Annotated in this window: 110 protein-coding genes, 1 tRNA gene and 1 pseudogene (2 of these 112 cut by a window edge); 47 read left to right on the top strand and 65 right to left on the bottom strand. The window is 39.6% G+C overall.

The annotated features are described in order from the left end of the window. The 6 genes from ruvB to aspS all read right to left on the bottom strand — a co-directional run. Positions 1-989 carry the 5' portion of a Holliday junction branch migration DNA helicase RuvB gene (gene ruvB, locus PSF67_RS05150; RefSeq protein ID WP_102140269.1) on the bottom strand. Its footprint begins 22 nt before the window's first position, so the window shows 989 of its 1,011 coding nt (coding positions 1-989); it begins with the start codon at positions 987-989; its stop codon lies beyond the left edge, outside the window. A 16-nt stretch (positions 990-1,005) separates the two neighbouring features. After that, positions 1,006-1,623: a Holliday junction branch migration protein RuvA gene (gene ruvA / locus PSF67_RS05145; RefSeq protein WP_102140268.1), complete on the bottom strand. Its 618-nt coding sequence runs from the start codon at positions 1,621-1,623 to the stop codon at positions 1,006-1,008. A gap of 162 nt (positions 1,624-1,785) precedes the next feature. Next, on the bottom strand, positions 1,786-2,307 hold the full coding sequence (gene ruvC / locus PSF67_RS05140; protein ID WP_004910683.1) for a crossover junction endodeoxyribonuclease RuvC: 522 nt from the start codon (positions 2,305-2,307) through the stop codon (positions 1,786-1,788). A gap of 183 nt (positions 2,308-2,490) precedes the next feature. Then, positions 2,491-3,234 (bottom strand): YebC/PmpR family DNA-binding transcriptional regulator, encoded by a 744-nt coding sequence (locus tag PSF67_RS05135; protein ID WP_102140266.1) that lies wholly within the window; start codon positions 3,232-3,234, stop codon positions 2,491-2,493. 30 nt (positions 3,235-3,264) lie between these two features. After that, entirely contained in the window at positions 3,265-3,696 is a 432-nt protein-coding gene (gene nudB, locus PSF67_RS05130) for a dihydroneopterin triphosphate diphosphatase (protein WP_125891079.1), read from the bottom strand. Between the two features lie 5 nt (positions 3,697-3,701). Further along, positions 3,702-5,471, bottom strand: a complete 1,770-nt coding sequence (aspS, locus tag PSF67_RS05125; protein ID WP_102140264.1) for an aspartate--tRNA ligase — start codon at positions 5,469-5,471, stop codon at positions 3,702-3,704. A 511-nt stretch (positions 5,472-5,982) separates the two neighbouring features. On the opposite strand from aspS, the gene PSF67_RS05120 reads away from it, so the two are divergent. The 5 genes from PSF67_RS05120 (at position 5,983) to cmoB (ending at position 9,222) form a co-directional block, all read left to right on the top strand. Then, entirely contained in the window at positions 5,983-6,306 is a 324-nt protein-coding gene (locus PSF67_RS05120; RefSeq protein WP_166265074.1) for a DUF4377 domain-containing protein, read from the top strand. Between the two features lie 108 nt (positions 6,307-6,414). Further along, on the top strand, positions 6,415-6,819 hold the full coding sequence (locus PSF67_RS05115; RefSeq protein WP_166265077.1) for an NUDIX hydrolase: 405 nt from the start codon (positions 6,415-6,417) through the stop codon (positions 6,817-6,819). 149 nt (positions 6,820-6,968) lie between these two features. After that, positions 6,969-7,367, top strand: a complete 399-nt coding sequence (locus PSF67_RS05110) for an MAPEG family protein (RefSeq protein WP_102140261.1) — start codon at positions 6,969-6,971, stop codon at positions 7,365-7,367. Positions 7,368-7,498: 131 nt separating this feature from the next. Then, positions 7,499-8,248 (top strand): carboxy-S-adenosyl-L-methionine synthase CmoA, encoded by a 750-nt coding sequence (cmoA, locus tag PSF67_RS05105; RefSeq protein ID WP_102140260.1) that lies wholly within the window; start codon positions 7,499-7,501, stop codon positions 8,246-8,248. Between the two features lie 2 nt (positions 8,249-8,250). Next, positions 8,251-9,222, top strand: a complete 972-nt coding sequence (cmoB, locus tag PSF67_RS05100) for a tRNA 5-methoxyuridine(34)/uridine 5-oxyacetic acid(34) synthase CmoB (protein ID WP_166265080.1) — start codon at positions 8,251-8,253, stop codon at positions 9,220-9,222. Positions 9,223-9,283: 61 nt separating this feature from the next. Here the strand turns inward: cmoB and PSF67_RS05095 are convergent, their stop codons facing one another. The 5 genes from PSF67_RS05095 to PSF67_RS05075 form a co-directional block, all read right to left on the bottom strand. Continuing rightward, positions 9,284-10,060, bottom strand: coding sequence for a dimethyl sulfoxide reductase anchor subunit family protein (locus PSF67_RS05095; RefSeq protein ID WP_272676600.1), 777 nt, complete (start codon positions 10,058-10,060; stop codon positions 9,284-9,286). Between the two features lies 1 nt (position 10,061). Continuing rightward, positions 10,062-10,679 (bottom strand): DMSO/selenate family reductase complex B subunit, encoded by a 618-nt coding sequence (locus PSF67_RS05090; RefSeq protein WP_102140257.1) that lies wholly within the window; start codon positions 10,677-10,679, stop codon positions 10,062-10,064. Positions 10,680-10,689: 10 nt separating this feature from the next. After that, positions 10,690-13,113 carry a DMSO/selenate family reductase complex A subunit gene (locus PSF67_RS05085; RefSeq protein ID WP_166265086.1) on the bottom strand — a complete coding sequence of 808 codons (2,424 nt, stop codon included), beginning with the start codon at positions 13,111-13,113 and terminating at the stop codon, positions 10,690-10,692. Between the two features lie 291 nt (positions 13,114-13,404). Continuing rightward, positions 13,405-14,166, bottom strand: a complete 762-nt coding sequence (gene cutC, locus PSF67_RS05080; protein ID WP_195698643.1) for a copper homeostasis protein CutC — start codon at positions 14,164-14,166, stop codon at positions 13,405-13,407. A 182-nt stretch (positions 14,167-14,348) separates the two neighbouring features. Further along, a complete protein-coding gene (locus PSF67_RS05075) occupies positions 14,349-14,903 on the bottom strand; it encodes a VOC family protein (protein WP_102140255.1) in 555 nt (184 codons plus the stop codon). A 168-nt stretch (positions 14,904-15,071) separates the two neighbouring features. Between PSF67_RS05075 and argS the strand changes: the two genes are divergently transcribed. Then, the gene (gene argS, locus PSF67_RS05070; protein WP_272676599.1) at positions 15,072-16,802 is read left to right on the top strand and encodes an arginine--tRNA ligase; all 1,731 of its coding nucleotides are present in this window, start codon (positions 15,072-15,074) and stop codon (positions 16,800-16,802) included. Between the two features lie 21 nt (positions 16,803-16,823). Here the strand turns inward: argS and PSF67_RS05065 are convergent, their stop codons facing one another. The 4 genes from PSF67_RS05065 to rimJ all read right to left on the bottom strand — a co-directional run bounded on the left by PSF67_RS05065 (position 16,824) and on the right by rimJ (position 20,246). Next, positions 16,824-17,396, bottom strand: a complete 573-nt coding sequence (locus PSF67_RS05065; protein WP_195698641.1) for a helix-turn-helix transcriptional regulator — start codon at positions 17,394-17,396, stop codon at positions 16,824-16,826. Between the two features lie 43 nt (positions 17,397-17,439). Beyond that, on the bottom strand, positions 17,440-17,676 hold the full coding sequence (locus tag PSF67_RS05060) for a hypothetical protein (protein ID WP_210848116.1): 237 nt from the start codon (positions 17,674-17,676) through the stop codon (positions 17,440-17,442). 360 nt (positions 17,677-18,036) lie between these two features. Continuing rightward, entirely contained in the window at positions 18,037-19,575 is a 1,539-nt protein-coding gene (murJ, locus tag PSF67_RS05055) for a murein biosynthesis integral membrane protein MurJ (RefSeq protein ID WP_231068342.1), read from the bottom strand. A gap of 83 nt (positions 19,576-19,658) precedes the next feature. Further along, on the bottom strand, positions 19,659-20,246 hold the full coding sequence (rimJ, locus tag PSF67_RS05050; protein WP_102140251.1) for a ribosomal protein S5-alanine N-acetyltransferase: 588 nt from the start codon (positions 20,244-20,246) through the stop codon (positions 19,659-19,661). Between the two features lie 393 nt (positions 20,247-20,639). On the opposite strand from rimJ, the gene mdtH reads away from it, so the two are divergent. Next, positions 20,640-21,845 carry a multidrug efflux MFS transporter MdtH gene (mdtH, locus tag PSF67_RS05045; protein ID WP_272676598.1) on the top strand — a complete coding sequence of 402 codons (1,206 nt, stop codon included), beginning with the start codon at positions 20,640-20,642 and terminating at the stop codon, positions 21,843-21,845. 38 nt (positions 21,846-21,883) lie between these two features. Next, positions 21,884-22,444 carry a lipoprotein gene (locus PSF67_RS05040; protein WP_272676597.1) on the top strand — a complete coding sequence of 187 codons (561 nt, stop codon included), beginning with the start codon at positions 21,884-21,886 and terminating at the stop codon, positions 22,442-22,444. Between the two features lie 153 nt (positions 22,445-22,597). On the opposite strand, the gene PSF67_RS05035 is transcribed toward PSF67_RS05040, so the two are convergent. Further along, positions 22,598-23,149: a TorD/DmsD family molecular chaperone gene (locus tag PSF67_RS05035; RefSeq protein WP_166265104.1), complete on the bottom strand. Its 552-nt coding sequence runs from the start codon at positions 23,147-23,149 to the stop codon at positions 22,598-22,600. 137 nt (positions 23,150-23,286) lie between these two features. Beyond that, a complete protein-coding gene (gene ghrA, locus PSF67_RS05030) occupies positions 23,287-24,228 on the bottom strand; it encodes a glyoxylate/hydroxypyruvate reductase GhrA (protein WP_102140466.1) in 942 nt (313 codons plus the stop codon). A 337-nt stretch (positions 24,229-24,565) separates the two neighbouring features. On the opposite strand from ghrA, the gene PSF67_RS05025 reads away from it, so the two are divergent. Beyond that, positions 24,566-24,653 (top strand) — tRNA-Ser (locus tag PSF67_RS05025). A gap of 8 nt (positions 24,654-24,661) precedes the next feature. On the opposite strand, the gene PSF67_RS05020 is transcribed toward PSF67_RS05025, so the two are convergent. From PSF67_RS05020 to PSF67_RS05000, 5 genes are all read right to left on the bottom strand, one after another. After that, a complete protein-coding gene (locus PSF67_RS05020; RefSeq protein WP_272676596.1) occupies positions 24,662-26,182 on the bottom strand; it encodes an alanine/glycine:cation symporter family protein in 1,521 nt (506 codons plus the stop codon). Positions 26,183-26,269: 87 nt separating this feature from the next. After that, positions 26,270-27,754, bottom strand: a complete 1,485-nt coding sequence (locus tag PSF67_RS05015) for an aldehyde dehydrogenase (RefSeq protein ID WP_272676595.1) — start codon at positions 27,752-27,754, stop codon at positions 26,270-26,272. Positions 27,755-27,762: 8 nt separating this feature from the next. Continuing rightward, on the bottom strand, positions 27,763-28,629 hold the full coding sequence (gene dapA, locus PSF67_RS05010; RefSeq protein ID WP_195698636.1) for a 4-hydroxy-tetrahydrodipicolinate synthase: 867 nt from the start codon (positions 28,627-28,629) through the stop codon (positions 27,763-27,765). 17 nt (positions 28,630-28,646) lie between these two features. After that, on the bottom strand, positions 28,647-29,894 hold the full coding sequence (locus PSF67_RS05005) for an NAD(P)/FAD-dependent oxidoreductase (RefSeq protein WP_272676594.1): 1,248 nt from the start codon (positions 29,892-29,894) through the stop codon (positions 28,647-28,649). Positions 29,895-29,903: 9 nt separating this feature from the next. Beyond that, entirely contained in the window at positions 29,904-30,854 is a 951-nt protein-coding gene (locus PSF67_RS05000; RefSeq protein ID WP_102140461.1) for a 4-hydroxyproline epimerase, read from the bottom strand. 153 nt (positions 30,855-31,007) lie between these two features. On the opposite strand from PSF67_RS05000, the gene PSF67_RS04995 reads away from it, so the two are divergent. The 6 genes from PSF67_RS04995 to dauA all read left to right on the top strand — a co-directional run bounded on the left by PSF67_RS04995 (position 31,008) and on the right by dauA (position 38,434). Beyond that, a complete protein-coding gene (locus tag PSF67_RS04995) occupies positions 31,008-31,811 on the top strand; it encodes a helix-turn-helix domain-containing protein (RefSeq protein ID WP_102140460.1) in 804 nt (267 codons plus the stop codon). A gap of 243 nt (positions 31,812-32,054) precedes the next feature. Further along, entirely contained in the window at positions 32,055-32,678 is a 624-nt protein-coding gene (locus PSF67_RS04990) for a CDP-alcohol phosphatidyltransferase family protein (protein WP_166265116.1), read from the top strand. Between the two features lie 9 nt (positions 32,679-32,687). After that, positions 32,688-34,454, top strand: a complete 1,767-nt coding sequence (locus PSF67_RS04985; RefSeq protein WP_272676593.1) for a bifunctional alpha/beta hydrolase/class I SAM-dependent methyltransferase — start codon at positions 32,688-32,690, stop codon at positions 34,452-34,454. A 226-nt stretch (positions 34,455-34,680) separates the two neighbouring features. Beyond that, complete coding sequence (locus PSF67_RS04980; RefSeq protein WP_395349645.1) at positions 34,681-36,036, top strand: phosphatase PAP2/dual specificity phosphatase family protein; 1,356 nt, start codon at positions 34,681-34,683, stop codon at positions 36,034-36,036. Then, complete coding sequence (locus PSF67_RS04975; RefSeq protein ID WP_229597579.1) at positions 36,029-36,418, top strand: hypothetical protein; 390 nt, start codon at positions 36,029-36,031, stop codon at positions 36,416-36,418. Before PSF67_RS04980 ends, PSF67_RS04975 begins: the two co-directional genes overlap by 8 nt. Before the next feature lie 282 nt (positions 36,419-36,700). Continuing rightward, a complete protein-coding gene (gene dauA / locus PSF67_RS04970) occupies positions 36,701-38,434 on the top strand; it encodes a C4-dicarboxylic acid transporter DauA (protein ID WP_102140455.1) in 1,734 nt (577 codons plus the stop codon). A gap of 49 nt (positions 38,435-38,483) precedes the next feature. On the opposite strand, the gene PSF67_RS04965 is transcribed toward dauA, so the two are convergent. The 7 genes from PSF67_RS04965 to hemA are packed head-to-tail and all read right to left on the bottom strand — an operon-like array spanning position 38,484 to position 45,096. Then, entirely contained in the window at positions 38,484-39,218 is a 735-nt protein-coding gene (locus tag PSF67_RS04965) for a tetratricopeptide repeat protein (protein ID WP_166265125.1), read from the bottom strand. Positions 39,219-39,238: 20 nt separating this feature from the next. Next, a complete protein-coding gene (locus tag PSF67_RS04960) occupies positions 39,239-40,141 on the bottom strand; it encodes a TIGR01212 family radical SAM protein (RefSeq protein WP_102140453.1) in 903 nt (300 codons plus the stop codon). Positions 40,142-40,153: 12 nt separating this feature from the next. Next, entirely contained in the window at positions 40,154-41,008 is an 855-nt protein-coding gene (gene kdsA / locus PSF67_RS04955; RefSeq protein ID WP_102140452.1) for a 3-deoxy-8-phosphooctulonate synthase, read from the bottom strand. A gap of 46 nt (positions 41,009-41,054) precedes the next feature. Continuing rightward, a complete protein-coding gene (gene sirB1, locus PSF67_RS04950; protein WP_102140468.1) occupies positions 41,055-41,864 on the bottom strand; it encodes an invasion regulator SirB1 in 810 nt (269 codons plus the stop codon). 22 nt (positions 41,865-41,886) lie between these two features. Beyond that, positions 41,887-42,720: a peptide chain release factor N(5)-glutamine methyltransferase gene (prmC, locus tag PSF67_RS04945; RefSeq protein ID WP_166265131.1), complete on the bottom strand. Its 834-nt coding sequence runs from the start codon at positions 42,718-42,720 to the stop codon at positions 41,887-41,889. Continuing rightward, positions 42,720-43,802 (bottom strand): peptide chain release factor 1, encoded by a 1,083-nt coding sequence (gene prfA, locus PSF67_RS04940; protein ID WP_004264135.1) that lies wholly within the window; start codon positions 43,800-43,802, stop codon positions 42,720-42,722. The genes prmC and prfA overlap by 1 nt, the downstream gene beginning before the upstream one ends. 31 nt (positions 43,803-43,833) lie before the next feature. Further along, positions 43,834-45,096 carry a glutamyl-tRNA reductase gene (gene hemA / locus PSF67_RS04935; RefSeq protein WP_102140450.1) on the bottom strand — a complete coding sequence of 421 codons (1,263 nt, stop codon included), beginning with the start codon at positions 45,094-45,096 and terminating at the stop codon, positions 43,834-43,836. Positions 45,097-45,756: 660 nt separating this feature from the next. On the opposite strand from hemA, the gene lolB reads away from it, so the two are divergent. Genes lolB through prs form a run of 3 tightly spaced genes read left to right on the top strand, consistent with a single transcriptional unit; the run spans position 45,757 to position 48,289 of the window. Beyond that, complete coding sequence (lolB, locus tag PSF67_RS04930; protein WP_395349597.1) at positions 45,757-46,413, top strand: lipoprotein insertase outer membrane protein LolB; 657 nt, start codon at positions 45,757-45,759, stop codon at positions 46,411-46,413. Continuing rightward, positions 46,410-47,285: a 4-(cytidine 5'-diphospho)-2-C-methyl-D-erythritol kinase gene (ispE, locus tag PSF67_RS04925; protein WP_102140467.1), complete on the top strand. Its 876-nt coding sequence runs from the start codon at positions 46,410-46,412 to the stop codon at positions 47,283-47,285. The genes lolB and ispE overlap by 4 nt, the downstream gene beginning before the upstream one ends. A 56-nt stretch (positions 47,286-47,341) precedes the next feature. After that, on the top strand, positions 47,342-48,289 hold the full coding sequence (gene prs / locus PSF67_RS04920) for a ribose-phosphate diphosphokinase (RefSeq protein WP_004910604.1): 948 nt from the start codon (positions 47,342-47,344) through the stop codon (positions 48,287-48,289). 301 nt (positions 48,290-48,590) lie between these two features. On the opposite strand, the gene ychH is transcribed toward prs, so the two are convergent. Continuing rightward, positions 48,591-48,863 (bottom strand): stress-induced protein YchH, encoded by a 273-nt coding sequence (ychH, locus tag PSF67_RS04915; protein WP_102140448.1) that lies wholly within the window; start codon positions 48,861-48,863, stop codon positions 48,591-48,593. A 299-nt stretch (positions 48,864-49,162) separates the two neighbouring features. Between ychH and pth the strand changes: the two genes are divergently transcribed. From pth to PSF67_RS04865, 10 genes are all read left to right on the top strand, one after another. Beyond that, positions 49,163-49,753: an aminoacyl-tRNA hydrolase gene (gene pth / locus PSF67_RS04910; RefSeq protein ID WP_102140447.1), complete on the top strand. Its 591-nt coding sequence runs from the start codon at positions 49,163-49,165 to the stop codon at positions 49,751-49,753. Between the two features lie 102 nt (positions 49,754-49,855). Next, positions 49,856-50,947: a redox-regulated ATPase YchF gene (gene ychF / locus PSF67_RS04905; RefSeq protein ID WP_166265134.1), complete on the top strand. Its 1,092-nt coding sequence runs from the start codon at positions 49,856-49,858 to the stop codon at positions 50,945-50,947. A gap of 943 nt (positions 50,948-51,890) precedes the next feature. Continuing rightward, positions 51,891-52,229, top strand: a complete 339-nt coding sequence (locus tag PSF67_RS04900; protein ID WP_166265137.1) for a helix-turn-helix domain-containing protein — start codon at positions 51,891-51,893, stop codon at positions 52,227-52,229. 76 nt (positions 52,230-52,305) lie between these two features. Continuing rightward, positions 52,306-52,839: a fimbrial protein gene (locus PSF67_RS04895; protein WP_166265140.1), complete on the top strand. Its 534-nt coding sequence runs from the start codon at positions 52,306-52,308 to the stop codon at positions 52,837-52,839. 73 nt (positions 52,840-52,912) lie between these two features. Further along, a complete protein-coding gene (locus PSF67_RS04890; RefSeq protein WP_272676592.1) occupies positions 52,913-53,443 on the top strand; it encodes a fimbrial protein in 531 nt (176 codons plus the stop codon). Positions 53,444-53,482: 39 nt separating this feature from the next. After that, a complete protein-coding gene (locus PSF67_RS04885; protein WP_272676591.1) occupies positions 53,483-55,984 on the top strand; it encodes an outer membrane usher protein in 2,502 nt (833 codons plus the stop codon). A gap of 50 nt (positions 55,985-56,034) precedes the next feature. Beyond that, positions 56,035-56,790, top strand: a complete 756-nt coding sequence (locus tag PSF67_RS04880) for a fimbria/pilus periplasmic chaperone (RefSeq protein WP_272676590.1) — start codon at positions 56,035-56,037, stop codon at positions 56,788-56,790. A gap of 41 nt (positions 56,791-56,831) precedes the next feature. Then, positions 56,832-57,455 (top strand): fimbrial protein, encoded by a 624-nt coding sequence (locus PSF67_RS04875; protein WP_272676589.1) that lies wholly within the window; start codon positions 56,832-56,834, stop codon positions 57,453-57,455. Positions 57,456-57,505: 50 nt separating this feature from the next. Then, entirely contained in the window at positions 57,506-58,405 is a 900-nt protein-coding gene (locus PSF67_RS04870; protein ID WP_272676588.1) for a hypothetical protein, read from the top strand. A gap of 49 nt (positions 58,406-58,454) precedes the next feature. Next, entirely contained in the window at positions 58,455-58,985 is a 531-nt protein-coding gene (locus PSF67_RS04865; RefSeq protein WP_102139637.1) for a fimbrial protein, read from the top strand. Positions 58,986-59,238: 253 nt separating this feature from the next. On the opposite strand, the gene PSF67_RS04860 is transcribed toward PSF67_RS04865, so the two are convergent. Then, the gene (locus tag PSF67_RS04860; RefSeq protein ID WP_210848126.1) at positions 59,239-60,852 is read right to left on the bottom strand and encodes a GMC family oxidoreductase; all 1,614 of its coding nucleotides are present in this window, start codon (positions 60,850-60,852) and stop codon (positions 59,239-59,241) included. Between the two features lie 359 nt (positions 60,853-61,211). Between PSF67_RS04860 and PSF67_RS04855 the strand changes: the two genes are divergently transcribed. Then, positions 61,212-62,390 carry a calcium:proton antiporter gene (locus PSF67_RS04855; RefSeq protein ID WP_166265158.1) on the top strand — a complete coding sequence of 393 codons (1,179 nt, stop codon included), beginning with the start codon at positions 61,212-61,214 and terminating at the stop codon, positions 62,388-62,390. 68 nt (positions 62,391-62,458) lie between these two features. Here the strand turns inward: PSF67_RS04855 and PSF67_RS04850 are convergent, their stop codons facing one another. Further along, on the bottom strand, positions 62,459-63,352 hold the full coding sequence (locus PSF67_RS04850; protein WP_206276836.1) for a LysR family transcriptional regulator: 894 nt from the start codon (positions 63,350-63,352) through the stop codon (positions 62,459-62,461). A gap of 124 nt (positions 63,353-63,476) precedes the next feature. On the opposite strand from PSF67_RS04850, the gene PSF67_RS04845 reads away from it, so the two are divergent. Then, on the top strand, positions 63,477-65,126 hold the full coding sequence (locus PSF67_RS04845; protein WP_231068367.1) for an alpha-keto acid decarboxylase family protein: 1,650 nt from the start codon (positions 63,477-63,479) through the stop codon (positions 65,124-65,126). 38 nt (positions 65,127-65,164) lie between these two features. Here the strand turns inward: PSF67_RS04845 and PSF67_RS04840 are convergent, their stop codons facing one another. Then, positions 65,165-66,145: a Gfo/Idh/MocA family protein gene (locus PSF67_RS04840; protein WP_272676587.1), complete on the bottom strand. Its 981-nt coding sequence runs from the start codon at positions 66,143-66,145 to the stop codon at positions 65,165-65,167. A 465-nt stretch (positions 66,146-66,610) separates the two neighbouring features. Here PSF67_RS04840 and PSF67_RS04835 point away from each other — a divergent pair, with 465 nt between their 5' ends. The 3 genes from PSF67_RS04835 to PSF67_RS04825 are packed head-to-tail and all read left to right on the top strand — an operon-like array spanning position 66,611 to position 70,600. After that, entirely contained in the window at positions 66,611-67,333 is a 723-nt protein-coding gene (locus tag PSF67_RS04835) for an IclR family transcriptional regulator (RefSeq protein ID WP_102139642.1), read from the top strand. Positions 67,334-67,359: 26 nt separating this feature from the next. Further along, positions 67,360-68,775: a YfcC family protein gene (locus PSF67_RS04830; RefSeq protein ID WP_231068356.1), complete on the top strand. Its 1,416-nt coding sequence runs from the start codon at positions 67,360-67,362 to the stop codon at positions 68,773-68,775. A 4-nt stretch (positions 68,776-68,779) separates the two neighbouring features. Further along, entirely contained in the window at positions 68,780-70,600 is a 1,821-nt protein-coding gene (locus PSF67_RS04825; protein WP_272676586.1) for a CocE/NonD family hydrolase, read from the top strand. Positions 70,601-70,685: 85 nt separating this feature from the next. On the opposite strand, the gene PSF67_RS04820 is transcribed toward PSF67_RS04825, so the two are convergent. The 8 genes from PSF67_RS04820 to PSF67_RS04785 all read right to left on the bottom strand — a co-directional run bounded on the left by PSF67_RS04820 (position 70,686) and on the right by PSF67_RS04785 (position 81,338). Next, on the bottom strand, positions 70,686-71,828 hold the full coding sequence (locus PSF67_RS04820; RefSeq protein WP_102139643.1) for an ABC transporter substrate-binding protein: 1,143 nt from the start codon (positions 71,826-71,828) through the stop codon (positions 70,686-70,688). A gap of 21 nt (positions 71,829-71,849) precedes the next feature. Continuing rightward, the gene (locus PSF67_RS04815) at positions 71,850-73,973 is read right to left on the bottom strand and encodes a TonB-dependent receptor family protein (protein ID WP_272676585.1); all 2,124 of its coding nucleotides are present in this window, start codon (positions 73,971-73,973) and stop codon (positions 71,850-71,852) included. 234 nt (positions 73,974-74,207) lie between these two features. After that, on the bottom strand, positions 74,208-75,062 hold the full coding sequence (locus PSF67_RS04810; protein ID WP_102139645.1) for a dimethyl sulfoxide reductase anchor subunit family protein: 855 nt from the start codon (positions 75,060-75,062) through the stop codon (positions 74,208-74,210). Between the two features lie 11 nt (positions 75,063-75,073). Beyond that, a complete protein-coding gene (locus PSF67_RS04805) occupies positions 75,074-75,616 on the bottom strand; it encodes a DMSO/selenate family reductase complex B subunit (protein ID WP_004264054.1) in 543 nt (180 codons plus the stop codon). A gap of 13 nt (positions 75,617-75,629) precedes the next feature. Beyond that, positions 75,630-78,212 (bottom strand): molybdopterin-dependent oxidoreductase, encoded by a 2,583-nt coding sequence (locus PSF67_RS04800; RefSeq protein WP_102139646.1) that lies wholly within the window; start codon positions 78,210-78,212, stop codon positions 75,630-75,632. Between the two features lie 29 nt (positions 78,213-78,241). Further along, positions 78,242-78,931 (bottom strand): TorD/DmsD family molecular chaperone, encoded by a 690-nt coding sequence (locus PSF67_RS04795; RefSeq protein ID WP_102139647.1) that lies wholly within the window; start codon positions 78,929-78,931, stop codon positions 78,242-78,244. After that, positions 78,921-80,285, bottom strand: a complete 1,365-nt coding sequence (locus PSF67_RS04790; RefSeq protein WP_210848131.1) for a radical SAM protein — start codon at positions 80,283-80,285, stop codon at positions 78,921-78,923. The genes PSF67_RS04795 and PSF67_RS04790 overlap by 11 nt, the downstream gene beginning before the upstream one ends. Positions 80,286-80,858: 573 nt before the next feature. Beyond that, the gene (locus PSF67_RS04785; RefSeq protein WP_195698617.1) at positions 80,859-81,338 is read right to left on the bottom strand and encodes an Lrp/AsnC family transcriptional regulator; all 480 of its coding nucleotides are present in this window, start codon (positions 81,336-81,338) and stop codon (positions 80,859-80,861) included. Between the two features lie 154 nt (positions 81,339-81,492). On the opposite strand from PSF67_RS04785, the gene PSF67_RS04780 reads away from it, so the two are divergent. After that, on the top strand, positions 81,493-82,104 hold the full coding sequence (locus PSF67_RS04780; RefSeq protein ID WP_102139649.1) for a LysE family translocator: 612 nt from the start codon (positions 81,493-81,495) through the stop codon (positions 82,102-82,104). Here the strand turns inward: PSF67_RS04780 and PSF67_RS04775 are convergent. Both PSF67_RS04775 and PSF67_RS04770 read right to left on the bottom strand, forming a co-directional pair. Further along, a complete protein-coding gene (locus tag PSF67_RS04775) occupies positions 82,101-82,667 on the bottom strand; it encodes a HutD/Ves family protein (RefSeq protein WP_272676584.1) in 567 nt (188 codons plus the stop codon). The genes PSF67_RS04780 and PSF67_RS04775 overlap by 4 nt on opposite strands. A 95-nt stretch (positions 82,668-82,762) precedes the next feature. Further along, on the bottom strand, positions 82,763-84,187 hold the full coding sequence (locus tag PSF67_RS04770; RefSeq protein ID WP_272676583.1) for an aminotransferase-like domain-containing protein: 1,425 nt from the start codon (positions 84,185-84,187) through the stop codon (positions 82,763-82,765). Positions 84,188-84,434: 247 nt separating this feature from the next. Here PSF67_RS04770 and PSF67_RS04765 point away from each other — a divergent pair, with 247 nt between their 5' ends. The 5 genes from PSF67_RS04765 (at position 84,435) to zinT (ending at position 88,825) form a co-directional block, all read left to right on the top strand. After that, positions 84,435-85,772, top strand: a complete 1,338-nt coding sequence (locus PSF67_RS04765; protein ID WP_102139652.1) for a cytochrome ubiquinol oxidase subunit I — start codon at positions 84,435-84,437, stop codon at positions 85,770-85,772. Further along, complete coding sequence (gene cydB, locus PSF67_RS04760) at positions 85,762-86,772, top strand: cytochrome d ubiquinol oxidase subunit II (RefSeq protein WP_102139653.1); 1,011 nt, start codon at positions 85,762-85,764, stop codon at positions 86,770-86,772. Before PSF67_RS04765 ends, cydB begins: the two co-directional genes overlap by 11 nt. Positions 86,773-86,776: 4 nt before the next feature. Continuing rightward, positions 86,777-86,908 carry a DUF2474 domain-containing protein gene (locus tag PSF67_RS04755; protein ID WP_306821397.1) on the top strand — a complete coding sequence of 44 codons (132 nt, stop codon included), beginning with the start codon at positions 86,777-86,779 and terminating at the stop codon, positions 86,906-86,908. Positions 86,909-87,122: 214 nt separating this feature from the next. Further along, positions 87,123-87,962, top strand: a complete 840-nt coding sequence (locus PSF67_RS04750; protein WP_102139655.1) for a siderophore-interacting protein — start codon at positions 87,123-87,125, stop codon at positions 87,960-87,962. Positions 87,963-88,180: 218 nt separating this feature from the next. Continuing rightward, positions 88,181-88,825, top strand: coding sequence for a metal-binding protein ZinT (zinT, locus tag PSF67_RS04745; RefSeq protein WP_166265422.1), 645 nt, complete (start codon positions 88,181-88,183; stop codon positions 88,823-88,825). Positions 88,826-88,896: 71 nt separating this feature from the next. On the opposite strand, the gene phoH is transcribed toward zinT, so the two are convergent. The 4 genes from phoH to PSF67_RS04725 form a co-directional block, all read right to left on the bottom strand. Beyond that, positions 88,897-89,682, bottom strand: a complete 786-nt coding sequence (phoH, locus tag PSF67_RS04740; protein ID WP_272676582.1) for a phosphate starvation-inducible protein PhoH — start codon at positions 89,680-89,682, stop codon at positions 88,897-88,899. A 492-nt stretch (positions 89,683-90,174) separates the two neighbouring features. Continuing rightward, entirely contained in the window at positions 90,175-91,149 is a 975-nt protein-coding gene (locus PSF67_RS04735; RefSeq protein WP_430442478.1) for an endonuclease, read from the bottom strand. 276 nt (positions 91,150-91,425) lie between these two features. Beyond that, positions 91,426-91,896 carry a threonine/serine exporter gene (locus PSF67_RS04730; RefSeq protein WP_102139658.1) on the bottom strand — a complete coding sequence of 157 codons (471 nt, stop codon included), beginning with the start codon at positions 91,894-91,896 and terminating at the stop codon, positions 91,426-91,428. Next, entirely contained in the window at positions 91,887-92,699 is an 813-nt protein-coding gene (locus PSF67_RS04725; RefSeq protein WP_272676581.1) for a threonine/serine ThrE exporter family protein, read from the bottom strand. The genes PSF67_RS04730 and PSF67_RS04725 overlap by 10 nt, the downstream gene beginning before the upstream one ends. 200 nt (positions 92,700-92,899) lie before the next feature. Between PSF67_RS04725 and PSF67_RS04720 the strand changes: the two genes are divergently transcribed. After that, positions 92,900-93,541 carry a TetR/AcrR family transcriptional regulator gene (locus PSF67_RS04720; protein WP_102139660.1) on the top strand — a complete coding sequence of 214 codons (642 nt, stop codon included), beginning with the start codon at positions 92,900-92,902 and terminating at the stop codon, positions 93,539-93,541. On the opposite strand, the gene PSF67_RS04715 is transcribed toward PSF67_RS04720, so the two are convergent. Further along, positions 93,538-93,939 (bottom strand): hypothetical protein, encoded by a 402-nt coding sequence (locus PSF67_RS04715; RefSeq protein WP_229597572.1) that lies wholly within the window; start codon positions 93,937-93,939, stop codon positions 93,538-93,540. The two genes, PSF67_RS04720 and PSF67_RS04715, sit on opposite strands and share 4 nt — an antisense overlap. 243 nt (positions 93,940-94,182) lie before the next feature. Here PSF67_RS04715 and PSF67_RS04710 point away from each other — a divergent pair, with 243 nt between their 5' ends. Next, a complete protein-coding gene (locus PSF67_RS04710) occupies positions 94,183-94,476 on the top strand; it encodes a DUF5339 family protein (protein WP_036958707.1) in 294 nt (97 codons plus the stop codon). A 53-nt stretch (positions 94,477-94,529) separates the two neighbouring features. On the opposite strand, the gene PSF67_RS04705 is transcribed toward PSF67_RS04710, so the two are convergent. From PSF67_RS04705 to PSF67_RS04670, 8 genes are all read right to left on the bottom strand, one after another. Next, a complete protein-coding gene (locus PSF67_RS04705) occupies positions 94,530-94,967 on the bottom strand; it encodes a universal stress protein (protein ID WP_102139662.1) in 438 nt (145 codons plus the stop codon). Positions 94,968-95,136: 169 nt separating this feature from the next. Continuing rightward, a complete protein-coding gene (locus PSF67_RS04700) occupies positions 95,137-95,472 on the bottom strand; it encodes a hypothetical protein (RefSeq protein WP_102139663.1) in 336 nt (111 codons plus the stop codon). A 125-nt stretch (positions 95,473-95,597) separates the two neighbouring features. Then, on the bottom strand, positions 95,598-96,026 hold the full coding sequence (locus PSF67_RS04695) for a universal stress protein (RefSeq protein ID WP_004263978.1): 429 nt from the start codon (positions 96,024-96,026) through the stop codon (positions 95,598-95,600). A 115-nt stretch (positions 96,027-96,141) separates the two neighbouring features. Further along, positions 96,142-96,579, bottom strand: a complete 438-nt coding sequence (locus tag PSF67_RS04690; RefSeq protein ID WP_102139665.1) for a glyoxalase — start codon at positions 96,577-96,579, stop codon at positions 96,142-96,144. Positions 96,580-96,659: 80 nt separating this feature from the next. Further along, positions 96,660-97,589, bottom strand: coding sequence for a Gfo/Idh/MocA family protein (locus PSF67_RS04685; protein ID WP_272676601.1), 930 nt, complete (start codon positions 97,587-97,589; stop codon positions 96,660-96,662). 329 nt (positions 97,590-97,918) lie between these two features. Further along, on the bottom strand, positions 97,919-98,698 hold the full coding sequence (locus PSF67_RS04680) for a YaeF family permuted papain-like enzyme (RefSeq protein WP_102139666.1): 780 nt from the start codon (positions 98,696-98,698) through the stop codon (positions 97,919-97,921). 222 nt (positions 98,699-98,920) lie between these two features. Next, positions 98,921-99,109, bottom strand: coding sequence for a stationary-phase-induced ribosome-associated protein (gene sra, locus PSF67_RS04675; protein WP_102139667.1), 189 nt, complete (start codon positions 99,107-99,109; stop codon positions 98,921-98,923). A gap of 382 nt (positions 99,110-99,491) precedes the next feature. Then, entirely contained in the window at positions 99,492-99,902 is a 411-nt protein-coding gene (locus tag PSF67_RS04670; protein WP_181489840.1) for a hypothetical protein, read from the bottom strand. Positions 99,903-100,190: 288 nt separating this feature from the next. Here PSF67_RS04670 and PSF67_RS04665 point away from each other — a divergent pair, with 288 nt between their 5' ends. From PSF67_RS04665 to catA, 3 genes are all read left to right on the top strand, one after another. Further along, positions 100,191-100,886, top strand: coding sequence for an aspartate/glutamate racemase family protein (locus tag PSF67_RS04665; RefSeq protein WP_272676580.1), 696 nt, complete (start codon positions 100,191-100,193; stop codon positions 100,884-100,886). A 327-nt stretch (positions 100,887-101,213) separates the two neighbouring features. Then, positions 101,214-101,456, top strand: coding sequence for a helix-turn-helix domain-containing protein (locus PSF67_RS04660; protein ID WP_102139669.1), 243 nt, complete (start codon positions 101,214-101,216; stop codon positions 101,454-101,456). Positions 101,457-101,647: 191 nt separating this feature from the next. After that, on the top strand, positions 101,648-102,289 hold the full coding sequence (gene catA, locus PSF67_RS04655; RefSeq protein WP_166265206.1) for a type A chloramphenicol O-acetyltransferase: 642 nt from the start codon (positions 101,648-101,650) through the stop codon (positions 102,287-102,289). Between the two features lie 90 nt (positions 102,290-102,379). Here catA and PSF67_RS04650 read toward each other — a convergent pair whose 3' ends face one another. From PSF67_RS04650 to PSF67_RS04640, 3 genes are all read right to left on the bottom strand, one after another. Next, positions 102,380-102,520, bottom strand: coding sequence for a hypothetical protein (locus PSF67_RS04650; protein ID WP_166265209.1), 141 nt, complete (start codon positions 102,518-102,520; stop codon positions 102,380-102,382). A gap of 324 nt (positions 102,521-102,844) precedes the next feature. Further along, on the bottom strand, positions 102,845-103,768 hold the full coding sequence (locus tag PSF67_RS04645; protein ID WP_102139671.1) for a nucleoside hydrolase: 924 nt from the start codon (positions 103,766-103,768) through the stop codon (positions 102,845-102,847). A gap of 23 nt (positions 103,769-103,791) precedes the next feature. Then, positions 103,792-104,979 carry a NupC/NupG family nucleoside CNT transporter gene (locus tag PSF67_RS04640; protein ID WP_231068364.1) on the bottom strand — a complete coding sequence of 396 codons (1,188 nt, stop codon included), beginning with the start codon at positions 104,977-104,979 and terminating at the stop codon, positions 103,792-103,794. Between the two features lie 836 nt (positions 104,980-105,815). On the opposite strand from PSF67_RS04640, the pseudogene PSF67_RS04635 reads away from it, so the two are divergent. Both PSF67_RS04635 and ttcA read left to right on the top strand, forming a co-directional pair. Further along, positions 105,816-105,974, top strand: a pseudogene (locus tag PSF67_RS04635) (IS3 family transposase); the annotation flags it as partial. Positions 105,975-106,222: 248 nt separating this feature from the next. Then, positions 106,223-107,137, top strand: a complete 915-nt coding sequence (gene ttcA / locus PSF67_RS04630; protein WP_102139673.1) for a tRNA 2-thiocytidine(32) synthetase TtcA — start codon at positions 106,223-106,225, stop codon at positions 107,135-107,137. A gap of 259 nt (positions 107,138-107,396) precedes the next feature. Here the strand turns inward: ttcA and zntB are convergent, their stop codons facing one another. Further along, complete coding sequence (gene zntB, locus PSF67_RS04625; RefSeq protein ID WP_102139674.1) at positions 107,397-108,380, bottom strand: zinc transporter ZntB; 984 nt, start codon at positions 108,378-108,380, stop codon at positions 107,397-107,399. Between the two features lie 342 nt (positions 108,381-108,722). After that, the gene (locus PSF67_RS04620; RefSeq protein ID WP_166265216.1) at positions 108,723-110,345 is read right to left on the bottom strand and encodes a peptide ABC transporter substrate-binding protein; all 1,623 of its coding nucleotides are present in this window, start codon (positions 110,343-110,345) and stop codon (positions 108,723-108,725) included. Between the two features lie 719 nt (positions 110,346-111,064). Between PSF67_RS04620 and tpx the strand changes: the two genes are divergently transcribed. Next, positions 111,065-111,568: a thiol peroxidase gene (gene tpx, locus PSF67_RS04615; protein ID WP_102139675.1), complete on the top strand. Its 504-nt coding sequence runs from the start codon at positions 111,065-111,067 to the stop codon at positions 111,566-111,568. A gap of 90 nt (positions 111,569-111,658) precedes the next feature. On the opposite strand, the gene PSF67_RS04610 is transcribed toward tpx, so the two are convergent. The 4 genes from PSF67_RS04610 to PSF67_RS04595 form a co-directional block, all read right to left on the bottom strand. Next, positions 111,659-112,033: an ATP-binding protein gene (locus PSF67_RS04610; protein ID WP_272676579.1), complete on the bottom strand. Its 375-nt coding sequence runs from the start codon at positions 112,031-112,033 to the stop codon at positions 111,659-111,661. Between the two features lie 227 nt (positions 112,034-112,260). Further along, positions 112,261-112,686: a hypothetical protein gene (locus PSF67_RS04605; protein WP_272676578.1), complete on the bottom strand. Its 426-nt coding sequence runs from the start codon at positions 112,684-112,686 to the stop codon at positions 112,261-112,263. A gap of 5 nt (positions 112,687-112,691) precedes the next feature. Then, a complete protein-coding gene (tyrR, locus tag PSF67_RS04600; RefSeq protein ID WP_166265222.1) occupies positions 112,692-114,251 on the bottom strand; it encodes a transcriptional regulator TyrR in 1,560 nt (519 codons plus the stop codon). 239 nt (positions 114,252-114,490) lie between these two features. Further along, on the bottom strand, positions 114,491-115,343 hold the 3' portion of the coding sequence (locus tag PSF67_RS04595; protein WP_210844698.1) for a YcjF family protein. Its footprint extends 203 nt past the window's final position; only the last 853 of its 1,056 coding nucleotides appear in the window; the start codon falls outside the window, past its right edge; the stop codon is at positions 114,491-114,493.

Here is a 115,343-nt window from a genome sequence, read left to right as displayed (position 1 = left end):
CCAAAGTGGTTATATGCATGAACCGTCGCCATTCGGCCTCTAGGGGTGCGCTGAATAAAGCCTTGCTGGATAAGATAAGGTTCTAAAACATCTTCTATGGTTTCACGCTCTTCCCCAATGGCTGCTGCAAGGTTATCAACACCAACTGGGCCGCCCATAAATTTATCAATAATAGCCACCAGAAGCTTTCTATCTAAATAATCAAAGCCTGCAGCATCAACATTTAACATGTCTAATGCTTGGTTAGCTATTAGCCCATCAATTGAACCATCGCCTTTTACTTGAGCAAAGTCCCGCACGCGACGCAACAAACGGTTGGTAATACGTGGAGTTCCCCTTGAGCGCATAGCAACTTGTAGAGCCCCTTCTTCGGTGATGTCTAGCCCCATGTATTGGGCGCTACGTTTGACAATATGTTGTAGATCATTAACTTGATAAAATTCTAGGCGTTGCACAATACCGAACCTATCACGTAATGGTGATGTGAGTGACCCAGCCCGAGTCGTCGCACCAATTAATGTGAAAGGAGGGAGATCAATTTTAATAGAACGCGCAGCAGGCCCTTCACCTATCATGATATCTAGCTGGTAATCTTCCATTGCGGGATAAAGTATTTCCTCAACAACTGGAGATAATCGATGGATTTCATCAATGAATAGGACATCATGAGGTTCTAAATTAGTTAACATGGCCGCTAAATCGCCTGCTTTTTCTAATACGGGCCCTGAAGTTGTACGCAGATTAACGCCTAGTTCATTTGCAACAATCCCAGCCAGAGTTGTTTTACCTAACCCTGGAGGACCAAAGATTAGCAAATGGTCAAGCGCATCGCCCCGCATTTTTGCCGCCTGAATAAATATTTCCATTTGGTCTTTAACCTGGGGCTGACCAATGTATTCATTCAATAGCTTTGGCCTGATCGCACGGTCAATAGCTTCTTCATCTGACTGTAATACTTCAGCCGTTATTAGGCGATCAGCTTCAATCATATTCAACGTCTCTCAATCAAAGTGCGGCACGAAGGGCATCACGGATCAATGTTTCAGAGTCGCTATCCGGTTTTGCGACTTTACTCACCATACGGCTTGCTTCTTGTGGTTTGTACCCTAAAGCAATCAATGCAGCAGCTGCTTCTGCCTCAATATCAGCCATGCTTGGTACTTTGCTGTTCACACTTGGTAGGTTAATGTCACTATTTTGATTAAATAAATCGCCATTTAGGCCTTTGAAGCGGTCTTTCATTTCGACCACTAAACGTTCTGCCGTTTTCTTACCAATACCAGGTAATTTAACCAGTGATGCGATAGCTTCTTGTTCAATCGCAGAAACAAATTGTTGAGCAGACATCCCTGATAAAATTGCTAGAGCTAATTTTGGACCAACCCCATTAACTTTGATCAGTTCTTTAAATAGCGCCCTTTCTTGCTTGTCGTTAAAGCCATATAATAATTGGGCATCTTCACGAACAACAAAATGAGTGAAAACAATCGCTTCTTGACCAATTTCGGGTAATTCATAGAAACAAGTCATCGGCATATGAACTTCATAACCGACACCTTGTAGCTCTAATAATACGATTGGAGGTTGCTTTTCTAAAACAATACCACGTAAACGACCTATCACATTGAAGCCCTCTATTGCTATCTAAACCCTGAACATACTATCTAAACCCTGAACAGGTTGGTTTATTATCATTAATACCGTTGTTTATACCACAAAAAATGCTGGATGCATATCCAGCTACGCGCTATTTATTAATAAGCGATTCTGTTTAAGATAAACTCGCTATCTTAAACGGCCGCGAGTTAAAACTAACCGTGGGTCGCCAACTTTTAAAAGGTTTTGATTGAAATGGCAATGTGTAATCGCAATTGCCAAAGCATCTGCCGCATCAGATTGTGGGCTCGCCGACAACTTCAGAATAGATTTAACCATATGTTGTACTTGGCTTTTTTCTGCAGCTCCTGTGCCTACAACCGTCTGTTTCACTTGGCGAGCCGCATATTCGAATACGGGTATATTCATGTTTGCAGCAGCAACAATTGCAACCCCTCGGGCTTGACCAAGTTTTAATGCTGAATCCGCATTCTTCGCCATAAAAACTTGTTCAATGGATAATACATCAGGTTGATATTGGGTGATAATTTCCGAGACACCCGCATAAATTCGTTGCAGACGACTTGGTAAATCATCAACTTGGGTACGAATACATCCACTGCCTAAATACAGCAATTGCCGGCCTTGCTGGCGAATAACACCGTATCCCGTAACACGAGAACCGGGGTCAATACCTAAAATAATCGCCATATACGTTTATTTATTCCTCGTTATATTAATTAAACTGTTTTAGTTAGCTCGTCGATTCAAAGAAAGTATAGCGGATAAAGGAAAGGAAAGAATAGAAGGCGTTAGAGAAAGCAGGCTGCGCCAGCCGGCTTTCTCTACGCGGATTATGCTAAATGACTAAATGGCCACTTAGTGCCTCACGACTTACAGTGTGGCAGCGACTTCGTCAGAAATATCACCATTGTGGTAAACTTCCTGTACGTCGTCTGAATCTTCTAACATATCAATAAGACGTAATAATTTAGGAGCCGTTTCTGCATCTAACTCCGCTTTAGTCGATGGGATCATCGATACTTCTGCGGCTTCACTGGTGAAACCTGCAGCATCTAGTGCATCTTTCACTTCACCAAACGTTTCTGGCGTTGTGTAGACATCGATTGCACCATCATCATAAGTTTCAACATCATCAGCGCCTGCTTCTAATGCCGCATCCATTATGGCATCTTCATCAACGCCAGGTGCATAAGTGATCACGCCGCGTTTAGTAAATAAGTAAGAAACGGAACCGTCTGTACCCAAGTTACCACCCGTTTTAGTAAATGCATGACGCACTTCAGAAACAGTACGGTTACGGTTATCACTTAAGCATTCAACCATAACAGCCGTTCCACCTGGGCCATAACCTTCATAAATGATGGTTTCCATATTATCATTATCATCATTACCAACACCACGTGCGATAGCACGGTTTAAAGTGTCACGAGTCATGTTGTTAGATAATGCTTTATCTATAGCCGCACGTAAACGCGGGTTAGTTGCGGGATCACCACCACCTAAACGAGCTGCAGTCACTAATTCACGGATAATTTTAGTGAAAATTTTACCGCGTTTAGCATCTTGTGCCGCTTTACGGTGTTTGGTGTTGGCCCATTTACTATGACCTGCCATGAAATATCTCCAAAAAACGTCAATAAATAATTAAACAGCAAATTCTAAAATAGCCTGACTGTTGCTCCAGGATTTCGTTAAGCTCGCTGCTTCATCGGGGGCTAGCCAACGAAATTCACTGTGTTCCGTCAGTAATGGCATTTTTTCTTCACTTTGCACCATTTTAAACCAATGTTCTTTACAATGCGTAACATCGGGTGCATAACGATGCCTGAAATGCGGGAAAATTTCAAAGATAATACTGTGCGACAAATCTTGTAGCTGGTTTTGTTCAACCTCAAAACCTGTCTCTTCTTTAATTTCACGACACGCCGTTTCGTACGGCTTTTCATCAGGCTCCAAACTTCCAGTCACTGATTGCCAGAAGTTTGGGTCGTCTTTACGTCGTAACATAAGCACCCGCCCACTACTTTGAGCCACAATAATGACTAATACTGATTCCGGGCGCTTATATTTTTTCATTGAACTTACTCTTCGTCTTTCGCAACCACCGCGATAGCGAGTTCCGTTAATGAATCAGGATTCGCATGGCTCGGTGCATTCGTCATTAGGCACGCAGCTGCTGTTGTTTTCGGGAAAGCAATAACATCACGAATATTATCAGTGCCTGTTAACAACATGACTAAACGGTCAAGACCAAATGCTAAACCTGCGTGTGGCGGTGTACCATATTTCAATGCATCCAATAAGAAGCCAAATTTTTCACGTTGGTCTTCTTCATTAATACCTAAAATGCTAAATACTGTTTGTTGCATTTCATTGCGGTGAATACGTACTGAACCACCACCAACTTCGTAACCATTGATGACCATATCATACGCATTAGCAACGGCTTCTTCAGGTTTACTCGCCAGTTCTTCAGGTGAGAAATCTTTAGGTGAAGTAAATGGATGGTGCATCGCAGTTAACCCGCCTTCACCATTATCTTCAAACATTGGGAAATCAATCACCCACAGTGGTTGCCAGCTATTTAAATCGGTTAATTCAAAGTCACGACCGACTTTCAAACGTAACGCACCCATTGAATCGGTCACCACATTTTTTGCGCCCGCGCCGAATAACAAGATATCGCCATCAACAGCACCAGTACGGTCTAATAACTGGTTAATCACATCTTCACTCAAGAATTTTGCAACTGGGCTTTGAATGCCTTCAAGGCCTTTAGCTCGCTCGTTGACTTTCATCCAAGCCAAGCCTTTCGCACCATAAATACCAACAAATTGACCATATTCGTCGATTTGTTTACGCGTCATAGCTGCGCCACCAGGAACTTTCAGAGCTGCAACACGGCCTTTCGGGTCATTTGCTGGGCCTGAGAACACCGCAAATTCAACATCTTTTACGATATCCGCCACATCCACCAGCTCCATTGGATTACGTAAGTCTGGTTTATCTGAACCATAACGACGCATAGCTTCCGCAAAGGTCATGATTGGGAAGTTGCCTAAATCAACCCCTTTTACCTCTAACCATAAATTACGGATCATACGTTCCATAATTTCACGCACTTGCTCTGCGGTCATGAAAGAGGTTTCAACATCGATTTGGGTAAATTCAGGCTGGCGGTCTGCACGTAAATCTTCATCGCGGAAGCATTTTACGATTTGATAATAACGGTCAAAGCCTGACATCATCAGCAACTGTTTAAACAGTTGCGGTGATTGAGGTAATGCGTAAAATTTACCTTTATGAACACGACTTGGCACTAAATAGTCACGAGCACCTTCTGGTGTTGCTTTGGTTAGCATTGGCGTTTCAACGTCCAAAAACCCTTCGTTATCCATAAAGTTACGAACAAAGCTGGTAATTTTGGCACGCGTGCGCAGACGCTCAGACATCTCTGGACGGCGCAAATCTAAATAGCGATATTTTAAACGACGCTCTTCTGTATTCGTTTGGTTGCTATCTAATGGTAGTGGCTCTGACTTATTGAAAACATTCAGTTCTTCAGCAAAAACTTCAATTTCGCCCGTTGCCATATCTTTATTTTTTTGGCTATCTGGACGTGCGCGTACTGTCCCTGTGATTTGGATACAGAACTCATTACGCAGTTCTGACGCTTTTTCAAATATGTCTTTACGATCGGGGTCGAAGAAAACTTGCACGATCCCTTCACGGTCACGCATATCGATAAAAATCAAACCACCTAAATCGCGACGGCGGTTTACCCATCCACTAAGAGTGACTTTTTGGCCTTCGTGAGCGATGTTTAACTGCCCACAATAATTAGTACGCATACAATATCCTTTTACTCAGCTGTTGTGCTTTTGCTTGCTGCGGGATTTTGGCATTTTGCTGAACCCTATTTATCTGCGAAACACGGGCTGAAAATTCAGAATGTCAAAAAGGCAGACATTATACAGGAAATTCTGTTAGACAAATAGTTACGTATTCTACATAACGCGTAAACCATTTTGTTTTTAATCATATTTTCATCAATTATTGTTTTTCTAATCAACAACAATAAAATTGAATAGCGAGATAGACGTCTATCACGATGATCCTATCGATTTTAAGGGACTATCCGCACCATGTACATATTGCAGCAAAGGTTTATTTCATCAGTTCGATACCTTTTTGAGTGAAAAACCACCACTTAATGTATTCCAATTCAATTATTGGTTAATAAATATCGCTTTAATCATTAATCTTTCTATTTCAGAATCGTTACCTTTTTCAGTTTGCTATAATCAAAATATATAGATATAGCGCTGAAATTAATCACCATCTGCAGTTTAAGGACTACCCATGAAAAAAATTATACTTGCCACTTCCATGTTCGTACTACTTGCTGGATGCCAGAACATGAAACCCGCAGAGACTGATAATACAAAAACTTTTTATATTGATTCTTCACTTGCTGATTGTATGGGCGTTGCCCCAATGAAATGTATGAAAGTGAAAGAAAACCCAAGTGATGACTGGCAACTTTTTTATAGCTCAATTCAAGGCTTCGAATATCAACCAGGCTTCTCTTATACTATACAAGTGAAGCAATTCGATGTACCAAACCCACCGGCTGATGCCCCAAGTATTCGTTATGAATTGGTAAAAATCGTTGAGAAAAAATAATTTTTAAACAATATAATTTAAGTCATTAAGTAATTTTATCAGTTTACTTAATGACTCACTTACAGCAATAATTCTCTTATCATCGTTAAATAACAGGGTGTCCCTATTATGAGTGTTAAAATCATTGATAAGCTTGGGTTGATCGCCTTATCAGACCACAAAATTGCGATGGTGCGTTCCCATAATAAAAGTTTATTTTATATACCCGGTGGAAAACGTGAGCAAGGTGAGACTGACGAACAAGCACTCTGCCGTGAGATTGCCGAAGAATTAAAACTTGAGCTAGATACCGCTTCTATCCGGTTTTATGGTGAGTTCATTGGCCCTGCTGATGGAAAATCAGATGGAACGCAAGTCCGTATTCGTTGTTACTTTGCGGACTATACAGGGGAGCCACAACCCGCCGCTGAGATTGCTGAATTGGATTGGTTTAGCATTAACGATTTACCTCGCTGCTCAAGCACAGCGGTGACTATTTTAACTCGCTTAAAAAAAGAAGGTTTGATTAAATAGAGTGTAAGACTGACTCAAAAAAGTTGTGATTTCATTTGTCTAACGGCTTTTTAGGATTTACAATTCACAAAATATTGTCAATACCCATTACTATAACTTATATTTTTAGGTGTTTTCATAGTTTGATTCGTTTTATGGTGGAGTAAAAAATGGTCAGCTCTTTGTATGCTGTACTGGGTGCCTTACTGCTGCTTAGATTATCTTTAAATGTTGTGAAGTTGCGTAATCAATACCGTATAGCCTATGGTGATGGCGGTTTTTATGAGTTACAAACCGCTATCCGCGTTCATGGTAATGCCATCGAGTACATTCCCATCTCATTGATTTTACTGCTTTTAATGGAAATGAATGGCGCGCAAGTGTGGATGATTCATATTTGTGGTCTGATCTTAATTGCAGGCCGATTACTGCACTCTTACGGCTTGAAAAATCACGATTATTCATATCGCCGTTCAGGTATGGTAGCCACTTACCTTGCTATGGCACTAATGGTTATCGCCAATACTTATTACCTACCTTGGCTGCAAATCGTTTCATTTAATCTTTAGTTTTTATTCTCTGTAACGGCACGAGTTATTAATGTGCCGCTCATTATTTCATTGCTTATGGATTGATTTTCAGTAGACTGCCTTTCTGATACAATCCTCCACTACTTTTGTTTTTGCTTAATACAGAACTTATGTCAAATTCGGATCCAACCTCAAAAGACCGCCTTTTCTCTGCGCCTATCGCTAACCTTGGTGACTGGCAATTCGATGAAAAAGTTGCTGAAGTATTCCCTGATATGATCCAACGCTCCGTGCCAGGGTACTCTAATATTATTACGATGATTGGCATGCTAGCGGGTCGTTTTGTCAAGCCCAACAGCCATGTTTACGATTTAGGCTGCTCTTTAGGTGCAGCAACCTTATCAATAAGGCGTAATATTACAGTAGAAAAAAGCAAAATTATTGCTGTTGATAACTCCCCTGCAATGGTTGAACGTTGCCGCCGCCATATTGATGCGTATCGTGCCGACACACCGGTTGACGTTATCGAAGGCGATATTCGCGATGTAAATATTGAAAATGCTTCCATGGTTGTGCTCAATTTCACCTTACAGTTTCTCAACCCAGAAGATCGCCAATTATTACTCAGTAAAATTTATCAAGGGCTACAACCCGGCGGTATTTTAGTGCTTTCTGAGAAATTCAATTTCGAAGACAACGAAATCGGTGAATTATTGTTCAATATGCATCACGACTTCAAACGGGCAAATGGCTATAGTGAATTAGAAATTAGCCAAAAACGCAGTATGTTAGAAAACGTGATGCTCACAGACTCTGTTGAAGCACATAAAGCGCGTTTAAAAAATGTCGGTTTTACTCACTGTGAAGTTTGGTTCCAGTGCTTTAATTTTGGTTCACTGTTAGCGGTTAAAGAGGCCTAGGCATGATTGATTTTGGTCGTTTTTACCAACAAATTGCGGTTGGCCCTCTAAGTCATTGGCTTGAAACGCTTCCGGCACAACTTTCAGAATGGAAAAAACAAGGGTTACACGGTGGATTTTCCTCATGGGAGAAAATGCTAGATAACCTACCCGTTATGGTTCCTACCCATTTGGATTTACGCAATAGCGTGACAGCAACGCGCGAACCCGAACTCACTGCGGGCGAAACGCGACGTCTGAATAATATTCTTGAACAATTAATGCCATGGCGTAAAGGCCCTTTTTCTCTCTATGGCGTGAATATTGATACTGAATGGCGCTCAGACTGGAAATGGGATCGCGTACTACCCCATATTTCATCACTCAAAGACCGCTATGTCTTAGATGTTGGTTGTGGCAGTGGCTACCATATGTGGCGTATGTTAGGGCAAGATGCCAAATTTGTTGTTGGTATCGACCCAACTGAACTATTTTTATGCCAATTTGAAGCCGTCAGAAAGCTACTAGGTGATGACCAACGTGCCCACTTATTGCCTTTAGGTATCGAACAACTGCCCGAATTGAAGGCATTTGATACCGTATTTTCAATGGGTGTACTTTACCACCGCCGTTCACCGCTCGACCATTTATGGCAACTTAAGAACCAATTAGTGAGTGAAGGCGAATTGGTATTAGAGAGCCTGGTTATTGAGGGGGATGAATTTCAGTGTTTGATCCCCGGTGACCGTTACGCCCAAATGCGTAATGTCTATTTTATTCCTTCCGCTAAAATGCTCAAAGTTTGGTTGGAAAAATGCGGCTTTGTTGATGTGCGAATTGTTGACCAAGAAGTAACCTCTTTGGAAGAGCAACGCCGCACACAGTGGATGAAAACAGATTCACTGGCTGAATTTTTAGACCCAAATGATAAAACTAAAACTATCGAAGGTTACCCCGCACCACTACGTGCAATTTTAGTTGCTCGTAAGCCATAAAGATAAAATGCCTATGGCAATCAAATCATAGGCATTTATTATCATACTAGTAAACAAGCGATTACATTGTTATTTGCCATAAATTATAGAAGGCAATTCGGCCAGATAACTCGGCTAAAATAACCGCTAGCGCACATAGGCCTAATAGTGCGAATGAATTTCTTCCGCGATATAACAGAGCAGGATAAACAAACAGCATCACCGCTAAGACGACTAACTGGAAGCTCCAAAAACCCGCTTGTTCGGCACTAATTTCAGGCCCTGTCTCGCCTAAGAATGACACATAAGCTGCACGAATGGCAAAAATCATAATTGAGCCAATCAAAAATGCCATCGCCCCCAACCGCTGAGCCCCGAATAAAATCGCTAATGCGCCACCAGCAACTAGCAGTGTCATCCACATTTGTAATGTCGTGAAAACAGTAAACCAGTTCGCTACTGTGGCAATATTATAAACCTGAGGAATTGACCATACGAATGCCAAACCAAAAATAACCGTGGCAACGTTACACAGTTCACTCAGCACCTTACTTTTAATAAACAAGGTAAATAATAAAGTTGCAGCCCCAAAAGCGACAAAAATACCACTGAGTAAGGCTTCATTACTCATTGGTGAACGGCCAACTCCTAAAAGCATATTGAAGAAGCGCAGTGGCTGCCCAACGTGCAAACCACCAATCACTAGTGCAATGATCATAATGACGAATGCAGCTATATTGGCATGACGTAATTGGTTTTCACTCAACATACCCAGTCTTCGGCTTGCATACGCCAACAAATATAAACCTGCCGCTGACTGCCCCAATACAGTGAAAAAAACGAGTGGAAGTTCGTGCATATTATACCTCTGCTGGATTTTGTAATTTACCGCTCTTTTCACCACAAGGTTTGGCATCTTTATGCGGTTTAATCACAATATTAGGATTAGTAAGAGACGGATTTGGCATGGGGGCGACCCCACTAATATTGCCATGACGTTCACGTAGAATATTGATATCGTCAAAATCCAATGCACGTTGTGGACAGGAGTCAACACAAACCGGTTTCATCCCTTTTTCGACACGTTCATAGCATCCATCGCATTTACTCATCAATTTTTTCTTTTCGTCATACTGCGGTGCACCGTATGGACAACGTAACTCGCAGTAACGGCATCCAACACAAATGGTTTGATCTACCACGACTAACCCATCTTGCTCACGTTTATGCATCGCCCCTGTTGGGCAACCTTCAACACATGTTGGGTTAGAGCAATGATTACAGGAAATTGATAGATAGTAGTTATAAACATTCTGCTGCCATATCCCCTCTTGCTGCTGCCAACTACCACCACCAAACTCATACACCCGACGAAATTTAGGCCCTAAATCAAGGTCTTTCTCATCTTTACAACTCACCTGACACGTTTTACATCCTGTGCATTTTGTTGAGTCGAAATAAAAACCATACTGTTTCATTTGTCGCTCCTTATGCACGTTTCACGTCAACTAAGTTAGTATGTTGTGGATTCCCTTTAACGAGAGCTGAAGGCTGTTGTGTGGTTAGTGTATTGATACAACCACCGATATCGACCCCTTCCTCATTGACTTCCCGCCAAGCACCTTGCGGAACCGCAATCACCCCCGGTAATACGCGCTCAGTCACTTTCGCTTTAATATGCATACGTCCGCGGTCATTGAAAATTTCAGTCATATCACCATCTTGAATACCACGAGTTGATGCATCAATTGGGTTAATCCAATATTGATGAGGCACGGCTTCACGTAACACAGCAATATTAAAATATGATGAATGCGCATGGCCTTTATCGTGATAGCCCGTCATTTGCAGCGGATATTTTTGCTTAGTTTTTTTGTTTTCAACACCTTCCGTATTCACACAATATTCAGGCACAGCAGGAATTCGCTGGTCAGTAGGGTATTCCCACTCTTTCGCTATCTTAGCGAGCCTTTCTGAATAAATTTCAATTTTACCCGATGGGGTTGGTAATGGCGCAGTTTCAGGTGAGTCTCTGAATGGTTTTAATGCAATATAATCTGCACTGTTTGCCAATTTCCTATCAACAATTCCCATGTCATTCGTTTCTTCAAATGTTGGCAAATGGGGATTTTTTTCTCGCATTAGGTTATAGCAATGTTCGATCCACTGCTCATGAGTACGACCTTCGGTAAATTGGTCTTTAATACCCAGCTTTTCAGCAATATCCGTTAAAACATCATAAGATTGGCGACACTCCCATAATGGCGTAATCGCATTTTGTAGACGAATAGCATAATGGTAAGCACCGCTTGCATACGAATTATTAATTAAATCATTCGATTCAACACTGGTCACATCGGGTAGAATCAAATCCGCATATTTAGTCGATGGTGTCATATGCGTATCCCAAACTAAAATAAATTCACATAGGGATTCATCTGTTAGAATTTTATGGGTTTTGTTCAAATCAGAATGTTGATTACCCGTGACATTACTCGCATAGTGCCATAAAAATTTCACGTTGGTTTCAAGACGCTCTTTACCGAGCAATGTTGAATTTGTTGCGGTCATTTCGGTTCCGCGCGCAATCGCATCGGTCCACATAAAACACGGGATTTTGGTTTTAACTGGGTTTGGAATAGCAAAACCAGGCACAGAATACGCCACGTTACCTCCCCATCCTCCCGCATTCGTCCCAGGGCGTCCAATATGCCCCGTGACAATCGGTAACATCATCACTGCCCGGGCCGCTTGCTCTCCCGATGCGGTTCTTTGTAATCCCCAGCCTTGAGAAATCCACGCTGCTTTTGCATTACCCAGCTCACGAGCCAACTGAACAATACGGGTTGGCGAAACACCTGTAATTTGGCTAGCCCACTGAGGTGTTTTTTCAACACCATCATCACCGAGCCCTAAAATATAATCCTTATATGAGCCATTTTGTGGCGCTGACTCAGGAAGTGTCTGGCTATCCCAGCCCACACAATATTTCGCTAAAAAAGCCTCATCCGTTAATTGTTCTTTAATTAATGTATGGATAATTGCAGCCACAAGCGCACCGTCAGTGCCCGGATAGATTGGGATCCATTCAGCGCCTAGCGTTGTCACGCTATCAGTACGACGCGGGTCAATAATAATCACTTTGGCTTGGCTTTTTTCTAATGCTTTTAAGGTTTCATAGAACTGACCACCACCGGACATACGCGTTTCCGCAATATTATGGCCGAACATCACGACTAAATCGCTATTCGCTATTTCAGACAGTAATGAATCATCTAACTTGCCGTAGACATACGGAATAACACCGTTTATTTGTGCAGTTGAGTAAGTTCCATGTTGATCAAGAAACCCACCTAGTTGGTTTAATAGACGCTTGCAGGCATTACGCCCTTGTAAATTAGCACCGGTAGACCCTGAGCCATACTGGTAGTAAATCGCTTCATTACCATAAGTATCAATGGTTGAGCGCAGTTTTTGAGCCACAATCGTCGTCGCTTCGTCCCAGCTGATCCGTTTAAACTTTCCTTCCCCCCGTTTACCTGTACGCAATAATGGGTATTTCAAGCGGTCTGGGTTATAGGTTTTCCAACGAACAGAGCGCCCTCTCAAACAGGGGCGTATTTGATGTAAACCAAATTGGGTGTCGTCATACATGGTTTCATTCGATATGCGAGTAATAACGTCATCTTTTACATGCACTTTGAGTGGGCAGCGGCTACCACAGTTGACCAAGCATGCACTGTATTTGATTTTTTCGCTGACTTCGTCTGGTTGGATTGTAATGGTGGGTGTTGCTTGAGCGGAAAAAGGTAGAGAGATGGAGCTGGCAATAGCTGTTGTCGTGGCGACAGAGGCAGAGGCTTGAATAAACTGTCTCCGACTCAGCGCTTTTTCCCTGATTTTATTGATCATTACATTGCTACCTCATTAATTATTATAAATTGAATTACTTAGTATTCTTATAGTAATTAGATAGTAGCCTTATAAAAATAAGGGTTAATTGACGTGTATCAACACAAGCAATAATTGAGCTATTAATGATAAATAAACAATATTATAAGTTTCTTTATTTGGTATTTTAATGGTAACCAACCATGGGTTAGCTGAAAAATAACAAGGAAAACCAACTAGTTGATTTTCCTTAGAGAATAACAATCTATTTAAAATGTCTAGCGTCAAGCTGCCTATTGTGGCTAGCGGCAATTAAACGGAAACTTTTTCAGTAATAGAAATAAAGTCCTTCATCGCTTCTACCGTAGGGCCATCAACACAGTAATGGGTGAATTCATCCGTTTCGCTATTAGAGGCCATTGTTACCCCTACTTTACGGTAACTCATGGTTGATGGCACCGTTCTCCCTGCGGAACTGTGTACCTCAGATAAACCGATTTCCATAAATTTACTTAGGTTAGCTAAACGTACTCCCGCACCTGCCATAATCTGTGGGCCATTAATTTGCTGGCTTTTTTCATGGAGTTCTTTCAAAAGCGGTAAACCCAACTCCGCACTTTGTTGCTGCCCAGAAGTTAAAATACGCGCAACACCGAGTTCGTTTAATTGTTCTAAAGCTAATAATGGGTTAATACACATATCAAATGCGCGGTGGAAGGTAATATTCATCCCTTGTGCAATTTCCATCAATGAATGCATTCTGTTGATATCAATGCGCCCTTCACTATCCAATATACCGATAACGGCACCTGAAAACCCCATTTCCTTAATCATAATTAAATCTTCACGGATCACGTCAAATTCGTTAATGTTATAGCAAAAATCGCCACCACGAGGGCGAATAATAGGATGAACTGGAATATGCAGTTTCTCTTTGGCTAATTTCAGGTAACCATAACTGGGGGTCAGGCCACCGTCTGCAGCACCAGAGCATAGTTCGATACGATCTGCACCATATTCTTGAGCCACTTGGGCACATTCAATTCCGAAACAACAGATTTCCAGTTTTGCCATTACGACCTCCGAAATAGAGCAATAAAACACGGGTTTTATATGCCCCAAAATAATGAAAAAAATTTAATGTTAAACGTTAACAATTCGCTTAATAATGCCATTTATTGGAAAATGTTATCGGATAGACATCACAGCACTAAAAGTTAACGTGTACTATTAATCAATAACGTTAATTGCATCACTTATTTTTCACTTTCAATTATCTTTTTTAGTGTGAAAGGATGGTATTTAACCGTTATTTCACCATTTGACACTGCTAATGTTGGATTTGGCAACCTTTCTTGCTGCCCTTTGGGTTGGCTTACTTTAATACGATACCCTTGGGGTAAAGGATCAGGTAATAACTGGAATGCTGCGGTTTCTAGCTGACTCGGCTCAACATCAATCACCATTTCGATATGTTCCCAACTTTCTTTCGGGTAAATTTTGTCTTTTGGGAAAGGCAATTCAATAATAAATACATCTTGACCCGCGACGTTTAATGGCTCTTTTAACTCATATAAACGAATTGGCCTGCCATTGATAACATTGTCAGATAAAAGCTCAGCGCATCCCATTAACCCTTGATGCCAACGTTCTGCAGTTGCCATATGATGGCAACGCACCGAAATATGATCTATCGGAAAAGATGACAATGATAAGTTCAATTCCTGCGCCAACTGTTGTAATTTACCCATAAACACAGGTAGGTCATCCCATAAATCTTGTAATTGCGAAATTTTGCTAAATTGTGGCATCTAAAGCCCTCTCTTTACAAAAACTTATCTGCTAAACAATGGCGCAGACTGTAGCATGAGAGCCCCAAAATGTGGTATAAAACCTGCCGATTTTTCTCTTCAACCTTTTAGTTATACGCATGTGATGGCACAATGCGGTAACTATGGTTCGTAATTTAAGGTAATTCGGTGAATATTCAGGCGATTCTTTCAGATAAAATTAGTGCTGCGATGTTAGCAGCGGGTGCTCCAGAAGGCAGTGATGCACTTGTGCGTCAGTCCGCTAAAGCTCAGTTTGGTGATTATCAAGCGAATGGAGTGATGGGCGCGGCTAAAAAGATGGGGATAGCTCCGCGACAACTGGCTGAACAGCTTGTTAATCACTTAGATTTGGAAGGGATTGCCAGCAAAGTTGAAATTGCCGGCCCTGGCTTTATTAATATTTTCCTTGAACCAACGTGGGTTGAAAAACACGTTGAAGAGGCATTAGCATCACAACGCCTAGGCGTCGCACCAGTCAAGCCTGAAACGATTGTCATTGACTATTCAGCGCCTAATGTCGCAAAACAAATGCACGTGGGTCACTTGCGTTCAACCATCATTGGTGATGCAGCTGCACGTACCCAAGAGTTTATTGGTCATAAAGTCATTCGTGCCAACCACGTCGGTGATTGGGGTACGCAATTTGGTATGTTAATTGCTTATCTTGAAAAAGTGCAAAATGAAGATGCCACCGATATGGCGCTTGCTGACCTCGAAGAGTTTTATCGCGAAGCTAAAAAACACTACGACGAAGATGAAGAGTTCGCAGTACGTGCCCGTGGCTACGTTGTAAAATTGCAATCCGGTGATGAATATTGCCGCCAAATGTGGCGCAAATTAGTCGATATCACTATGCAGCAGAACCAAGAAACCTATCGCCGCTTAAATGTCACATTGACCGAAGATGACGTGATGGGTGAAAGCTTATATAACAGCATGCTTCCAGGCATTGCTGCTGACTTAAAAGCCAAAGGTTTAGCCGTTGAGAGTGAAGGTGCAACGGTTGTTTTCCTTGATGAATTCAAAAATAAAGAAGGCGAACCAATGGGCGTGATCGTCCAGAAAAAAGATGGTGGCTTCTTATATACAACAACCGATATCGCCTGTGCTAAATACCGTTACGAAACCCTTCATGCTGACCGTTCTCTTTACTATATTGACTCACGCCAACATCAACATTTGATGCAAGCATGGACCATCGTCCGTAAAGCAGGTTACATCCCTGAATCGATGGCGCTTGAGCACCATATGTTCGGGATGATGTTAGGGAAAGATGGCAAACCGTTTAAGACTCGTACAGGTGGTACCGTCCGTTTATCAGACTTGCTTGATGAAGCGGTTGAACGCGCTCAAACATTAATCCGTGAGAAAAACCCGGATATGTCTGAAGATGAATTGCTTAACGTTGCGAATGTGGTTGGTATTGGGGCAGTTAAGTACGCTGACTTATCCAAAAACAGAACGACTGATTATATTTTCGATTGGGACAACATGTTAGCTTTCGAAGGAAATACCGCACCGTATATGCAATATGCGTATACCCGTGTGGCCTCTATTTTCAAGAAAGCTAATTTAACCCACACAGACCTAACTCTGCCTATTTCATTACAAGACCCGCGTGAAATTGCGCTTGCAACACGTTTATTACAGTTTGAAGAAACCATTCTCACTGTTGCACGTGATGGTACACCTCATGTGATGTGTGCTTATTTGTATGAGTTAGCCGGTTTATTCTCTGGTTTCTATGAGCACTGCCCTATCTTGTCAGCTGATGACGAAGCCCAGCGCCAAAGCCGCTTGAAATTAGCGGCATTAACTCAAAAAACATTAAAAACGGGCCTAGATACACTGGGCATTGAAACCGTTGAAAGAATGTAATTCAAATCAATAAATAGCCTATTAACGGTTCACTTCGGTGAGCCGTTTTTGTTTGCGTTGCTTTGCTAACTTTGATGTTAATTTTTGCAATTCCTCAACATGTTCATTTGCACAATTGCGAAGCACTAAGTTCCATTTGCAAAGTGTTTTTGCTTGTTCATAAAGTTCAGGGCTATGCGCCAACCTGTTATTCTGTTGTAACCAATGAGCAACGCTCGCCCAGTCCCATAACGGGGATGCGCCATTCAAGCGTTGTACGGGTGCTGGAAAATGGCCTTTACCTCTAGCCCCATCTTTCAATAAAGCCACTGCCTGACGAGTTAGTCCTGTCAATTCGGCAATATCACTTAACCCAACTAAAGCGGAATCAATCGATTCCACTTTTATATTCAGCGATATACTTTCGATGTCTGTGATCGCTGTTTCAATGGCAAGATCTAAAGACTCCGCTTCCCTATCAAATTCTAAATAAACCGATTTACCATAGAAACACACCAATGCATCGTCACAGCCTGCAGCAAATAAGGTATCAACTAAGCCTTCAGTATCTGCAGTCACACCAGATAGTGTTAATGTGAAAGTAAATAGTGCCATAATTATCCCATATAGTATGAATAAGCGGCCTAAGCCGCTTTGATTACCTGAAAAGAGCAATGCAGTGATTAACTTTACGTATAATCTGTTTAGCATGCACTTCCATGATTTTCGGCGTTGACCAGACACTCATCATATGTGTTTTGTGTTCATCTACTGCGTTACCACAGCGTAACTTGCAAAAAGTATGTGATGAGTTCCCTGCACTAACCCAGAGCCAGCCATTTTCTATCGCATATTCAATAGCAGCCTGAATATGCTTGTTCGGATGTTTTTTCATTGACCCCCGAGATACATAACATAATCATTCCGTTGACATCGGTCAACAAATAATATTCAATGAATTGAATATCTCCCTATCACTTGATTGTTGTAACAACAACCCAGTCAATGTACCCCATAAATAGAGTGGGCTATTATTTTTATCAATGAAAACAATTAATTGAAATTTCATAAAATAATTTTGAAATTAATAATTCAGTTACTATTGGAATTAATTTAAGAACTCACTAGAAATTGAAGGGAACAGATCTATGGTTATTTTTTCCTTAACGACGCAGATTACAGAGATAAAAAAAGCCCAATTTTATGAGCTCTTCTCATTAAAATTGGGCTTTAAAGGTTATTGACGGCTTATTAATTAGGCAACACTGCGTTTCATAAAATCACGAGGGCGGAACCCGAGTACATATAAAGCTACGAAATAACTTCCTGCACCAATAATCACGACGCCTATCAAACGTAGCATACGCATCAGCATATTACCGTCTTGCCAAGAAGGCATAAAGTGTAAAACACCAAACAGCACAGCGCCCATTACAATTAACGCTATCAATAATTTAAATATAAACCCTTTCCAACCGGCTAAAGGCTGAAAAATACCTTGCTTGCGCAGTTGCCAATAGAGAACTCCTGCATTAAAACACGCCGCTAACCCAATAGATAAGGCTAAACCTGCATGTTGTAAAGGGCCAATAAAGGCTAAGTTCATCAATTGGGTTAAAATTAAAGTGACAATCGCAATCTTCACTGGCGTGCGAATATTTTGGCGCGAATAAAAACCTGGTGCCAAAATCTTCACCAAAATCATGCCTGTTAACCCTACACAGTAAGCAATTAAGGCATATTGAGTCATTAATGAGTCATGCGCTGTAAAATTACCGTATTGGAATAGCGATACCGTTAATGCTTCTGCGAGTATTGCCAACCCTAACGCACAGGGTAGAGCAAGTAATAAACAAAGACGCAATCCCCAGTCCATTAATTGGCGATATTCATTTTGATTGCCGCTCGTGAAACTTTTCGCTAATGATGGTAATAAAATAGTACCAAGAGCCACACCAAGTACCCCTGATGGCAATTCCATTAGCCTATCAGCGTAATACATCCATGACACTGAACCAGATTGTAAAAAAGAAGCAAATATTGTGTTGATAATTAAAGAAATTTGCGCAACTGAAACCCCGATAATTGCCGGCCCCATCATTTTCATTACACGCCAAACCCCGCTATCACGAAATGACAGGCGTGGTAACACTAACATGCCCACTTTTTTAAGATGGGGTAGCTGGTAGACAAGTTGCAAAACACCGCCAACCAACACAGCCCACGCCAATGACATAATGGGTGGGTTAAAGTAAGGCGCGGCGAAAGCAGCAAAAATGATCATGCTGACATTGAGTAACGTTGGCGCAAATGCAGGGACCGAAAAACGGTTCCAAGTATTCAGGATTGCGCCTGCGAGAGAGGCCAGTGAAATCAGAAAAATATAAGGAAATGTAACCCGTAAAAGATCCGTCGTCAGCGCAAACTTATCAGCGTCGTCGGTAAAGCCAGGTGCGGTGACATAAATGATCCAAGGGGCTGCAATCATACCAAGGATGGTCACAATCGCTAAAGCGAGGGTTAGCATCCCTGCAATATAAGCAACAAATGTACGGGTGGCTTCCTCTCCCTGCTGGTTTTTATATTCCGCTAATATCGGGACAAAGGCTTGTGAAAAGGCACCTTCAGCAAAAATTCGACGTAAAAGATTCGGTAATTTAAAGGCGACAAAAAAGGCGTCAGCCGCGGCTCCTGCACCGAACACTCGGGCGATAATGGCGTCACGAATAAACCCAAGCACACGAGACATCATGGTCATGGAGCTTACTGCCGCCAATGATTTTAATAAATTCATGATTGATAGACTAAAAGAATACAATCGCATCAGTTTAACAGTGTGCACTGCAACTGACTACGATTGAAAAGTAAATTAGGAATTTAGGCTTTATTCAGTGCCCAAGTGTTATCTGTCAGCGCCGTCAATACATGGTCACGCCACTCACCGTTGATTTGTAAGTATTGCTTTGCATAGCCTTCCCGTTCAAAGCCAAGCTTGGTCAATAAATTACCACTACGCATATTATGAGGCATATAATTTGCCATAATTCGATGTATTTTTTGGTGTTGCTGCATGTAACGGATAGTTTGGGTTAGTGCCTCATACATTAGGCCTTGACCTTGCCATTTTTCACCTAGTGAATAACCTAAATAACATGCATAAAATGAGCCGCGCAATACATTACTAAAATTCGCTACTCCCATCACTTCGTTTTCTTCTTTATCTAATAGTACGAAATGGAAAGCGCTCCCTTCTCGATGCATTTCATTCATGACTTGTAACCGATTCTGCCAACCTGCTGGCTGATAATGAGATTTGTCCCTGATGGGTTCCCATGGAATTAAAAAGTCTTTGTTCAGGCTGTAATAATCAGCTAGTCGATAGTTATCACGTTCATAAGTCAAACGAATAACCATTCTATCAGTGACAAGGCGCACTTTCGGTACATTTGAACGATAACCAAACATCGTTAACCCTTAATTAATAAAAAGCCAGATATTTTCTCTCTTTCCAAGCCAATAACTTAGAACGCTAAAGTGTAGCTTACAATGCGTTGACGAAAAACATATTATGTAAATTAAAATACCAATACATCACTAAAGCCACCAACAGTCTATGCTTTGATAATTAATAATATTCTAAATAATTCGCTCTGTGACTAGGCGACTAGAGAGGATAGATTGGGGAGCATGCACGAGTATGTGACCCAAGTAGCCGAACGCAGTCAACACCGTCACAGAGTGAAGTATGACGAATATTTATCGATAAAAATATATCATCTATTACCCCGCAATATACTGATATTATTGATACGTAATTTTAAAAACATTCCCTCTTTGCTATTTTTCTAATGGTGTCTCATGGCGCAGGTGTCACGGGCAAGAAGCCTTGGTAAGTATTTTCTCCTATTTGACAACATGTTGGTTGTCCTCGGCTTTTTTGTCGTTTTTCCACTTATTTCTATTCGGTTTGTTGATCAGCTGGGTTGGGCTGCCGTGGTGGTGGGTTTTGCCTTAGGAATTCGTCAGTTTGTTCAACAGGGCTTGGGGATTTTTGGCGGTGCTATTGCTGACCGATTTGGCGCAAAACCCATGATTGTCATTGGGATGTTATTACGCGCCAGTGGTTTTGCGGTGATGGCCGTGGCCCATGACCCTTGGGTATTATGGTTATCTTGCGTCCTCTCAGCACTGGGTGGCACCTTATTTGACCCTCCACGAACCGCATTAGTGATTAAATTAACCCGCCCGTATGAACGCGGCCGTTTTTATTCTTTACTCTTAATGCAAGACAGTGCTGGAGCCGTTATTGGCGCGTTGATTGGTAGTTGGTTATTGCAATATGACTTCCATTATGTCTGCTGGGTTGGCGCTGCGGTTTTTATCATTGCGGCCATCTGCAATGCTTGGTTATTACCCGCTTATCGGATCTCAACTGTCAGAACCCCCATCAAAGAAGGCATGAGACGCGTACTGAAAGACAAGCGTTTTGTAACTTATGTGGTCACATTGGCAGGCTATTTTATGTTGTCAGTACAAGTGATGCTTATGTTTCCGATTGTTGTCAATGAATTAGCAGGCACACCTACTGCCGTCAAATGGATGTATGCCATTGAAGCAGCAATATCTTTAACATTGCTTTACCCTATTGCTCGTTGGAGCGAAAAACATTTTCGCCTTGAACACCGACTCATGGCCGGGCTATTTTTAATGAGTCTCAGCATGTTTCCAATTGGCATGACAACCTCTCTCAATACGTTATTTGCTCTTATTTGCCTCTTTTATCTCGGCACAATAACCGCTGACCCTGCTAGAGAAACATTAAGCGCGTCACTTGCTGACCCTAGAGCCCGAGGCAGCTATATGGGTTTTAGCCGCTTAGGCCTTGCTTTAGGCGGAGCTGTCGGTTATACCGGTGGCGGCTGGATGTACGATATTGGCCACCAATGGAATATGCCACAATTACCTTGGTTCTTATTAGGGATCATCGGTTTTATCACTTTATGGGCTCTTCATAAGCAATTTAACCGTAAAAAAATTGAAACAGTCATGTTGAGTGGGCAGTAATGCGCTAAACTAGCGGTGTTACTGTAAAAGGAGTCTTTATGAAGAAGTTTTTAATCGCTGCTATGGTGGGCTTTCTCACTCTGTTATCGGGCTGTAGCCAATTATCTGAGTTTAGTATTAGTGAGTCACAAATTAATAATTACCTTGCTAATAAAGTAAAATATGACCATAAAGTCGGCATTACGGGTTTTGCTGATGCGGATATTCAGCTCGCGAATTTAAAATCAGAAATCGGCCGTAGTGAACCAGGAAAAGTCGCGTTAACGGGGGATGCAACCGTTAAATTAGACTCGCTGATTGGTAAAGCGGAAGCACAAATTAACCTGACACTCACTGCGCGTCCTTACTTTGACGCCAAAACAGGTTCAATTTACTTAAAAGAATTGAATATTAGCAATTACAAAGTGACGCCAGAAAATATGGATACCGCTATGTCAGCTGTTATTCCTTACTTAAACAGTTCACTTGAAACTTTCTTTGAAACTCAGCCTGTTTATGCGTTGAATCCAGATAATGGTGCTGCCGAAGCAACCGCGAAGAAACTCGCTAAAGGGCTGGAAATCAAACCGGGCAAACTGGTCATTCCATTAGTCGATTGATTTTAACCATAAATAATTTCGATTGATAAAAGCATTAAAGGCAACAGGAAAATCTGTTGCCTTTCTTATTCGTTCAAATTCAATCAAAATTATTAATCAACACTGACGACTAAAGTAGAGTAATACCCAGAATCAAAAGTGACAGCGTCACAATTATTCCGTATCTGAGTCAAGTTCATCACGCAGTGCGATAACTGCATCACGGGTAATTTGGGCTAAAGTACGGTAAAATGGGGTTGTTGCATGGGCCTCAACCTTCCCTAAAAAGCTGCCATACCAGCTAAGAATATAGCTATCAAATAGTTCTTCTTGAGCGGCGGTTTCATCTTCCGCCGCTTGGTCTTCCAACCAAGAAGCTGCGAGTAGTAAAGCACCAAAGGCATCGGCTGGCGCATTCGTCAAAGACATTCCTCTCACAGTTAAAAATTCGCGAACCTCTGCTTCTGTAATTTCAGAATCGTAATCATTCGCTAACATTGAAACTGCTGGGGATCCACCTGCAAACAGAGCTTGGTAATCCGCATTAACCGCATTGATATCGAGATCTTTCGCCATGCGTGACCACAACTCATCTTGTTCCAATGGCCATGATGCTTTTAATTTATCTTGAGCAATCATATCAATAAGCGGCTTTACGAGGCTATCAGAGGGACTACGTTGAAATAGTGTCCCCAAAATACGGCAGACGATTGAAAATTCGTTCATATATTATCCTATTTTACAGATTCAGTAGTCACACCTCGTGACCGAAGCAGTTACTTTCAGTATATCGAAAAAATAGGAAAGATATTAGGGGTGATGATTGCGAGTGATCACAAAGACCACTCGCAACAAAGAAGTGGCTAATAACCGCGTTGCATATCAACCACACCAACAGGGGCTTGGCCTGCTTCAATGCGTTCAATATTACTGACAATCATATCCATGGCTTCTTTCGGTTTTGTAAAGGCCGCAACATGGGGAGTGATAGCGATACGTGGATGTGTCCAGAACGGGTGCATTTGCGATAACGGCTCACTCGCAAAAACATCCAGTGCAGCACCTGCAACTTGCCCTGATTCAAGCGCTACAAGCAAATCTTGTTCAACCAAATGGGCTCCACGTGCAAGGTTAATGACATATGCCCCTTGCTGTAGCTGGCTAAACAGCTGCTGGTTTAAAATTCCCACCGTTTCTGGTGTACTTGGCAGAAGGTTAATAACCACACGGGTACCAGAAAGAAAACTGGCTAATTGGTCATTACCAAAATAACTTTTCACGTTATCAAGTTGCTTTTCAGAGCGGCTCCATGTTCTTACATGAAAACCAAAGCTAACTAAGCGCTTTGCAACGGCTTGCCCTAATGCACCAGCCCCCATCACACCGATAACAAAATCTTCGTGTTGATAAGCTGGTAACTGCTTCCATTGACGCTGTGATTGCAACTGCCGGTATTCATCCATGCGACGAAAATAGCTTAACACTTTCGCGCAAGCGTACTCTTCCATTTGGATCGCCATACCCGTGTCTTCCAAACGCATGACAGGAACGCCTGCCGGTAAGGTGCCAGGTTTGTCTTGTTCTTGCTTTAAAATAGCATCCACCCCCGCACCTAACGCAAAAATACCTTTTAAATCACTTCGGCCAGCAAGGCATTCATAAGGCGGTAACCAAACCATGGCATAATCCGCACTTTGGTTATCCCCTTTTTCCCATTGGCGAATATTCACCTGTGGTAATCGCGCTTTCATACCGTCAATCCACTGTTTTGAATCAAAAAATGGATGGTAAAATAAAATATTCATGGCAACTCCTCTTTGGTTTCTAACAGAGTGTGCCGAATGGCATTTCTTTTCAAGTTAATCAAGCCTATACACGCTACTCAATCAGAATTTTGTTAACTAGCTAACGGTTTTTACCTCCACGACTTGCCGTTTTAAATTAACATCAAAAGTATTATTTACCTTAGTCGGTCACATTTAAGATTAGATAATAATCAAATTGTTTTTTATTTAGCTAAACAGCAACAAAAGTCGGAAAAAGGAGAAATAGGGAGTTGACGTAAGACGCTATTTTCCCTATAGTAGCGCCCCGTTGCAGAGCAGGTTTTTATTCCCTACTCCACAACAGATTTAGAAAAACGGTGAGGTGTCCGAGAGGCTGAAGGAGCACGCCTGGAAAGTGTGTATACGGCAACGTATCGAGGGTTCGAATCCCTCCCTCACCGCCATTTTTCTTCTAGTTCTTACCCTCTCTTTCTTGGTATTCCATCCCTTTGTTTTGTTTCTCTTTCGGTTCTATACCTACTCCTTGTGCATGGTATTCACGGCTAATATCTTCCCAGAGTTCTGCATTTTCTACTCCTGCTACTTTTGGGTCAAACACTGGGTCAACACCGAGTTTTTCCTGCCGCTCAAAGTCACGCAGTGCCCGTAATGCAGGTTTTGATAGGAAGACAATGGCGATAAGATTGAGGTAGCTCATGCTACCGAACCCGATATCACCAAGACTCCACATTAAACTGACTGATTGCACGCTTCCTATAAAAACAATAATCAAAAATACAAATTTCAGTATCAATTTGAGAATGGGGTAACACAATTTTCTATCAAGATAAACAATTGTGGTTTCTGCGATATAGTAATAAGCCATCAATGTTGTGAATGCGAATAAAAATACAGCGATTGAGACGAATCCTGACCCTGCGGAAGTAAAGACGGTTGATACCGCCATCTGAGTCCATGCGGTTCCTGCTGCAACCCCGGGGACATATTCAACTAAGGCCGTTGCCGAACCATCGGGAAAAACGTTATACATATTCGTGACAAGGATCATCAGACCCGATGCTGTACATACAACGACAGTATCAATATAAATCGAAAATGCTTGGATCAGCCCTTGTTTTACAGGATGGCTTACCTCAGCGGCTGCAGAGCTAAATGTGGCTTCACCCGCACCGGCCACATTGGAAAAAACCGCACGACGCACCCCCCATGAAACAGCCGTACCAATAATACCACCGAATACAGCGTCCATTCCCATCGCACTGCGGAAAATTAAACTGAACATAGCCGGCACTTGTTCGTAATGGCTACCCAAGATGATCACCATCATGACGATATAAGCCAAAGCCATAATTGGTACAATCTTATCTGCTGCACTCGCAATACGTTTTATACCACCAAAAATTAGCCATGCCATCAGCACTGTCACAATGCCGCCTGTCGCAATTGGGGGTAAGTTGAATGAGGATTGGAAGGAATCCGCTATGGTATTGGCTTGAATACCCGGAACCAATACACCATAAGATAGGCAAATAACGGCAGCCACCATAATGGCAAATGGCTTCAATTTTAACCCTTTCTCGATATAGTAAGGGGAGCCTCCACGGTATTGGTCATCAGAGCGCTGTTTGTATATTTGAGCGAGTGTGGATTCGATAAATGCACTTGCTCCGCCTAATAACCCCATGACAACCATCCAAAAAATCGCACCGGGGCCACCTGCGGCAATGGCTGTCGCCACCCCCGCGATATTCCCCACCCCCACACGTCCTGACAACGCTAAACAGAATGCTTGGAAGGAGGAAATGCCTTCTTTTGACGCTTTATTTTCCTTTAACAAACACACCATTTTAATAAGGTAGCGAAACTGTACACCGCGAGTCGCTAATGTAAAATAGAGCCCAACACCTAGCGATAATACCACTAATGCATTACCCCAGATGTAACCAACGATTGTATTAACGATGGCTTCCATTTTGTACTCCTTCGTTATTGTAATTGTTTATTTGTATTTGCAGGGTAAAAAAAACCTGAGTCCTCTTGGGCACTCAGGTCAACGTTTTTACTGATGGATAAACCAGATAACCTTGGTTTGAGTATATTGTTCAAATGCCTCTAAGCCGTTATCTTTACCGCCAAAACCTGATTGACGAAAGCCACCAAACGGTGTTGTGATATTACCTTCACTAAAGCCATTGACTGAAACAGTGCCTGCGTTAATGCGCTGTGCAATTTGCATGGCTCGGTGAATGTTTTGACTATAAAATGAAGCCGCTAAACCATATTGAGTGTCATTGGCCAAAGCGACCGCTTCATCATCTGTTTTAAAGGGTGTAACGGCTAAGATAGGGCCAAAAACTTCATGCTTAAATAGCGACATGTCAGGTGTGACCTCATCAAAAATTGTCGGCTCGATGTACCACCCAGCACCTAATTCATGATGGATTTTCCCACCCGCAATTAATTTTCCTCCCTCTTTTACCGTGGTATCTAAAAAGGATTTTACTTTCTCAAAATGAGCCTGTTCGACCATTGGCCCAATTGAAACATCCGCTTGCCTTGGGTCACCCACTTTCCATTCTTTAACCGCTACAGCAAGCTTGTCTAATAGTGTTTTTTTGATACTTTCATGCACAATTAAACGAGAACCGCAGCTGCAATTTTCACTCATATTCCAAAAGGCAGCCGCCATAATATGTGGAATTGCCGCGTCAATGTTTGCATCTTCAAACACTACTTGAGGACTTTTACCGCCACATTCGAGCACAATTTCCTTTAAGTTACTTTCGGCGGAATATTTTAAAAATAAGCGTCCCACATCTGTTGAACCGGTGAATGACACCATATCAACATCATGATGGCGACCAAGGGCTTCCCCGACTTTTTCACCTAATCCACAAACTAAACTTAATGCACCTTGAGGGACACCTGCCTCATAGGCCAGTTCCACCATACGATAGGCACTTAATGAGGTTAATTCGGCAGGCTTCACAATCACCGAGTTGCCTACAGCAAGTGCAGGAGCCACTTTCCATGCAAACATTTGAGCAGGAAAATTCCACGGTAACACCGCCCCAACCACGCCAATAGGCTCGTGCACTATCAGCCCCAATTCTTGATGGCTTGTCGGTGCAATTTTGCCAAACAGTTTGTCAATCGCTTCGGCATACCAATAAAAGGTTTCAATGGTTGCGGGTAAATCAGTATTTAAACATTCAGTGATAGGCTTACCTGCATCTATACAATCTAGTGCCGCTAGTTCTTCACTATGCAGTTCAATGAGACTAGCCCACTTAAGCATGATAGCTTTACGCTCTTGAGGTGATAACCCGCGCCATTCACCTTGATTGAACGTGTCACGTGCTACCTGTACAGCGACATTAATATCGTTCGCATCACCGTCAGCAATAAAACCAATAACGCTATTATCGATTGGGGTACAGTTTTCTAATTTATTTTGCTGCTCTGCATGCCCTGCAATTAAATTGCCAGCCCACAGTTTTCCTTGTTTTGCTCGTTCAAATACCTGCTGTTGGGTCATGGTCATATTTCCCCCTAGCGTTTAATCAATTTAATGAATTCATCGCGTTCTTGAGACGCTATATTTGACAGAGGCAAACGGACCGGGCCTACATTAAATGTGCCATTCAAGCAACCCGCTTTGGCTTTTTGGTTATAGTCCCCTGATTCCATTGAGTAAATTGCAGGATAAATTTCATTCATAATCTGCTTAGCGAGTTGCCAGTCACCCGCTTGCGCCGCATTAAAAATAGCAACTTGCTCTGCTGGGAATACATTCCCAGCTCCTGCTATCCAACTTTTTGAACCCCAAAAGAAGAAATCCACTGGTTGGTCATCACAACCACAAATGACCTCAAAATTTTTGAATGGTGTTTGTAATAGATGCAGTGCTCGGCTAAAGCTTCCACTGCTTTCTTTGATAGCGACAATATTGTCAATTTCAGCTAGCTTGATAACCGTTTCAATGTCAATTTCAATACCGATCCGAGCTGGGAAGTTGTACATAATAATGGGTAATGGTGTTGATTTTGCGACTTTTTCATAGTGGGCGTACACCCCTTGCTGATCCGGTAAACTATACGGTGGTGGCGATAACATTAATCCTTCATAGCCCAGTTCTTGAGCTTGTTTCGCTCGTGCAATGGCACCTTCAGTTGATAAGTCGTTAATACCCGCAATTAGTGTCACTCGCCCTTTTGCAATTTTACAAACCGTAGACAGCACGGTTTTACGTTCATCTTCATTTAATGCGTAATACTCTCCCGTGGTCCCGCAGACCACTAAACCGGTAACTCCGCGCTCAATAAGTTTTTCAGTTAACTCAGCAAGCGCACTGATATTTAATGTTAAATCATCATGAAATGGCGTGACTAAAGGAACAAGAATGCCATGGAAATTCATTTGAATTCTCCTCAATATTAAAGAAATCGCTCAATGGAAAAAGGGGTGCAATCGATACTTGTCGGTTGCTGATGAATAAAGCTATTAACGATATCCGCGGTGATCGCTGCTTGGGTTAGCCCTAAATGTTGGTGACCAAAAGCAAAAATATAAGGGCCTTTATGGTCGATCACCGGCAAAGAGTCAGACGTTGATGGGCGAAATCCCATCCACGGTGTAGATTGTTGGCTGTTCAATGGCGTTTTCAGCATCGGCTGCGCTAACGGTAGAAAATGTTGAGCGCGTTGCATATTGGCTGGACGCTTTAGCCCCGCATACTCCACGGTTCCCGCGAGGCGTAACCCTTGAGACATTGGCGTCATAATAAAACGTCTATCCATACTTGATACGGGTATTGATAATCGTCCCAATTCATGGGGCAACATCAAATGATAACCGCGCTCAGTTTCTAACGGCACATTGATGCGACTAACCATTCTCACTAGTGATTTGGAAAATGCGCCGCCTGCAATAACAATTTTTTGGCCTGTGAACTGGCCTTGGGTCGTTGTCAATACCGCTTGTTGATTCGACGTCGATGTAATTTCTGTTACTTCACAGTGGGTTAATACTTGTCCACCCGCGTGTAAAAACGCCTCAGTCAGCTTTTGGTGTAATACACATAAATCCACAACATGGCCGGTATCTGGATAAAAAATGCCCCCGATTTGGCTTTCGGATAAAGCGGGTTCGCGTGTTAGTAGCGCATCTTGATCAATCAATTGATTAGCTATACCAACACTTTGCAAGTACTCACTGTGCTGGCTTAACTTATCGAGCGTTTCTTTTTTCTCGGCCACCAACAGTGAACCCTTCATTTTGACAAGATCACTTAATTGCCATTTCTGAATAAATACTTGCCATGAATCGAAAGCGGCACTGTTTAATGTCATCAATGTATGATGGATATGGGTAAAGGGCTTATGGCGCATGTTACCTAACAGCTTGATTAACCAAGGTGTTAACGGTAATAAGTAACGCCAATCCAGACGCAGAGGGCCCAATGGGTCAAGGAGCATTTTTGGAATTGATGTTAAAACACTCGGATCAGCAATCGGGAAAACCTGTTCTGTCGCAATATGCCCTGCGTTGCCAAATGAGGCACCTTGGCCAATTTCCTGTTTATCAAGCAGCAACACTTGTGAGCCATTCGCTTGCACTGTCAGTGCGATACTCAAACCAATAATGCCACCACCCACCACGATCACTGGATATTTACGTTCCATTTCATACCCCTATGCCACCGAGATCCCAAAACGAAATGGATCTTGTTCATCTATCAATAAGGTATTTTTTCCGCTGATATAGGCATGCCCGCGAATAGTCGGAATAATGCCGTTTTCATCAGCCTGTTGAAAACTAGCCTGAAATTGGCTGCCAATGACGCTGGCTTGATGCCAGATTTCCCCTGCCGCCAGCTTTTTATCTGCAGCTAAGCAGGCGAGTTTAGCGCTAGTCCCTGTTCCGCAAGGCGAGCGGTCATATGCGCCACCTGGGCATAACACAAAACTTTGGCTATTGGCATTGGGGTGTGAACCGAATAATTCGATATGGTCAATTTCTTGGCCATCTTTACCGTAGATACTTTGGTCAACTAAGGCTTGCTTGATTTTTAAACTGACTTCTGTCAGTAATTTAATGTTTTGGAAATCAATGGCAACTGGCGACTGTTCAACAAGAAAAAACCAATTTCCACCCCAAGCGATATCCCCAATAACCGTGCCGAGATCTGGGACATCAACTCGTACCGCTTTGCGATAACGATACGAATACACGTTCTGAATACTCACGCTACCATCTTGATGTAATTGTGCTGTTACATCTCCAACTGGCGTCTCGATAAGATGGTTGCCATAAGTGATATGCCCCAGAAAGTGCAACGAGGCCACTAAACCGATAGTGCCGTGACCACACATTCCCAAGTAACCTTGATTGTTAAAAAAAATCACGCCTGCTGTTGCCGCTGGGTTTTGTGGTTTACACAATAGGGCTCCCACTAGAATGTCATTACCTCTAGGTTCTAAAATCGTTGTACGACGCCAGATATCATGGCTATTACGCAAAATATCTAAGCGAACGGCCACGCTTTGTTGCCCTAAGTCGGGAAATCCATCAATAACAAGCCGAGTTGGTTCACCTGCGGTATGAGAGTCGATAACTTCAATTTTGGTATATTGAGATTGCATTGGTTAGCATCCTATCTATTATCATTGTTAATAGAATGCTTGATTTTTGTTAACAACTCTTGATATCTTTCTAACAAACTTATGCGGTTTTCAGCACAATCTAAAAATATTTAACAGAATTAATAAAATTAATTTAATATTTCGGAGCGCGGCATGATCAATCTAAATAAATTGCTGTTGATTAGTCAGGAGAACATGCTATTTCCCGTTGATAATATTGATATTTTATTAAACCATTTAGGTTTGATTATGCCACTCATTAATACCTTGCCGAATGTAACCTTTTTTGTGAAAGACCATAATGCAAAGTATGTTTTGGCCAATGATAATTTAGCCACCCGCTGTAAAATCGATAGTGTTAACCATTTAGTAGGTAAAGGTGCTGAGGATATTTTTCATTCAGAACTCGGCCAAAGCTATAGCTCTCAAGATTATTTAGTGATGGAAAAGAAAATTAGCGTCATTAATAAGCTTGAACTGCACCTGTATAAAGCAGGCTTGTTGGGATGGTGCTTAACAACTAAGGTTCCTATTTTTAATACACGTAACCAAGTTATTGGGGTTGCAGGAATTTCAGTGGATTTACAAGATGTCAAATCGGTCAGCCCTAAACTGAATAACCAGCTTAGCCGTGTTGAGCGCTATATTAGTGAACATTTTGATATTGCGATAAAAATGACAACTCTTGCTGAAATATCTGGCCTTTCGCTTTCTCAATTAAACCGCCAGTTTAAAGCGATTTTTTTGATAACCCCCCAACAATATATTCAAAAGATGCGTCTGGAACATGCTATTGAACTGCTCGAAGATGATTTTTCAATTACTGAAATTTCCAGTAAATGTGCATATGCTGATCACAGCGCTTTTTGTCGAAAATTCAAAGAAATGACCACAATGACACCTAGCCAATTCAAACGAATGCGTTCACGAATTGATAAACAAAAAGTATTGGCGTGATCGGGTATCATATCGGTTAATCTGTTTTTCCTTAATTTTGATAAGCCCCTTCTATTTCACTGCCACTAAATGTTTTTTATTCGATTATTCAAATAATTGCCGTAATTTTATCGTTAAAATTATAGGGTAGTTTCCTTTGGTTATCTCCTAACTTGAGATAGCTCTTATTGCAGAAATCAATCAATCGCGTATTGATATATCCCAATGCTGCGTCATAGTGCAGTGATGGGAAAGGAATACTCAATGACCATTTACGATCTGAAACCTAAATTTCAAGATCTTCTTCGTCCAATTGTTCATAAGCTATTTAGTGCGGGTGTTACCGCCAACCAAGTCACTTTGGCGGCTTTACTTCTATCTGTTATCAGCGGAATGCTATTACTTTTCATTCCAAATCCACACCTGTTTATTTTATTACCTTTCGTTCTGTTTATTCGTATGGCACTCAATGCGATTGATGGCATGTTAGCTAGGGAGCACAACCAAAAAAGCCACCTTGGTGCTATATTGAATGAGCTCGGTGATGTCATTTCAGATATTGCTCTGTACTTGCCATTTGCGGTTATTTTCCCTCAAGTATTTTGGCTTATTTTATTCATTCTATTTCTTACGCTACTGACTGAATTTATTGGTGTTATCGCTCAAGCTATTGGTGCGTCTCGCCGCTATGATGGCCCAATAGGTAAAAGTGACCGTGCATTTTTTTTCGGTGCGTTAGGGCTTCTCATTAGCATTTTTCCACAGATCATATTGTCTAGTTGGGTAAGTTATCTGTTTATCCTTTTAACTTTGTTGCTGTTTTATACTTGCTATAACCGTATTCGCCGTGCTCTTTGTGAATTATCTGCACATGAGAATAATAATTAAGGAAGAATTATGAACGTTCAAACAGATTATCTGACGCAACGTCCCGTTATTGAGTCCCAATTTACCACCAGTGACCATACTTCTCTTTTTTATCGACATTGGCCAGCAGAGGTTTCGACCAACAAAGCGGTTATTTTATTTCATCGTGGCCACGAACATTCCGGCCGTGTCGCCCATTTAGTCGATGAACTTAATCTACCTGACTATGCTATGTTTGCATGGGATGCCCGTGGACATGGCAGAAATGATGGCCCTCGAGGTTATAGCCCTTCACTCAGCACATCCATCAATGATGTCGATGAGTTTGTACGTTACATTTCCACTGAATATACTATTCCGTTAGAAAATATCATTGTTATCGGGCAAAGTGTTGGTGCCGTTCTTGTCTCCGCTTGGGTTCATGACTACGCCCCAAAAATTCGAGGGATGGTACTCGCCTCCCCTGCATTTAAAGTTAAATTGTACGTCCCATTTGCCCGAACAGGGCTTGCTTTAATGCAAAAAACGCGCGGCTTGTTCTATGTAAATTCGTATGTCAAAGCCAAGTATCTCACTCATGATGAACAACGCATTGATTCGTTTAATCGCGACCCATTGATTACTCGCCCTATTGCCGTCAATATTTTACTTGAACTGTATAAAACGGCTGATCGCATCGTTGCTGATGCGGGCGCAATTACTTTGCCCACCCAACTATTTATTTCAGGTAGCGACCACGTTGTTCACCATCGGCCTCAACATCAATTTTTTGATAAATTAAATACCCCAATAAAAGAAAAACATATATTACCCGGTTTTTATCACGACACTTTAGGAGAAAAAGATCGTCATATCCCGCTAGAGAAAATCCGTGATTTTATCGACAAATTATTCGCATTACCGCGCTACCAACATAATTATCAATATGAAGATATATGGAGTGCCAGCGCTGAAAAATATCGTTCACTCATGACTCCATTGCCTAAATGGTGCCCTAAAAATCTTGCTTATAAAATTATGAGCAAATCAATGAGTACACTAGGCAAAGCTTCTGAAGGTATTCGTATTGGTTATGACAAAGGGTTTGATTCAGGCTCAACCCTTGATTACGTATACCGCGATAAAGCCCAGGGTAAAGGCTTATTTGGCCGTGTTATTGATAGACAGTATCTCAACAGTATCGGCTGGCAAGGAATACGCCAACGTAAAGTTAACATTGAAAATATCATTCGACAGGCTATTCGTGACCTCACTGATAAAGGGACACCTGTGCGAATTATGGATATTGCCGCAGGCCAAGGCCGTTACATTTTTGACGCAATCAATGACTATGGCAAAGTCGAATCTGTCCTACTAAGAGACTATAGCCCTGTCAACGTTGAACAAGGCCGCCTACACATCAAACAGCGTTACCTTGAAGACAAAATTCAATTCACTGAAGGCAATGCTTTTGACGCTGATGATTTAGCTGCCGTTTCACCATCACCAACGATTGGTATCGTTAGTGGCTTATATGAACTGTTCCCCAGTAATGAAATGATAAAGGCGTCATTAAATGGGCTTTCTCGGGCAATTCCATCTGGTGGGCTATTAATTTATACCTGCCAACCATGGCACCCCCAAGTTGAGATGATTGCCCGTGTACTACCAAGCCACCAAGGTGGTCAAGCATGGGTTATGCGTTGCCGCAGCCAAGGTGAAATGGATAGCTTAGTTGAAGAAGCGGGCTTTGAAAAATTGAATCAATCTATTGATAACTGGGGGATATTCAGCGCATCTATAGCCAGACGACGTTAATGCATTCAACATACTATGTAATTAGCAACGAATGATTGGCAGTAAATAATTAGTTGTTAATGATTGATGGTGAACCATTGCCATCAATCACTAATTTTAACCATCGCTAATACCCGTTGTTTATTGCGAGTAAAGCACCTATGCTGCTTAATACTCTCTGTTTTTCCAGTTATTTTTTGATATCACCACCAGTTTGTTGCTATTTAAAGGAATAGAATAAAGGATGATGATTACAACCCGCGAGCCCCAAGAGACTATACCTCGACACAAAATAATATTGTCTGGTTTGCTATGGTTAGTTTTTTTAGCCCCTTTTTTCTTCTTAACTTATGGCCAAGTTAATACGTATACTGCAACGTTAGACCAGGTTCCGTCTGTCGTTTTTTCTTGGGAAACACATATTCCATTTCTTCCTTGGACTATCATTCCCTATTGGAGTATTGACATATTCTATGGGTTATCATTATTTATTTGTACGACCCGTAAAGAGCAAACCATCCATGGCCTACGGCTTATCACAGCTTCTCTTGTTGCCTGTATTGGTTTTTTGCTATTTCCACTTAAGTTTAGTTTCCCTCGGCCAACCACTGATGGGCTATTTGGCTGGATGTTTAACAGCCTAGAACTATTTGACCTCCCTTTTAACCAAGCCCCTTCATTACATATTATTTTATTGTGGATCCTCTGGTTACGTTTTCGAGCCCATACTCCAATAAAGTGGCGCTGGTTACTTCATAGCTGGTCTATTTTAATTTTAATTTCAGTGTTGACCACATGGCAGCACCATTTTATTGATGTCGTTACTGGATTTGCAGTTGGCCTATTAATTAGCTATTTGCTTCCTATACAAACTCGTTGGCAATGGCACTACACGGGGTCCCCTCGCAGTTTTAAAATGAGCAAAAACTATGGAATAGGTTCTCTTGCTTGTTTTATTCTTGCTTTTATCTTCCAAGGATTTGCTTGGGTACTATTATGGCCCGCTATCGCCCTCTTTTTTATTACCCTCGGCTATTTAGGGGCAGGCGCCAGCGTCTTTCAAAAAACACCTGAAGGAAATATTTCCCCTTCTGCTGCTATTTTATTACTACCGTACCGGCTCATTGCTTGGGGAACCTATCATTACTTCGCTAAGCACTGCGCACAACCCAGTATTGTTAATCAACATATCGTTTTGGGAGGCCGCCCACTATACGCTTTGCAAGCTCAAGCTGTTTTAGATATGACTTGCGAATGGCCTCGCAATTTTTACAGCAAAGGACTGAAATATTGTAGCCAACCGCAAATTGATTTGTTACCACTAAGCGCGGAAGATATCGAAAAGTCAGTCCATACTATGGATGAACTGATAAAACAGGGGCCGGTATACATTCATTGCAAATTAGGTTATTCACGAAGTGCGACTGTTGCTGTTGCATGGTTGGTACATCATGGCGATGCTAAAAACATAGAAGATGCCGTAACGTTAGTTGAACAAGCTCGCCCACAAGTTATTTTAAATACAGCAACGATAGAACAACTGAATGATTGGCACACCAATTACCATCTAAACCGAGTGAAAAATGAATACATTGATGAATAAACAGCAAGGTGAGGTCATCACTATTTTGACTCATAGTTGGCGTTATTTTGCTACTGGCTCTGTATTGGCACTATTTTGCCAATTCGCTTTGTTTTTCTATTCTAATTACTCTAAATATATTTTATTCGCCAATGTAATTATATTTATAATTTGCCAGTATTATATATATCGTCTCTGGTTAGATAACCATTTTTTTAAAATTATCTACACGCATAATGAAACGGAACAGTTTGATAATGCTTTGAATTGTTTATTTCCAAGCAAAATTAAACATCGTACGATGCAACAAAGGTGGTCTGGAACTAAACGCCTTTTCACACGAGCACTTGGGATAGCGCTGCTTCAATGGATAGGGCTATTGGCAGCAATAATAGCAGTTTAGTCGATTAAGTATTGACCAATTTATTATTTATAATGATTTATATTTACGATTAAAAAATAAAATGACTATTATTTATATGCACATCTAAAACAGGAACGTAACCATATAAAATATATTCTAACTATTTTTCTTTATAATATAACGTTTTTTTACTTTTGTTACTGAAAACGTTATGATAATTGTAGATTCATTGATACATAACAGATTTTTTTCAGGTTGCTAAGCGTATCCTTATAGGTACATCTTTCGTTTATTTTTCACCCTGTTATTTGGTAGGGTATAATGAGTACAAAAAAAATTAATAGGTTGCGCCCTTTTAGTGCGCTAATAGATTCTTGTTGGAAAGAAAAATATACGGCTACCCGCTTTATTAAGGATTTAATCGCGGGTATTACCGTGGGTATTATCGCTATCCCCCTCGCAATGGCTTTGGCTATCGCTAGCGGTGTTCCACCACAATATGGGCTATATACTGCGGCTATTGCAGGGATCATCATTGCAGTAACAGGTGGGTCTCGCTATAGCGTTTCTGGCCCCACGGCTGCTTTTGTGGTGATCCTCTACCCAGTCTCTCAACAATTTGGGTTGAGTGGGTTATTAGTCGCCACATTGATGTCGGGTATCATACTTCTTGCGATGGGGTTTGCTCGCTTTGGTAAGTTTATTGAATACATTCCCGTTTCTGTCACCTTAGGCTTTACTTCGGGAATTGCTATCACCATTGCCACAATGCAGATTAAAGATTTCTTTGGCTTGCAAATGGCGCATGTCCCAGAAAACTATGTTGATAAGCTAATTGCTATTGGCAATACATTCCCCACATTTCAATACAGTGACACTTTAATTGGGCTTTCAACCCTTTTGGTGCTTATCTTCTGGCCTAAACTAAAACTAAAACTTCCTGGCCATTTGCCAGCCCTTATTGTCGGGACTTTCGTCATGTGGGTGCTTTCATTATTTGGTATGGAAGTCGCAACTATCGGTTCTGAATTTAGCTATTTATTGCCTGATGGCACTGAAGGTAATGGTATTCCCCCTATTCTACCGCAATTTATTTTGCCGTGGGAACTCCCCGGAAGTGCACCAATTAACTGGGCGATGATCACCGCATTAATGCCTGCAGCATTTTCTATGGCGGTACTGGGCGCAATTGAGTCACTGTTATGTGCCGTAGTATTGGACAACATGACGGGAACCAAACACCATTCTAATAGTGAACTTATTGGCCAAGGTGTGGGGAACATTGCAGCGCCTTTTTTTGGTGGGATCACCGCAACCGCTGCAATAGCTCGCTCCGCAGCTAACGTTCGAGCAGGTGCAACATCCCCTATTTCTGCGATTATCCACTCAATACTGGTGATACTCACATTATTGGTTCTTGCACCAATGCTCTCTTATCTGCCATTAGCCGCTATGTCTGCATTATTATTGATTGTGGCTTGGAACATGAGTGCTGCAGGTAAAGTCGTTTACCTAATTAAACGTGCTCCTAAAGATGACATTATTGTATTAGTACTATGTATGTCTCTAACCGTTCTATTTGATATGGTTATTGCTATCACTGTCGGGATTGTTCTCGCATCATTATTGTTTATGCGCCGTATTGCCAATATGACCCGTTCAACACAACTAGCAGAAACAGATGAAGAACAAAGCCGCTTAGTCGTAAGAATAAATGGCCCGTTGTTTTTCGCAGCTGCTGAACGTATCTTTGATGAGTTGCGTGTCAAAAGTGCTGGCTATAAAACTATTATTATGCAATGGGACGCAGTACCTGTATTGGATGCGGGGGGCTTAGAAGCTTTCGAAAAATTCATAGATGCCGTTCGCAAAGATACCCATATCTTAGTTTGTGATATTCCGTTCCAGCCATTAAAAACATTGGCGAGAGCAAAAGTGGCACCTATTGAAGGCGTATTGAGTTTTTATAATTCAATGGATCATGCGCTTGAAGCCGTTAAAGCTATCGAACAAGCGGGTTCTATCGACACAGAAAAGCCAATAACAACACCTTAACTTAAGTATCAAACCAAACCGCCATGTTATTTTACATGGCGGTTTAGTATCACTCGCTGAAGCAAAACATCTCATTCCCTGCACTTTTTCCTTTTTCGCAGGCTATTTCCCTTAATTTTTTTGCTTTCACTTGGTCGATGGTCACCGTACCTGTATTATCTTCAGAAAATTTAAACGCTGCCATCCACTCTGCATAGCCCGGATAAGTCATCTCATTTGCCTTATCAAACCATTGTTGTGCTTGCTTTTCGTCTTTTGCAACACCTTTGCCATCTAAGTAAATAACACCAAGCAAAATAGGCGCAATAAAATAATCTGGGTTATTTAACGCATTAACCTCATTAAGAAGTTCTATAGACTGCTGATAATCCGTTTTACCCGCAATTGGGTTTATCAATGACTCTGCTAAACTGATTTTGCCACGCGTACTGCCCATTTCAACAGCTTTCGTCGCGTACTTACGAGCATCAATCAATTCCTGTGAAAAATAACTATCACTTAATAGATTGATATCTGCCAATAATGCATAACCATCCCCATTACCATTTTTTGCAGCTTCGTTTGCCCATAAACGCGCACTATTAAGATTTTGAAGAACACCTAAACCGGAAAAATACATTTGGGCAAGCTGATACTGGGCCTGAGCATCTTTCTTGGTTGCTTTTTGGTGAGTTTGTACAAATTTCTGTTTATCTTCTGGGGTAATATCAAGTTGAGCTATCGCTTGAAAAGAAAACGTAATTAGAGACGAAACGATAATAGCTTTATAGAAAGTTGATTTCATATGTATTCTCATTGAATATATCAAAGTGCGGAGCCTTGCCCGCCCCATTTTAAGAAATATTGATATAAATTATTCATTCCCACCCAATGGTTTTCACACCAGCTCGGGGCGAGTAATGTGGGTTTTCTTGCACTGGCACTAATACGGTGATAAACAATATCAGCCGGAGTATGGCGCACCATTTCACCTGCAATTTCAGTATATTCATCGAGAGAAAGCGTTGCCAAGCGCCCTGCCCGCCAACTTTTGGCCATCACACTACCTTCGACAATATGTAAAGGGTGAAGTTTGATGCCATCAGTTCCGCACTCAAGGACTTTATCAAGTGTTTGCATATTCATTTGGGCATTTTCACCGGGTAACCCGCAAATCAAATGTGTACAAACTTTTAATCCAAGGCTGCGAGCCTTTTGTGTCGTCTGTTGGTATGCATCAAAACCATGGCCGCGATTAATACGATGTAGTGTTTTATCATGGGCACTTTGTAAACCTAACTCAAGCCATATTTCATAGCCTTGCTGTTGATACTGGCTTAGCAAGGATAATACTGACTCAGGAACACAGTCAGGGCGGGTACCTACGCATAATCCAACAATATCGGCTTGCAGTAAGGCTTCTTCATAAAGTTGTTTTAATAGGCTCACTTCGGCATAAGTGCTGGTATAGGCTTGGAAATAAGCTAAGTAACGTTTTGCGCGGGAAATTCGGGTGATCTGTTGGTGAATTTGTTCACTAATAGTTTGAGATGACTGATTTTCATCAGCAAAAGAAGCCACATTACAAAAAGTGCAGCCTCCTCGCCCAAGGGTGCCATCACGGTTTGGGCAATTAAAACCACCATGTAAGGTAATTTTATAAATCTTTTCACCATATCGGCGCTGCAAATCAGCGCCGAACATAGAAACGACTTCAGTGAGTTGCATAAACCGCCTAACTTAGCGACTCGTATCTAACTCAGGGAAGCCTTTTACAACTTCGTCGATTGCTTTCATTTGCTTTAAGAATGGTTCCAGCTTGTCTAATGGTAATGCTGATGGGCCATCGCAGCGTGCATTATCTGGGTCTGGGTGAGCTTCAAGAAATAACCCGGCTATCCCAACCGCCATTCCAGCTCTTGCCAATTCAGCAACTTGCCCACGACGACCACCAGATGCTGCACCAAACGGGTCGCGGCATTGTAGTGCATGGGTTACGTCGAAAATGACAGGACAGCCTTTTGATGCTTGAACCATGACATTAAAACCAAGCATATCAACAACTAGGTTGTCATAACCAAAGTTTGCTCCACGGTCGCAAAGAATAATTTTATCGTTGCCACCTTCGATAAATTTCTCAACGATATTTCCCATTTGTCCTGGGCTGATAAACTGAGGTTTTTTGATATTAATTACTGCGTCTGTTTTAGCCATGGCTGCAACTAAATCCGTTTGACGAGCCAAGAAAGCCGGTAATTGAATAACATCAACAACTTCGGCAACAGGAGCTGCTTGCGCAGGTTCATGAACGTCAGTAATAATTCTCACACCAAATGTTTGTTTCAACTCTTGAAAAATTTTCATTCCTTCTTCAAGACCTGGGCCACGGTAAGAGTGGATTGATGAGCGGTTTGCTTTATCAAATGATGCTTTAAAAACGTAAGGGATCCCCAGCTTTTGGGTCACAGTGACATAATGCTCACACACTTTCATCGCCATATCGCGAGATTCTAATACATTCATTCCACCAAATAACACAAACGGCAAGTCGTTCGCGACATTGATATCACCAATATTGACTACTTTCTGCTGCATACTCTTACCTTTAATATTGAAACAGGAACATTAGCCTGTATGTTAATTAATGTAATACGATTGGATGATTATCCAACGAATAAATTTGTATTTTAATCATTTCAGAAACAGGGTCTTCTGGACAGTGCTCAATAAAGTAATTGAGATCACTTAACGCCACATGATTACAGTCTAAATGTGCAAGAATTAACCCTCGGTCCCGAATTTCGTAAGGGTCTTCAGGGTCAAGAGTCAGAAGCGTTTCACAAACTCGCAGCGCTAATTCCATCTTTTTCTCTTCCATTAATGACGCTTTCAATGTGTCAAAAATTTTACGGATGACAACGCTGTTTTCTGCTACATCCAATTGGTCATGGTAAAATTCAGAAAAAGGATCAACGGTTCCTTTGAGCCATAAATTTAATGTGTGTAATGATAAAGACTCGCCATTTACAGGGTTAATTACCCATTGGCTGCCATCATTTCTTTCAGTGATAAATAATAATTGCGTAGGAAAAATAGCGGGATAAATCGCAATACCAAGGCGCTCAGCAACGTACAAAAAGATAGCACCGAGTGTCACTGGCGTACCTTGCTTAGATGACAGTACTTTGTCTAGCCATAGCATATCTGATAACAGATAAATGCCTTCAGCTGGGCCAAACGACCATTCTTGGTAAAAAAGTGAGGTCAACTGCTGAATTTTGGTTTCGTTATCAGCGGTTAAATCGATACAAGACTTGGCTGATGAGACTAAGCTGTCTAACTGAGCTTGCACTTTCATCAGCGGGAAATCATGACGGATACATTGTGAAACAGTCATGATCCCTTCACTTAAAGGGAGTTGATTAAATTCTATATTCGCTATGGTTTTCATTACATTCCCAGTGCTATGCCACTTAACCATTCCATTGACCGAGTGAAATTCGCTCTCTTCCACCATAATCAAGACAGGTCTCAATTTTGGTGTACCCATGTACTTTAAATAAATCACGCACCGCAAGACCTTGTGTCCAGCCATGCTCAAGAAGCAACCACCCTTGATTTTTCAGATATTTTCTAGACTCTTTAATGATGTAAATTAGATCGGCTAAACCTTCATCCTTAGCCACTAGAGCGGTTAAGGGCTCGAATCGCACATCACCTTCACTGAGGTGCTTATCATTTTCATCAATATAAGGTGGATTACTGATAATCATATCAAATTGTTGAATTGATAGTGAAGCAAACCAATTACTTTGTATAAATTTGACATTTGAAATATTCAAGCGCTGTTGATTTCGTTGTGCTAAAGCGACCGCGTCAGGATTAAAATCCACACCAATAAGCTGACTTTGCGGCATCTCAGACGCCAAGGCTAATGCAATTGCCCCAGTCCCAGTGCCTAAATCTAAAATGTGTTTTTTTTGCTCTGTTAACCTAGATAAGGCTTGTTCAACGATACATTCAGTATCTGGCCTAGGTATTAATGTTGCAGGTGAGACATAAAGAGGAAGGGACCAGAACTCACGTTCACCGACAATATAGGCGATAGGCTCACCTTTCTCACGGCGTTGCAAAAGTAATTCAGCTTGTTGGAATTCTTCGGCTTTGAGTTCCGTTTCACCAAATGCAAAAAGATAGGTACGACTGCGGCCTGTGACATGTTCCAGTAAAATTTCAGCATCTCGCTTCGCACTGTCACTTGCAGACAGCCGATTCGCTGCCTGCTTGACCCATTCGGTATATTGCATTATTCCTGCTCAGACAACGCAGAAAGTTGGTCTGCCTGGTATTCATTGATGATAGGTTGGATAAGTGAATCCAGTTTTCCTTCCATCACTTCATCTAAACGGTATAACGTCAAGTTGATACGGTGGTCCGTCACTCGGCCTTGTGGGAAATTATAGGTACGAATGCGGTCAGAACGGTCACCAGAACCTAATAAATTACGGCGTTCAGACGCTTCTGCAGCTTGGCGTTTATCCATTTCAGCTTGGCGAATACGCGCACCTAATACAGACATCGCTTTTGCTTTATTTTTATGCTGAGAACGCTCATCTTGGCACTCAACAACGATACCTGTCGGAATATGGGTAATACGAATTGCAGAATCGGTGGTATTAACGTGCTGCCCCCCCGCTCCTGATGAACGGAAGGTATCAATACGTAAGTCCGCAGGGCTAATTTCAGGTAATTCAGCTTCCGGTAGCTCAGGCAAAATAGCCACAGTACAAGCAGATGTATGAATACGACCTTGAGATTCAGTTTCAGGAACACGTTGAACACGATGCCCGCCCGACTCAAATTTTAAGCGACCATAAACGCTATCACCGGAAATTTTCGCGATAACTTCTTTAAAACCGCCATGTTCACCGTCACTCGTGCTCATGAGCTCAACGCGCCAACGGTTATTTTCCGCATAACGGCTGTACATACGGAATAAGTCACCCGCAAAAATTGCCGCTTCGTCTCCCCCTGCTCCCGCACGGATTTCAACGAAACAGTTATATTCATCATCAGGATCTTTCGGCAACAGCAACAATTGTAATTGCTGTTCAAGCTCTTCATTGCGCGCTTTAGCTTCTTTCAGCTCTTCTTGAGCCATTTCTTTCATTTCAGGATCGTCTAACAACATTTCAGCTGTTTCGATGTCATCCTGTACTGTGCGCCATGCGCTAAAGCATTTAGCGACATCAGATAATTGAGCATATTCTTTTGATAAAGCACGAAAACGGTCTTGATCGGCGATTACACCTGCATCAGCAAGGTGCGCTTCAATTTCTTCGTAGCGTTCTTGTAATGCTTCTAGTTTTGCGACAATAGAAGGCTTCATTCGTTATATAAGACCTATGATTAAAATGTGGTTATTGATGGTCCAGCCCTAAGCTGTCCCTAAGTAGATTTAGACGCTCGACATCCCCATTTCCTGCAGCTTGCTGCAAAGATTTAGTTGGAGCGTGAATAAGGCGGTTGGTTAATTGTTGCGATAATTGCATGATCACTTGCTCAGGATCTGTACCTTGACGGATAGCCGTCAACGCTTTTTCAGCCATGCTTGCCCGAATGGCCTCAGCTTGTTCTCTGTAATCGCGAATTGTAGACACTGCCGCTTGTGAGCGCAACCAATCCATAAAGTGGCTACTTTCTTGCTCAACAATGTATTCAGCTTCAACGGCTGCGGCTTTTCGCTGAGCAAGGTTCTGTGCGATGATAGACTCTAAATCATCCACAGTATAGAGATAAACATCTCTTAATTTTTCAACATCTTGTTCGATATCTCGGGGAACGGCAATATCGATTAATAACATCGGCTTACTACGACGTATTTTCATTGCACGCTCGACCATCCCTTTCCCTATAATGGGTAAAGGACTCGCCGTTGAACTAATGACAATATCCGCTTCTGCTAAGCGGTTATCAATATCCGATAACGAAATGACTTGTGCATTAACCTCATTGGCCAATAACTCCGCCCGTTCACGTGTTCGGTTCGCTATCATCATTTTTTGTACGCCGTGTTCACGCAAATGACGAGCCACAAGTTCAATAGTTTCCCCTGCGCCAACTAACAAAATATTTAAATGCTTAAGTGATTCAAATATTTGACGAGCAAGCGTACAAGCCGCAAATGCTACGGAAACGGCATTTGCACCAATATCGGTTTCTGTACGCACACGCTTTGCAACAGAAAACGATTTTTGGAAAAGGCGCTCAAGTTCACTCGATAACGAATGATTACCTTGTGAAAGTGCAAATGCCTTTTTTACTTGCCCTAATATTTGTGGTTCACCCAAAACTAAGGAATCCAAGCCACTCGCCACACGCATTAGGTGACTAACAGCCCGGTCGTCTTGGTGCCAATATAAACTTGGCTGTAAATCTTTTTGGGTTATACCATGAAAATCACACAACCATTTTACTAGTTGTTCTTGAGCTCGCTCTTGTGATTCAAGGCTCAAATAAAGCTCAGTTCTATTACAGGTAGACAGCACAACGCCACCATTCACTTGAGGCTGTTTGAGGAGCTCTTCAAGTGCATGGTCAATTTTTTCAGGACCAAATGTCACCCGCTCACGCAGGGCTACTGGTGCTGTTTTATGGTTGATGCCTAAGGCTAATAAGGTCATTGTGCTTTACGACTTACTCACATTGCTTACAGTGCTAATTATTTTCAGTAATGCTCGATGGGTATTCCCCACCAATTTAGCAATACTGTTATTTATATTGTTCTATTGTAGATGATCCGCGTCTCTCTTTCTACGGTTTGCATAAGCCTATCCTTCAGAAAGATGACCCACGCCAAAAAATAAACTGAAAAAACAGACGTAATAGTTATTTTACCAATCCAGCTGATCGTAATTTTATCGTTTATTTATGCTATATGAAACTGATTATCAGCCATATCATTATTTACAATGATAAATTAACTGCAATAAGATGCATAGAGGATGCAATTATTTCGCACAGAAAGCAAATGGTGACTAATGAGGTTTCCCCTGATAACGTTGCCCCCCATTAGCCAAAATCAGATTGGCCTAACACCATCTTTAGGGATCTTTAGGAAACCATTCCCCCCATCAATACACCATGTCATTTGTATACAAACAGGTTATTTGTATACAAACTGTAAATCACTTACAGATTTTTATTGGCTAGGTATATCATCGAGTACAATAGATCGAGTGTAATAGATGGCTCAGATAGCCTTAACGCGCTAAACTAAACTTTAAATGCAAGTAACTCAATAGAGACTGCTATCAGCGCCCAATACAACTTTGAGATTTGATATGCAATTAACTCAAGCTTTATCCTTTATGCACATAAATAAGCACTTTTTTCGCCTATTGCCACTTTCATGCGTCTTGCTAACCGCTTGCGTGACAACGTCACAAACAACCACTAAAGGAACTGGCTCTGCATCCGATGCTAAGTGGAAAGCACATCAACAAGAATTAAGTCAGTTACGTGACTACCAAACCCGTGGCTCCTTTGCCTATAACGGAGGAGAGACAAAAACGTACGCTAAGTTTTTCTGGCAACAATATACGCCAGAAAAATACCGTTTATTGTTAACTAATCCGTTAGGCTCCCGCGAACTTGAACTGACCGTTGAACCTGATTTAGCTCGACTAACCACTAAAGATGGCCAAACCCATATGAGTGACGTACCAAGTGAACTTATTTATCAGCTCACTGGTATGGAAATTCCAATTGATGACCTCACTGCTTGGTTAACTGGCTCACCTGGGCGTGCAACTGACTTCACCTTAGATGAAAATCATCTGCTAAAAAGTGTCACATTTGAAAGTAATGGTGAAACATGGCAACTCAACTATATTTCCTATGACAGCAAAACGGCACCTATGCTGCCGAACTACCTCGAGTTACGCCAAGGGGACAGGCTTATTAAATTAAAAATGGATAGTTGGACACTGAAGAAATGACGTTAACATGGCCTTCTCCGGCAAAATTAAATCTTTTTTTGTACATCACAGGTCAACGCCCTGATGGCTACCATGAGTTACAAACTCTATTTCAATTTGTTGATTATGGCGATGAAATCACCATGACAACACGTGATGACGACCAACTGAATTTATTGACTGAAATGCAAGGGGTTCCCCCCGAGAAAAACCTAATTTTACGGGCTGCTAAATTATTACAGTCCTATTGCCGCGAGACCTTACATCACAGTGGCCCATTAGGTGCTGATATCCGTATCCATAAAATATTACCCATGGGCGGTGGTATTGGCGGGGGCTCATCAAACGCAGCAACCACCTTAATTGCGCTTAACGAACATTGGAACACACAGGTTTCTGATGAAGTCCTTGCAGAATTAGGCGCATCATTAGGTGCAGATGTCCCTGTGTTTGTTCGTGGGCATGCCGCTTTCGCTGAAGGGGTTGGTGATATTTTAACCAAAGCTTCCCCTAAAGAGAAATGGTATCTGGTCGCTCATCCCGGAATTGAAATATCAACCCCGATGATCTTCACAGATCCACAATTAAATCGAAATTCTCCAAAACGCTCCCTAGCCGCATTATTACTGGCTCCGTACGCAAATGACTGCGAACCAATCGCAAGAAAACGTTTTCGTGAGGTTGAACAGCTTGTTTCTTGGCTGTTAGAATATGCTCCGTCTCGCCTTACAGGAACAGGCGCATGTGTTTTTTCTGAATTTGAAACACAAGCGGATGCCCTGCAGGTGTTAAATAAAGCCCCATCGTGGGTGCAAGGGTTCGTCGCTCAAGGCGTTAACGTTTCCCCACTGCACAAGTTCCGCGCTGGGATAACCCGTGTATTGCACCAATAAGCCTTGTCGCTATTGGTCAACAATATCTCTCTGGACGCAAGCCTGAGGTTTTTCTCGTGCCCGATATGAAGCTTTTTGCTGGTAACGCTACACCGGAACTAGCACAACGTGTTGCTAACCGCCTTTACACTAATCTTGGAGACGCGGCTGTTGGTCGTTTTAGCGACGGCGAAGTCAGTGTTCAAATTAATGAAAATGTTCGCGGTGGTGATATTTTTATCATTCAGTCAACTTGTGCACCAACCAATGATAACCTGATGGAACTGGTTGTTATGGTCGATGCGCTACGCCGTGCATCTGCTGGTCGTATTACCGCTGTTATCCCTTACTTCGGTTATGCAAGACAGGATCGTCGCGTACGTTCTGCCCGTGTACCAATCACCGCTAAAGTTGTTGCCGATTTTCTGTCAAGTGTAGGTGTAGACCGTGTGCTCACAGTCGATTTACACGCAGAGCAGATCCAGGGCTTCTTTGATGTTCCTGTGGATAATGTATTTGGTAGCCCTATTCTTCTGGAAGATATGTTACAGAAGAACTTGGAAAACCCAATCGTTGTATCTCCAGACATCGGCGGCGTGGTACGTGCTAGAGCTATCGCAAAACTCCTGAATGACACTGATATGGCCATTATTGACAAACGCCGCCCACGTGCGAACGTTTCTCAAGTTATGCATATCATTGGCGATGTTTCAGGTCGTGATTGCATCTTAGTGGACGATATGATTGATACCGGTGGTACTCTGTGTAAAGCAGCTGAAGCACTGAAAGAACGTGGTGCTAAACGTGTATTTGCATACGCAACACACCCGATTTTCTCAGGTAATGCTGTAGACAACATCAAAAATTCAGTCATTGATGAAGTCATTGTTTGTGACACTATCCCTCTTTCTCCTGAAATTAAGGCGCTGAGCAATGTTCGTACCTTAACGCTTTCAGGTATGTTAGCTGAAGCTATCCGTCGTATCAGCAACGAAGAGTCAATTTCAGCAATGTTTGAGCACTAATTCTCTAGTATTGGGTTTTAGCGTTCAACCGTGATGAAAAAGTCGCAATAAAAATATAAGCCCCTGCAATGTCATTTGCAGGGGCTTTATGATTGTAGAGGGTACCCCCCGTAAATACCTATTTTTATACTTTATAGCCAGCCAATTGATAATTTTCAGCATATCATGGCATAAAAATAACCATTTAAAATAACTCACAATATTCACGACAGAAGAGCAAAATTCTCATGAATTTTACTCCTCTTAATGCCTAATTATCAAACTCGTTCACCATTATCAGCAATTAATTGCTTTAGGCTATTTATGGATAACGGTGATTATCTCTACGTGAATGATAATGTTGTTTTAACTGCCAGTAACGGTCTGCAACTTTTTCACGGCCGCCGATCCTAGCACCGACTAACCATACCATCGCACCGATAAAAATACCGAATAAGGAACCATTAGTGATAAGTTCTGAAAGGCCTAAGTTAACGATATGAGAGAATAAGTTGACACCGATACTCCCGATCATCAACACCATTCCGATTCCCATGAAGACATTACCAAGAAGATGAGCGCTTTTCCGTTTCATATATACCTCCAGTACCAGTAAACTGATAAGCAAGCATGTGTAAATAAATTCGGTCATACTTTATATTTATGTAATGATTATAGTGCATTAAGTAAAATTTTTTGCGATAGACATCACAAGGAAGGAAGTTAGCAAGAATATCTGTACAAAAAGTGCTTTTTATCAAAAAATCAGTAAACCCGAATAGTTTATCTGGCAATTATAATCCCAGTGACTTTATCTATCACAATTTTGTACATCCTGCATCTCACAAGGTAAACTAGGGCATTATTTTCATAACTGATAGTGAAATCACCACCGTGAGCAAAATTAAGTTAATTGTTGGACTTGCCAATCCGGGTGCTGAATATGCACAAACGCGCCATAATGCAGGTGCATGGTATGTTGATTTACTGGCTGAGCGCCATAACCAGCCATTGAAAGAAGAAGCTAAATTTTTTGGTTATACCGCTCGCATTAATATGAACGGTAACGATATTCGCCTGCTAGTTCCAACCACATTTATGAACTTAAGTGGTAAATCTGTTGCCGCTATAGCCAATTTTTATCGCATCAATCTCGATGAAATTTTAGTCGCCCATGATGAGCTCGATTTACCACCTGGTGTGGCTAAAATGAAGTTAGGTGGCAGTAATGGCGGCCATAATGGGCTGAAAGATATTCAAAGTAAATTCGCCAATAACCCAAATTTTTATCGTTTACGCATTGGTATTGGCCATCCGGGTGATAAAAATAAAGTCGTTGGTTTTGTTTTGGGTAAACCGCCTTTATCTGAACAAAAATTAATTGATGATGCAATTGATGAAGCGGCTAGGTGTACAGATATTCTTCTAGCAGATGGTATGGACAAAGCCATCAACCGTCTGCATGGTTTTAAAGCAACCACATAAGAGTTCATTTCATCCGAATCAACTTTTTGTGTATAATCAGCGCCAATTTCTAAACATTGGGTGCAGCGCGTGGCTGCCCCTTGCTATTAAGGTGAGAAACATATGGGTTTTAAATGCGGTATCGTTGGTCTGCCTAACGTGGGTAAATCCACCCTATTTAATGCATTGACCAAAGCCGGCATCGAAGCAGCCAACTTCCCTTTCTGTACGATTGAACCAAACACGGGTGTTGTGCCAATGCCAGACCCACGTCTTGATCAATTAGCTGAGATTGTGAAGCCACAGCGTATTTTACCAACGACTATGGAGTTCGTGGATATTGCGGGCTTAGTGAAAGGTGCATCCAAAGGTGAAGGCCTAGGTAACCAATTTTTAACGAATATCCGTGAAACCGAAGCCATTGGCCATGTCGTTCGTTGTTTTGAAAACGACAATATCATTCACGTTGCAGGCCAAGTTGACCCTGCCGAAGATATTGATGTGATTAACACGGAATTAGCACTCGCAGACCTTGATACCTGTGAACGCGCTATCCATCGCGTCCAAAAACGTGCAAAAGGCGGCGACAAAGACGCAAAAGCGGAATTAGAAGCATTAGAAAAATGCCTGCCGCACTTAGAGCAAGCAGGCATGTTACGCACATTAGATTTATCTAGTGAAGATAAAGCAGCGATCCGCTATTTGAGCTTCTTAACATTAAAGCCAACGATGTACATTGCTAACGTTAATGAAGATGGCTTTGAAAATAACCCATTCTTAGATGTGGTTTATAAAATTGCTGCAGCTGAAGGTTCTGTCGTCGTGCCCGTTTGTGCAGCAATCGAGTCTGACATCGCAGAGCTTGAAGATGAAGAGCGTGATGAGTTTATGGCAGATTTAGGCATCGAGGAACCGGGACTGAACCGTGTTATTCGTGCTGGATATGAGCTATTAAACTTACAAACTTACTTTACTGCGGGCGTTAAAGAAGTTCGTGCATGGACTATCCCTGTTGGCGCTACGGCTCCACAAGCTGCAGGTAAGATCCACACAGACTTCGAAAAAGGCTTCATTCGCGCGCAAACTATCGCATTTGATGATTTTATCCAATACCGTGGTGAGCAAGGCGCAAAAGAAGCAGGCAAAATGCGCGCTGAAGGTAAAGATTATATCGTTAAAGACGGCGATGTACTCAACTTCTTGTTTAATGTGTAGCCTATATTTTAGATTTACACCCAACTAAAAAATATCATTAATCAAAAAACAGCATAATATTTAATTTATAAATATAATACTATGCTGTTTTCTCTCCTGTTATATCATAAAAACTCACTATTGGTTCTCCTTCTCTTTCTAAATAAATAGAATCTAGCTTACTTTCATAACAATTTGAATTTACAGGCTAACAAAACCAAGTTAAAAAATATCAGACTAGTGACCGCCCTAAGTCATATCTTAAAATAAAACATTATGGTAAAAAACGACACATATCCGTACTTGTTTACTACTCTGCAGTAACTCTCTAACTAGATATGAAGTAAGCGAGAAGAGCCCATAACAAAAAATTTAAGCAGATAGAACCCTATAGTGTCTCGGCTATGGAGGTATAAATATTTAGATAAGTAAGGCTATTGATGTAATGAAAAGAAATCACACATCATCTCTGCTAGCTACTATAATGATTTAATTGTATTTTTTTGTAGATTTTTACTCCAAATGAGAGTGTTGATTAATCATTTGATTTTATTGATTTTTTTATAAAGTCTTTCATTTTTCAAATTGCATAATCACTCCTTATGTGTGTGTTTTTGATTGAAATCAAGTTATTCTGTTACAATTTAAGAGGATTTATTAAAATTTGTTAATTTCAGATAAAAATACTTTTTTTCATGTCAAACCAAGCCTAATAAACTAACAAGCTAACTTCTAAATTTGATTTTAAAAAAATTGTTAAAAACTTTGAATGTTTATAACTTATTGTTAGATAAGTAAAACAACTGAATTGTAAAAAATGTAAATATAAGCTGTTAATTAGACTTGATTCTTTCTAGTGGTTTGATTTAAAAAAATCTACTCATTATAATTGTAAGCACTTAAGGGGAATACATAAGAGTAAAATAAATTATTGAATTATTAAACTGAGAACTTTTTATTAATTATGAGTAAAGTTAATAGAGTCATATCCAAATATGAAACACAAGATAATCTATTTTCTATTTACTGTGGATTAGTTATAAGAAAAATACGCAAAGAGAATGGTATTACAGCTTGTGACCTAGCCAAGAAAGTGAATGTTTCACAGCAACAAATGTCACGTTATGAACGTGGAATAAATAAAATTAGTATTGATATGTTATTTAATTTAAGCGTAGCACTCGACTGTCCATTTGAAAGAGTTATTAAGCTTATTATTGCAGAAGTTCAAAAATCCCCTTCGGATGATGTAATTTCTTTAAGAAATAAGATATCAGCCTCTGATACAATTTATTTTTATTAATCCATTTAAATATATTTATTTAAAAGATGCATATAAATATTTATATGTATACCTATACTTATCGTTTGAGGAAAAAATGAAAAAAATTATTTTAGCAACTATGATTTCTGGTTTAATGAGTGCATCTGCTTTAGCTGTTGATGCAGGGAGTGGTACGGTAACATTTTCTGGTTCTATTATTGACTCACCATGCTCTATTGCTCCCGGTGAAGAGAATCAAGAGGTTCCATTAGGCCAAGTATCTAATGTAACTTTAGATAATGGTGGTGAATCATCAGCGCAGCCGTTCCAGATTAAATTAGAAGGCTGTAACCTGAAAGGTGATAATCAAGTTGCTGTCACTTTCAAAGGAACTGAAGCAGGGAAAAATACAGGCTATTTACAGATTACAGGTGATGCTACTGGTGCCGCAGTGAAGATCATGAACTCATCAGGTACTCAGATTAAAGTTAACTCTAGCGCAAAACAAAATTATGTTGAAGGAAATAATACATTAAAATTCCAAGCATCATTAATTGGACTTCAGCTAGTTGATGCACAAAGCAAAGTTATTCCAGTAACACCAGGAAAATTCCAAGCAGTTACTAACTTTACATTAGCATATAATTAAATAATTTTTTTATAAAATGCTATCTCACCACGAGATTAATAAATCTCGTGGTGTATATTTTAATGGTTATAATATGATAACAAAGAAAAAAGAAACTATTTTGTCATTGTGTTTTTTCTTACTATTACCCTTTTTTAAATGTGCTTTTGCAAAGAATTCAATGGATTTGATAATGCAAGGTAGCATTATGGATACAGCGTGTAGTATTGATACTGGTTCTTATGAACAATCCATTGATATGGGTATATTGCCACTATCATTAATACAGCAAGAAGGGCAAGGACAGGCACAGGATTTTTTTATTACATTAATTGGTTGCAGGCTAACATCTTATACAGGCGAACTTTGGAAAACATTTGAAGTTTCATTTGATGGGCCTGTTAATGGGGATTTTTTTTCGGTATCGGGTTCTGCACAAGGGATAGCATTATTATTAACTGAATCGAATGGAGAATATATTTACCCAGGAAAAAAAACATTACCGAAAAGTATAAAACCTGGGAAATATATTTTGAATTATCAGTTAAAAGTTGTTTCAAATGACACACCGTTACGTGCTGGACAGTATCAGACATCAATCCGTTTTAAACTGGATTATTACTAAATAATAAATAAATTATTGCTATATTTTAGGAATGTTTTTATGTCTTCGTTACCTATTTACACACCAAAATTAAAATTGTTAAGTATTCTTATTGGGTTAACAGTCAGTTGTGTGACTTTAACGACCAATGCGAATAATTATATTGAATTCAATACTGATGTTTTAGATTTAGAAGACAAAAATAACATTGATTTAAACCAATTCTCTCGCGCCGGTTATATTATGCCCGGGGTTTATAATTTCACTTTAAAAATTAATAATGAACAAATATCTGATATTAACATCCCCTATTATTCTGGTGAGCATGATCCTGAAGATAGCCAGCCTTGTTTATCTCCTGAAATAGTTAAGCTGCTAGGGCTTACTTCAGAGTCGCAAAAAAAATTAACATGGTGGCATGAAGGGCAATGCCTTAGTGAGGATAGCTTGCCAGGATTACTACTGCGCGGTGATTTAGCTACGTCATCTTTATATGTCAGTATTCCTCAAGCATACCTAGAATACACATCAGAAAACTGGGATCCCCCTTCTCGCTGGGACAATGGAATATCAGCCTTGCTTATTGATTATAATGTAAATGCTAATTCCACCAATTCCTATAACGGAGGAGCGAATTCATCTTCAGTGAATAGTAATGGCGTCGCTGGTATCAATTTAGGTGCTTGGCGGTTTCGAGCGGATTGGCAAAGTCGTTATAACCATACAACAGGAAGCCAAGGACGTGATCAATCTGATTTCACATGGGATCGTTTTTATGCCTACCGAGCTCTATCTGAATTAAAGGCTAAACTCGTACTGGGTGAAGACTATTTGTCCTCAAATATTTTTGATGGTTTTAGATTTATCGGTGCCAGTTTACAATCTGAATTAAGCATGATGCCACCAAACTTACGTGGATACGCCCCTGAAATAACAGGAATAGCACAAAGTAATGCTACAGTGACAGTCATGCAGCAAGGACGGATATTATATGAAACTCAAGTTGCGCCAGGCCCTTTTCGTATCCAAAATTTAAGTGATGCTATAACCGGAACGCTAAATGTTGCCATAAAAGAGCAAGATGGCTCTATTCAAGAATTTCAAGTTGATACTGCAAACTTGCCATATCTAACAAGACCTGGACAAGTTCAATATAAATTTGCACTAGGTCAGCCAACGAATATTGATCGCCAAAGTGAAGGGGAAAATTTCATTACAGGTGAATTTTCTTGGGGTATAAGCAATGGTTGGTCTTTAATTGGCGGTAGTTTAAATAGCCAAAATTATAATGCGTTATCAATGGGATTTGGGCGAGATTTGCTCGCATTCGGTGCTCTTTCATTTGATATTACTCAGTCTATTGCCCGTTTACCCGGTGAAGGAACATTAAGTGGGAGCTCATACCGAATAAACTATTCTAAACGATTTGAAGAATTCGATAGCCAAATACAGTTCGCTGGTTATCGTTTTTCAGAACGAAGTTATATGAGTATGAGTGAATTCTTAAATACCCAAAAAACAGGACTACGTAATTATGGGAGTAAAGAGCTATACACCATATCAGTCAATAAAAACTTCCAGGATATAGGATTATCATTATATTTAAATTATAACCATCAGACGTATTGGGACAAAAAAGATAATGACTATTACAGTCTAATGCTGTCCAAATATATGGATATTGGCCCAATAAAAAACATGAGTATTAGTTTATCTGCAAATCGCAGTTTTTATAACGGTGTGACAGATGATAGCGCTTATGTATCACTATCTTTCCCACTAAGTAACGGGGCGAATGTCGGTTATTCGATGAATACAAGCCGCTATGATACGACCAATCGTGTTTCTTATTATGACAGATTGGATGATAGAACAAATTATCAAGTCAGTGCGGGCGCAAATCGAAAAGGAGGAACTGCAAGTGCTTTTATTTCACATCAAGGAGATAGCGCTCGCTGGTCAGCAAATGCGAATCATGTAAATAACCAATATAGTGCTTTTGGTCTTTCCACTTCTGGTGGTTTGACTTTGACAGGAAAAGGTATTGTTGCCCATAGAATAAATAATCTTGGTGGAGCTCGTATATTAGTTGATACTGATAATGTTTCAAATATTACAATTCGCGGTATTGGCGTTCCTGTTGAATCAAACCGATTTGGGAAAGCAGTTATTTCAGATGTCAGTAGTTACTATCGAAATAAAGCACAGATTGATTTAAATAAACTGCCTGATGACATTGACGCCCAACAATCCGTTATTCAAGCAACATTGACTGAAGGTGCCATTGGATATCGCTCATTTTCAGTTATTTCAGGTCAAAAAGTTATGGCTGTTATCGTACTTACTGATGGTTCTCATCCACCATTAGGGGCCCAAGTAACAAACCATAAAAAACAAAATGTCGGGATTGTAGGCGATTTAGGTAATACTTATATTAGTGGTGTTCATCCTTCAGAAACAATGAATATAACATGGGGTAAAAATATGTCATGTGAAATAACTTTTCCTTCTGAATTAATGAATCGAGAAATTCAAGACAATTTATTACTTCCTTGTAACTAGGTAGTAAAAAAAACAAACAAATAATTATTTAATTTAAATAGATGAAATTAATGTATAAAGGTAATAACCAAGTGAATATCAAAAAAATATTAACAAATGTTTTTTTAGGGTCATTAGCCCTAAGTGGTTTTTCAGAGGCTGCAGTATCATTAGATAGAACAAGAGTTATCTTTGATGGAGAGAACAAGTCAATCTCTTTAAATATTAACAATAATAATAAGCAACTTCCTTATCTTGCTCAAGGTTGGATTGAAAATGAAGAAAGTAAAAAAATAACATCACCATTGATTGTATTACCACCGGTTCAACGATTAGAACCAGGGAAATCTAGCCAAATGAAAATTGAAGCTTTACCTGATATAAAAAATTTACCTCAGGATAGAGAATCATTATTCTATTTTAATATGCGAGAGATCCCACCGAAGAGTGATAAACCAAATACTTTACAGATTGCATTACAAACAAAAATAAAATTATTTTACCGCCCAGAAGCAATTGCACCACAGCAAAACAGTGCACCATGGCAAGAAAAAATGCAGCTTGAGAGAAAAGGAAGTGTTGTTTTTGTTAAAAACCCAACACCTTATTATATCACAATAATTAATGCAGGGGCTCATGAAAATACAGATGCAAAAGAATTTACTCCAATTATGATTGCACCCTTTAGTGAAATCAATATTGGAATGACAAATGAGCAACTAGGTAACACCCCCGTAATTACTTATATTAATGACTATGGTGGTCGTCCAAAATTAGTCTTTGATTGTAAAAATACAATCTGCTCTGTTACTAAAAAAGATCATTAAATAAATAGCAAAGGAATATAAAGCTAAATGAGGACATATTTATGAGCTTAAGAATATACCACTGGCTACGTTCAAAACATGTGGTCATTTCACTTTGCTTAGCCACAGTATTGCCAGCAACTGCTGGCAATAATAATCTGTTTAGGCCTACAGATGGTTGGGAGGTTGATGGACAGCATGGAGTCATTCATGTTTCAGGTTCTTTAACTGAAAATCCATGCGAATTAGCCATGAAATCTACTAACCAATCAATCTCACTAGGAAATATATCATTCAGTGATTTAAATTCTTCTGAGCAAGTGATGCAGCCTATTCCATTCCAAATTGAGTTGTTAAATTGCCTGCAAGTTCAAAGTGAGCTTCAAAATTTCCAAACTGGAAAAACGGTATGGAGTAGCACACAGCCTGCGGTCAAAGTTAAATTTTTAGCAGTAAGTGAACCTGAATATTCGAGTATTATTCGAGTCAATGGAGCATACGGCTTTGGGTTGCAAGTAGCAAATTCAGCAGGGAAAATATTACCAATAGGTAAAGAAAGTAACCCAACGTTAATTGCATCAGGCCAAAATAACTTAACTTATTATGTCTCAGCTATCAGAACGTCCGGCCCACTCATACCAGGTGCTTTTTCTGCATTAATTGCTTTTGAAATGCTATATGATTAACGTCATAGCATCGCAATAATAATTTATAAAAATTGATAGGTAATAGCGTAATGCTAAAAAATAAAAACATTTATCTTATAAAAATATTAATGCTAACTTTACTATTCATAATTAATAGTAAAGCTAATGCAAGCCCATTAAATCCTAACAGTATATATACAACAAGTATAAAGCATCCACTAATTAGTGATGCATACAATGTTATACCAAAAACGTTAGGCCCTTATTTTTTGTATATTCCAGATGAGACCAAAAACAGCACAAATACTGAGTGTAATATCACAGTTATTGCAACTGGTCGCTCATCGACAGGCTCTATACAATCTATGGCAACACCAGATATTACTCTACTATCTGGGTTTAGTAGTATATATAATCTAGGTGTAGTTAAATACTATTCAGTCACACGAAACACACCTAAGCACTGTAGTGAGGTGCTACCTGATTTTGGCGTGAAATTTGGGCAGTTTAATGTTAGATATATCAATTTCTTCGATTATTCAGCATCTGTAACAGGTTATGCAGATACCTGTTTACAAATAATTGTGAATGACAAAACTGTAGGAACAACCTGTTCAGTTAATGTCCCTGAAATCCCTGTATTGCCTTCTTGCAATGTATCTATGCCATTAACTATATCTCATGGTAATGTCAATTCAAATAATATAAATGGAAATATTGCAAAAATTGACGGAAGTATATCATGCACTGGCGATATGAGCGCCACATTCCAATTTTTACCTGAAAATAAAATTGATTTATTACATGGTGTAGAAAGCCAATTAGATGTATGTGTCTCAGGAAAGTGCATGTCAAATAATTTAGTTCAAACCGAGATTAAAAAAAATACTAACTTACCATTCTCCATTAGCTCAACTCTATCTGCATTGGGAAATCCTGAACCAGGTTCGAGGGTTGGAAATGCTATTTTATCTGTTGTAATTAATTAATAAAAATAAATTTAAATTACTTAATTTATTTATTGGAGTATAAATAATTATGATATTCTTAATTCAAATAATAAAAGAAAGATTACTTTTACTATTTGCAATACTCACGAACACACTAATTATTTTTTTTAGTGGATTTTGTATTGCAGAAACCTATACATTAACAATTAAGGTAGATGTTATTGAAAGCACTTGTGATGTATATGGTGAAAATGGCCCTGGGCAACCTATTGAGGTCTCATTTGGTGAAATAAATCTAAATAAGTTTACCAGTGAACGCTATACAAAAAATATTGACTATCATTTGGATTGCGGAAATAAATCATCCAGTAATCCAAATCTTAAATTAAAGCTTGAAAGCTCTAGTGCTGGCTTTAATACTGATTTAGTTGAAACATCCAACCCTAATTTAGGTCTAAAAATTCAAGCAGATAATACACTTTTATTACCTAATGAATACCGTAATTTCACTTATCAAACACAGCCAGTATTAACTGCGACACCCGTATTTCATGAAGGAAAAGAAATTGAACTAGGCTTATTTAAGGCTACTGGAATATTAAAAGTTGAATATCAGTAATAGTTTATTTAATTTTAACAAAAAAATGCTGCTTTATTTGATAGATTTAATTAAATGTACATACCCTTGAATACAAAATAAATCATTAAATATAAAGATATTATAAATCAATAAAATAAAAATAATGGTTTACTGTATAACACATAACCTAACATTAGTTCGCTCTAAGTACCATAAGTGTATTGAAACAGCATAAAGTTCAGGCGGTTGCCTTGGTTTTATGCTGTTTTTCCTATGTTGCCCCATCACAAGGCTAATTTGCGTTCCTATCTTCTATAATCATTGCTGCTGCGCGTTCTGCAATCATGATCGTTGGTGCATTGGTGTTTCCACTTGGAATTTCAGGCATCACAGAACAGTCCACTACACGTAAATTATCAATACCATGCACTCGTAGCCGTAAGTCAGTCACTGACGTTGTGGTATCCGTTCCCATACGGCAAGTTCCCACAGGATGGTAAACCGTTTTACAAAAATTTCGGACAAACTCTTCAAGTTGAGCTTCATCATGACGTACAGAAGCGGGCGGCATTAAAACCTCTTTGCTTACTGCTTGTAATGAAGCGGAATCCAATACTTCCAGACCAAATTTAACTGCACGCTTGCAGCCTTCCATGTCTTCTGGTGATGCAAGGTAATTAGCGTGAATTTTTAGCGGTGCTTGTGGGTCTGTGCTGCGTAATAAAATTTCACCACGAGACTTAGGTTGTAAATACCCGACCTTTAAAGAAAAACCGTGGGTAGCGGGCAGTGGCTCACCAGGAACATCATCCCAACTATCTAAAATAGGTAAAAAGTGAATTTGTACATCAGGACGACCTTGATTGCAGCTATCTTTAAATGCAGCACCTTCTAGAACATTAGATGCGAGTAATCCGCTGCGAAATGCCATCCACTCTACCCCATGTTTAATCGCATTTAAGCCTTGGTCCGCACCGAATAAACTTATTGGCTGCTTAGTCGTGACGTTAATTGACATATGCAGGTGGTCATGAAAATTTTTGCCAACAGGTAGATTCACATGAGTATGGATCCCCAACGAAGACAAGTGCTCTTCAGGTCCGATCCCTGATAGCATCAATAATTTTGCAGAGCCCATCGCACCAGAACAGACCAATACTTCGCAACTGGCGAATGCCTCAACTTCATGGCCATTTTTCCCTTGATAGGCAACACCAATCGCGCGGCCATCACGAATGATTATACGGTTCACTTGAGTGCCAAGCTTTAATGTCAATTTGTCACTCTTTTCCACTGATTTTAAATAGGTTTTCGACGTACTGGCTCTTTCTCCATTATGCGTTGTGGTTTGGTAAAAGCTTGTTCCTTGCTGGCTTTCTCCGTTAAGGTCATTGACATAAGGAAGGCCATGCTCTTGTGCTGCACGAATAAATGCCATTGATAATGGGTGCCGATATCTGTTTTCACTAACCGGAAGTGGGCCTTCTGTCCCATGGTATTCCCCTGTTAAGCTTTCATTATTCTCTGCTTTTTTAAACCATGGCAATACATCCGAGTATCCCCAACCTTCACATCCGTAATTTAGAGCCCAATTATCATAATCTTGTTTTTGGCCTCGAATATAGATCATTCCGTTGACAGAGCTGCTTCCCCCCAGCACTTTGCCTTGAGCAATTTGCATTTTACGGTTATTAGCGTGAGGCTCTGGCTCAGTTTCATAAGGCCAGCTTTTTTGGGCGATAATTTTCGCTACACCTGCTGGCATACGAATAAACAAATGGTTATCGCTACCACCCGCTTCGATAAGTAATACTCTAGATTGCGTCTCTTGGATCAACCGAGCAGCCAGAACACAACCAGCAGAACCTGCACCGACAATAATATAGTCATATTTTACTGCGCTCATTTGTCACCCCGCCAAATAAAACAAACAATTCATTTTCATTTATTTAACAATAGCGCCTTTAATTTATTAATGTATGAATAATATTTTGTATATGTGATTTAAATCAAAAATAATTTCTTATGTAATTATTTTTGAACTTTAATAATCTTTGTTTATTAAAGAAAAGTTTAAATCCAAATCAACACTTAGACCCTACCCGCATTTCATTAATAAATGAATGTTTATCATTGAGCAAGCAAGGGTTGCAAGATAATCGATGAGTGCTATAGTAACCGTTAATTTACATTCTATCGGCTTGAGGACGACCTCAAGTACGTATCAGCAACAGGGACGGCCCTTTCTTCTTAAGGAAAAATATTATGGGGCACTTCCGTTTCAATAGTCCGCTCATCCCATTAACGACTTGGGCTCGGTTAATTGGCTCTTGGTTAGTCGTCATTTTCTTTATCTTAAGTGGCGAAACATTACTTAATGACAGCCTTTCAGCATTTAGTGCAACTTGGGTTTTTCTACTGTTGTTCATTACAATACTAACCGCTTCCTTCGGTGTCGTTAAAGAAGCTGACCATCTTGCTGAACAATTGGGTGAACCATACGGAACACTGATCCTGACTTTATCGATTGTCTTAATTGAAGTAATTCTTATTGCTTCAGTCCTACTAGGACCTGGTGATTTTCCAACCATTGGGCGTGATTCAATATTCGCAGTGATGATGATTATCATGAACCTCGTCGTAGGTATCTGCTTACTCGCAGGTTCAGCTAGAAATGGTGAACAAGAATATAATACGCAAGGTGCGAACAGTTATCTTTCAATGATCGTATTACTGACAGGTTTAGCGTTAATACTACCAAATTACACCTCTAGCCAAGGGGAGTACTCCTATACGCAAGCCATTGGTATTTCGGGTATTACTATACTCATCTATGGGGCTTTTTTGTGGATGCAAATGCGAGGCCATCGCCGGTTTTTTATTCAGCCTCCTAAAGGGCTGATGAATGTCCCAGAACAATTCGTTTCAACTAACCATGTTTTAGCAGACAATAATGTCGAAAATAAAGATAACCACTCTGAGTCAAACAAAAAAGCCATTATCATTCGCTCTTGTGTATTAATTGGGCTGATACTCCCTATAGTGTTACTTGCGCATTACTTAGCTATCGTAACTGATTACGGAATTGAGGCTTTAGGAGCACCAGCAGCAGTCGGTGGTGTCCTGATCGCGATTATCGTATTTACGCCTGAATCGATCACAGCTGTAAAAGCGGCAATGAATAATGAAATGCAACGAGCGATAAACCTTTGCCAAGGTGCATTTGTCTCAACGGTGGGTTTGACTGTGCCAGCAGTATTAATTATCGGCATTATTACTGGTAAACAAGTCATCATGGGGGTTTCTAGCGCAGAAATTGTTTTATTCGCAATCACCATGTTACTGACTATGCTTTCATTTAATGGCCAGAGAACATCCCCCATCCAAGGCTGGATGCACCTTGCCACCTTTGCTGTGTTTGGGCTTATTCTATTTTATCCGTAATGACTGACAAAAAGTGAAGGCTTCATAAGAAAATACCTGATTGGTATCAAATTTTATGCAAGCCTCACTCATACTTCCCTTATTCTTAACATATCCAAAGCCAAATCATGCCATGCTTGTGCACGACGGCTTTGGTGGTGATTTTTTACTGTCGCTAAAGCAATGTCGTAAGCCAGTATTGGCTCAATAACGGGAATAACGGACAACCCCACTGAGCTGGTGTTTTTCCACATACTATCTGGAAGTAGCGTTATCCCTACCCCAGCTCTTACCATAGCGGTCACCAAATCTAAATGGCTACTGCGCCCAGAAATAGTGGGTTTTTTACCATAAATACCACAAGCACTGACAACAAGTTCATTAATTAGAAAATCATCAGAAAAGAAAATAAAAGGCTCATCGACTATTTCACTAAATTTAACAAATTCACGTATTGATAGTGGATGTTGGTTACTAACCAAGAGCATTAATCGGTCCGTTGAAAAAGGGTGTACTTCAAAGCGCTCATCTGCAAAAGGTAACATCACAGCGGCAGTTTCAACGTCGCCATTTAACATTGCCTCACGCATTTTTCGCGTACCCAATTCAAGAATTTTCAGTTCCACCTGTGGATAACGTTGGCTAAAAGCCATAATAATATCAGCAAAATAGGTCGATGCTATCACGGGTGGTAACCCCACGGGTAGCACCCCAGATATAGGACCAGACCTTTCCAGTAACGCTTTTTTCATATTCCCAAATTGAGAAAGGATTTGCTTCGCATGAGCCAATAAAATATCCCCCTCCTCTGTTAACTTAACGCCATCGACTTCCCTAGTCAGTAACGTATAGCCAAGCTCATCTTCTAGTTTTTTAATACTGCGGCTAATCGCTGGTTGCGTAACAAATAAACTTTCTGCCGCACGGCTAAAACCATTGAGCTGCACAACTTCAACAAAATAACGTAATGAACGAATGTCCATTTCGCCCCCTATAATTTTTAGTTATAGATAGAATGAGTTTAAGTGATTTCCTTTAAAGCATAATAAACGATAAAAATAATTCAACTTAGAATTATTGGCTATGCAATTATTGGAGATCAGCATGATAAACAAGACTGTTATCGAATACGTATTAGATAGACTTTACCAAATCGGTATTCACGATATTTTTGGTGTTGCTGGTGACTACGCATTCCCGATTGAAGATGCCGTATGTGAAAGTGAAAATATGCGCTGGATTGGCAACTGCAATGAACTCAATGCCTCATATGCTGCGGATGGCTATGCCCGCGTGAAAGGTGCAGCAGCATTATCAACGACTTTTGGTGTCGGCGAACTCAGTGCTTTAAATGGTATTGCCGGCGCTTATGCCGAGCATCTTCCCCTTTTTCATCTTGTTGGCATGCCAGCAAGTGGAGTTCAAAAAAACCACCGTTTAGTTCACCACACCCTAGGAAATGGTGACTTTGATGTGTTTTATCAAATGAGCCAACATTTAAGCTGTGCTCACGCTATTTTAACGCCTGAAAACTGTATTGCCGAAACAGAACGTTTAATTACGACCGCTTTACAAGGATCTCGACCGGTTTATTTAGGTTTCCCTTCTGACTACGCTATCATGCCAATTAAAACAGACAAAACACCTGAAACTATCACTATAATTAAAAGTCATAGCGAGTCATTATCAGCTGCCGTTACAGCTATTGTCGAAAAGCTCACATCGAGTACAAAAGCCTGTATTATTCCTGGGATTTTAACCGCACGCTTCGGCTTAGCCGCTGATGTTCAAGCGATTATTGAAAAAACGGGCCTACCTTACGCCACTATGTTTATGGATAAAGGGGTAGTAAGCGAATCTAACTCTCAATATATGGGGATTTATAACGGCAAACTGATGAATCCAGAGGTTAGGGAGTACGTCGAAAGCTGTGACTGTGTCATGGGTATTGGCGCGGTATTAACAGACTTCAACTCCGGCAGCTTCACCGCAAATATTAACCCTGAAAGCTGTATTAACATTCTTTCTGACCATGTGAAAGTGGGTTCCGCTATCTACCCGAATGTATTGATGAAAGATGTGTTAGATAAATTAAAAGAATTTGCGCCCTCACTTAACCATGTTGGGCTCAAAGCTCAAGGATTAGGATCCCCTCAGCAAGGTGAAAATGGCCAAATTACCGCCTCATATTTGTACCCTCGCCTAGAAAAAATGTTCCGTCAGGACGATATTATTGTTGCAGAGACTGGGACTGCCTCCATGGGGTTAGGTTTTGCTTTATTACCTGAAAATGCACAATTTCATAACCAAACATTGTGGGGTTCTATCGGCTGGGCCACCCCCGCGGCCTTTGGTGCAGCAATTGCAGAGCCACAGAAGCGAGTTATTTTAGTGACTGGAGAAGGTTCTCACCAACTCACTGCCCAAGAGATTAGCCAGTTTGCCCGCTTTGGCTTAAAACCCATTATTTTTGTCCTGAATAATGATGGCTATTTAATTGAGCGACTTTTGTGTAAAAACCCTGAAGCCTATTATAACGACTTACCCCAATGGAATTATGCCCAACTCCCTGCAGCACTAGGCTGCAAAGATTGGTATTGTCAGCGTGTTACCCATTGCGATGAATTAGACAATGCAATTAAACAGGCCGAACTATCAAAGCATGCGGCCTATATTGAAGTGGTCATGGATAGATATGCGGCATCAGAGCTTGCTGAAAAACTTGGAAAATCAGTCGCATCTTTATATTCATTTTAAATTGACAGATTATGGCAGCCATCGCGCTGCCAATGTCTTTATGATCCAAATACCAGCCCCACATCGTCTCGTGATTGATGCAATATTTTTGAGACAATTAATGCTAATTCAAGTAATTCATTACATTTAGCATAGTTTTTAGTGGCAATTTGCTCACGAAAAAATGCAAACTCATAGACCATATGGTTGATAGCTGCATCCCGAGATACGCTGGATATCTCCCCGCCAATACAAACCTCAACTGACTGACAAAGGCTTGGGGCTCCCTTGATACATATATACCCTTTGGTACCTTGAATAATAAAGTAACCGGGGCTCGCCGAATCTTTCGCCCCCACACACGATGCAACTGAACGCCCAAAATGGGCCGTTAATACCCCTGATGTATCAATTCCATTAAACCCTTTATTACAAATATAGTGGCTATTATCGGGTGCTCCCATCAAGGCAGATAATAAATAAATGTTATAAAGATTAATGTCATAGAGTGCACCGCCGGCTTGCAGTGGGTCAAATGCAGCATGAACTCGGCCTTGCAAGTAATCATTATATCGACTTGAATATTGGGAATAATTACCGTGAATCACTTTGATTTCACCGATTTTACCAATATGTTGTCTGATAAAGTGAAATTCAGGGGTATGAATAGAGGTAATGGCTTCAAACAAAAAAAGCCCTCTAGTCTGTGAAATGGAAATTAACACCTGCAACTGTTGCCAATTTGGTGTAAACGGTTTTTCGCATACCACATGTTTGTCAGCCATTAATGCATCGAAGGTATACTGATAATGCAAATGGTTTGGCAAACCTATGTATATCACCTCAACATCAGGGTCTTGTAACAATTTTTGGTAGTCAGTATACAACTTTGCTATACCAAATTGTTGGCAAATAGCCTGTCCCTTTTCAATACTTTCCGCCCGAACACACAGTGCGACTAGCTCTATCCCCTGCACCTGTATTAAGGCATCGAGAGCCGACATAATTATTTTCCCGGAACCGACCAGCGCTAGTTTCATCTCTGTTATCCGTTAAGAAAAGTGAATTTCATTCTGCCATAAGGCTCATTATTAAAGAAATACCTTCGTTGCTTTTTTGATAACCACTGCCATTTCCGAATTTTGCCCTTAAAAATTTAATAAAAATGACGCATTTTTTCGCTGGAGGTTCTTTTCATTATTGCTGGCGTACTTATCAATTTCATCAGGTAAACCAAATAACCGCTATGAATGACAATTAGTCACCCATTTACAATCATTTCTATTCACGTTGTCATCAAAATGCTCTTATTTTAAAACTTCCATAACCAATTGTTTTATATTGATAATATTTTACTTTTATTTTTATAACTGAAAAATACCTTTTTAAAACCCTAACTCACATCACAATTTATTAACAACTCTCTTGAATCATTTTTTATTATTCTCCATGCTAATTTTATTAAATAAACCAATGGTTTGCTGTATAAACCAATCGAGGTTGATATGAAAGAGAATATTGTCACTGCCGTTGATGATGCTTTACAGTTATTGATGCTATTAGGTGAAAAAAACAATCTTGGGTTAAGTGAACTTGCACGCTTATCTGGCATGAATAAATCCAAGGTATACCGCTTATTATGCACACTAGAAAATCGCCATTTCGTACAAAAAAACGAAAATCCGGTTACTTATCATTTAGGCCATCAATTATTAAGCTTGGGGAATTGCGCTCGCCAGCAAATTAACTATATCCAAGTTGCAGAAGTTGAAGCAGAGCAACTACGTCAACGTTTTGATGAAAACATTCAAATGCGTATACGTGACAACGATGAGATTTTACAAGTTCTTCATAAGCCATCAGGGCAATCACTTCAAGTGCGCAGTGAAGCTGGAAATCGCCGGCCGTTAGGTTCAGGAGCTTCAGGCAGAGTGCTATTGGCTTACTCACCTAAAGATGTTCAAGCACATTTTATTGAAAAGAACCCCTCTATTGAAAAATCTATTGTAACCATACGCTCACAAGGTTTTGCAATTACCCGAGGTGAACTAACCGCAGGTATTGGTGCGATTGCCGCGCCTATCTTTTCACAACATGGGGAATGTATTGCTTCACTGAGCATTAGCTTACCTCTAAGCCGTTTTTCTGATGAAAAAGAACAAGAAATGACTGAACAACTGCTTCTGTCTGCTTTACGTATATCGAGGCAGCTCGGTTACGACTCATAATTAATTACAATAAAAGAGACAACGCCATGCAACCAACAAACAGCACAATACAAGCCCCATCTTCACCACCTAGCTGGCAAATGAACCCGGTTTTAGTAATGTTAACTATTGTTATCATTGCTTTTTTAATGACTTATTTTGTTAATTCAGGCCAATATGAGCGCGATGGTAAGAAAGTCATTCCGGGCTCTTACCAAACTATCACTAAAGACATCAAGTTAGCGCAATTATTAGGCACTGAGAAATCGGAGGAAGGTACTGCCGCTCCTGTCAGTTTGCCTCAACTGTTTAAAGCGATCCCTGAAGGAATTGTTAAACAATCACCACTTATATACATGGTGTTATTTATCGGAGGAATGTTTGGTATTCTCAATAAAACAGGGGCAATAGAGTCAGGGCTAGAGCGGTTGCTCCATGTTACCCGAGGCAATATCTACCTGTTAATTCCTTTCTTAATGATTGTATTTTCCATGGGAAGTACCTTTATGGGGTTAGCCAAAGAGTATCTTTTGGTTATTCCCATGGTTATTGCCTTAGTGAAACGCGTTGGATTGAATGAACTTATTGGGCTTGCCATTGTAGCCATTGCGGTTAAGGTCGGATACCTCGCCTCTATCACCAACCCGTATGCACTTTCTATCGCACAACCGCTTGTTGGTTTACCCGTTTTTAGTGGTTTAAGTATGCGAATTGCGGCGTACCTTATTTTTATTACACTCGGTATTTTATTCGTTTTCTATAGCATTCGTAAAACGACACTCACAAACTATGTGGCTGAAGAACATAATCAAACCACACCATTAACCTATCGCCATAAACTTATGTTAATTATCTTAGCCATCGGTGTTGCATTTTTAGTCTATGCCTCTAATCGTTGGCATTGGAAAAATAATGATTTATCTGCCTACTATTTATTCTTAAGTGTCATTTTAACTTTTTGTAGTGGTTTGACCGCAAGTGCCGCCGCTAACGCATTTGTCAGTGGAATGAAAAAAGTCCTCATCGCAGGGGTGTTAATTGGGTTGGCGACTGCTGTCGAAATTATTCTTTCTCAAGGTAAAATTCTCGATACCATAATTCATCAATTAGTTGGGCTTGTCGGTGATCACGGACCTTATGTTTCATCATATAGCATGTTTATCTCCCAACTATTATTAGACATTGCCATTCCCTCTACTTCTGGGCAAGCCGCTGTCACAATGCCAATCCTAGGCCCCGTTGGTGAAATTTCTGGTGTTTCCCCCCAAACAACGGTTTTTGCATTTTTAATGGGTAATGGGCTAACCAATATGATCACACCAACATCGAGTGGGTTATTGATTTTTTTAGCTACAGCCGGTGTCAGTTGGACCACCTGGGCAAAATACATTTTACCGCTTTTTATCATTTTTATGGCAGTCAGCATTGGTTTACTGAGCGTCGCCGTTACCATAGGGTATTAGTAAGATGGATATGAAGAATTACCGAATAGAAATGCGTGATGGAATAATGCTATCAACAGATGTTTACTTTCCACTAACTCAATCAACTGCATCTTTTCCCGTGATTATAGAGCGAACACCCTATGATAAAACCGCACCTTCTCGTTCGGAAAAAACGGTATCTGGCCAGCAAATAACACGCCAAGAAATGGCAAAATACTTCAGTAAACATGGTTTTATTGTTGTGTATCAGGATTGCCGCGGGCGCTATGAGTCCGAAGGAAAGTTCACAAAATATATTAATGAAGCTGAAGATGGTTTTGATACATTACAATGGATTATGGAACAACCCTGGTGTAATGGCAAAATAGGCTCAATGGGTCTCTCTTATGCCGCTCATACACAATTAGCAATGGCGTGTTTAAATCCACCAGGTTTACAGACGATGGTGCTGGATTCTGGCGGTTTTGCCAACGCCTACCAATGTGGGATACGTCAAGGGGGCGCTTTTGAACTTAAACAAGCCACTTGGGCATTTAAACAAGCTAAACTAAGCCCGCTAGCTCAGCAGTCTCCCGATATTTTAGCCGCACTCGAACAAGAAAATATCCATGAATGGTTTACGACAATGCCATGGTATCAAGGGCAAACATTGCTCAAACATGTTCCTGAATATGAATCATATTTATTTGAACAATGGGAAGAAGAGTGTTTTTCCGATTATTGGAAAAAAATAGGTATTTATGCCGAAGGCTATTATGACCAAATACCCGATATCCCAGTGTTATTTATGTCTAGCTGGTACGATGCCTATGTCAGTTCAACATTAGATAACTACTATGCATTTGCTACCAAAAAACAATCACCGCAAAAGTTAATTATGGGGCCTTGGCTACATGGCGACCGTAATATCACGCACAGTGGTGACGCAGAGTTCGGAGATATCGCAGCATTTGATCACAATGTTAGTGAAAGTTGGTTATCTTGCCGTTTAAACTGGTTTGAAACTCACTTAAAAGGTGAAAATGCAAAAAAACATCATGAAGAAGTAACAATATTCATGATGGGTGGTGGAAGTGGTAAACGCAACCAACAAGGGCGTATAGAACATGGGGGAGAATGGCTTAGCCACCATCAATGGCCTTTGCCAAATACTGAAAAAACCATGTATTATCTGTGGCCAAATAACAAATTACATCATCAGCCCTACGCTAAAACAGCCACAATATCCTATTGTTATGACCCTAGGCATCCAGTGCCTACCATTGGCGGTGCTTTAACTTCAGGTCAACCTATATTTTGGGGTGGGGCTTTTAATCAACGTGAATTACCAAAGTTTTTTGGTAGTAAGCAAAATAACTTACCCCTTTCTGCCCGCAGTGATGTATTAGTATTCGAAACCGAAGAATTACAAGCAGATATCTGTTTAGTAGGTGAAATTGAAGTGTCGCTTTGGATAAGCAGTGATGCATTAGATACAGATTTCACCGCAAAACTTATTGATGTTTACCCTCCCAGTGCCGATTATCCTCAAGGCTATGCCATGAATATTACTGATGGCATCATTCGTTGTCGTTTTCGGCATGGTTATGAACAGAAGGAATTATTAACCCCAAATGAAATTGTCGAAGTAAAAATTAAGCCCTTTGCCTGTGCAAACCGTTTCGCAAAAGGACATCGTATCCGATTAGATATTTCTAGTAGCAATTTCCCTAAATATGACTTCAATACAAATACAGGTAAAACTATCGCGGGTGATAGAACGTGGAAAATAGCTTGTAATAGCCTACATATTTCTAGCGAATACCCGTCAAAAATCATTTTTCCTGTGCTCAACGAAACCTAAAAAAAATATAATTAACCCACAAACTATATGCCCGTTGCCCGCTTTAACTGCCAACACCACTAAAGCGGGCTATATAAGAAGAAATTTATTCCGCTTGAACCCAAAATACACCATCCCCCTCTAGGGCAGTAAAAGTCTGGTGTAAATAATCGCTATCTGCCTGTGGGTCAAGGTCTGCAAACAACTCTGGGTGGATAAATTTTGCAATCGCTTCCACCGCAATAATGTTAAATGGCGTATCATAATATTGCTGGTATAACGCCAATACCTGCTTATTTTTATAAGCAGATAATGAACGAAATTTAGGGCGTTCCATTAGCTTATTCAATCGGGCCAAGGACTTTTGTTTATCCCCTGTATAACCTAACGGCACAGAAGCACTACCTTTACGGGTGCTATCCCAATCAGCTGCAGTCATCAAGTAATAATCAGGGTTGCTGTGAATCAATTGTTCTTCACTGATTTCCCCACCCATTCCAATACTGAACCATTGGGAACCAAGGTTATTTCCGCCTGCAGTTTCAACAAATTCGCCAAAATTACCATTGCCGAACGTTTTGCAGCAATAATCTTCCCCTTGGATACCAGCTGCTCGTTCAATAAATACGCTTGGGCGCTGCTCTTTGCTAAGTTTAGCCACTCTTGAACGGATTAAGTCTAACTTTTGTTGATAAAACTGATTAAATGCTTGTGCTTGTTGTTCCTCACCAAATACTTGGCCAAGTAATGTCATACTCGGCATAGTATTTTTCAATGGGTATTGCCTAAAGTCGATAAAAACAACGGGTAAACCACTTTTTTCCAATAACGATAAGGTGCCACTTTCAGCAAGCTTACTTTTTAAACCAATATCAAAAATTAACAAATCAGGCTGGGCAACTAAGGCTTTTTCAACACTAAAATCTGTCGTATAAGGGTTGGGAAAAACAGGTATTTGACTGAGTTGTGGAAATTTTTTGCTGTACGCAACACTCAAATCAGGCGCTTTTTTAATTAACGCATCATCCCAAGCAATAATCCCTTTTAATGGGTCTTGCGGATGTAATATATTCAACGCAACTAAAACTCGGCTGTCCGCCAGCATCACTCGAGATACAGGGGCATTAACCGTCACATCCCTACCCGCAATATCCGTCACAGTAATAGATGCCGCTAGGCTATTAGTTGAAAATAGTAGGCTAACAGCACTAAGAATCAGTACAAATGTATTGATAAGTTTTCTCATCATTATTCTTATACCTTGTTTTTATTAAAATTTTACAGATGCTTGAACATAGTAAGTTCTTGGCTGCCCCACATAGATACCATAATTATTATCCGTAGAACGTGTAAAATAGGTTTGATCAAAAAGATTTTTAATACCAGCTGATAGCGTTAAATCAGACAAACTTTTACCAAAATGGTACTCGCCTCGTGCGTCCCACACCATATATCCGGGGATTGTTCCGTATCGGCCATCAGCACTTGGTTTTGTTACATAATGGCTTGATGTTCCAGGCGATTCTTGGGTAGATTGCGCATAAGTATTCAAGTTCCATACCCAATTACCCGTTTCATAACGGCTACCTGCGGTAAAGACTTGCCGTGAATAAAACGGTAAATCCTTATGAGCGAAATCACCTTTTTTACTTACCGCTTTAGTGTAGGTATAAGTACTGTACACGCTAACACCATCCAATTTATCGCTCAGCTCAGACAAGTTATATTTTGCCGCCAATTCCACTCCTTGATGAGTTGTGGCGCCCAAATTTGTCCAACCCGTTGTATTCTCAACGTAAAGTAATTGGTCATCGAAATCGATATAGAATAATGTCGCTTCAAGAGATAGCGCAGTATTATCGTATTTAGTCCCCACTTCATAGTTATGTGCTTTTTCTGCACTTAACCCATTTGCGGGTGAATTCCCTACCCCTTTAGTGTTCAACTGAAAATACTGCAAACTGCCAAATGACGTACTGGCATTGGCAAATAGTTTCCATTCATCATCAATATGGTAGATCACCGCCAGCGCAGGAAGCGGTTCGCTATATCGCTTACTTCTGTTTTGGTTTTTAAAACTGTCATTTAAATGAATATTAATGTTCTCATAGCGGAGCCCTGGGATCACAGTCCAGTTACCAACATCAATGGTGTCATCAAGGTAAATAGCATGGGCTTCTGTTCCACCCGATGTGTGTTGGTAATAATCATTAGTACTCGGCCGCGAACTTTGAGTGCCAGCTTGGTACCAATTTGAGCGGTAAGCTTTCTCGTCTGCGGTTTCATTTAAATAGCGGTATCCCACTGTTACTTCATGCGAAATATCATTAAAACGGAATAATTGTGAATAACTCGGTTCAATTGCATACGCGGTATAGTGACGAGGGTAAGAAACTAGCCGTCTTTCATTCGCTTTATCTTTATGGTCACTTTCTATGTAACTACCCCGATAACTTTTACTAAACCATGTCATTAACTCAAATTGTTTATCATCTTCTTCATGTTTATATTTCAATGACATATCTTGGCGATCCCCTTCAAAACGGTCATAAGGCCGCGTTGATTGGAATGGGTCAGCATTATATTGCGCTTGAGTTAGCCCCCCAGGCATACCTGACATTGCATGATAATAATGAAAATTCGCCAGTAACTCGTCGTTATCGGTTATGGCATAACGTGTTTTTAAAATCAGGTCATCAATATCTGTATTATCATTGCTTTTACGGTAGCCTTGCCCATGTAACCCTGAATACAGCAGTATCGCTCCCGCTGAATCATCGGCTTTTGAGCCCCCCACGGACGCATCGACTAGCGTTTTTAGCCCTCCGGTTTTAGCCCCTTGGGTTTGTAACGAGACACCACCAGAAAAGTCTTTCGGGATAGGCTTTGTCACAAAGTTAATTACGCCCCCCACATTTTGTGGCCCATAACGTACGGAAGCTCCTCCGCGGATAACATCAATAGATTCAATACTACCTAGTGATAATGGCGACATCGACAGCTGAGGTTGGCCATAAGGCGCTGCCGCTAGTGGCATACCATCGAGTAAAATCGTTGAGCGAGGTGAAAGGCGTGAGGTTAACCCACGAACCCCAACATTCAAGGAAACATCACTCCCACCAGTCCCGTTACTTTCTCGTACCTGTACACCGGGTATCCCTTTCAATGCATCCGCAATGGTTTCACTGCCTGATTCTTTGATTTGTTGTTGGTTTTTTACTGTTCGCGCACCTGGGTGATTAAATACCACCTCACCATCTTCAGTATTTTCAAGCCAGTTGCCTGTAACTGTAATCTGATCATTTTTTGAATTATCAACAGCAAATACATGATAAGGCGCTAATGCCGCTGAAATTGCTAATGGAATGAGTAGCTTGCTAGTTTTTAAATTCATAAGAAATAAGCAATAAAAGAGATTAAGAGAGATAATGATAATTATAATCATTACAAACAATCAACTTAATTTACTATTTATTTTGAAATTATACTGGTTTAATCCCTTATTATATAAAGGGTTATTGATTTATTGAGAGTGTAGAGAACTAAAAAACCGAGGGAGATCCCTCGGTTCACATTATTGGTAAACATTATATAATTAGAGGCAAATATCATTTTGTCTCTAAAGGAATTAACCGCCTAGAGAGAAAAACACCACTCGGCCAACGCCTTCACCAACAAAAATACAGAGTGTTGCCAGTGACATGACGAATGTTGCATTCACAGCGTGCCCCTTTTTTGAGCACAGTAAACGGCCCACAAATACGATACCCAATGCAACAAGTATGACCCTAACAATGCTTAAATTCACTAAACCATCTGGGAGTTCACGCGGTGTCATTCCCATATAGATAGGCTCTCCCATGTTTCCAAGAAGAGATAATGCGCCCAGCAGCATCAGTAAGATCCCAATAACACCAATACCTAGCGTAATTTTAACCACTCGTTTTAATTGCTCTTCTTTACCATCGCGGCGCAAAGAACCTACCAGTAGTAATGCAGCTACCACACCACCAACTAGTAATACCGCACCAAAAAAACTGGCGTAGGTAAATAAGCCATTCCATAGGTTAAACAAGGTGTTAGCGTATAAGGCTGACATTGCGTACATATAGATGATACCGGCTAACGCGCTAAGCAATAGTAGCAGCGCATTCGCTTTTTGTTTCAGCAATAGCAGCGCGACACTGAAAAATAATAGCGCCATATAAATTGCAGTTGCCCACACTTCACGGCTCATCCATGAAGTAGACACATGCAGCATGGTATAAAACATGTGTAGCGGGTTACCCATGTGAAATAATGAGCCCAACAACCCAACACAACCCAGAACAAAACTGGCTAAAATAGGCAATTTGATAAACTGGACACTTTGTAGGTTGTTTCCGCCTTCAAGCACACGAAAATAGCATACTAATGTAACGAGCAAGCACCCCACAGAAGCTTGCATAAATAAGGTGAAAATCACCAACGGAAATTCATGCATGATAATTCTCCTTATCCTTTTGTACCGACAACAAGGTTCGGTTTGGTAATACTTGAACTAGGTAACCCTGCGATATCTGCATTTGAGCCATATTTTTTACGTAATTCGCTAATTAGGCCAAATTCAATCGCACGCATAGGGCAAGAATCAACACACATTGGATTCCCCCCTTTTTCACGGAGATCAAGGCAAGTGTCGCACTTGGTCATCATACCAATACTGGCATCGAACTGAGGTGCCTCGTATGGACAAGCCCATGTGCAATAACGGCAACCAACACATTTATCATGGTCAACTAATACAACACCATCTTCTTCTCGTTTGTGCATTGCGGTGGTAGGGCAATGGCTTACACATTGCGGGTCATCACAATGGTTACAAGCAATAGACAAGTGCCAAGTCCGAGGACGTGGATACTCTCCTACCTCAATATCATACACACGGCGAAAGTTGCGCCCGACCTCAAGGTCATTTTTGTCTTTACATGCAACAACACAGGTTTTACAACCAATGCAAGTGGCAACATTAATATAAAATCCGACTTGTTTATCCATTTCTTATTGCCCCCTAAAATATAATACGCTGTGGAATTGCAGCATCTGGAACTAACTGGTCACCATGCCATTTTTCGATATTACATAGCATCGTGTTCCATCCTGATGTACCAAGCCCTGTAGGTACTTGAATGGTTAGCGTATTGTCGGCTCCCGCCATATCTATCCCTGTTTTTTCATCAACATTTGTCCAACTACCGTGTGGTAGCGCCACAACACCAGGCTTCATCGTTTGTGTCACTAACGCAGGACGTACAATCTTCCCTTGAGGGCTTGTTATCAATACAGTTTCACCGTGTTTAATACCTAAACGTTTCGCATCAGACGCATTGATATAAATTGGGCTTGGCCACTGTTCACGTAACCAAGGCACATTATCAAGCGTGCTGTGAGAGCGGCGTAAGTAGTGTGGATTATAGATTTGGAATGGATAATCCCCTTTTTCCTTCTTCGAGAAATCATTAAAACTTGCTTCATAACCGCTTGCAGACGGGATATATTCAGGAATTGGCGGTAATTTAGTCCAGCCACATTCATCGGCTTTTTCGACTAATGTTTCACAATAAATTTCGAATTTGCCACTCGGTGTTGGTCGTGGATTGGCTTGAGGATCGCGAATAAAATCTTCATAGGCAATATAACTATAGTTATCATCAGAAGTGCGTTTTACTTGATATTTCCCAACAGTAAGGAATTCATTGAGGGTAATTCGGCCTTGCTGTGGCTTACCTGTTACTTGCCATTCATCAATATCCGCTTGAGTTACTGTGATTAATGGCTCAGTTGTCTTACCATCTTCACCAATAATCGTTGCACCATTGAGTTTATTGAAGAATTGTTGCTTTTCAGAAATAGGAAAAACTTCATCGACATTAATACCAAGGCGTTTACCTATCTCTTTGGCGATCCACTGGTCACTTTTTGCTTCATAAAGTGGTGGTGTCACATTCACTGCAGCTATAATAACTTCACGATTACTTGGATTTAATATGGTTCCTTCACGTTCCCACTCCGTGGTCACGGGTAAGACGATATCCGAATATTTCGCACAGGTATGTGGAACATAAGCTGCAGTCACAACCAGTTCCACATCTTTACGATAAGCTTCAACGCTCTGCGCAATATTGGCTCGTGTTTGTAACGTGGCATTGAATGGATGAATGATCATTTGGATATTTGTATCGACATCCCCCACACCACGTTGGCGGAATTTTTTCTCTAGTAATGCACGGTTAAGCTCATTGTGGTTAATTTTCAAGCTAACCGGGTTTGGTACTGACGGCAAGCCACTTGCCCCCGCCATAACTAAGCGAGTTCCATTATTCCCCGCAGCATAGTGGCAGCTTACGCCAGTCATGCGGCCAGGCCTTCCCATATGGCCAGTCATAAAGCCTAATGTTGAGAATGCTTGTACCCATCCTTCACCATTATGAATTCGTGCAGGAGCCCAACCTGTAAGTAATGCAACTCGGTTGGTCCCCCCGATTTCACGTGCTAATGTACGAATGTCGCTAGCTGATAAACCGCAAATATTAGAGGCCCACTCTGGTGTTTTTGGCTCTCCCGTATGGGTACCTAATAGATAATCTTTGAAGTTCCCTTTCGGATCTGCACCTGCTGGCATATTACTTTCATCAAAACCAACTGTACAACGGCGCAGGAAATCCCAATCAATCAATGGGTTGTCAGGGCTGTCCATTTCTAATAACGCAGACATAATACCCAGAGCTAAAGCATGGTCAGTACCTGGGTTGATGGGGTACCAATCTGCATCCATTAATTCCGCTGTAGTCGTATAACTTGGGTCAATACTAATAAAGCGTGCCCCCGCTTTTTTCGCCTGATAATAATTATAGGTTGGGCTGCCTGGGCTACTCCATGCAGGGTTAGCTCCCCACATCACAATTAACTGGGAGTTACGCATATCAAAACGGTCATTGGTACCAAAGGTATAAAACCCTTCAAGTAATCCTAAATGAGCGGGCGTTTCAAACCATGCGCCCCATGAGGTTGTTCCCCAATCGCCAACAAATCCACCAGCCTTTGCATAAACGCTTTGGATTTCAACGCCGTTACCACCGGTGATCCAAATCGATTCATGACCATATTTTTCTTTAATACGTTTCGATTCTGATGCCACAATATCTAATGCTTCATCCCAACTGATGCGCACCCATTGGTCTCGTCCTCGTAAGCTTTTATCCCCACCACCGGGAGCCCAACCTTTACGCTTCATTGGATATTTCAACCGGTCCGCGCCAAAGACTTGTTTACGTTGTGAACGTCCGCGCAAACAACCTCGTTGCTGTGGGAAATCAGGGGAGTCGGCAACCACATCATCGGTTTTTTGCCTAACAACGACGCCATCAACCACTAATGCTTTATTGACACAGCGGCCCCCACAGTTGTGCCAGCAGGCCACAGGCTTCCATTTTCCTTGAGTGACTGCGTCAGTAGCTTGCACAACCGCTTTTTCTTCCTCTGGTGTTGCCGCATGTAATTGCTTACTCAGCGGTAACGTAGCCATCACTGACGCCGCTGATGTCCATGCTATAAATGAACGGCGACTTAAGGCTATTTTCTGTCTTTCTGACATTGCTCTTACCTCTTCATTTTGTTTTATTATTATAAATTTACTAACTCATTGATTTTTTTAATATCATTACGTAAAAAAAGCTCAAGTAATGAACTTAATTGACGATAGAATAATGTTTCTGCGTGGTTATGCATTGAACGGCAAAACGGCGTTATAAAAGCCAGTAAATGGGTATTCAAGAATGTTGCAGACCCGAGTAATAACGCGTTCACTTTGGGCCAATCAACAGGGTCTGTTTCGCTGTCAATAAGCTCAGTAATGCGCAGACTTAAATGCCACATAAAATCTAACTCATAGCCAATATGGTCAGCGGCTTCCATATCACCTTCTGGCAAATAAACGTCATACTGTTCATAAAAAGACTTCACTGCTAACGTACTTTCTTGAAATAGCAGTTTGTCACGAGAAACATAAGTTGATTCCCATGGCGATGCTGGCGGGGCTTCTGGGCCTATAAACAAGCGAGTAAAGTCCCAATGCAAATTTTCGAAATCATCGTTGTTGGCTTGTAACTGCCTCGTATTTAAGTCTTTATGCATGTCATTTATCGCGTTTTTCATCGCGGGTAATACTTCATCACAAGGAAATAACAGTAACCCCGAGTCTCTCAAATAATTTAATAGCTCAGGCGTTGGTTCTTCCATAAACAAACGTCGTAGTACGTCATAAGCAAATTGACGTGCATACAGAAAATCTACAATTTGGTCGTCATTCGTCATAAATATTTCCCTGCAGGTCTGTCAGTAAAAATTCAGTAGGTGTTGTAAGTTCAATTCGGACTTCTTTAATTAAAGGATTTCCCTGTTCATCGGGCTCAATAATGTGGGAAGTCAATGCGATAGGTATTTTGCCTAGTGGGGTTAATAAGCCAATTGCCTCAGGATTAAACTGCAAAAATCCATGCAGTAATTCTTGATGATAAGAAACACCAGCGTGTGTCAGTAAAACTGCCACCTTTTCACAATCGTCACCAAAGACTTTGGCACTTTTAAAAAAATAATCCTGAGAGGAAAAAAAATAATGCTTTCCTATTATTTGTTCATTGTTTTCAAAAAAAGCATTGTTTTGGTATACCTGCCCGGTATGTTTATTTTCTAAAGAGCAGTAATGCACCCCAAGAGACAATTGATTTTCTAGTGCGAATTTGAGAACTCGAAGGCAGGCTAATTCACTCTGTGCAACAGCTAACCCACCGGCATACCAATAGTTGTAATACACCTCATAAGGTGGGTTTTTAAGCCTGAACCCTCGAGATTGATAGGCTTCACTATTTGTTAGTGGGAAACAAAACTCTAATAAATTGATACCGTCAATTCCAATATCATCAAGCTGAGTCAGTAACTGATACATCTGCTGTTCTGTTCCGGGGATGACAGGCATCTCCACCATTACTGATGGAAAAATCTCACGTGCTAAGGCGATACGGTGTAAAACTTTGGTGATCCGTTCTGTAGGATCATCAATTTTGATACTAAAGCGGATTTCTTGTAGGCCTGCTTTCGCTAGAGCCAATGCGGTATTTCGGTCTAATGGGTCACCGGCTGTATACAACCGGCTATGAGTCTGAGGTAATTTCTGTTGGACTGCTTGGAAAAATGCGATACTTTCTTGGCGAAAAAGTAGAGGCTCCCCCCCGGTTAGCGCGATATGGGTAAGTGGGTAACCTTGTTCTGCTATTGCGTCAACTTCCCCAATAGCATCACGCATTTCCTGTTGAAATTCCTGATAGTTTTCTTGATTTGGGTTAAAACAAAAGTAACAATCGCGATGGCATTTTAAGGACAAAAATGTTGTGTGGCTCCCTTCTCCTGTACGACATTGTACGCAAGCACTTGATAGCCAATTACAATGTATACTTTTTCCATTGTTCGCAAAAATTGCGCCTTTACTTTTTATATCTAGTTTGAGTTGTTCAATCTCACGTTGCTGTTCAAAAGGCGCTTCAAAATTGAGGCCATATTCTATAATTGCCTGCTGTGTTTGCTGTTCAATATCTAAATAGCGGATAGCATAACGCTTAAATTTTTGATTATTTACTGTAGATATTGTTCTATCAGTAATAGGATAAATCATAAATTTTCCTTAAATTTATGAGAAAATAATTTCTATTATTCGGTGAATTTTCAATTAGACTCAGATCACAAATAATCAATTAATAGACGGGTATTACAATACCTGTGACAATTAGAAAAATGCTTATAAAGACTCACATCGTTACTGATTAAATTGAAAATATTTTTTAAATAAGAAATATTCGCATTATTTTAATTTTGGATTATTAACAGTATAAGTAATTAACGTGAAGTGATGTTGCGCAGGATCAAAAAAACTTCCCTTTCATTATTTACATATCAACTAATTAGATAGCACTTTCGTCATGAGTAAGCTATTACTCAACAGCGTTGTGAACATATAAGAGTTATCTCATCAAATAAACAAATCGTTATATAAAAATAAAATAACCAGTTAGATAATAATCTAAAAAAGAGAATCAAACTAATCCATCAATATTAAAAATAACGTAATAATATTTCAATTTGTAAAATTGAAATTCAAAAATTAATTATTTATTCATTTTTTGTATTATTTAATTAATTTTGTCTTATAAAAATAATTATTTCTAATAAATAAAACCGAGTCACTATTCTAAAGCGGCAAAGCATAAGTGACTTTCACCGTTTCCATTGGCACCTCCGTCTTAATACTCTGAATGCTACTAATTTGTGTTAAATGGTCTGCATGAAAACGACGATAAGAAGCTAAGTCTTGTGTCACAATGCGGATCAATGCATCACATTCCCCTGCCATTAGATGGCATTCTACAACTTCAGGCATCTGTTTAATGTCTTCAACGAATTGGTTGATGGTCTTAGCATCTTGTGTTTTAAACCAAATACGTGCAAATAAAGAAAGACCCGCTCCAATTTTACTCCCATCCAGCACCGCCACATAACGCTTGATAACCCCAGCTTCTTCAAGCAATTTCACGCGACGTAAGCAAGGAGACGGAGAAAGGCCGACTTCTTTCGCTAATTCAATATTCTGAATTTTTCCATCTCTTTGTAAAACTTGTAAGATCCGTCTATCAATAGCATCCAGTTTTAGTTCAGTTTGCTTCATTGGCATTCAACCTCAATTTTATATTAATTAATGATATTAAATACCAATTTTTGTTTGTTTTAAAGCAATAAAAAAATCCAATATCATTGGATTATCGCTATAATTTTATCGCTACTGGCCAGTTGCGTGAAATAACGACGAACAACAATGAGGAATTAAAATGGAGTTACAGACCTTACTCTTATTTAGCGCAACCGTCATTCCCTTGGTATGCACACCAGGCCCAGATATTCTGTTTATTTCCGCACAAGGATTATCGGGAGGAACCTCAGCGGCCTTGAAAGCTAATTTAGGTATTATACTGGGCTATGGGGCACATGCGATCCTAGCTGCGCTTGGTTTAGCCGCAATTGTTGCAGCATCCCCCATGATTTTCTACACCATTAAATGGGTTGGCGTCGCTTATGTCACTTATCTTGCTGCTCGGATGGTGTTATCTGCGATGAGAGCTGGGGAGCTAAAAATTCAAACTGTATCGACAAAAGCGGTAGTAGGTAAAGCCTTTCTGACTAGCTTCCTTAACCCTAAAGGGCTACTGGTGTATTTCGCTATTTTACCAAACTTCATTAAGCTGACAGAAAGTGTCGCCGTTCAGTCCTTGATACTCTCAGCCACTTTTATACTTTCATGTGTCGTGATCTACGGTGTGATAGGTGCACTATTTGCATCCATGCATAATAAGCGCGCTTATAATGATAAAAAACGCCGTATAACCGAAGGTGTTGCTGGTGGCATGCTAACACTAGCGGCTATTGGTTTAGCGACCAGTTAGCGAGGTAATAATTCAATCCAGATCAACTTGCTATCGGTGCTATGTGGTTTAATCTCTCCTTCACCGATATCAGGTAACCACCACGCGCCTTGTCCTTGGGCCAGAAGATGGCAATTTGCCCCTGAAATGTCCCATTCACCCTTTAGTACGTAGACTAATCCCGCTTGGTTGGCGGGTAATTTATAATCTTCAGTGATGAAATAACTTTTAGCCCCCCACCGATCACCTCGAAAAATAAAATTCATTAACTGAACTGATGGCTGTAAGACTTTTATTGCGCAAAATTGCTGAGCTGAAAATTGAGCATGGTCACCAGCGCGTTCAAGCCGGCACTCAAACGCTTTGGTATCAGTTAAAAGAAGAGGCTGGTCATTCAACAATACCACCAGCCTTTCGCCTTCTGCATAGCGCTTTAAATAGCTATCTTGCTCGATGGTTGCAATACTTGCGCGTAATGAATAGTCTGATGCAACAGGCCAGCAAAATACTTCTTGGCTAGTCCCCGCACCATCATGCCAATTCAGGATAGGTAACTCCTTTATATCAAAACATTTTATTTTCACATTACCTCCCATCTGTTGCTGCTAATACATTTAGATTTATACTTAGATTCGCAAAGTTAATCTTTCTAAGCAATGAATTAGCAACGATAATGTGACTAATCACGCCTCTCGTTGATTAAAAAGTGACATAAGCGGCCTAATGTTTTCATTGCTTCTTCCACCCTCTCATTCCATGTAAACGATGCATTAAGGCGAAATGCATGATTAAACTGGTCGCTTGTGGAAAACATACTGCCAGGTGCGATGCTGATCCCCTCTTTTAATGCGAGCTGATATAAACGAATAGCATTAAATGGTGGCTCAAATTCTAACCATAAAAAATACCCACCTTTTGGTGTATTCACTTTTACTGATGGAGGCATGTATTTTGCTATTGCACTCAACATTTGGTGCTGACGTTGCTCCATTGTTAAACGCAGTTTACGCAAGTGACTGTCATATCCCCCTAATGATAAGTACTCCGCAATAGCTAATTGCGTGGGAACGCTGGCAGAAACGGTGCTCATCATTTGTAGATGTTGAATTTTTGTCGCGTGTTGGCCGGCGGCCACCCAACCCACGCGATACCCCAGGGCTAAACATTTTGAAAATGAAGAACAATGAAAGAAATTACCTTTGGTGTCTAGTGCCTTGGCAGGTATCGGCTGTTTGCTGCCAAAATAAAGTTCCCCATAGACATCGTCCTCAATTAAAGTAATTTGATGCTTATTAAGGATATCTACCAGACGTCTTTTGTTTGTTTGCGGCATCGTTCCGCCTAATGGATTTTGATAATGCGTCATTAGCCAACAGGCTTTAATTGGATATTTGCTCGCAATATCCTCTAATGCGTCAAGATCAATACCAAATAGCGGGTCTGTTTTAATGGCTATCGCCTTAAGTTTTAACCGCTCAATTGCCTGAAGTGAACCATAGAATGCAGGAGATTCGATAACCACCCAATCCCCGGGCTGAGTCACCGATTGTAAACTCAGAACCAAAGATTCCATTGCCCCTGCTGTGATCACGATTTCATCGGGAGCGACATGGATCCCTTGAGTTGCATAGCGCTGAGCAATGTTACGGCGCAGTTGTTCATTACCAGGTGGCAAATTAGCTGGTGTATTAAATTTAGATAAACGCCTAGCGACAGACGCAAGAGACTTCGCGAGTTTTGGGTCATCCAATAAGGCAGGCTCTGGAAATGCGGAGCCAAATGGGATAATATTCGGGTCCTTACAAGCTTGTAGGACACCAAAAATAGAGGCGTTAATCTCTACATTTTCATTCAAATGTAGCCCTTTTCCTCCTTTAGCGGCAGCAAATGCGTTATTACGGTTTGCCACGTAATACCCTGATTGCGGGCGAGCAACGACCCACCCTTGGCTTTCAAGCAACTGGTATGCTTGTACTACAGTCATTAAACTTAAGCCTGACTGTTTAACACTTTCCCTCAATGAAGGTAATCTGTCGCCCACTTGCCAGATATTGTCTTCAATTTGCTGACGAATTTGCGCTGCTAATTGTTCGTATCTCGTCATAGCCGCCTCAACTGTTATAGTTAATATCCCAATAATTGCTACTATTATAGTTTATCGTCTCATGTTCTACTTATCCACACATTCACCTGACTTTTTTTTAACTATAAGCACAAAAAATTTTTCGTTGGATTGCGGTTATTTTGCACTCCGTTGTGAGCAATTCCTTTTGCTAAGGATTAGCGCCTCAATTGCTCTCATCAGAACGTTAAATATTGCGTGCCATTAACATATCCACTCAGGGGTCAATATGTTTGGACTAACTGCGCTGGAACTTGCCCGTATACAATTCGCTTTTACGGTCTCGTTTCATATTATTTTTCCCGCCATTACTATTGGGCTGGCAAGTTACCTTGCGGTGCTACAAGGTTTATGGCTTAAAACTCGTGATGAAGACTATATAAAACTGTTCCATTTTTGGTCAAAAGTTTTTGCCGTTAACTTCGGAATGGGTGTTGTTTCTGGTTTGGTCATGGCATACCAATTCGGCACTAACTGGAGCTTTTTCTCAGATTTTGCAGGGGGTATTACAGGGCCGCTTCTCACTTATGAGGTGCTTACCGCATTCTTCTTAGAGGCCGGTTTCCTTGGCGTTATGCTATTTGGAATGAACCGTGTAGGTGAAAAATTACATTTTTTCGCCACTTGCATGGTCGCGTTGGGAACGATTATTTCCACGTTCTGGATCCTAGCCTCCAACAGTTTCATGCAAACACCGCAAGGCTTTGAAATTATTGATGGGCGCATTGTTCCCGTTGATTGGTTTGCGGTTATCTTCAACCCCTCTTTCCCTTACCGCCTATTGCATATGACCACCGCAGCATTCCTTGCGGCAGCATTTTTTATTGGTGCATCTGCGGCTTGGCACTTGCTCAAAGGCAACAAGTCCAGCGCCATGAAAAAAATGTTTTCCATGTCCCTGTGGTTGATTTTGATTTTAGCCCCAGTTCAAGCTTTAATCGGGGATGCTCATGGGCTAAACACACTTAAACATCAACCTGTTAAAGTGGCTGCAATGGAAGGTCACTGGGAAAATAAACCTGGAGAAGCCACTCCGCTTATCTTATTTGGTATACCAAACCAAGAAAAAGAAAAAACAGAATTTGCTATCGAAATCCCTTATTTAGCAAGCCTGATTTTAACCCACAGTATCGACAAACAAGTGCCTGCGTTAAAAGAATACGCGCCAGAAGATAGGCCTAACGTGTTTATGGTGTTTTGGTCATTCCGCGTAATGGTCGGGCTCGGCTTATTAATGATCGCGGCTGGAGTCTGGGGTTTATGGCTACGTTATCGTAAAAACTTGTATGAATCCAAAACCTTCCTACGCTTTATGTTCGTCATGGCTCCTTCTGGTTTGATTGCCATTTTAGCGGGTTGGTTTACAACAGAAATAGGCCGACAGCCATGGGTTGTTTATGGGCTACAACGAACCTCTGATGCAGTCAGTGCACATGGTGAAATGCACATGAGTATCAGTTTAATCGCCTTCTTTGTGGTTTACGGTGGGGTGTTCGGTATCGGCTACATGTACATGATGAAATTAATTCGTAAAGGCATCGCGGAGGACGCAGCTCATGGGCATTGATTTACCTCTCATTTGGTTTGTCATCATCGTATTTAGTATGTTGATGTATATTGTTATGGATGGGTTCGATTTAGGCATTGGGATCCTTTACCCTGCGCTAAAAGACAGCCAAGACCGTGATCTGATGATGAATAGCGTTGCCCCTGTGTGGGATGGCAATGAAACTTGGTTGGTTTTAGGTGGGGCAGCACTATTTGGTGCTTTTCCTCTCGCTTATGCGATTGTCCTTGATGCGTTGTCAATTCCATTAACTTTCATGTTATTGGCCTTGATTTTCCGTGGTGTCGCCTTTGAGTTTCGCTTTAGAGCGGATGAATCACACCGCCGCCATTGGGATCACGCCTTTATTTGGGGTTCAATTTTTGCCACCTTTGTTCAAGGTGTGGTAGTTGGTGCCTTTATCCAAGGCTTCCATGTGGAAAACCGTGTTTACATGGGTGGTTATTTCGATTGGTTCTCACCTTTCCCACTGTTTTGCGGATTTGGCCTCGTCGTTGCTTATGCGCTATTAGCTTGTGGTTGGTTGATCATGAAAACGGAGGGCCACTTACGTAGCACCATGTATCGTGTCCTACGGCCATTAACATTACTGATGTTAGCGGTCATAGCAGTGATCAGCTTCTGGACCCCAATGTTAAATGACGCAGTCTTTGAGCGTTGGTTCACCCTGCCAAATCTGTTCTTCTTCTTACCGGTTCCATTACTGGTATTAGGCTGTACTTGGTTGATCCTAAAAAGTGCTAAGCGCCAACGGTTCGATAGCGTGCCATTCTTAGCGGCTTTAATGTTAATTTTCCTTGGGTTTACTGGTTTAGGCATCAGTATTTGGCCGACACTCATTCCACCCGCAGTCAGTTTCCGTGATGCCGCAGGCCCATCCGAAAGTTTAGGCTTTATGTTAGTCGGTGCGTTATTCATCATTCCTGTTATTTTGGTTTATACCTATTGGAGTTACTATGTCTTCAGAGGAAAAATTACCCCAGAGCAAGGCTACCACTGATAGCGTGAGTGCCTCTCCTTGGTGGAAAAAACTCGGTTGGATGGCTATCATCTGGTTCGGAAGTGTACTCGCATTGTTTGCATTTTCATCAGTATTTAAATTGATGATGACCGCCGCTGGAATGAAAGTGAAGTAATTAACTTTTCTATATGCCGTAGACTAAAAGTCATACGGCATTTTTATTAAAATCAATGGCTCATCACTATGAGTTGCCCTATCTTCTGCTGAAAATCTCTCTTCATAAATATCCGCCCCCAATCACTCACTAGCGGTTGCAACTTACAAATTTATTCATGATAATGATAATAATTACCATATAATAAAATTATCATTAATAAAGGAGATCGTCCGTGGCCACTGAACAACCTGTTGAAAAAAACATCTATCGCCCGGCTCCACCACAGCTTATTCAAGTTAAATCCATTACCGATATCAGCCCATCTATTCGTAGTATTACTTTCACAGGTGAAAGACTCAATACATACCCAACAGATTGTGAAGGTGGGCATCTGAAAATATTTTTAGCCCCTGATTTAATCAGCCAGCCCGCACTCCCTATCCTAAGTAAAGAAGGCCGTAGCTGGCCAGAAGACAAACCTCGCCCATTTGTTCGTACTTATTCCGTCAGAGCCATCCGTCCAGAAGTTAGCGAGATAGATATTGAATTTGCTATGCACGATGGCGCAACTGGCCCTGCATATCTATTTGCTCGGGATGCAAAGCCCGGAAATTGGATGGGAATTACCAATCCAGGTGGTCCAGACCCATTATTACCTGCAAGGCAACACTACTTTATGGCTGGTGACTCCAGTTCCCTACCCGCTATCGCCGCATTATTAGAGAAAATGCCAGCGAATGCCCAAGGCAAAGTTGTACTACGGTTAGATAACCCAAAAGACGTGAGAGAACTGAAAAAACCAGAACAAGTTGAAGTGATTTGGGTTTGTGGTGATATCACCAAAACCGCTGAATTAATTAGCACGTTTAAGTCTTGGGTGATCCCAAGCAGCGACTGCGCTTTCTGGATTGCGGGTGAAGACCAAATTATTCGTGATCTGCGTCGTTATATTCGTCGTGAAAAAGGTTTTGGCCGTGATGATATCTATGCAATCCCTTATTGGCGATATGGCTATGATGAGGAAGGTTACCATCATGAGCGCCATGCTGTAATGGATAACCCTGACGATTAACTTCAATTCAAATATTTAGTTCGCTTGTTGGTCTATAAATGCTAATAAGCGAACTTATTTCCTGATCTTGCCTACCTTCATCAAATTATTAGCCATTATTTTCCCCAACAATAAACTCCCTAAAATACTTTTCATACCATCAAATGTTATGTTATAACATAATGGTTTTTTATAATCTTTATATTCACTACAAAAATAGGAAAACCACTGTGTACAAAATGGCAATTTTAAAAACTAGTCTTTATATTGCATTAGCGCTCACTAGTTATACCGCTGTTGCTCATGGCTCACATAGTCATTCCCATCCACAATCAGAGAAAGCGCTACAAGCTTCAAAAGGGATTTTTGAGGATACTGATGTCAAAGATAGATCTCTTAGTGATTGGCAAGGCATCTGGGAATCTGTAAATCCATTGCTATTAAATGGAAAACTTGATGAGGTTCTAGAAAGTAAGGCCAAGAAAAATAAAGACAAAACGGTTGAAGAGTATCGTGAATATTATAAAAAAGGCTATGCCACTGATGTTAACAGTATTGGCATTGAAAATGATGTTATTGAATTTACCCAAAACGGGAACGTAAGCAGCTGTAAATATGACTACGCGGGTTACAAAATTCTGCACTATACTTCAGGGAAAAAAGGTGTTCGTTACTTGTTTGAATGCAAAGATGCAAACTCAAAAGCGCCTAAATTTATCCAATTTAGTGACCATATTATTGAGCCTCAGACTTCAGGGCATTTCCACCTGTATATGGGAAACGAATCCCAGGAAAAATTATTAAGCCAGCTAGAAAATTGGCCAACCTATTACCCATATACTCTTACCGATGAGCAAATCGTACATGAAATGCTCTACCACTAGTCAGTTGTCCCTATAATTTAACCTATGCCCTGCAAGCAAATCGTAGGGCATAGGATTAATGAATATCTTGATCAATCGTTATAGGCCAGCAATGCTTTATGGCACAATTGTGACCTCACACAATCCTCAATAGTAAAGTTCACCATTGATACCATTTCATCACTACTAAAACGTTGTAATGCATCAGCTAACCCTGAGGACACACCTTCAGGCAAGTCACACTGGGTCACATCACCATTGACAATCACCGTCACATTTTCACCAAGCCGAGTTAAAAACATTTTCATTTGAGTGACGGTAACATTCTGAGCTTCATCTAATATCACGACAGCATTTTCAAATGTTCGGCCTCGCATATAAGCAAATGGCGCTATTTCCACTTTGGCAATTTCAGGACGCAAACAATACTGCAAAAAGGATGCCCCCAGTCTTTTCACCAATACGTCATAAACAGGGCGAAAGTACGGCGCAAATTTTTCTGACATATCACCCGGTAAAAAACCAAGATCTTCCTCCGCTTGAAGAACGGGCCTTGTTACAATAATCTTATTGATATCTTTATGAATTAACGCATCAGCCGCCAGTGCAGTACTGATATAGGTTTTACCACAACCCGCTTCACCATTCGCAAAAATGAGTTGCTTATGTTTAATGGAATTAATATAGAGTTTTTGAGCTTCATTTCTGGGTAATATAGGGGATTCATCACGACGTTCTTTTGCCATACCGATAGCTTCAATGCCTGTATATTCAGCAAATGATGCGACGTTATTGATATTAAAACGACCTGAACGCTCTTTACGTGATGAACGTTTCATTTCACGACGTACCTTTGTTGCAGCTTTCTGTCTACTCATAGTATTAACCCTTCCCGGTATCAGTGATGTCAATTCAAATGACGGACTATTCCAAACAGAGAGGAGCTCCCTTCAAGCTCAAAGTTAATGGTCAAATATCGATTGTGGCTGTAACTTGGTGCCATAAGTCGGCTAATAAAAAAACCGGTTACCAATCTCACCATGGAAATTTCATGATGGAGTGATAACCGGCTTCGAATTCGTGTGAATAAACACGTATTTCCCATTAGTTTCTCCTGTAGCAGCGATACTTTTAAACTAATGAATCTATATGACAGTAATATGACAAACTACAATATTTTTTGTACCTCAATGAGTCCATGTTTTTATTGCAGTTTTCATTTGCTTTAAATATAGCGTCATTTTTTTTAATAATGCAACATTTTTCCAACAAAATTTTAGAAGTTTATTAAAGATTTTCGTTATCACGCATAAAAACAAGAAATAAAACCACAGTAATCAGTGAATTAACTACTGTGGCTTACAAGATAATTAGCGTCTTTTACAATTTCCCGCTAACTCAAAACCTGCGGCTTTAGCTGCTTGTTCATTAGTGAAAATAACTGCATTTTTATCGGCAATGGTATTGAAGCTAGCGCAATGTGAGAAATGATATTTTTTGGAATTACGATTCCCTTTAATTTCAACCACATCTGGTACAATAGATTTATTTTCTATTATCTTAGTCTGAACCAAAGGTAAAACTGGAGAAATATTAACTCCCTCTGCCCCATTTTTATGGTTTAAACTCCATTTTTTCTCCCCTGTCACAAATGGGTTATGATGCCCCATCATTTTAGCGATTCGATTATCTCGCTTGATTTCCCAAGACGTTGGAGGATATTTATTATCCCACGCCATCAATAACTGTTGCTGTTGACGTGACATAGACAAGTTATAACGGTCATGCATATAGAAATATACTCGGGCTACTTGCCCTTTAGCCTCATTCCTTGGTTCAAAGACTTTTTGTTTAAAATCAACTCGACTGCGGCACATTCCGTATGGGTACGGCGTATTAGTAGGTAATTGCCCAAAACTAAAGTTGCTTCTATCACCATTCACCTCACCAATAGAAGGCGCTAAATTATGCATATCTGCTTCCATTCGGCCAAAAATAGGGTCACTAGACACACAGTTTTTCCGTCCCCCTTTTTGCCAGCATTGTCTTTGATGACCAAACACCCATGCAGGAACAATATGCTCCCATTCAATACGTTCAGCTCGGTTCTGTTGTTTACGCACTTGATAGCCGCAAGAGGCTAAATCGACTTTCCCCCCGCTTTTTCCTACCCATTCCCACTGGCAGCCGCAGTATATTGTTCCCTCACCTTGGTGGTTTTGATCTGCATAAACCTGAGTTTTACTCAGCATTTTGGCTTCAGTAAATGAATTTGGTGCAGAAAATGAAAAAGCAGAAAAAATAAATAATAGAACCGAAAAAACGAATTGATAATATTTGGACAAGCTAAATTGTTTCAAAATAACACCACTAATAAGAATATATGCGAAGAATTTAAATGAATGCGTTAGTTTTTCCTCTAACACATTAATGCATAAGAAGAAATATCACATATTCTAATCAAATAGTAGCATTAATGATATCAGCGATGACTCAATTTTATAGTTCACCACCACATCAGAATTTATGCAGCTTTAATAGAATTTCTAACTCTTATTAGTAAAAGAGCAAGGTATGACTTACGGATATAGCAGGAATACCCGTAAGCCATCCCTTAAAAATTACACACTTGGTCTTTTGCGATATAACCATAAACCAGGTAAAGAAATACCAATAGACAAAGCTCCAACAATGAAGGAGGCCTTTAAGAAATTAGTCACTAAGACCTCAACTAATTCAGGGTCATAACCAGATTGCGATATTTTTACTACTGAAATCATTGCAATATAGGCACTAATACCTGGGAACATTGGGATCACGGCGGCAACAGTAAACACTTTAGGATGGGCTAACCACCAACGCGACCACTGAATACCAATAATACCAATTAAAATTGCCGCAAGAAAACTTGCCCACTCAATTTGCAAGCCGAGTGTCATCAGTATCATTCTAAAACCATAGCCAATAGCACCTAATAAGGCACAATATTTCAATGCCCTTACAGGCACATTAAATACCATCGCAAACCCCGCGGCCGGTATAGCGGCTAATAGCATTTTCTCACATAAAGAGAATAGAAATTCTATGCCCATTCTTTTAAACCCCAGACTGTCATTGCTAATACAACGCCAATGCAGGTAGCCAAAGTAAGAAGGCTCGCCATTGTCCAGCGCGCTAATCCTGTATTAACATGCCCTTTAAACATATCCGCGACTGCATTAATTAATGGAAAGCCTGGAACTAAAAGCAATACACTGGCAGCCATCGAAATCGTTTCTGTGACCGCCAAATACGGTATTTTCAGTAATAAGCCGGAAACGGTTGTCGCGACAAACGCAGTAATACAAAAATTAATTAGCGGGTTCATTTGATGGGAGGTTAATACTTGCCGAACATACATTGCACAACCACTGGCTAAAAATGTAATTAACGCACTCTCCCACCCTCCTCCATTCAACTTGCTGAAACAAGCGCAAGATAAAGCCACCATCAAAACCATTAACCATCGAGGATAACGTAACGGTTTAATTGATGATAATTTCTTTTGTAATTGTTTTCGGTCTAATAAATGGTGTTCAACTAAAATTACTGCATGCTGAACTTCAGTAACAACATGCATATTTATACCACGGTCAATAATACGTCGCGTTGACGTTAAGCAACGGCCATCAATTATAGTGGTTAAAACCAATGAATTAGATGAGATAGCACTATCAACTTGACTTGCCCCAAGCGCAATTCCCAGACGAGTCGTCAATTGTTCGACGAGCATACTTTCAGCACCATGTTGCAATAAAAATAAACCACACTCAATACAGAGCCGAGTTACTTCACGTTGCTGATTAACGGGATCATTTTGGTCTATTTTTTGTTCATTTAATGCATGCTCTGTCATCTTGCCCCCAACATTATGACAACCATTCAGATATCATCCTAAACATGTTAATCTTTATAAATATCATAAAGACAAATATCAGCTTAAATGATGATCTCTTTCAGGTAAATCTATGATTGAGGTCACGTGATTTAAACTATTTCAGTAAAATTTGTTATGTTACTTTCTTATTTGAAGACAAATAGCAGGATTAACCATTCATGAATAACCCTCTTACAGCTAAAACCCCAAAAGGCCGACGTCGTCAACAGGCTTTGATCGCTGCGGCAACTGAAATTTTTCTGCAATATGGGTTTGAAGGCGCAACATTGGATATGATTATTGAAAGAGCTGGGGGCTCTCGAACAACTTTATATAAAAACTTTGGGGATAAAGAAGGGTTATTTGCCGCTGTTATTGCATCTATGATTGATGATATTTTTCAAGAACCTGATGAAAAAATGCCCCCATTAGATACGATTGAGTCTATACTTTCTTTTTATGGCTCTCGATTTTTATTAAATGTACTTAAGCCTGAATCCATTGGGTTATATCGGTTAATATTAGGTGAATACAACCGTTTCCCTGAAATAACGCACGCGTTTTTTGAGCAAGGCCCAGTAAAAAGCTATCGCTTATTAACACAAAAATTAGCTTTACTTCCTGATGTTAAAGTGGATGAAAAAACATTATTAAGTATTTCTTCGCGTTACCTAGAAATGCTAAAAGCGGATGTCTTTATCACCACTTTCTGTATTGCTGATTTCAAGCCCAGCGATGAATTTATTCAACAGCAAATTGCTATGTCTGTTGATATCATCGCCAGTTATATCCGTAAAATCAGTAAACACACAATCAACTAGGCTAAAACTGATTGGGCCTGCTCTTTTGCTGTTGTTCCATCCGCTGCGATTAAAACCTGAGGGCCATATAACGCAGACAGCATAGGTGCCATGCGTTCCATCTCCTCTTTATCTCGGCCATCGGGTTGTAACGTAACAACTAGGGCGCGACAATGCTGTTCCATCGCTTCTTTAGTGTCTTTTAACCAACGACGCACATATTTCATACTTTGCATATCTTCTGATGATGGTTTTTCTTTTTTAACCACTGGCGGGTATATCAAGACAAATTCATTTCTTCTCGCCAATAACATATCCATCTCTTCTAACCACAAACGTGTTTCATCCATAGTAGAGGGAAATATATTCATCTCACAGATCGGCCAATTTTCTGTTTTTATCATATTTTTATTCATCATAATCATCTCTTTCTTTATCATTATTTAAAGTGTACTTAAATGTACACTTTTACATTGCAATCAGTCAAGAATGATTATCATTTGTATTTTGCAAATTATGCTATTGTCGTTAGTGACCAACAGGAATATTCTCAATATGTAGAAAAAACTTATCAGTTAAAAACATTCACGTGTTCGAATAGTGCGTTTTTGAATATGGGGTGTTATTCTGACGATATTATGAATTTTGAAAGCGAAAATACGATGAAAAAAACTCTTCCGATTGCATTTAGTCTATTAATGGCTTTCACTGCATTTAATGCAAATGCAGGTGCAACCTGTGATACTTATTTCAAAGAAATGAACGACCTTGTTAAGCAAGCCGAAGAACAATATAAAGATGAAGCCAATGCAGGTGAACAGATTGCATTAATGAAGTCTCAATTAGAAGAAGCGAAAAAAGCCCTTGCTAGCTACCCTGATGATGCACAAGAGCAAGCTTGCAGCCAAGCACTTAAAGCAATTGAGCAAGCCAAAGAAGCGGTTAAAACCCCCTAGGTTTATTCGCTCTTAATAGACAAAAAATAGCCTGCTAGCAGGCTATTTTTATTTTATCGAACGACGAGTACCGAGATCTTCGCATAGGACACAATCCCTGAAGCATTTGAACCTAATAAATGCGTTGAAATACTTGGATTGCGTGAGCCGATAACAATAAGGTCAGCATCAATTGCCTCAGCTTCTGATAAAACTTTATCTCGTGGTGAGCCAAACTCAACCTTATAAGAGATTTTATCTGACGGATAATCAATTTTTTCAATGATTTCTTTTAGCTGTTCTTCTGAACGCTCAAGAGCTTTTTTAGCAAATGAAGACAATAAATCATAATGATAACTGTAGCTCATTGAAAATCTTGAAACATCTGGAACTGAGTGAAATAAGTGAATTTTCGCATTTGAGATTTTTGCTAAATAAATAGCATGTTTTAATGCGTTATCTGTTAATACATCTTCAGATATATCCACGGGAACCAAAATTGTTTGATACATATGATGCCCCTTATTAATTATGTTTAGATTTTTATTCAAGTTGTATTGTTGTGTATTTTTACAACTTAATTATTAGGCGTAGCGGGTGAATATTTTCCTTTTAGTCTTTCAAAGTATAGTCTTACTACACTAAAAAAGCTGTGAAGCCCCTTACTATTACAACAAAAAATTATTCTTCTAAATGCCATTTATGCAAAATGCGATGAATGAAAGGAGTTACAATTAATCCAATACTGATAATAAAAACGCTTTGTAAAAATAAACCATAAATAGCGATAAAGAAACGACCTCCTCGTGTAATAGGAGCCGGCTCAATAGCTTGTCCACTCAACATAGACAACGCATTAAGCATTGACTCAACAGCTGAGTGGCCTTCAATAACATAAAAACCGATGATACCGGGTAATAACCCAAGAAAAAAAATCAAAAGTCCGAGTAAATAAAAACGCAAAACTCTCAGAACAAAGTGTTCAACACGCAGTAATTCTTGCGAAAACTTTTCCATACTGACTCAAACTCACCTTGTTATAAGTAAGATCAATCAACTTGAGTGATAAAGCTAATAAAATTGGAAATACCAATAATGAAATAAAAAAGAACCTACCCTATGAGCAGGCTCTCCTCTAATTATTAACGTACAACCAACACTGATGTCTCCGCGTAACGCACGATACCTGCGGCAGTTGATCCTAAAAGATGAGTTGTAATATTTGGGCGACGAGAGCCGATGACAATAATATCTGCATTAATGTCTTTTGCTGTATTAATCACTTCATCTCGTGGAGAACCAAACGTTATCGTATAACTAACGTCATCGTGAGGTAAATCAATTGAATCCATTAACATTTTCATGTCTTCTTCTGCTTTCACTGTCGCACGGTCTTTTATTTCCATGTAACCTAAAGCGTACGCATTAATAATTGCTGAGGAAATGGGTAAAACATGAATAAGATGAATTTTAGCACCCGATTGTTTTGCTAGATTAACTGCATGACGAACGGCTTTACTGGTTAATTCATCTTCTGTTAAATCGATAGGGACCAGAATCGTTTTATACATAACCCCTCCTAAAAATAGTTAAAATGAAGTTCTACAACAAAATTATAAACAATTACTAATAAATGTCTCTTATCCACAAAGATAAATGAGATCTCTAGCTACAAATAAAAGCAGGTTATTCTCTTAGCCATGGCGTCACCGTTAAACCAACTAACATACCTTCTGGGCTTAATAACCTTGTTACTGTTTGTCCCCAAGGCTCCATTCGGTTATTAACTAATAAGATATAACCGTCCTTAAGGCAACTGTCCGTGATTTTTTCGATGTCAACAACCTCAAATTCCATCCAACTTTGTGGTATCGGTATATTTTCAGGCCATTCACTTTGCCTAAAACACGACTGGGCTGCTTGTTCTATAGGCCAAAGTGCAAAATGTTTAACTCCTTCAAGCCCTTCTTGTTCGCAAGTTAAATATTGGCTCCCTTCTTCTATTGGCTTTAAAGGTAGCTTTAACAACTCAAGATAAAAAGAATGGCTTTTATTATAGTCAGTCACTATCGGGCCAAACCCTGCAACAAATAATACGTCAGAGCTTTCTTGTAAATGTATCATCCGGTGTTCCTATATCATCATGAGATACCAAAATTTTAACGTTTAATAGAGTCGATAATTACGGTTACCCTATCACATAATTAATCGCTGACTTTATTCGCTGTAGATATCATTTGTTCAACCATGCGTTGGGCTTTCAAGCCCTCTTCACCACTGATCAACGGTTGAGTTTGATTTGAAATAGAATCAACAAAGTGACGAATTGCGCCATCAAAACCGCGTTGAACTAAAATTGAATCCCAATTAGCGGGTTTTTTCTCACTAATACCAACCACATTTTCACTCCTCCAGTGGTTCATATTGGTTATTTGATGAATACTGTCCTCTGCAATCACAATAAGTTGCTCTTGTTGACTTCCTGCTTTGCGATGCATCGATGTTGTTATCCAACAGTGACCCGCTTGCATATGGTGCTCTGCATAAAACAACTCGTCAGCATTTGTTTTATGAATGCTACCACTGATTAACTCTGCATGATTTGGCGCTATCCATAATACAGTATCAACGACATGCAAATAATCATCTAATAAAGTAAATCTAGCGTCACTCGGCCCTACGTTGTCCATACGGTGTTTATCCATACGAATAGACCTGATTTTTTTAATATCTTGTTTAATTGACATATAAAACGGTGAGAAGCGGCGGTTAAATCCAACCATTAACATTTTCTGGCGCTGCGCTGCTAATTCAATTAATTGCTCAGACTGTTCCGTTAACTCAGTCAATGGCTTATCAACATAGACATGAACGTTTGCATCTAATAGCCGCTTGATTACCTCAAAATGGCTTTTCGTCGCACTATGAACAAAAACAGCGTCACATTGCTGTGCAAGTGCATCAATATTACTAAACAGAGGAATACGATAACTGTCACAAATCAGTTTTGCCTTCAATTGATTAGGCGAAAAAGCGCCAATCAACTCCCAGTTTTCCTCTCTAGTTAAGATTGGTAAATACGCTTTTTGTGCAATAGCTCCTAAGCCGACTACACCTACCTTTAATTTTCGCATCATAAACACGCCTATTAATGATTAATCTCAGGAAGAATAATCTCATTAATGTGTTTTTTTAAAAAATTTTTTTGTTCGAAAAGTAATTTTCATTAGAGTTAAACCTACAATACATTGTTTTTTATAAATAAAAAACGCATTAAGGCAAAAAAAGGAAAGAATTAACTACATAAAAAAAGGGGTTGATTTCTTAAATGAGAATGGTTATCTTTTACTTCGTGAATACTTGAGTAAATCACTCAGGTTTATCACAAACGACATTGCTCACATTGCTTCCAGTTTAGCAGGCCAACTTTATATGTTGGCCTTTTTTTTAGTTTAATTACACACTATTTTCTGCGTATTGCACTGCTAAAGCTCCATGATTTCAAATGTCCAACATACGATAAACGTTGAGTTGGCATGAAAGTCGGTACATCACCTGTACGCATATGTAATATATCCGCAGGTGTTATCCATGATGAATTCCCCTCAAACAAAGGAATACCCGCATACTTATAAGCATCTAAGACAAACTGTGAACAAAAGAAACCATTAGCTTGGTCTATATCATCGCCTAATTGAACTGTCGCTAATGTTTTTAAGCAAAAATTACGTATCGTTTCACCAATTAATGGAAGTTCACATACTCTTTTTGTGATCATCCAAGGAGCAATCATCACAATACCTTTATAGTTATACTTATTTCCATTATTTTGAACTGAAAATTCGCGTAATTTTTCTGCATGTAATGATGTTAAACCAGCTTGTCTCAACACTACCATGTTATTAGAATCCTTCACTGCTTGGTCTAACGTAATGATCCTAACCCCACTTCCAACAGATTCAGCAACCTCCCCCAAACCCAGATAAATAGATGCGTGGCTTACCCCGCTAATACTAAATAACCGAATTCCCCATGAATTTAACCCTGTAGCAGATGATAAAAGAATATCACCTGGCAACATATCAGAAACAGCCAAGGTCTCTACAGAGTCCTTAATAGGAACCGTATTTGCGTGTTGAATATTAAATTTTAAACGGTTAGTTTCTTCATCGGATTTAAACTGAGTAGAGCACCCTAAAAGAGAGAAACAAAATAAAAATAGTAGGTAACAAAAAAATTTCATTCTATAACACCTGATAGCCATCTTTCTTTTTAGTTTTTAATTAATGCGAATAATATCGCTTAATCTATTTTATGACTACTGTTAATTTTTATAATAGAAAACTCAGGCAATGACTCATGTGGGGAATATTGAAATGAGATAATGTAATTTAATAAGAAAATTCCAGTTCTGATTAAATAACTTTAACCCCCTAGTGAGTACTAGAGGGTTACATTCATTCAATTAACTAATAACATATTCTGGGTAAAAAACAGTTACTGAATGATATGTCTTCTTTTCTGTCGCTTTATTCTTTTGCACTGCAACTGTGGAATTATCTTTAGAACTCAGCGAAACACGTATGTTTTTTTTAGAGCGGCTTAATTTATAAGGCATACCTAACAAACGACGTGCATTATTATTACTAACCATTATCGACTCCTTAAACTACTAAATTAAAAATTCATTAAAAAATGAACATCAAAAAATATAGTCATCGTTGACCACAAAGGCTTCTTTTTGTTTCATAATAATAACAAAACAAAGTGTAACATCTTTAGTATAACACTAAGCTAGTAATATATAATCCAGTTTTATTTGTTAGTTTCATGGCGTTACTATGTGATCTGTGGTATTTCTCTATTTATTCAAAAATTATATTCAATTTCCTTGAAAAACTATTTGAATCTATGTTCTTACAAAATAGTCCCAAAAAATGGCCACCTGCCCCACTGTATTGAAATATATCGTCTAGCCTAGGCCACGAAAAGTAACCTAAAACGTGTGCTATAAAAATATTAGCACACGTAATTCCTTACTCTAGTGGTGAAGCAGGACTCGAACATTTATCATTCCAAATTTGATTAACTTGTTCTGGCAATAGTATTTCATGCCCTCCGTCAATAAAGGGAATTGAAATATCCATGCGGCCTTCATCATTAGTATACGATTTAACAATAAAGCGCTTGAATCCATCAGGCTTATCATTTTTATATCGATAAACCTCCCCACAAACATAACCCACCTTACCATTATCCGCTGTGTAGCGAGAAAAATGATATTCAATATTTCTAAATTTTGCGGCTTGTGGATACGCTAAAACATCATAAACATTCTTTTTCACCTGCTCAACTAAGCTCAATTGGGTCGGCTTCATATATAGTGCTCCTAACAGAAATGCAGCACCAAAAATAAGTATTGCAATGATTACTTTGAAGAAATTCATTTTTATTATCACCATATATGACCAATTTTGTAGAAATAATGTTCATTATGATAATAACCAGATATCAATTTAAATCCATCTTTAAAACGTAAAATTTTCTATATTTATCCTTTTTTTATCTCAATAAGTTAAATACAAAAACCCTTTGATATGTAATGTTAAATTGTGTTTAATATTACAACTGTTTTCTCCCCTTAATCATCTAGAGAAATTTACCTCGTTTCTCTTGTTTTTCTTTGTAGGCAATCAGTATAGTAAGAAAACGACACAATAATAGGAACGCAAAGAATGAAAACAATAGGCCTTATTGGTGGTATGAGTTGGGAATCAACATTACTATACTACCAACAGCTTAACGAAGGCATAAAACAACAGCTAGGTGGCTTGCATTCTGCTAAAATTGTTTTATATAGTGTTGATTTTGCTGAAATAGAACAGTATCAATCTAGCGGGCAATGGGATTTAGCAGCACGATGTTTAGCTGATGCAGGAGATCGTTTAAAGCTTGCAGGTGCTGATTTTCTTGTTCTTTGTACCAATACCATGCATAAAGTCGCACCACGCATTGAGTCTCAAACGGGTCTTCCTTTATTACATATAGCCGATGCAACAGGTGAACTCATTATACAATCGGGTATTAAAAAAATTGGGCTCTTAGGTACTGCTTTTACTATGGAACAACCTTTCTATAAACAAAGGTTAATTGATAATTTTAATTTGAATGTATTAATACCCAGCGAAAAAGATAGAAAAATAGTTCATGATATTATTTATAATGAACTCTGTTTAGGGAAAATCAATGATGAATCTAGAAAAGAATACCAGCGTATAATGGCATCCCTAGTAGAAAGTGGAGCTGAAGGTATCATTTTAGGATGCACTGAGATAACATTACTTGTTAATCAAAATGATACAACAGTAGATATATTTGACACTACCGCTATTCATGCTCAAAAAGCTGTAGAACTCGCGCTATCTGTTTAATCAATATTAACGAACAATAGATTCTGTCTTTAATGATTATTGTTAAAGATAGTTTCTGTTAAATAACTGTATCAAAATTAACATATCATTAAGTGGAAAATTGTATTTTATGCCATTAAATAGAATTTCATATCTATTAACCTTCACCTTTAGATTATAAAACACAACAATGTTACTTTATAATTATTTACTATACCTTATGAAATTTATTTTTAATCTTAAGAACTTAGGTTTATTTCCTCTTAAACTTACAGATTATTACCCATTGAATATTAATTTCCATCTAAGATAATAAAAAAACCAAAACCAAACTTATAACAGGTTACTATGAATAAAAATAATGTTGGCAATGCAGTACTCGGTGAACTCATTAAGCAAAAGCGTATAGAACATCAAATTACGACAAAAGAAATGGCAGAATTAATATCTATCCCTGAAAAATCATACATAAAATATGAAGATGGGACTCTCTCCATATTTATTGAGCACCTAATGGTACTATCTAAAATACTCAATATAGATATCAAAACTTTCTTTGATACTTACGTCAACGCACAATCATGTGTATGAATACATGGTGCTATCACGCAAATTGTGCCTTGTATTGAAGGAGTTAAATTAGAGACCTCGACAAACAAAAGTAGGCTAGTTAAAATACAAGTATAACTTCAACATAATATAAAAAATCATTATGAATCAATTGAAAACAGAGAAGTTCCCCTTCTAATAACAATCACATTAACTTATTAGAAGGATAAATTATGAACTATACTAAATTTAATATAGAGACATGGTTACGTAAGGAACATTACAACACCTACGAAAAGACCATAAATTGTGGGTTTAGTTTAACAACGAAAATAGATATCACCAACTTTAAAAAGCATATAAATTCAAATGGATATGAATTTTACCCATCGGTAATTTATTTATTATCACGGGTAGCTAATACCTATAAAGAATTTAGATTTGCCAAAAGAAATGGTGAGCTTATTTTGTGGGATGAAGTTAACCCCAGCTTTACTATCTTTCATAAAGATACTGAAACTTTTTCTTCCTTATGGTGTGAGTACTCTTCAGAAATGGCAGTGTTTATGGAGAACTATCACCAGCAACTAGCATTACATAAAGATAATCTCAATTTGCAGCCTCAATCACAGCAAATTGAAAATGTATTCTATGTATCATCTTTGCCTTGGGTTTCATTCGATAGCTTTAATCTAAATATTGCAGATATTACTAACGCTTTCACTCCTATTTTTACTATGGGGAAATACTATAGTGAAAATAATAAAATATGGCTTCCCTTAGCAGTACAAGTACATCATGCTGTTTGTGATGGTTTCCATGTGGGTAAATTTTTAACTACTTTACAAAAATTGTGTGATGAATTACCTCGTTAGTATCCCCGTATGACTTTCCACCATGAAGGAAGCGAGTACTTCCTTCATGTGTATCAGATTAGCCTCATTGTGATGATACTTTCATCATTTTTAGTTAAAAAATAACAAGCTTATATAAATAGCATCCCCAATAGCACTACTTTGAAAAAAATATTCTGTTGGCGTAATTACCATTTTAATGGTACTAGCTAGTAAAGAAGAAACCAATTCAATAGGGTCAGCTGCTGGCATATGTCCTCCGTATTTTCTTATATATTAAGTTCTTCTTATTGCTTAAACAATAAGATAAAGATTATAAAGAAGGTACCACTCCCAATATATTTTCCACTTTTTTATAAATCTCGCTGATTAGACTTTAAGTATATAACAATAATAGCTTAAAAACAGAATGTACAATTATCTATCAACAAGAGAATGCCACAACTTAAATAAACTGTAGAAAATAATTCTCCAAGGTATTGGCCAAACAATCACTTAATTACTGAGTCAGTATCCATAATAAGTCTCTTTATTTTAAATAAATGTCAACTTAGATTCCAATTGCTACTCTTTACCTCAAAGAGTTATGATACGTTCTGTAATTAAAGATATTAATTTCGATGTATCAACGTCAGTAATAATTTTACATTTAGCTTCATTATATTTAGCTTTTGGGTCATGATTAATGGTGGTAGATGTGTAAGCAAAACTATGACCGAATAATTTATTAGACTCATATTCGATAGTAATTGAACCGTCAACACCTGAAAAAATCTCAGGTTTAATGAGGTATGCGATAACGCAGGGATCATGGAGAAATGGGTCAAACTCTGCATATCTTCGGCACATTTCAGCAACAGTCTGAGCGATGAGGCCACCTTTTTCCAAAGGACTACACAAACCAGCTCTTATATCAGCCTTACTTGTTACATCCAGACCAAGCATAGTAATATGTCGTGCACTATCAAAAACGATATGAGCAGCATGGGGGTCCACATAAAAATTAAACTCAGCAGCTGGCGTTATATTCCCCTGTGTAAATGCAGCTCCTCCCATGACTACAATGTCTTTTACATTATCGACTAATTTTGGTTCTTTGATGATAGCGACTGCAATATTAGTAAGAGAAGCCATTGTGCATAATGTTATTTCACCTGGATTTGACATTACCGTATCAATAATAAAATCTACGGCGTGACCAGAATAATTTTGATAATCTGATGCGGGAAGCAATACTCCAGCTAGACCATCAGTACCATGAACATGAGTTTTACTCCCACTTTTAGACATTAGTGGGCGTTCACAACCTTTCGCTAAAGGAATATCCTGCCTATTGGCTAATGCAAGTAATTGTCGTGCATTACTGTGAACCTTTTCTAATTCAACATTCCCTGCAACGGTGGTTATGCCTATTAATTCTATTTCTGGAGAAGCTAAGGCTAAAAAAATAGCAACTGCATCATCTACACCAGGATCACAGTCTATTATTATTTTGTGCATTTTATTACTCCTTTATTTATATTTTATACAAAAATACCAACAATCGTCGCTGATAAACAACTGACTAAAGTTGAGCCAACAATCAATCTAAAACTATTTGATGCAATCATTTTTCCATGTTCTCGGCTTATACTTGTGACGCAACCGATAATCATTCCGATAGAACCGAAATTTGCAAATGATATTAAAAATACGGACATAATTGCATCCGTTCGTGGTGTAATGTTTGTTAATTTCATATAGTCAATCATAGCAACAAACTCATTCGATAAAATTTTAGTTGCTATAATTGTTCCAAAATTAACACTTTCATCCCATGAACTACCCAAAATAAAAGCTAAAGGCGAAAAAATATAGCCGAGAATGCCTTGAAAACTAATTCCTAAAATATTTAAAAAAACATCGTTCAACATACTAATTAAGGCGACAAAACCAATAATTATAGGAACAATTGCAAGAATAAGCTTAAAGGCATCCTGCATGTGATCTGTCAACACTTCAAAAAATGAACCCCTTTCACCTTTATTTGCCCCCAAAGGACAACTTGCAATATCTGTGGGCTCACTTGGATTAATAATAGAAACAATAATAAAAGTACTAAAGAAGTTGAGACTAACACCTATAAAAACATAGCGTGGCTCAACCATTTGTGTATACGCGCCTAGCAATGCAATATCTACTGTTGAGACAGTACATGCAGCAATAGTATACATCTGTGCTTTAGATAGCCTTGGGATATAATCTTTAATTGATACATAAGCAGGCATCATTCCGACTATCACCGCACTAATAGCAGCGAAAGACTCTAACTTTCCGACTTTAGATATTTTGTTAATTAGAAAACCTATAGTATTAATAATTAAGTCTAAGGCGCCGATATATTTAAGTATACCAATTATCGAACAAATAAAAATCAAAGGTAAAAGAGCGACAACAACAAACACCATAGAGGTTTTACTGCTTATATCGCCAAAAACAAAATCAATCCCCTTATTAGCATAATTAATTATATAATGAATACCTGATGCTATACCGTCAAGAGTAGCAAGCCCAATTGTAGTATTCAGCATAATAGCTGCAACAATAAACTCCAATGTTAGCAATATTAGTATTGATGGAAGCTTATGTTTTATGTTTTTTTTACTAAAACTAAGTAAATACGCTATAAGAAAAACAAAAATTAGACTAAAAAAGAATATAAGATATTTCATAAATATCACCACATTAATAGATTTTAATCATGATTAGTTGATTTAATATCTCCTTAACCCACCAATTTAAAACAAAGAAACTTAAATTTTAGTTTCAACATATGTTCCTGCTTAAAAATATGAATTTAAGCATTTACATTTAGTTTATAGTTATATTGATAGTTCAAAACCCAAACGTGCAAAAACATAATAATTCAAATAAACACATCTGTTTTGTTTTTTTTGATACATAATACTTAAAATGTGAATCGCATCGCATTTATAAACTAAATTTAAAAATCAAAGATTCTCTTTTTACAAATAAGTCAGAGCGTTAATTAGCTAACATTTCTATTCAATATCTTATTGTTATTACAGTATTAAGTTCTTATAACCCTGTAATAACACACTCACTCCATCTCGCTATTATTTCCTCTGAATTGAAAAGCCTGATAATTAAAAATGGAAAACATGTTCTATCTAAGAGTCACAAATATAGGTCCTATAATGCCAGTATAGTTCCTACCGTGATTAACAGTTTATTAAGTTACTAATATTCCCATTTATTGATGAATATATAAAAATCACCAGTAGATAAAATTTTTTATTTCTTACTTCTTATTCATTATTAATCCTACTTATACTATATAAGAATAAGTAGGACACAATATAGTTGTGTTTTTCTAATATAAAAAAGATATACTTTATAAAATTAACAAAATGAACGATGGTAATTGAAAAATTGTTTATTCTATATCTAAAATAAAAGTAATTGTCCATTCCCCCAAAAATAAGACAACTATAATTAGATCCTCTACCATAACCATTGCAGAGGTCATGCTGAAAAAAATTCGATTATTCAATGGGTATTGGGTTTCATGCATAACAGTTTATATTGCAGTAAACACTTTAGAGCACTCAATATTATTGATGAAGGAACCCGCGAATGTTTAGCAATTGGAGTTAATACGTCATTACCTACAGAGCGTGTTATCACGGGGCTTGAGAGTTTAAAGCTAAAGCTGGAGGCATACCATCAACGGATAGAAAACGTTAAGTTTATGTGACTCTAATAACGGTGAGTGGGCTCCGATTTTCACCTCTTTGAACGAACTGGTATCACTCTTCCCTCAGGTTCTGCTATCATGGGCTTCTTTTTATAAATCTCGCTGATTAGGTTTTAAACATAGAACAATAATAATTTACAAGCCGAATGTACAGTTATCTATCAGCAATATAACCCCCAGTAATAGAACAGTATAGAATGACGACAAATAAAGAACAGTACAACTTAAACAAGTTGCAAAAAAGAATTCGCCGTGATGTTGGCCAAGCAATCGCTGACTTTAACATGATAGAAGACGGTGACCGGATAATGGTTTGCTTGTCTGGAGGTAAAGATAGTTACACGCTGCTTTCCATACTGCAAAGTTTGCAAAAAAGTGCCCCTATCCAGTTTTCATTAGTTGCAGTTAATTTGGACCAAAAGCAACCCGGTTTCCCTGAGCATATTTTACCTGCATACCTTGATAACCTTGGTGTAGAGTACAAAATTGTTGAAGAAAATACCTATGGGATCGTAAAAGAAAAAATTCCAGAAGGGAAAACAACCTGCTCACTGTGCTCACGTTTACGTCGTGGAATTTTGTATCGTACAGCAACTGAGTTAGGCGCAACTAAAATTGCGCTTGGTCACCACCGTGATGATATTTTACAGACCATGTTCTTAAATATGTTTTATGGCGGTAAGTTAAAAGGTATGCCACCTAAATTGATGAGTGATGACGGAAAGCACATTGTTATTCGCCCACTGGCTTACTGTCGGGAAAAAGATATTGAGCGTTTTGCGCAGGCTAAAGAGTTCCCGATTATTCCATGTAACCTATGTGGCTCTCAACCAAACCTACAACGTCAAGTTATTAAAGAGATGCTACGTGATTGGGATAAGCGTTATCCAGGCCGAATCGAAACCATGTTCCGCGCCACTCAAAACATTGTTCCGTCTCATCTATGTGATACCGAGTTATTCGACTTCAAAAATATTTCTCATGGAGATGACGTTATCAATGGCGGTGATCTTGCGTTTGACAAAGAAGAACTACCTCTCCAACCATTTATAGATGAAGATGACAAACCTGATTTTTCAGCAGAACGTCTTGATATTATTGAAGTAAAATAATGTATGTTGATAACCTCCTCGTTTGGAGGTTATTTTTACTCGGATTTAATGCAAAAAAAAGCCGATGTAAATTACATCGGCATTACAGTGGTCAATTATTCTGTATAAGAACTCAATATGAGAAAAACTACAATTATGGAGCACAACGTTCATCGCTCAACGTTGCATTCACCTGCAGGACTAATACTGCACTAAAACCTCTGTAGTTTTATTGATTTATCTCAAACTAGGTCCGGTTATAACAAATAAGTCATCAATATTAGAGCCATCGGCTTTTTCTTAGCCACCACAATACAGTTCCAATCAAGGCGGCTAATAAAACACAAAATACACTAAAGGCAAAACGAAATTCATTACCGGGGATCCCCCCTAAATTCACACCAAATAAACCCGTTAAAAATGTTGTTGGTAAGAATATCATGGCCATTAATGACATTGTATAAATACGCCGGTTCATCATTTCAGTCATCATATTCGTTATCTCGTCAGAAATAATCGCTGTACGGGCAATAAAACCATCGAGATCTTCAATACAACGCCCTAATCGGTCAGAAATTTCTTGAATTCGACGGCGATCCGTTTCATCTAACCAAAGTAATTTTTCCGTTGTCAAACGGGAAAACATATCTCTTTGCGGGGCCATATAACGGCGGATCACAATAATTTGTTTACGAAGTAATGCAAATTCCCCTCTATCAGGAATTTCGCCATTTAATATGGAATCTTCCATATCAATTAAACGCTCATGCAAAGAATCAGTAAAATCACTTATTTCATCTGTAATAGAATCAGCAACCTCAACTAACCAATCACCCGTACTTTGCGCGCCTACTCCCTGATTTAAGTCATCAATAACAGGATCTAAGGAATTTACTTTTCGATGACGACTAGAAATAATTATTCGGTTATTAATAAATACTCTAAATGCAATTAATTGCTCAGGCCGTTGGCCCGCATTAGTATTTAATGTTTGCAATGTTAATAAAATACCATCACCAACACGGATCAATCTCCAACGTCCTGAATGCCCGGATAAAGCAGACTTCACCTGTTCATTGAAGAGATCTGATTGCTGGATCCAATTAAAACTTTGCGGATCCTTATAGTCATAATGAAGCCAGAACGGAGACTGCTGATTCGCGCTGGCATTCACGTCGATGGGAAGCAACCCACCATCTCCATTTAACTGAAATGCATGTACCGGATTTGAGTGTTGGAATAACGAACCATAAATCAACCCCATGCAATATCTCCCTTTTTTTTACATATGATATTTGTAATCGAACAGCTAAAATTTTGCAATTTTTTCAAAAGACGCATTAGTCATCACTAGATTGAACTACAAAAAAAAAGATAAACAACCATAAAATTGAGGTGGTCTTACAAGTAACAAAATATCGCCATATTTGCTAAAGAAAATCACATAATTGACACAAACGAACAATAAAGTTCACGATGATTTTTTTATTATATAAGGGTAGTGTTTATTCCTTTTTTGGTCCTCCTTCCCATTCTCCAGAGGAAGGAGCTTTTTTCTTCCATTCAGAAAAAACAGCCCGCACCTTGTACAGGCTGAACACCTATTTTAATGTTTAATAATATAAAAACTGTGGCTATAAGCGACATCTTCAGGGTTGTTGATCGGATACCCCTTCAACCAAGGCTTAATCAAGCGTGCATTGGTATATTGGTAAATGGGTGCAATTGGAGCTTCTTCCGCAATGATTGCTTCCGCATTATTATAATAGCGGTTGCGTAATTGCGCATTTGTTTCAATACTCGCAGATGCGATAATATCATCATATATTGAGTTATTAAATTTTGGTATATTACCACTATGTTGGGAAGTGAGTAGTGATAGGAATGTTGAAGGTTCATTAAAATCACCTATCCATGACGCTCGTATAACATCAAAATTTCCTGTATTACGGCTATCTATATAGGTTTTCCATTCTTGATTAACTAATTTGACCTCAGCCCCTAGTTTTTTCTTCCACATAGAGGCAATTGCAATCGCAATTTTCTGATGATTTTCTGAACTATTGTATAATAGTGTTAACTCTAACGGTTGATTTGGACCAAAGCCGGCTTGTTGTAATAATACTTTCGCTTGCTGGTCTAATTCTTTTTGTGAATAGCTATTGTAAAGCCCTTTTTCAGGCTTAAAGCCATCGGTAACATCAGGCGTAAAATAATTTGCGGGTTTTTCCCCTGTGCCTAATACCTTATTCGCAATTAATTGGCGGTCAATTGCCATAGATAAAGCTTTTCTGACACGGACATCATCTGTTGGTGCCCGTTGGGTATTAAAAGCATAGTAATAAGTCCCTAATTGGTCTGGTGTAAACACTTCATTAGGAATATCTTTCAATAATTTTTGATAACGTTGTTTTGGAAATGATTCGGTAATATCCAAGTCACCTGCTAAATAACGATTTGTTGCATGAGATTCCTGGTTAATCGGGATAAATGTTACTTTGGTAATAACGGTATTTTTATGGTCCCAATAATATTTATTTGGAACTAAAACAATTTTCTCATTAACCACTCTATCAGATAAAACAAAGGCACCATTCCCGACTAGATTTCCTACTTTTATCCACTCATTACCAAACTTTTCAACCGTTCCTTGATGAACAGGAAATAAACTAAAATTAGCCGCCAATGACGGGAAATAAGGTACTGGCTTATTTAAAGTAACCTTTAATGTACGCGTATCAACCGCTTCAACACCTAGCTGATCAGCGGGTAATTTTCCATCAATGATATCTTGCGCATTATTAATACCGGCTAATGCTGCAAACCAAGCAAACGGTGATGATGTTCCTGGTGAAACAAGTCGTTGCCAGCTATACACAAAATCCTGAGCCGTGACAGGGTCACCGTTTGACCATTGAGCATCCGACCTCAGTGTAAAAGTCCAAATACGGTTATCTACCGTGTTCCAACTTTGAGCTACCCCTGCAATTGGCTTGCCATGGTCATCTTGGTTAACCAGCCCTTCAAATAAGTCACGCATGACTTGCGCTTCCGTTAACCCCACCGATTTTACTGGGTCCAAAGACGCAGGTTCATCCTTTAAATGACGTGTAACCTCTTGGTTTTCAGCTAAAACTGTGCCCGTAGGTATCACCGCACTAATAGCTGGTGTAGTAAATAAAATTGAAGAAATCAAAACAGTTAAAGATGTAAATGAACGTTTATGCATTGTATTTTCTATCTTGTTAATATAAATAAGGTTAACTAAAAGCTGAGTTAAGTGATTTCACGTGAAGATACTATTATTAACAACACTACTGCATTTACTGATTAAGTTTCATTTAGGTAAATTATTATTTGAGCCGAATACTCATATAGCGATAAAAAACATAAGGTTATAGAGTAAAAAACATACTTAACTTAGGTAGTATCAAACAGCAATACAACTGAATTATTCTGTAGTTTATCTTAATTCATCATATGCTTTCATATTTCAAAAATCCACATTTCCTGTGTAATTAGTTGATTTACCGGTCTAAATATACATGAGCTAATATTCGTACTATAGAATAATAAACTAGCATATCCTTACCACATTTCCGATAACTAAATAATGACTCAAGAAACCAATACAGACAGAATTTCTTTTGTTACACTTCATTAGGCAATTTAAAAGCGTGCATCACAAAAAGCGCAAGCATTGATAAATGCTTAGTTGTTATATGATGATGCAGCTTACTGTAATAAAAAGAATGTAATGTTGCCTAGCTCTCCCCCTGTAGGGCTCAAGGTAAGAGATAAGATTTCTGTATAAAACTTGGTCATTAGTAAAAATGTAAAACTCAGCACTGTGTAACTGCCCATTAAAAAAACTTTAATCGCAAAGCTTTTTTATTAGAAGATAGATTAAGTTAACAGTGGCTCACTTTATGAACGGGAGAAAAATTCATGACACAGACAGTTAAATTAAAAGGTAATGACATCACAGTTAATGGTGTATTTTTACAAGCGGGCTCTAAAGCTAAACCCCTTACCCTTGTTACCAAAGATCTCAGCGAAGCAACGCTGGAAACTTATGAAGGTAAACGTAAAGTTTTAAATATTTTCCCAAGTGTAGACACAGGTGTTTGCGCTGCCTCGGTTCGCAAATTTAACCAACTAGCGAATGATTTAGATAACACTGTAGTATTATGTATTTCAGCGGATTTACCTTTCGCACAAGCCCGCTTTTGTGGTGCCGAAGGTTTAGATAATGTCGTTACGCTATCTTCTTTTCGTAGCGATTCATTTGCTAATGACTACGGTGTTGCTATCGCTAGTGGCCCATTAAAAGGCCTTAACGCACGCTCAGTTGTTGTCTTAGATGAAAACAACAACGTCATCTATAGCCAATTAGTTCCTGAAATTACTGAAGAACCTGATTACGATAGTGCATTAAATAGCTTAAAATAAGCTTCTCATATCATTTAATTCACTACCATTAATAATCCATTAATAATGAAGCGGGAATTTCCCGCTTCATTCACCAATATAAACACCACACTAATCCACATGGGCCCAATACAACGGCTGGTGGTTCTTCGCATTAACAACATTCGCAAATAGCTTATTGTCACTCATTATAGAGATCAAAGTATGAGAGAGCGTGCTCAATACTTTTAAAGCTTGGTCCTGGGTTACAGGGCAACAAGATGTCAAAATATCAATAATAAGATCCCGTGGCTTATGGCCATTTTTTACCAATGCCTCCCACGTAAACCGGTTTTTCTTCGTTAAGTATTTTACTGCGGCTTTATTCATTAGATAAAGTTCGGCAGCTGAAGCTGCGGACTCAAACATATCATTTTTATAATGACTCTGGTCCATGTATTCGCGTAGCTTACGATTTACAACAAAATTAATCGTGAATTGGTCCATGGCAACTCCTTGTAGGCTGAAACCCATCAGATGAGATTACGGTACCCTAAAACAGTAGCTGTCTTTGTTATATAGCAGGAAAATTCACCAATTAGCAATAGTATTAGTAGGGTTTTGCTATATCAAACGCGAGATAAAAGATAAATAATAAAAGATAGGCAGAAATATCTTTGAAAAAAGCCCAATATTCACTTCTGTTGCTTACTCTATCGGGCTATTAAGTAGTACTAATCAGGATATTGAATAATTTCGAGAGCTGTCCCTTTATTATCTTGAACAAACTGGAGATGAGTTTCCCCCCCAGCAAATTCTTGTTCAATTTTCAAGTTTTGTTCGCCATTCCAATGGTAACGAATAGCAATACATCCCTCCGATGGGCAAGGCATTTCAATATTTCGGTTGTTCTCTAAATTCTCAATAAGAAATTCTTTCCCATCAATTAATAAGGCTCTATATTGTGTGTAGGCCTCTAATAAAGATAAGTCTTTAAAATAACATTGAGTCAGCGCCCCATTCTCATAAACCTCATCCATTGTTCGCACTACATCTTGGCAATACTTACTCAAACCATGATCTGGTATTGTTATCGCAATGCAAGAGCCACTTAAAACCAGCCCTATTGTCGCTAATACGCAAGTTATCCTTTTATTCATTTAATTTAGTTTTGCTCTTTTTTCGTATTAAGGCCATATTCTCTCAATTTATTGGCAATTGCCGTATGAGAAATATCTAAACGTTTAGCTAATTTGCGGGTACTCGGATAATCACGATACAAACGCGCTAAGACTGACGCTTCGTAGCGTTTAGTTATTTCATCTAAAGAGCCATTGAGTGAATCTAAAGCCAGTGCAGGAGGATTTACTACATCAGGTAATTGGATATTCTCTGCATCTAATATATTGCCATTAAGTTGGGTTAACCCTTGATAAAGCGCATTTCTTAGTTGTCTTACATTACCCGGCCAAGAATAGCTACTTAGATATTCTATCAGCGAAGGTGCCAATTTAGGTTCAGCAATATGAAGCTCTTTTGAAAAACTGCCTACAAATGTTTTCGTTAGCGGCAAAATATCTTCTTTACGTTCACGTAATGGTGGGATAGTTAATGTGAGTACATTTAAACGATAATAAAGATCTTCTCTAAATTTTTTTTCTGCAACTAATTCAGGTAAATTTTTCTGGGTTGCACAAATTACACGGACATTAACCTTAACTTCCCGCTCTTCCCCTACACGCCTAAATGTTCCATCATTTAAAAAACGTAACAACTTAATTTGCATTTGTGGCGACATTTCAGCAATTTCATCAAGCAACACCGTTCCACCGTTTGCTTGTTCAAAAAAACCTTTTTTGCCTTCAACTGCATTTGGGTACGCACCTGCCGCATAACCAAATAATTCACTTTCTACAACATCGTCGGGCATCGAAGCACAATTTAAACCTAAAAATGGTTCTTTTCCTCGAGCGCTATGCAAATGACAAGCTTTCGCTAGGATATCTTTCCCTGTCCCCGTTTCACCAACAAGTAATAATGGTTCATCCAACATAGCAACGCGTTTAGCGCGTTCAACGACATTTGCCATGACAGGACTAACTGCAATAATTTGTTCAAAACCGCTGCCATCCACTTCGACGACTTGTTGACGTTGCTTGTCTAAAATCTCAGCCGATTTCAATAATAATACGGCTCCTGTGCAATGGAACTTGCCATTTTCATCCGCCAAAATAATAGGCGTCACTTGCATCAAGTAGTCTTGGCCTTTAATCACGACTTTTTCTGTATAAGCTTCGGGTAACTCTCGTTCAAACCAACGTGCTAGCCCTTGATTACCAACTAACTGAGAAAAGGTTTTTTCTCTAATTTTTGCCTCATCATAGCCAAATAATTGCAATGTCATTGGATTAACCAACTCAATATTTAGCTTATTGTCAATAGACAAAACAGATTCTGGAAATGAGTTCAATAATGCCCAAACCGCTTTATGCTCTCTTTCTGATGGCATAAAATAAATCCGGCGAACATCAATAACGCCATTAATACGCCGTATTTCTGCCATCAATGTGCTGAATACCTGAAAATCCACAGGTGTAAAGTTTAGGTAAATCCTACGTTGGGGAGATATTTCAATACCTTTCAAATCAATATTTTGTAGGACTAACAGATCAAGTAATTCACGCGTTAAACCGATACGGTCTTGGCAGGTCACTTCGAGGCGCATGGATAGAAACCTTTATCAAAAAAGCCGAGAGAATGAAGGTATTTTAGCTTTAAACATTAAGGGAATACAGTGTTTGTGTCACAAATTGTTGACAGCCTGTAAGCTTTGTAGCCATCAACAAATAAAATCACAGCTTTTCTCAATTTTTTGTGACTTGAAATGACAATAAAAATATTAATCAACAAATGATGCTGCAGAGTGAGTAAAAACTGTCAACTCACCCTGCCAACGATGTTTCTCTACACTTTTTCTTTTTTACTTGGAATAACATTCTTCAATTGGCCAATTAACTGATGGCGAAAATCGGCTAAACGTGGCTTGTTTTCAATCCAAGGTAGCGGTCGACATAACTCCATGGCCTTAATACCTAAACGCGCAGTTAACAAACCAGCTCCAATACCTTGTGCTGCTCGTGTTGATAGCCTTGCGGTAATATCTTGAGATAACCAGTCCATCCCCACTTCACGAATTAATTCAGATGCCCCAGCAAAGGCAATATTAATCAGCACCATACGAAACAGCCTAATTCGGCTATAATAACCGAGCTCAATACCATAGATTGCCGCGATCCGATTAATTAAACGAATATTTCGCCAAGCAATAAATGCCATATCCACCAGCGCTAACGGGCTCACAGCAATCATAATGGCCGATTCTGCGGAACAACGACTAATCTCTTTACGAGCCTGTTCGTCAAGAATAGGCTGAACCATTCGGCTATATAATTCAACAACTTCTCTATCGTTATGAGAGTCATGGAGAGTGGCTTGCCAATTAACAATCGCTGGATGCTGCATTGATAACGCAGATTGCTTTGCCAGTTTGTCACAAAAAGCCTTTCCTTGCCCCATGCCATGGCTGTGCAATAATTCGCGAGCAAAATCCCGCTCCTCCGCACGCGCTCTTAGGCGATACAACCGCCGCCATTCGCCAACAACTGACCCGACACCCGCTACGACGATTAAGCCACCCGCAGCGGCGACACCTAATGCCGTCCAATCTTGTGTTACCCATGATTGGTGGATCCAAACGCCAAGCTGAGCAACGACACTGACACCAAAAATCCCCGCGGCCGCACCAACTAATTTCCGC

Source organism: Providencia sp. PROV076 (assembly GCF_028483405.1).
GTDB lineage: Bacteria > Pseudomonadota > Gammaproteobacteria > Enterobacterales > Enterobacteriaceae > Providencia > Providencia huaxiensis.
Note: the sequence above shows the minus strand (reverse complement) of the source record. Positions and strands in the feature narration are given on the sequence as shown.

What these genes read in the sequence shown, in the direction of transcription:
- PSF67_RS05110 (WP_102140261.1), top strand. Translation starts at nt 6,969, where the DNA reads ATGGTCAGCTCTTTGTATGCTGTACTGGGTGCCTTACTGCTGCTTAGA.
- PSF67_RS04665 (WP_272676580.1), top strand. Translation starts at nt 100,191, where the DNA reads ATGAAAACAATAGGCCTTATTGGTGGTATGAGTTGGGAATCAACATTA.
- sra (WP_102139667.1), bottom strand. Translation starts at nt 99,109, where the DNA reads ATGGTTAGTAATAATAATGCACGTCGTTTGTTAGGTATGCCTTATAAA.
- PSF67_RS04785 (WP_195698617.1), bottom strand. Translation starts at nt 81,338, where the DNA reads ATGCCAATGAAGCAAACTGAACTAAAACTGGATGCTATTGATAGACGG.
- PSF67_RS04645 (WP_102139671.1), bottom strand. Translation starts at nt 103,768, where the DNA reads ATGCACAAAATAATAATAGACTGTGATCCTGGTGTAGATGATGCAGTT.
- PSF67_RS04795 (WP_102139647.1), bottom strand. Translation starts at nt 78,931, where the DNA reads ATGACGAATGACGACCAAATTGTAGATTTTCTGTATGCACGTCAATTT.
- catA (WP_166265206.1), top strand. Translation starts at nt 101,648, where the DNA reads ATGAACTATACTAAATTTAATATAGAGACATGGTTACGTAAGGAACAT.
- PSF67_RS04695 (WP_004263978.1), bottom strand. Translation starts at nt 96,026, where the DNA reads ATGTATAAAACGATTCTGGTCCCTATCGATTTAACAGAAGATGAATTA.
- PSF67_RS05005 (WP_272676594.1), bottom strand. Translation starts at nt 29,894, where the DNA reads ATGGAACGTAAATATCCAGTGATCGTGGTGGGTGGTGGCATTATTGGT.
- PSF67_RS04975 (WP_229597579.1), top strand. Translation starts at nt 36,029, where the DNA reads ATGAATAAACAGCAAGGTGAGGTCATCACTATTTTGACTCATAGTTGG.
- PSF67_RS05065 (WP_195698641.1), bottom strand. Translation starts at nt 17,396, where the DNA reads ATGGCACTATTTACTTTCACATTAACACTATCTGGTGTGACTGCAGAT.
- mdtH (WP_272676598.1), top strand. Translation starts at nt 20,640, where the DNA reads ATGGCGCAGGTGTCACGGGCAAGAAGCCTTGGTAAGTATTTTCTCCTA.
- PSF67_RS04765 (WP_102139652.1), top strand. Translation starts at nt 84,435, where the DNA reads ATGTTTGGACTAACTGCGCTGGAACTTGCCCGTATACAATTCGCTTTT.
- ispE (WP_102140467.1), top strand. Translation starts at nt 46,410, where the DNA reads ATGACGTTAACATGGCCTTCTCCGGCAAAATTAAATCTTTTTTTGTAC.
- kdsA (WP_102140452.1), bottom strand. Translation starts at nt 41,008, where the DNA reads ATGCAGCAGAAAGTAGTCAATATTGGTGATATCAATGTCGCGAACGAC.
- PSF67_RS05120 (WP_166265074.1), top strand. Translation starts at nt 5,983, where the DNA reads ATGAAAAAAATTATACTTGCCACTTCCATGTTCGTACTACTTGCTGGA.
- PSF67_RS04710 (WP_036958707.1), top strand. Translation starts at nt 94,183, where the DNA reads ATGAAAAAAACTCTTCCGATTGCATTTAGTCTATTAATGGCTTTCACT.
- prfA (WP_004264135.1), bottom strand. Translation starts at nt 43,802, where the DNA reads ATGAAGCCTTCTATTGTCGCAAAACTAGAAGCATTACAAGAACGCTAC.
- ychH (WP_102140448.1), bottom strand. Translation starts at nt 48,863, where the DNA reads ATGAAACGGAAAAGCGCTCATCTTCTTGGTAATGTCTTCATGGGAATC.
- PSF67_RS04730 (WP_102139658.1), bottom strand. Translation starts at nt 91,896, where the DNA reads ATGGGCATAGAATTTCTATTCTCTTTATGTGAGAAAATGCTATTAGCC.
- PSF67_RS04725 (WP_272676581.1), bottom strand. Translation starts at nt 92,699, where the DNA reads ATGACAGAGCATGCATTAAATGAACAAAAAATAGACCAAAATGATCCC.
- PSF67_RS04895 (WP_166265140.1), top strand. Translation starts at nt 52,306, where the DNA reads ATGAAAAAAATTATTTTAGCAACTATGATTTCTGGTTTAATGAGTGCA.
- cydB (WP_102139653.1), top strand. Translation starts at nt 85,762, where the DNA reads ATGGGCATTGATTTACCTCTCATTTGGTTTGTCATCATCGTATTTAGT.
- PSF67_RS05060 (WP_210848116.1), bottom strand. Translation starts at nt 17,676, where the DNA reads ATGAAAAAACATCCGAACAAGCATATTCAGGCTGCTATTGAATATGCG.
- PSF67_RS04825 (WP_272676586.1), top strand. Translation starts at nt 68,780, where the DNA reads ATGGATATGAAGAATTACCGAATAGAAATGCGTGATGGAATAATGCTA.
- PSF67_RS04660 (WP_102139669.1), top strand. Translation starts at nt 101,214, where the DNA reads ATGAATAAAAATAATGTTGGCAATGCAGTACTCGGTGAACTCATTAAG.
- PSF67_RS04690 (WP_102139665.1), bottom strand. Translation starts at nt 96,579, where the DNA reads ATGATACATTTACAAGAAAGCTCTGACGTATTATTTGTTGCAGGGTTT.
- PSF67_RS04790 (WP_210848131.1), bottom strand. Translation starts at nt 80,285, where the DNA reads ATGATTTATCCTATTACTGATAGAACAATATCTACAGTAAATAATCAA.
- PSF67_RS04985 (WP_272676593.1), top strand. Translation starts at nt 32,688, where the DNA reads ATGAACGTTCAAACAGATTATCTGACGCAACGTCCCGTTATTGAGTCC.
- PSF67_RS04960 (WP_102140453.1), bottom strand. Translation starts at nt 40,141, where the DNA reads ATGCAACTCACTGAAGTCGTTTCTATGTTCGGCGCTGATTTGCAGCGC.
- PSF67_RS04980 (WP_395349645.1), top strand. Translation starts at nt 34,681, where the DNA reads ATGATTACAACCCGCGAGCCCCAAGAGACTATACCTCGACACAAAATA.
- cmoA (WP_102140260.1), top strand. Translation starts at nt 7,499, where the DNA reads ATGTCAAATTCGGATCCAACCTCAAAAGACCGCCTTTTCTCTGCGCCT.
- PSF67_RS05000 (WP_102140461.1), bottom strand. Translation starts at nt 30,854, where the DNA reads ATGCAATCTCAATATACCAAAATTGAAGTTATCGACTCTCATACCGCA.
- nudB (WP_125891079.1), bottom strand. Translation starts at nt 3,696, where the DNA reads ATGAAAAAATATAAGCGCCCGGAATCAGTATTAGTCATTATTGTGGCT.
- PSF67_RS04995 (WP_102140460.1), top strand. Translation starts at nt 31,008, where the DNA reads ATGATCAATCTAAATAAATTGCTGTTGATTAGTCAGGAGAACATGCTA.
- PSF67_RS04965 (WP_166265125.1), bottom strand. Translation starts at nt 39,218, where the DNA reads ATGAAATCAACTTTCTATAAAGCTATTATCGTTTCGTCTCTAATTACG.
- ttcA (WP_102139673.1), top strand. Translation starts at nt 106,223, where the DNA reads ATGACGACAAATAAAGAACAGTACAACTTAAACAAGTTGCAAAAAAGA.
- cutC (WP_195698643.1), bottom strand. Translation starts at nt 14,166, where the DNA reads ATGGCAAAACTGGAAATCTGTTGTTTCGGAATTGAATGTGCCCAAGTG.
- PSF67_RS04685 (WP_272676601.1), bottom strand. Translation starts at nt 97,589, where the DNA reads ATGCGAAAATTAAAGGTAGGTGTAGTCGGCTTAGGAGCTATTGCACAA.
- rimJ (WP_102140251.1), bottom strand. Translation starts at nt 20,246, where the DNA reads ATGTTTGGTTATCGTTCAAATGTACCGAAAGTGCGCCTTGTCACTGAT.
- PSF67_RS04835 (WP_102139642.1), top strand. Translation starts at nt 66,611, where the DNA reads ATGAAAGAGAATATTGTCACTGCCGTTGATGATGCTTTACAGTTATTG.
- tpx (WP_102139675.1), top strand. Translation starts at nt 111,065, where the DNA reads ATGACACAGACAGTTAAATTAAAAGGTAATGACATCACAGTTAATGGT.
- PSF67_RS04770 (WP_272676583.1), bottom strand. Translation starts at nt 84,187, where the DNA reads ATGACGAGATACGAACAATTAGCAGCGCAAATTCGTCAGCAAATTGAA.
- PSF67_RS04875 (WP_272676589.1), top strand. Translation starts at nt 56,832, where the DNA reads ATGAGCTTAAGAATATACCACTGGCTACGTTCAAAACATGTGGTCATT.
- PSF67_RS04860 (WP_210848126.1), bottom strand. Translation starts at nt 60,852, where the DNA reads ATGAGCGCAGTAAAATATGACTATATTATTGTCGGTGCAGGTTCTGCT.
- PSF67_RS05115 (WP_166265077.1), top strand. Translation starts at nt 6,415, where the DNA reads ATGAGTGTTAAAATCATTGATAAGCTTGGGTTGATCGCCTTATCAGAC.
- PSF67_RS05090 (WP_102140257.1), bottom strand. Translation starts at nt 10,679, where the DNA reads ATGAAACAGTATGGTTTTTATTTCGACTCAACAAAATGCACAGGATGT.
- PSF67_RS04815 (WP_272676585.1), bottom strand. Translation starts at nt 73,973, where the DNA reads ATGAATTTAAAAACTAGCAAGCTACTCATTCCATTAGCAATTTCAGCG.
- PSF67_RS04850 (WP_206276836.1), bottom strand. Translation starts at nt 63,352, where the DNA reads ATGGACATTCGTTCATTACGTTATTTTGTTGAAGTTGTGCAGCTCAAT.
- sirB1 (WP_102140468.1), bottom strand. Translation starts at nt 41,864, where the DNA reads ATGAAAACCATAGCGAATATAGAATTTAATCAACTCCCTTTAAGTGAA.
- PSF67_RS04855 (WP_166265158.1), top strand. Translation starts at nt 61,212, where the DNA reads ATGGGGCACTTCCGTTTCAATAGTCCGCTCATCCCATTAACGACTTGG.
- PSF67_RS04840 (WP_272676587.1), bottom strand. Translation starts at nt 66,145, where the DNA reads ATGAAACTAGCGCTGGTCGGTTCCGGGAAAATAATTATGTCGGCTCTC.
- PSF67_RS04805 (WP_004264054.1), bottom strand. Translation starts at nt 75,616, where the DNA reads ATGGATAAACAAGTCGGATTTTATATTAATGTTGCCACTTGCATTGGT.
- hemA (WP_102140450.1), bottom strand. Translation starts at nt 45,096, where the DNA reads ATGACCTTATTAGCCTTAGGCATCAACCATAAAACAGCACCAGTAGCC.
- PSF67_RS04865 (WP_102139637.1), top strand. Translation starts at nt 58,455, where the DNA reads ATGATATTCTTAATTCAAATAATAAAAGAAAGATTACTTTTACTATTT.
- tyrR (WP_166265222.1), bottom strand. Translation starts at nt 114,251, where the DNA reads ATGCGCCTCGAAGTGACCTGCCAAGACCGTATCGGTTTAACGCGTGAA.
- PSF67_RS04830 (WP_231068356.1), top strand. Translation starts at nt 67,360, where the DNA reads ATGCAACCAACAAACAGCACAATACAAGCCCCATCTTCACCACCTAGC.
- zntB (WP_102139674.1), bottom strand. Translation starts at nt 108,380, where the DNA reads ATGGGGTTGATTTATGGTTCGTTATTCCAACACTCAAATCCGGTACAT.
- PSF67_RS05095 (WP_272676600.1), bottom strand. Translation starts at nt 10,060, where the DNA reads ATGCACGAACTTCCACTCGTTTTTTTCACTGTATTGGGGCAGTCAGCG.
- PSF67_RS04810 (WP_102139645.1), bottom strand. Translation starts at nt 75,062, where the DNA reads ATGCATGAATTTCCGTTGGTGATTTTCACCTTATTTATGCAAGCTTCT.
- ychF (WP_166265134.1), top strand. Translation starts at nt 49,856, where the DNA reads ATGGGTTTTAAATGCGGTATCGTTGGTCTGCCTAACGTGGGTAAATCC.
- PSF67_RS04640 (WP_231068364.1), bottom strand. Translation starts at nt 104,979, where the DNA reads ATGAAATATCTTATATTCTTTTTTAGTCTAATTTTTGTTTTTCTTATA.
- PSF67_RS04800 (WP_102139646.1), bottom strand. Translation starts at nt 78,212, where the DNA reads ATGTCAGAAAGACAGAAAATAGCCTTAAGTCGCCGTTCATTTATAGCA.
- lolB (WP_395349597.1), top strand. Translation starts at nt 45,757, where the DNA reads ATGCAATTAACTCAAGCTTTATCCTTTATGCACATAAATAAGCACTTT.
- PSF67_RS04680 (WP_102139666.1), bottom strand. Translation starts at nt 98,698, where the DNA reads ATGAAATTTTTTTGTTACCTACTATTTTTATTTTGTTTCTCTCTTTTA.
- PSF67_RS04890 (WP_272676592.1), top strand. Translation starts at nt 52,913, where the DNA reads ATGATAACAAAGAAAAAAGAAACTATTTTGTCATTGTGTTTTTTCTTA.
- PSF67_RS04900 (WP_166265137.1), top strand. Translation starts at nt 51,891, where the DNA reads ATGAGTAAAGTTAATAGAGTCATATCCAAATATGAAACACAAGATAAT.
- PSF67_RS04715 (WP_229597572.1), bottom strand. Translation starts at nt 93,939, where the DNA reads ATGATGAATAAAAATATGATAAAAACAGAAAATTGGCCGATCTGTGAG.
- prmC (WP_166265131.1), bottom strand. Translation starts at nt 42,720, where the DNA reads ATGCAATATACCGAATGGGTCAAGCAGGCAGCGAATCGGCTGTCTGCA.
- PSF67_RS04720 (WP_102139660.1), top strand. Translation starts at nt 92,900, where the DNA reads ATGAATAACCCTCTTACAGCTAAAACCCCAAAAGGCCGACGTCGTCAA.
- PSF67_RS05040 (WP_272676597.1), top strand. Translation starts at nt 21,884, where the DNA reads ATGAAGAAGTTTTTAATCGCTGCTATGGTGGGCTTTCTCACTCTGTTA.
- PSF67_RS05020 (WP_272676596.1), bottom strand. Translation starts at nt 26,182, where the DNA reads ATGGAAGCCATCGTTAATACAATCGTTGGTTACATCTGGGGTAATGCA.
- phoH (WP_272676582.1), bottom strand. Translation starts at nt 89,682, where the DNA reads ATGAGTAGACAGAAAGCTGCAACAAAGGTACGTCGTGAAATGAAACGT.
- PSF67_RS05085 (WP_166265086.1), bottom strand. Translation starts at nt 13,113, where the DNA reads ATGATCAATAAAATCAGGGAAAAAGCGCTGAGTCGGAGACAGTTTATT.
- PSF67_RS05035 (WP_166265104.1), bottom strand. Translation starts at nt 23,149, where the DNA reads ATGAACGAATTTTCAATCGTCTGCCGTATTTTGGGGACACTATTTCAA.
- cmoB (WP_166265080.1), top strand. Translation starts at nt 8,251, where the DNA reads ATGATTGATTTTGGTCGTTTTTACCAACAAATTGCGGTTGGCCCTCTA.
- PSF67_RS04620 (WP_166265216.1), bottom strand. Translation starts at nt 110,345, where the DNA reads ATGCATAAACGTTCATTTACATCTTTAACTGTTTTGATTTCTTCAATT.
- aspS (WP_102140264.1), bottom strand. Translation starts at nt 5,471, where the DNA reads ATGCGTACTAATTATTGTGGGCAGTTAAACATCGCTCACGAAGGCCAA.
- PSF67_RS05075 (WP_102140255.1), bottom strand. Translation starts at nt 14,903, where the DNA reads ATGCCACAATTTAGCAAAATTTCGCAATTACAAGATTTATGGGATGAC.
- PSF67_RS05135 (WP_102140266.1), bottom strand. Translation starts at nt 3,234, where the DNA reads ATGGCAGGTCATAGTAAATGGGCCAACACCAAACACCGTAAAGCGGCA.
- PSF67_RS04870 (WP_272676588.1), top strand. Translation starts at nt 57,506, where the DNA reads ATGCTAAAAAATAAAAACATTTATCTTATAAAAATATTAATGCTAACT.
- PSF67_RS04610 (WP_272676579.1), bottom strand. Translation starts at nt 112,033, where the DNA reads ATGGACCAATTCACGATTAATTTTGTTGTAAATCGTAAGCTACGCGAA.
- PSF67_RS04700 (WP_102139663.1), bottom strand. Translation starts at nt 95,472, where the DNA reads ATGGAAAAGTTTTCGCAAGAATTACTGCGTGTTGAACACTTTGTTCTG.
- PSF67_RS04705 (WP_102139662.1), bottom strand. Translation starts at nt 94,967, where the DNA reads ATGTATCAAACAATTTTGGTTCCCGTGGATATATCTGAAGATGTATTA.
- PSF67_RS04880 (WP_272676590.1), top strand. Translation starts at nt 56,035, where the DNA reads ATGTATAAAGGTAATAACCAAGTGAATATCAAAAAAATATTAACAAAT.
- PSF67_RS04605 (WP_272676578.1), bottom strand. Translation starts at nt 112,686, where the DNA reads ATGAATAAAAGGATAACTTGCGTATTAGCGACAATAGGGCTGGTTTTA.
- PSF67_RS04670 (WP_181489840.1), bottom strand. Translation starts at nt 99,902, where the DNA reads ATGAATTTCTTCAAAGTAATCATTGCAATACTTATTTTTGGTGCTGCA.
- murJ (WP_231068342.1), bottom strand. Translation starts at nt 19,575, where the DNA reads ATGAATTTATTAAAATCATTGGCGGCAGTAAGCTCCATGACCATGATG.
- PSF67_RS04780 (WP_102139649.1), top strand. Translation starts at nt 81,493, where the DNA reads ATGGAGTTACAGACCTTACTCTTATTTAGCGCAACCGTCATTCCCTTG.
- PSF67_RS05015 (WP_272676595.1), bottom strand. Translation starts at nt 27,754, where the DNA reads ATGACCATGACCCAACAGCAGGTATTTGAACGAGCAAAACAAGGAAAA.
- PSF67_RS04885 (WP_272676591.1), top strand. Translation starts at nt 53,483, where the DNA reads ATGTCTTCGTTACCTATTTACACACCAAAATTAAAATTGTTAAGTATT.
- PSF67_RS04820 (WP_102139643.1), bottom strand. Translation starts at nt 71,828, where the DNA reads ATGATGAGAAAACTTATCAATACATTTGTACTGATTCTTAGTGCTGTT.
- dauA (WP_102140455.1), top strand. Translation starts at nt 36,701, where the DNA reads ATGAGTACAAAAAAAATTAATAGGTTGCGCCCTTTTAGTGCGCTAATA.
- PSF67_RS04650 (WP_166265209.1), bottom strand. Translation starts at nt 102,520, where the DNA reads ATGCCAGCAGCTGACCCTATTGAATTGGTTTCTTCTTTACTAGCTAGT.
- zinT (WP_166265422.1), top strand. Translation starts at nt 88,181, where the DNA reads ATGGCAATTTTAAAAACTAGTCTTTATATTGCATTAGCGCTCACTAGT.
- ruvC (WP_004910683.1), bottom strand. Translation starts at nt 2,307, where the DNA reads ATGGCGATTATTTTAGGTATTGACCCCGGTTCTCGTGTTACGGGATAC.
- PSF67_RS04990 (WP_166265116.1), top strand. Translation starts at nt 32,055, where the DNA reads ATGACCATTTACGATCTGAAACCTAAATTTCAAGATCTTCTTCGTCCA.
- ghrA (WP_102140466.1), bottom strand. Translation starts at nt 24,228, where the DNA reads ATGAATATTTTATTTTACCATCCATTTTTTGATTCAAAACAGTGGATT.
- dapA (WP_195698636.1), bottom strand. Translation starts at nt 28,629, where the DNA reads ATGAATTTCCATGGCATTCTTGTTCCTTTAGTCACGCCATTTCATGAT.